The 114,222-nt window shown below is 75.1% G+C and carries 106 protein-coding genes and 3 tRNA genes (2 of these 109 only partly in view); 57 read left to right on the forward strand and 52 right to left on the reverse strand.

Annotated elements, in window-relative coordinates; translation table 11 throughout:
* Both ACI8AX_RS03140 and ACI8AX_RS03145 read right to left on the reverse strand, forming a co-directional pair.
* Positions 1-841: the 5' portion of a helix-turn-helix domain-containing protein gene (locus ACI8AX_RS03140; RefSeq protein ID WP_456548339.1), read on the reverse strand. Its footprint begins 14 nt before the window's first position; only the first 841 of its 855 coding nucleotides appear in the window; the start codon lies at positions 839-841; its stop codon lies off the left edge, out of view.
* A gap of 52 nt (positions 842-893) precedes the next feature.
* Positions 894-1,766, reverse strand: coding sequence for an alpha/beta fold hydrolase (locus ACI8AX_RS03145; protein ID WP_456548340.1), 873 nt, complete (start codon positions 1,764-1,766; stop codon positions 894-896).
* A gap of 74 nt (positions 1,767-1,840) precedes the next feature.
* Here ACI8AX_RS03145 and ACI8AX_RS03150 point away from each other — a divergent pair, with 74 nt between their 5' ends.
* Positions 1,841-3,580 carry a DEAD/DEAH box helicase family protein gene (locus ACI8AX_RS03150; RefSeq protein ID WP_456548341.1) on the forward strand — a complete coding sequence of 580 codons (1,740 nt, stop codon included), beginning with the start codon at positions 1,841-1,843 and terminating at the stop codon, positions 3,578-3,580.
* A 59-nt stretch (positions 3,581-3,639) separates the two neighbouring features.
* On the opposite strand, the gene ACI8AX_RS03155 is transcribed toward ACI8AX_RS03150, so the two are convergent.
* The gene (locus ACI8AX_RS03155) at positions 3,640-5,184 is read right to left on the reverse strand and encodes a flotillin family protein (RefSeq protein WP_456548342.1); all 1,545 of its coding nucleotides are present in this window, start codon (positions 5,182-5,184) and stop codon (positions 3,640-3,642) included.
* Positions 5,181-5,735, reverse strand: coding sequence for an NfeD family protein (locus ACI8AX_RS03160; RefSeq protein ID WP_456548343.1), 555 nt, complete (start codon positions 5,733-5,735; stop codon positions 5,181-5,183). The genes ACI8AX_RS03155 and ACI8AX_RS03160 overlap by 4 nt, the downstream gene beginning before the upstream one ends.
* A gap of 129 nt (positions 5,736-5,864) precedes the next feature.
* Between ACI8AX_RS03160 and ACI8AX_RS03165 the strand changes: the two genes are divergently transcribed.
* Genes ACI8AX_RS03165 through ACI8AX_RS03175 form a run of 3 tightly spaced genes read left to right on the forward strand, consistent with a single transcriptional unit; the run spans position 5,865 to position 8,305 of the window.
* Complete coding sequence (locus ACI8AX_RS03165; protein ID WP_456548344.1) at positions 5,865-7,205, forward strand: DNA polymerase IV; 1,341 nt, start codon at positions 5,865-5,867, stop codon at positions 7,203-7,205.
* A 25-nt stretch (positions 7,206-7,230) separates the two neighbouring features.
* Positions 7,231-7,677: a pyridoxamine 5'-phosphate oxidase family protein gene (locus tag ACI8AX_RS03170; RefSeq protein ID WP_456548345.1), complete on the forward strand. Its 447-nt coding sequence runs from the start codon at positions 7,231-7,233 to the stop codon at positions 7,675-7,677.
* A 37-nt stretch (positions 7,678-7,714) separates the two neighbouring features.
* Entirely contained in the window at positions 7,715-8,305 is a 591-nt protein-coding gene (locus ACI8AX_RS03175) for a class I SAM-dependent methyltransferase (RefSeq protein WP_456548346.1), read from the forward strand.
* A 16-nt stretch (positions 8,306-8,321) separates the two neighbouring features.
* On the opposite strand, the gene ACI8AX_RS03180 is transcribed toward ACI8AX_RS03175, so the two are convergent.
* Positions 8,322-9,503 (reverse strand): PucR family transcriptional regulator, encoded by a 1,182-nt coding sequence (locus ACI8AX_RS03180; protein ID WP_456548347.1) that lies wholly within the window; start codon positions 9,501-9,503, stop codon positions 8,322-8,324.
* A gap of 108 nt (positions 9,504-9,611) precedes the next feature.
* Here ACI8AX_RS03180 and ACI8AX_RS03185 point away from each other — a divergent pair, with 108 nt between their 5' ends.
* Both ACI8AX_RS03185 and ACI8AX_RS03190 read left to right on the forward strand, forming a co-directional pair.
* Positions 9,612-10,721, forward strand: a complete 1,110-nt coding sequence (locus tag ACI8AX_RS03185) for a ferredoxin reductase (RefSeq protein WP_456548348.1) — start codon at positions 9,612-9,614, stop codon at positions 10,719-10,721.
* 32 nt (positions 10,722-10,753) lie between these two features.
* Entirely contained in the window at positions 10,754-11,950 is a 1,197-nt protein-coding gene (locus ACI8AX_RS03190) for a fatty acid desaturase family protein (RefSeq protein WP_456548349.1), read from the forward strand.
* 49 nt (positions 11,951-11,999) lie between these two features.
* Here ACI8AX_RS03190 and ACI8AX_RS03195 read toward each other — a convergent pair whose 3' ends face one another.
* Positions 12,000-12,878 (reverse strand): hypothetical protein, encoded by an 879-nt coding sequence (locus ACI8AX_RS03195; protein WP_456548350.1) that lies wholly within the window; start codon positions 12,876-12,878, stop codon positions 12,000-12,002.
* Positions 12,875-13,873 carry an SPFH domain-containing protein gene (locus ACI8AX_RS03200; protein ID WP_456548351.1) on the reverse strand — a complete coding sequence of 333 codons (999 nt, stop codon included), beginning with the start codon at positions 13,871-13,873 and terminating at the stop codon, positions 12,875-12,877. The genes ACI8AX_RS03195 and ACI8AX_RS03200 overlap by 4 nt, the downstream gene beginning before the upstream one ends.
* A gap of 92 nt (positions 13,874-13,965) precedes the next feature.
* On the opposite strand from ACI8AX_RS03200, the gene ACI8AX_RS03205 reads away from it, so the two are divergent.
* Positions 13,966-14,664, forward strand: a complete 699-nt coding sequence (locus ACI8AX_RS03205; RefSeq protein ID WP_456548352.1) for an NUDIX hydrolase — start codon at positions 13,966-13,968, stop codon at positions 14,662-14,664.
* A 63-nt stretch (positions 14,665-14,727) separates the two neighbouring features.
* Here the strand turns inward: ACI8AX_RS03205 and dnaB are convergent, their stop codons facing one another.
* The 6 genes from dnaB to ACI8AX_RS03235 all read right to left on the reverse strand — a co-directional run bounded on the left by dnaB (position 14,728) and on the right by ACI8AX_RS03235 (position 19,633).
* Complete coding sequence (dnaB, locus tag ACI8AX_RS03210; RefSeq protein WP_456548353.1) at positions 14,728-16,098, reverse strand: replicative DNA helicase; 1,371 nt, start codon at positions 16,096-16,098, stop codon at positions 14,728-14,730.
* A 616-nt stretch (positions 16,099-16,714) separates the two neighbouring features.
* Entirely contained in the window at positions 16,715-17,161 is a 447-nt protein-coding gene (gene rplI / locus ACI8AX_RS03215) for a 50S ribosomal protein L9 (protein WP_456548354.1), read from the reverse strand.
* An 11-nt stretch (positions 17,162-17,172) separates the two neighbouring features.
* Positions 17,173-17,409 carry a 30S ribosomal protein S18 gene (rpsR, locus tag ACI8AX_RS03220; RefSeq protein WP_456548355.1) on the reverse strand — a complete coding sequence of 79 codons (237 nt, stop codon included), beginning with the start codon at positions 17,407-17,409 and terminating at the stop codon, positions 17,173-17,175.
* A 139-nt stretch (positions 17,410-17,548) separates the two neighbouring features.
* A complete protein-coding gene (locus tag ACI8AX_RS03225) occupies positions 17,549-18,034 on the reverse strand; it encodes a single-stranded DNA-binding protein (RefSeq protein ID WP_456548356.1) in 486 nt (161 codons plus the stop codon).
* A 2-nt stretch (positions 18,035-18,036) separates the two neighbouring features.
* Positions 18,037-18,327, reverse strand: a complete 291-nt coding sequence (rpsF, locus tag ACI8AX_RS03230; protein WP_456544339.1) for a 30S ribosomal protein S6 — start codon at positions 18,325-18,327, stop codon at positions 18,037-18,039.
* Positions 18,328-18,562: 235 nt separating this feature from the next.
* The gene (locus ACI8AX_RS03235; RefSeq protein WP_456548357.1) at positions 18,563-19,633 is read right to left on the reverse strand and encodes a hypothetical protein; all 1,071 of its coding nucleotides are present in this window, start codon (positions 19,631-19,633) and stop codon (positions 18,563-18,565) included.
* Between the two features lie 118 nt (positions 19,634-19,751).
* Here ACI8AX_RS03235 and ACI8AX_RS03240 point away from each other — a divergent pair, with 118 nt between their 5' ends.
* Entirely contained in the window at positions 19,752-20,564 is an 813-nt protein-coding gene (locus tag ACI8AX_RS03240; protein WP_456548358.1) for a deoxyribonuclease IV, read from the forward strand.
* Here the strand turns inward: ACI8AX_RS03240 and ACI8AX_RS03245 are convergent.
* From ACI8AX_RS03245 to ACI8AX_RS03255, 3 genes are all read right to left on the reverse strand, one after another.
* Positions 20,545-21,972 (reverse strand): glycosyltransferase family 87 protein, encoded by a 1,428-nt coding sequence (locus tag ACI8AX_RS03245; RefSeq protein ID WP_456548359.1) that lies wholly within the window; start codon positions 21,970-21,972, stop codon positions 20,545-20,547. The genes ACI8AX_RS03240 and ACI8AX_RS03245 overlap by 20 nt on opposite strands.
* Positions 21,973-22,127: 155 nt before the next feature.
* Positions 22,128-24,557: a transglycosylase domain-containing protein gene (locus ACI8AX_RS03250; RefSeq protein WP_456548360.1), complete on the reverse strand. Its 2,430-nt coding sequence runs from the start codon at positions 24,555-24,557 to the stop codon at positions 22,128-22,130.
* 173 nt (positions 24,558-24,730) lie between these two features.
* The gene (locus tag ACI8AX_RS03255) at positions 24,731-25,144 is read right to left on the reverse strand and encodes a DUF5318 family protein (protein ID WP_456548361.1); all 414 of its coding nucleotides are present in this window, start codon (positions 25,142-25,144) and stop codon (positions 24,731-24,733) included.
* A gap of 179 nt (positions 25,145-25,323) precedes the next feature.
* Between ACI8AX_RS03255 and ACI8AX_RS03260 the strand changes: the two genes are divergently transcribed.
* The 3 genes from ACI8AX_RS03260 to ACI8AX_RS03270 all read left to right on the forward strand — a co-directional run bounded on the left by ACI8AX_RS03260 (position 25,324) and on the right by ACI8AX_RS03270 (position 27,960).
* Positions 25,324-25,920, forward strand: coding sequence for a PadR family transcriptional regulator (locus tag ACI8AX_RS03260; RefSeq protein WP_456548362.1), 597 nt, complete (start codon positions 25,324-25,326; stop codon positions 25,918-25,920).
* Between the two features lie 70 nt (positions 25,921-25,990).
* A complete protein-coding gene (locus ACI8AX_RS03265; protein WP_456548363.1) occupies positions 25,991-27,070 on the forward strand; it encodes an inositol-3-phosphate synthase in 1,080 nt (359 codons plus the stop codon).
* Between the two features lie 110 nt (positions 27,071-27,180).
* Entirely contained in the window at positions 27,181-27,960 is a 780-nt protein-coding gene (locus tag ACI8AX_RS03270; protein ID WP_456548364.1) for a hypothetical protein, read from the forward strand.
* A 176-nt stretch (positions 27,961-28,136) separates the two neighbouring features.
* Here the strand turns inward: ACI8AX_RS03270 and ACI8AX_RS03275 are convergent, their stop codons facing one another.
* Positions 28,137-28,796 carry a YqgE/AlgH family protein gene (locus tag ACI8AX_RS03275; RefSeq protein ID WP_456548365.1) on the reverse strand — a complete coding sequence of 220 codons (660 nt, stop codon included), beginning with the start codon at positions 28,794-28,796 and terminating at the stop codon, positions 28,137-28,139.
* A 110-nt stretch (positions 28,797-28,906) separates the two neighbouring features.
* Here ACI8AX_RS03275 and ACI8AX_RS03280 point away from each other — a divergent pair, with 110 nt between their 5' ends.
* Entirely contained in the window at positions 28,907-30,208 is a 1,302-nt protein-coding gene (locus ACI8AX_RS03280) for an MFS transporter (RefSeq protein WP_456548366.1), read from the forward strand.
* On the opposite strand, the gene ACI8AX_RS03285 is transcribed toward ACI8AX_RS03280, so the two are convergent.
* Together ACI8AX_RS03285 and ACI8AX_RS03290 are read right to left on the reverse strand one after the other, a co-directional pair.
* Positions 30,201-31,136 carry a hypothetical protein gene (locus ACI8AX_RS03285; RefSeq protein ID WP_456548367.1) on the reverse strand — a complete coding sequence of 312 codons (936 nt, stop codon included), beginning with the start codon at positions 31,134-31,136 and terminating at the stop codon, positions 30,201-30,203. The genes ACI8AX_RS03280 and ACI8AX_RS03285 overlap by 8 nt on opposite strands.
* A 91-nt stretch (positions 31,137-31,227) precedes the next feature.
* Positions 31,228-32,730 carry a CCA tRNA nucleotidyltransferase gene (locus tag ACI8AX_RS03290; RefSeq protein WP_456548368.1) on the reverse strand — a complete coding sequence of 501 codons (1,503 nt, stop codon included), beginning with the start codon at positions 32,728-32,730 and terminating at the stop codon, positions 31,228-31,230.
* Positions 32,731-32,772: 42 nt separating this feature from the next.
* On the opposite strand from ACI8AX_RS03290, the gene ACI8AX_RS03295 reads away from it, so the two are divergent.
* From ACI8AX_RS03295 to ACI8AX_RS03335, 9 genes are all read left to right on the forward strand, one after another.
* A complete protein-coding gene (locus tag ACI8AX_RS03295) occupies positions 32,773-33,249 on the forward strand; it encodes an NUDIX hydrolase (protein WP_456548369.1) in 477 nt (158 codons plus the stop codon).
* Entirely contained in the window at positions 33,246-35,606 is a 2,361-nt protein-coding gene (locus tag ACI8AX_RS03300; RefSeq protein ID WP_456548370.1) for a DUF6049 family protein, read from the forward strand. The genes ACI8AX_RS03295 and ACI8AX_RS03300 overlap by 4 nt, the downstream gene beginning before the upstream one ends.
* Positions 35,603-37,600 (forward strand): murein biosynthesis integral membrane protein MurJ, encoded by a 1,998-nt coding sequence (gene murJ / locus ACI8AX_RS03305; protein WP_456548371.1) that lies wholly within the window; start codon positions 35,603-35,605, stop codon positions 37,598-37,600. The genes ACI8AX_RS03300 and murJ overlap by 4 nt, the downstream gene beginning before the upstream one ends.
* A 74-nt stretch (positions 37,601-37,674) precedes the next feature.
* On the forward strand, positions 37,675-39,321 hold the full coding sequence (locus ACI8AX_RS03310; protein WP_456548372.1) for a hypothetical protein: 1,647 nt from the start codon (positions 37,675-37,677) through the stop codon (positions 39,319-39,321).
* A 41-nt stretch (positions 39,322-39,362) separates the two neighbouring features.
* Positions 39,363-40,388 carry a thioredoxin-disulfide reductase gene (gene trxB, locus ACI8AX_RS03315; protein WP_456548373.1) on the forward strand — a complete coding sequence of 342 codons (1,026 nt, stop codon included), beginning with the start codon at positions 39,363-39,365 and terminating at the stop codon, positions 40,386-40,388.
* A gap of 109 nt (positions 40,389-40,497) precedes the next feature.
* On the forward strand, positions 40,498-40,824 hold the full coding sequence (gene trxA, locus ACI8AX_RS03320) for a thioredoxin (protein WP_091946014.1): 327 nt from the start codon (positions 40,498-40,500) through the stop codon (positions 40,822-40,824).
* 175 nt (positions 40,825-40,999) lie between these two features.
* On the forward strand, positions 41,000-42,142 hold the full coding sequence (locus tag ACI8AX_RS03325; RefSeq protein ID WP_456548374.1) for an N-acetylmuramoyl-L-alanine amidase: 1,143 nt from the start codon (positions 41,000-41,002) through the stop codon (positions 42,140-42,142).
* A gap of 88 nt (positions 42,143-42,230) precedes the next feature.
* Positions 42,231-43,652, forward strand: coding sequence for an aminotransferase-like domain-containing protein (locus tag ACI8AX_RS03330; protein WP_456548375.1), 1,422 nt, complete (start codon positions 42,231-42,233; stop codon positions 43,650-43,652).
* Complete coding sequence (locus ACI8AX_RS03335; RefSeq protein ID WP_456548376.1) at positions 43,649-44,680, forward strand: D-alanine--D-alanine ligase family protein; 1,032 nt, start codon at positions 43,649-43,651, stop codon at positions 44,678-44,680. Before ACI8AX_RS03330 ends, ACI8AX_RS03335 begins: the two co-directional genes overlap by 4 nt.
* 103 nt (positions 44,681-44,783) lie before the next feature.
* Here the strand turns inward: ACI8AX_RS03335 and ACI8AX_RS03340 are convergent, their stop codons facing one another.
* The 8 genes from ACI8AX_RS03340 to rpmH form a co-directional block, all read right to left on the reverse strand.
* Complete coding sequence (locus ACI8AX_RS03340; RefSeq protein ID WP_456548377.1) at positions 44,784-45,827, reverse strand: ParB/RepB/Spo0J family partition protein; 1,044 nt, start codon at positions 45,825-45,827, stop codon at positions 44,784-44,786.
* Complete coding sequence (locus ACI8AX_RS03345; protein ID WP_456548378.1) at positions 45,824-46,921, reverse strand: ParA family protein; 1,098 nt, start codon at positions 46,919-46,921, stop codon at positions 45,824-45,826. Before ACI8AX_RS03345 ends, ACI8AX_RS03340 begins: the two co-directional genes overlap by 4 nt.
* A gap of 91 nt (positions 46,922-47,012) precedes the next feature.
* Positions 47,013-47,738: a 16S rRNA (guanine(527)-N(7))-methyltransferase RsmG gene (gene rsmG, locus ACI8AX_RS03350; RefSeq protein ID WP_456548379.1), complete on the reverse strand. Its 726-nt coding sequence runs from the start codon at positions 47,736-47,738 to the stop codon at positions 47,013-47,015.
* On the reverse strand, positions 47,735-48,301 hold the full coding sequence (locus tag ACI8AX_RS03355) for a Jag family protein (RefSeq protein WP_456548380.1): 567 nt from the start codon (positions 48,299-48,301) through the stop codon (positions 47,735-47,737). The genes rsmG and ACI8AX_RS03355 overlap by 4 nt, the downstream gene beginning before the upstream one ends.
* Positions 48,302-48,392: 91 nt before the next feature.
* Complete coding sequence (yidC, locus tag ACI8AX_RS03360) at positions 48,393-49,469, reverse strand: membrane protein insertase YidC (protein ID WP_456548381.1); 1,077 nt, start codon at positions 49,467-49,469, stop codon at positions 48,393-48,395.
* Entirely contained in the window at positions 49,462-49,848 is a 387-nt protein-coding gene (gene yidD / locus ACI8AX_RS03365; RefSeq protein ID WP_456548382.1) for a membrane protein insertion efficiency factor YidD, read from the reverse strand. The genes yidC and yidD overlap by 8 nt, the downstream gene beginning before the upstream one ends.
* Positions 49,845-50,213 carry a ribonuclease P protein component gene (rnpA, locus tag ACI8AX_RS03370; protein ID WP_456548383.1) on the reverse strand — a complete coding sequence of 123 codons (369 nt, stop codon included), beginning with the start codon at positions 50,211-50,213 and terminating at the stop codon, positions 49,845-49,847. Before rnpA ends, yidD begins: the two co-directional genes overlap by 4 nt.
* A 1-nt stretch (position 50,214) precedes the next feature.
* On the reverse strand, positions 50,215-50,352 hold the full coding sequence (gene rpmH, locus ACI8AX_RS03375; RefSeq protein ID WP_089305879.1) for a 50S ribosomal protein L34: 138 nt from the start codon (positions 50,350-50,352) through the stop codon (positions 50,215-50,217).
* 695 nt (positions 50,353-51,047) lie between these two features.
* Here rpmH and dnaA point away from each other — a divergent pair.
* From dnaA to ACI8AX_RS03450, 15 genes are all read left to right on the forward strand, one after another.
* Entirely contained in the window at positions 51,048-52,817 is a 1,770-nt protein-coding gene (dnaA, locus tag ACI8AX_RS03380; protein WP_456548384.1) for a chromosomal replication initiator protein DnaA, read from the forward strand.
* 907 nt (positions 52,818-53,724) lie between these two features.
* Positions 53,725-54,876 (forward strand): DNA polymerase III subunit beta, encoded by a 1,152-nt coding sequence (dnaN, locus tag ACI8AX_RS03385; RefSeq protein WP_456548385.1) that lies wholly within the window; start codon positions 53,725-53,727, stop codon positions 54,874-54,876.
* A gap of 145 nt (positions 54,877-55,021) precedes the next feature.
* A complete protein-coding gene (gnd, locus tag ACI8AX_RS03390; RefSeq protein ID WP_456548386.1) occupies positions 55,022-55,957 on the forward strand; it encodes a phosphogluconate dehydrogenase (NAD(+)-dependent, decarboxylating) in 936 nt (311 codons plus the stop codon).
* Between the two features lie 69 nt (positions 55,958-56,026).
* Positions 56,027-57,187 (forward strand): DNA replication/repair protein RecF, encoded by a 1,161-nt coding sequence (gene recF / locus ACI8AX_RS03395; RefSeq protein ID WP_456548387.1) that lies wholly within the window; start codon positions 56,027-56,029, stop codon positions 57,185-57,187.
* The gene (locus tag ACI8AX_RS03400) at positions 57,184-57,711 is read left to right on the forward strand and encodes a DUF721 domain-containing protein (RefSeq protein ID WP_456548388.1); all 528 of its coding nucleotides are present in this window, start codon (positions 57,184-57,186) and stop codon (positions 57,709-57,711) included. Before recF ends, ACI8AX_RS03400 begins: the two co-directional genes overlap by 4 nt.
* A 78-nt stretch (positions 57,712-57,789) precedes the next feature.
* On the forward strand, positions 57,790-58,815 hold the full coding sequence (locus ACI8AX_RS03405; protein WP_456548389.1) for a hypothetical protein: 1,026 nt from the start codon (positions 57,790-57,792) through the stop codon (positions 58,813-58,815).
* 88 nt (positions 58,816-58,903) lie between these two features.
* Positions 58,904-60,625, forward strand: coding sequence for an ABC transporter ATP-binding protein (locus ACI8AX_RS03410; protein WP_456548443.1), 1,722 nt, complete (start codon positions 58,904-58,906; stop codon positions 60,623-60,625).
* A 59-nt stretch (positions 60,626-60,684) separates the two neighbouring features.
* The gene (locus ACI8AX_RS03415; protein ID WP_456548390.1) at positions 60,685-62,172 is read left to right on the forward strand and encodes an APC family permease; all 1,488 of its coding nucleotides are present in this window, start codon (positions 60,685-60,687) and stop codon (positions 62,170-62,172) included.
* Positions 62,173-62,417: 245 nt separating this feature from the next.
* Positions 62,418-64,466, forward strand: a complete 2,049-nt coding sequence (gene gyrB / locus ACI8AX_RS03420) for a DNA topoisomerase (ATP-hydrolyzing) subunit B (protein WP_456548391.1) — start codon at positions 62,418-62,420, stop codon at positions 64,464-64,466.
* A 112-nt stretch (positions 64,467-64,578) separates the two neighbouring features.
* Positions 64,579-67,047 carry a DNA gyrase subunit A gene (gyrA, locus tag ACI8AX_RS03425; protein ID WP_456548392.1) on the forward strand — a complete coding sequence of 823 codons (2,469 nt, stop codon included), beginning with the start codon at positions 64,579-64,581 and terminating at the stop codon, positions 67,045-67,047.
* Between the two features lie 165 nt (positions 67,048-67,212).
* Positions 67,213-67,857, forward strand: coding sequence for a DUF3566 domain-containing protein (locus ACI8AX_RS03430; RefSeq protein ID WP_456548393.1), 645 nt, complete (start codon positions 67,213-67,215; stop codon positions 67,855-67,857).
* A gap of 55 nt (positions 67,858-67,912) precedes the next feature.
* Positions 67,913-67,986: transfer RNA gene (locus ACI8AX_RS03435), tRNA-Ile, on the forward strand.
* Positions 67,987-68,071: 85 nt separating this feature from the next.
* Positions 68,072-68,215: a DLW-39 family protein gene (locus ACI8AX_RS03440; protein WP_456548394.1), complete on the forward strand. Its 144-nt coding sequence runs from the start codon at positions 68,072-68,074 to the stop codon at positions 68,213-68,215.
* A gap of 34 nt (positions 68,216-68,249) precedes the next feature.
* Positions 68,250-68,322: transfer RNA gene (locus ACI8AX_RS03445), tRNA-Ala, on the forward strand.
* Between the two features lie 675 nt (positions 68,323-68,997).
* Entirely contained in the window at positions 68,998-69,705 is a 708-nt protein-coding gene (locus tag ACI8AX_RS03450; protein WP_456548395.1) for a GAF and ANTAR domain-containing protein, read from the forward strand.
* Positions 69,706-69,709: 4 nt separating this feature from the next.
* Here the strand turns inward: ACI8AX_RS03450 and ACI8AX_RS03455 are convergent, their stop codons facing one another.
* From ACI8AX_RS03455 to ACI8AX_RS03465, 3 genes are all read right to left on the reverse strand, one after another.
* Complete coding sequence (locus ACI8AX_RS03455) at positions 69,710-70,435, reverse strand: ANTAR domain-containing protein (protein WP_456548396.1); 726 nt, start codon at positions 70,433-70,435, stop codon at positions 69,710-69,712.
* Positions 70,436-70,467: 32 nt separating this feature from the next.
* The gene (locus tag ACI8AX_RS03460; RefSeq protein WP_456548397.1) at positions 70,468-71,199 is read right to left on the reverse strand and encodes an ANTAR domain-containing protein; all 732 of its coding nucleotides are present in this window, start codon (positions 71,197-71,199) and stop codon (positions 70,468-70,470) included.
* Positions 71,200-72,249: 1,050 nt separating this feature from the next.
* Entirely contained in the window at positions 72,250-73,578 is a 1,329-nt protein-coding gene (locus ACI8AX_RS03465; protein ID WP_456548398.1) for an alpha/beta hydrolase domain-containing protein, read from the reverse strand.
* Positions 73,579-73,770: 192 nt separating this feature from the next.
* On the opposite strand from ACI8AX_RS03465, the gene ACI8AX_RS03470 reads away from it, so the two are divergent.
* On the forward strand, positions 73,771-74,307 hold the full coding sequence (locus ACI8AX_RS03470; protein ID WP_456548399.1) for a peptidylprolyl isomerase: 537 nt from the start codon (positions 73,771-73,773) through the stop codon (positions 74,305-74,307).
* 50 nt (positions 74,308-74,357) lie between these two features.
* Complete coding sequence (locus ACI8AX_RS03475) at positions 74,358-75,212, forward strand: rhomboid family intramembrane serine protease (protein ID WP_456548400.1); 855 nt, start codon at positions 74,358-74,360, stop codon at positions 75,210-75,212.
* A gap of 10 nt (positions 75,213-75,222) precedes the next feature.
* Here ACI8AX_RS03475 and ACI8AX_RS03480 read toward each other — a convergent pair whose 3' ends face one another.
* The gene (locus tag ACI8AX_RS03480) at positions 75,223-75,630 is read right to left on the reverse strand and encodes a PH domain-containing protein (protein ID WP_456548401.1); all 408 of its coding nucleotides are present in this window, start codon (positions 75,628-75,630) and stop codon (positions 75,223-75,225) included.
* Between the two features lie 414 nt (positions 75,631-76,044).
* Positions 76,045-76,314, reverse strand: coding sequence for a cell division protein CrgA (crgA, locus tag ACI8AX_RS03485; RefSeq protein ID WP_456548402.1), 270 nt, complete (start codon positions 76,312-76,314; stop codon positions 76,045-76,047).
* 149 nt (positions 76,315-76,463) lie between these two features.
* Here crgA and ACI8AX_RS03490 point away from each other — a divergent pair, with 149 nt between their 5' ends.
* Together ACI8AX_RS03490 and ACI8AX_RS03495 are read left to right on the forward strand one after the other, a co-directional pair.
* Complete coding sequence (locus ACI8AX_RS03490) at positions 76,464-77,255, forward strand: DUF881 domain-containing protein (RefSeq protein WP_456548403.1); 792 nt, start codon at positions 76,464-76,466, stop codon at positions 77,253-77,255.
* A 38-nt stretch (positions 77,256-77,293) separates the two neighbouring features.
* Positions 77,294-77,944, forward strand: coding sequence for an aminodeoxychorismate/anthranilate synthase component II (locus ACI8AX_RS03495; RefSeq protein WP_456548404.1), 651 nt, complete (start codon positions 77,294-77,296; stop codon positions 77,942-77,944).
* Positions 77,945-78,007: 63 nt separating this feature from the next.
* Here the strand turns inward: ACI8AX_RS03495 and pknB are convergent, their stop codons facing one another.
* The 7 genes from pknB to ACI8AX_RS03530 all read right to left on the reverse strand — a co-directional run bounded on the left by pknB (position 78,008) and on the right by ACI8AX_RS03530 (position 87,499).
* Complete coding sequence (gene pknB, locus ACI8AX_RS03500; protein WP_456548405.1) at positions 78,008-79,978, reverse strand: Stk1 family PASTA domain-containing Ser/Thr kinase; 1,971 nt, start codon at positions 79,976-79,978, stop codon at positions 78,008-78,010.
* 109 nt (positions 79,979-80,087) lie between these two features.
* Complete coding sequence (locus tag ACI8AX_RS03505; protein WP_456548406.1) at positions 80,088-81,851, reverse strand: serine/threonine-protein kinase; 1,764 nt, start codon at positions 81,849-81,851, stop codon at positions 80,088-80,090.
* A complete protein-coding gene (locus tag ACI8AX_RS03510) occupies positions 81,851-83,290 on the reverse strand; it encodes a peptidoglycan D,D-transpeptidase FtsI family protein (RefSeq protein WP_456548407.1) in 1,440 nt (479 codons plus the stop codon). The genes ACI8AX_RS03505 and ACI8AX_RS03510 overlap by 1 nt, the downstream gene beginning before the upstream one ends.
* Positions 83,287-84,741, reverse strand: a complete 1,455-nt coding sequence (locus tag ACI8AX_RS03515) for an FtsW/RodA/SpoVE family cell cycle protein (protein ID WP_456548408.1) — start codon at positions 84,739-84,741, stop codon at positions 83,287-83,289. The genes ACI8AX_RS03510 and ACI8AX_RS03515 overlap by 4 nt, the downstream gene beginning before the upstream one ends.
* Complete coding sequence (locus tag ACI8AX_RS03520) at positions 84,741-86,147, reverse strand: PP2C family protein-serine/threonine phosphatase (protein WP_456548409.1); 1,407 nt, start codon at positions 86,145-86,147, stop codon at positions 84,741-84,743. Before ACI8AX_RS03520 ends, ACI8AX_RS03515 begins: the two co-directional genes overlap by 1 nt.
* A gap of 28 nt (positions 86,148-86,175) precedes the next feature.
* The gene (locus ACI8AX_RS03525) at positions 86,176-86,637 is read right to left on the reverse strand and encodes an FHA domain-containing protein FhaB/FipA (protein ID WP_456548410.1); all 462 of its coding nucleotides are present in this window, start codon (positions 86,635-86,637) and stop codon (positions 86,176-86,178) included.
* 34 nt (positions 86,638-86,671) lie between these two features.
* Positions 86,672-87,499 (reverse strand): FhaA domain-containing protein, encoded by an 828-nt coding sequence (locus ACI8AX_RS03530; protein ID WP_456548411.1) that lies wholly within the window; start codon positions 87,497-87,499, stop codon positions 86,672-86,674.
* A gap of 156 nt (positions 87,500-87,655) precedes the next feature.
* Between ACI8AX_RS03530 and ACI8AX_RS03535 the strand changes: the two genes are divergently transcribed.
* Positions 87,656-87,741 (forward strand) — tRNA-Leu (locus tag ACI8AX_RS03535).
* A 65-nt stretch (positions 87,742-87,806) separates the two neighbouring features.
* On the opposite strand, the gene ACI8AX_RS03540 is transcribed toward ACI8AX_RS03535, so the two are convergent.
* The 7 genes from ACI8AX_RS03540 to ACI8AX_RS03570 all read right to left on the reverse strand — a co-directional run bounded on the left by ACI8AX_RS03540 (position 87,807) and on the right by ACI8AX_RS03570 (position 93,894).
* Positions 87,807-88,202, reverse strand: coding sequence for a universal stress protein (locus ACI8AX_RS03540; protein WP_456548412.1), 396 nt, complete (start codon positions 88,200-88,202; stop codon positions 87,807-87,809).
* Between the two features lie 29 nt (positions 88,203-88,231).
* Complete coding sequence (locus tag ACI8AX_RS03545; protein WP_456548413.1) at positions 88,232-88,891, reverse strand: response regulator; 660 nt, start codon at positions 88,889-88,891, stop codon at positions 88,232-88,234.
* Entirely contained in the window at positions 88,888-90,828 is a 1,941-nt protein-coding gene (locus ACI8AX_RS03550; RefSeq protein WP_456548414.1) for a histidine kinase, read from the reverse strand. The genes ACI8AX_RS03545 and ACI8AX_RS03550 overlap by 4 nt, the downstream gene beginning before the upstream one ends.
* A 31-nt stretch (positions 90,829-90,859) precedes the next feature.
* Positions 90,860-91,570: a hypothetical protein gene (locus ACI8AX_RS03555; RefSeq protein ID WP_456548415.1), complete on the reverse strand. Its 711-nt coding sequence runs from the start codon at positions 91,568-91,570 to the stop codon at positions 90,860-90,862.
* A gap of 118 nt (positions 91,571-91,688) precedes the next feature.
* Entirely contained in the window at positions 91,689-92,084 is a 396-nt protein-coding gene (locus ACI8AX_RS03560) for a universal stress protein (RefSeq protein ID WP_456548416.1), read from the reverse strand.
* Positions 92,085-92,136: 52 nt separating this feature from the next.
* Positions 92,137-92,628 carry a DUF1707 SHOCT-like domain-containing protein gene (locus ACI8AX_RS03565; RefSeq protein WP_456548417.1) on the reverse strand — a complete coding sequence of 164 codons (492 nt, stop codon included), beginning with the start codon at positions 92,626-92,628 and terminating at the stop codon, positions 92,137-92,139.
* Positions 92,629-92,706: 78 nt separating this feature from the next.
* Complete coding sequence (locus tag ACI8AX_RS03570; protein WP_456548418.1) at positions 92,707-93,894, reverse strand: acyl-CoA dehydrogenase family protein; 1,188 nt, start codon at positions 93,892-93,894, stop codon at positions 92,707-92,709.
* Between the two features lie 97 nt (positions 93,895-93,991).
* On the opposite strand from ACI8AX_RS03570, the gene ACI8AX_RS03575 reads away from it, so the two are divergent.
* From ACI8AX_RS03575 to ACI8AX_RS03610, 8 genes are all read left to right on the forward strand, one after another.
* Entirely contained in the window at positions 93,992-94,585 is a 594-nt protein-coding gene (locus ACI8AX_RS03575; RefSeq protein WP_456548419.1) for a TetR/AcrR family transcriptional regulator, read from the forward strand.
* Between the two features lie 10 nt (positions 94,586-94,595).
* Positions 94,596-95,075: a GNAT family N-acetyltransferase gene (locus tag ACI8AX_RS03580; protein ID WP_456548420.1), complete on the forward strand. Its 480-nt coding sequence runs from the start codon at positions 94,596-94,598 to the stop codon at positions 95,073-95,075.
* 68 nt (positions 95,076-95,143) lie between these two features.
* The gene (locus tag ACI8AX_RS03585; RefSeq protein WP_456548421.1) at positions 95,144-95,542 is read left to right on the forward strand and encodes a DUF3224 domain-containing protein; all 399 of its coding nucleotides are present in this window, start codon (positions 95,144-95,146) and stop codon (positions 95,540-95,542) included.
* Positions 95,543-95,568: 26 nt separating this feature from the next.
* Positions 95,569-96,498: an aldose 1-epimerase family protein gene (locus tag ACI8AX_RS03590; RefSeq protein WP_456548422.1), complete on the forward strand. Its 930-nt coding sequence runs from the start codon at positions 95,569-95,571 to the stop codon at positions 96,496-96,498.
* Complete coding sequence (locus ACI8AX_RS03595; RefSeq protein WP_456548423.1) at positions 96,468-97,226, forward strand: MOSC domain-containing protein; 759 nt, start codon at positions 96,468-96,470, stop codon at positions 97,224-97,226. The genes ACI8AX_RS03590 and ACI8AX_RS03595 overlap by 31 nt, the downstream gene beginning before the upstream one ends.
* On the forward strand, positions 97,223-97,447 hold the full coding sequence (locus ACI8AX_RS03600; protein WP_456548424.1) for an RNA-binding S4 domain-containing protein: 225 nt from the start codon (positions 97,223-97,225) through the stop codon (positions 97,445-97,447). The genes ACI8AX_RS03595 and ACI8AX_RS03600 overlap by 4 nt, the downstream gene beginning before the upstream one ends.
* Positions 97,437-98,894 carry an RNB domain-containing ribonuclease gene (locus ACI8AX_RS03605; RefSeq protein WP_456548425.1) on the forward strand — a complete coding sequence of 486 codons (1,458 nt, stop codon included), beginning with the start codon at positions 97,437-97,439 and terminating at the stop codon, positions 98,892-98,894. Before ACI8AX_RS03600 ends, ACI8AX_RS03605 begins: the two co-directional genes overlap by 11 nt.
* A gap of 43 nt (positions 98,895-98,937) precedes the next feature.
* Positions 98,938-99,699 carry a nitrilase-related carbon-nitrogen hydrolase gene (locus ACI8AX_RS03610; protein WP_456548426.1) on the forward strand — a complete coding sequence of 254 codons (762 nt, stop codon included), beginning with the start codon at positions 98,938-98,940 and terminating at the stop codon, positions 99,697-99,699.
* Between the two features lie 69 nt (positions 99,700-99,768).
* On the opposite strand, the gene ACI8AX_RS03615 is transcribed toward ACI8AX_RS03610, so the two are convergent.
* On the reverse strand, positions 99,769-100,677 hold the full coding sequence (locus ACI8AX_RS03615) for a DUF2382 domain-containing protein (protein WP_456548427.1): 909 nt from the start codon (positions 100,675-100,677) through the stop codon (positions 99,769-99,771).
* A 165-nt stretch (positions 100,678-100,842) separates the two neighbouring features.
* Here ACI8AX_RS03615 and ACI8AX_RS03620 point away from each other — a divergent pair, with 165 nt between their 5' ends.
* Both ACI8AX_RS03620 and ACI8AX_RS03625 read left to right on the forward strand, forming a co-directional pair.
* Positions 100,843-102,525, forward strand: a complete 1,683-nt coding sequence (locus ACI8AX_RS03620; protein WP_456548428.1) for a CYTH and CHAD domain-containing protein — start codon at positions 100,843-100,845, stop codon at positions 102,523-102,525.
* A gap of 80 nt (positions 102,526-102,605) precedes the next feature.
* The gene (locus ACI8AX_RS03625; RefSeq protein ID WP_456548429.1) at positions 102,606-103,859 is read left to right on the forward strand and encodes a metallophosphoesterase; all 1,254 of its coding nucleotides are present in this window, start codon (positions 102,606-102,608) and stop codon (positions 103,857-103,859) included.
* Here the strand turns inward: ACI8AX_RS03625 and ACI8AX_RS03630 are convergent.
* Positions 103,856-104,443 (reverse strand): helix-turn-helix domain-containing protein, encoded by a 588-nt coding sequence (locus tag ACI8AX_RS03630; RefSeq protein ID WP_456548430.1) that lies wholly within the window; start codon positions 104,441-104,443, stop codon positions 103,856-103,858. The genes ACI8AX_RS03625 and ACI8AX_RS03630 overlap by 4 nt on opposite strands.
* A 143-nt stretch (positions 104,444-104,586) precedes the next feature.
* Between ACI8AX_RS03630 and ACI8AX_RS03635 the strand changes: the two genes are divergently transcribed.
* The 3 genes from ACI8AX_RS03635 (at position 104,587) to ACI8AX_RS03645 (ending at position 106,317) form a co-directional block, all read left to right on the forward strand.
* Positions 104,587-105,327: a GntR family transcriptional regulator gene (locus tag ACI8AX_RS03635; protein ID WP_456548431.1), complete on the forward strand. Its 741-nt coding sequence runs from the start codon at positions 104,587-104,589 to the stop codon at positions 105,325-105,327.
* Between the two features lie 61 nt (positions 105,328-105,388).
* A complete protein-coding gene (locus ACI8AX_RS03640) occupies positions 105,389-105,862 on the forward strand; it encodes an SRPBCC family protein (protein ID WP_456548432.1) in 474 nt (157 codons plus the stop codon).
* A 173-nt stretch (positions 105,863-106,035) separates the two neighbouring features.
* Complete coding sequence (locus ACI8AX_RS03645) at positions 106,036-106,317, forward strand: GlsB/YeaQ/YmgE family stress response membrane protein (RefSeq protein WP_456548433.1); 282 nt, start codon at positions 106,036-106,038, stop codon at positions 106,315-106,317.
* 21 nt (positions 106,318-106,338) lie between these two features.
* Here ACI8AX_RS03645 and ACI8AX_RS03650 read toward each other — a convergent pair whose 3' ends face one another.
* Positions 106,339-106,977 carry an MBL fold metallo-hydrolase gene (locus ACI8AX_RS03650; protein ID WP_456548434.1) on the reverse strand — a complete coding sequence of 213 codons (639 nt, stop codon included), beginning with the start codon at positions 106,975-106,977 and terminating at the stop codon, positions 106,339-106,341.
* Positions 106,978-107,094: 117 nt separating this feature from the next.
* Between ACI8AX_RS03650 and ACI8AX_RS03655 the strand changes: the two genes are divergently transcribed.
* On the forward strand, positions 107,095-107,322 hold the full coding sequence (locus tag ACI8AX_RS03655) for a hypothetical protein (RefSeq protein ID WP_456548435.1): 228 nt from the start codon (positions 107,095-107,097) through the stop codon (positions 107,320-107,322).
* A gap of 37 nt (positions 107,323-107,359) precedes the next feature.
* Here the strand turns inward: ACI8AX_RS03655 and ACI8AX_RS03660 are convergent, their stop codons facing one another.
* The 3 genes from ACI8AX_RS03660 to ACI8AX_RS03670 all read right to left on the reverse strand — a co-directional run bounded on the left by ACI8AX_RS03660 (position 107,360) and on the right by ACI8AX_RS03670 (position 110,860).
* Positions 107,360-108,136 carry an enoyl-CoA hydratase-related protein gene (locus ACI8AX_RS03660; protein ID WP_456548436.1) on the reverse strand — a complete coding sequence of 259 codons (777 nt, stop codon included), beginning with the start codon at positions 108,134-108,136 and terminating at the stop codon, positions 107,360-107,362.
* Positions 108,137-108,223: 87 nt separating this feature from the next.
* Positions 108,224-109,876, reverse strand: coding sequence for an AMP-binding protein (locus tag ACI8AX_RS03665; protein WP_456548437.1), 1,653 nt, complete (start codon positions 109,874-109,876; stop codon positions 108,224-108,226).
* A 30-nt stretch (positions 109,877-109,906) separates the two neighbouring features.
* On the reverse strand, positions 109,907-110,860 hold the full coding sequence (locus tag ACI8AX_RS03670; protein ID WP_456548438.1) for a cyclase family protein: 954 nt from the start codon (positions 110,858-110,860) through the stop codon (positions 109,907-109,909).
* A 467-nt stretch (positions 110,861-111,327) separates the two neighbouring features.
* Here ACI8AX_RS03670 and ACI8AX_RS03675 point away from each other — a divergent pair, with 467 nt between their 5' ends.
* Together ACI8AX_RS03675 and ACI8AX_RS03680 are read left to right on the forward strand one after the other, a co-directional pair.
* A complete protein-coding gene (locus tag ACI8AX_RS03675) occupies positions 111,328-112,965 on the forward strand; it encodes a protein kinase domain-containing protein (protein WP_456548439.1) in 1,638 nt (545 codons plus the stop codon).
* Positions 112,966-113,096: 131 nt separating this feature from the next.
* Positions 113,097-114,222, forward strand: partial view of a serine/threonine-protein kinase gene (locus tag ACI8AX_RS03680; protein WP_456548440.1) — the 5' portion only. The gene runs 422 nt beyond the window's last position; the window shows 1,126 of its 1,548 coding nt (coding positions 1-1,126); the start codon lies at positions 113,097-113,099; its stop codon lies beyond the right edge, outside the window.

Raw genomic sequence — 114,222 nt, forward strand, 5'->3', positions numbered from 1 at the left:
CTGCCGCGAGCACGGCCCCGCCGTCTTGGACGAATCCGAACTCCGCGTCGAGCCACCGCAGCGGGGACAGGCCGGTGAACGCGCGCCAGTCGCGGGTCAGGTGCGGCTGGTCGGCGTAGCCCGCCGCGGCGGCCAGCCGGGCGAGGTCCGGCGGGCCCCCGGCAGCGACGCGGGCGGCCAGGGCGCGCCGGGCGCGGTCGAACCGGACCACCCGCGCCGCCTCCTTCGGCCCCAGGCCGGTCTCGGCGCGGAAGCGGGCGGTGAGGTGCCGCTCCGACCAGCCGACCCGCCGGGCCAGCTCGGCCACCCGCAGCCGCCCGCCCGACGCCAGCGTCAGCCGCCAGGCCTCGGTGACCTCGGCCGGCGGGTCCGGCCGTGGCCGCGCGGCCCGTGCCAGCACCTCGTCGACCGCGGCGAACCGGGCCGCCCAGCCGTCGGCCGCCCGGACCCGCTCCAGCAGCTCCCGGGCGACCGGACCCAGGACGTCGTCCAGCGGGCAGTCCAGGGAGGCCAGCTCCCCGGCCGGCACGCCCAGCAGCCGGCGGCAACCGGACGGCGTGAGCCCGAGCTGCAGGCCCGCCTGCCGGCCCGGGTGGGCGATCAGCGCGGGAGCGGTGTGCATCCCGCCGACCATCGCGTCGTACCGGCCCGGGGCCTGCGCCGGGTCGGCGTGGGCGGCGATCTCCAGCGGCTCGTCCAGGGTGACGATCACCGTCAGCGTGGGGGAGGCCAGGCCGCGGTGGACCCCCGGGTCCAGGCCCTGCTGCCGGTAGCCGACGGTGTCGGCGACCAGCCCGCGCAGCGGTCCCGCCGGCCGGTGCACGACGAACTCGCTGGTCACCGCCCCAGGATGGCAGCGTGGCGGGCGCCGCTCCAGTCCCCGGCCGGGCGGCTCACCCCTCGACGGAGGCCGGGCCCTCCCGTCGCTCGACCGCGTCGAGGAACCGGCGCAGGGTCTCGAGGAAGACGTCGGGCTGCTCGGAGTGCACCCAGTGCCCGGCGTCCTTGATCCTGACCAGCCGGGTGCGGGGGAAGAGCTCGTCCATCCGCGCCCGGTCCTGCGGCAGCACGTAGTGGCTGTTCGCGCCGGCCACCCAGAGCACCGGCCCGTCGTAGGTCGCGCTCGGCGGCGGGTCGGGGAACCCGCGCAGCTCCTCGAGGTCGCGGCCGAGCAGGTCGAGGTTGAGCCGCCAGCGCCAGCCGCCGTCGGGCCCCACGCCGTCCCGGACGAGCGACTGCAGCAGGAAGGAGCGCACCATCCGGCTGGGCACCGCCTCCCGCAGCGCGGCGTCGGCCTCGTCCCGGGTCCCCAGCCGGTCGAGGTCCACGGCCTGCATCGCGGCGATGAACGCCGCGAAGGGCGAGGCCTCCTCGTCGGGGTCGTCGGTGCGCCCACCGGACACGGGGTACTCGACCGGGGCGATGTCGACGACGACGAGTGCCCGCAGCAGCTCCGGCCGGCGCAGCGCCAGCTGCATCGCCACCTTGCCGCCCATCGAGTGCCCGACCAGCGTCACCGGCTCGCCGTACGCCTCGAGCTCGGCGGCCACCAGCCCGGCCATGTCGAGGTAGTCGACCCGCTCGGTCCACGGCGAGTGCCCGTGGTTGGGCAGGTCGAGCAGCGTCACCCGGTGCCGGTCGGACAGGCCCTTGGCGATCGTCGTCCAGTTCCGCCCCTGGCCGAACAGGCCGTGCACGAACACCACCCGGGGGCCGGCGTCGCCCACCGTGCGGGCGTGCAGCCGTTCCTCCGGGTCGACGCTCACCCGGCGATTCCACCAGATCCCGTCGGCGTCTCCGCCTACCGTCGTCGGCTCCGACCACGAGGGGGAGCACCACCATGCCCGGACGGCGTCGCCGGACCACCACCCGAGCGAGCGGCACCACGCGCACCGCGACCAAGCGGCGCGCGCCCGCCCGCCGCGCGGCGAAGCCCGCCCCCGACCTCCCCACCGCGGGTCCGGGCGAGCGGGTGTGGGTGCTCGCCGTCCCCTTCCGCGCCCCCGCGCCCGGCGCCTCGTGGCACCCCGGACTGCAGGCGCACGTCTTCGTGGGCCGGCAGCTGCCGCCGGAGCTGGCGCCCTACGACCCGCCGCCGTACACGCTCGAGCGGTTCCTGGAGGACGAGCTCAACGACGAGCCGCGGCCGCTGCCGCAGGCGCGGTCGCTGGAGCCGCGCGAGGAGCAGTGCACCGGTGCCGACGCCGTCATCGCCTCGGCCGCGGCCGGGCACCGGGTGTTCCTGCTCGGCGACGACCCCGGCGTCGGCAAGACGGGGACGGCGATCATGGCCGCCCGCGAGGTCTGCGAGATGCGCGGCGGCGACCGGGTGCTCGTCGTCGCCGACCGGCCCGCCGCGATCACCATCCCGCACTGGACGCGCTCGATCGCCGGCTTCGGCGACGGCGGCCTGCGCTGGTGCGTCACCACCTGGGACCGGCTGGCCAAGGTCGCGGCGCTGCTGAAGACGGCGCCGCGGTTCGACGTCGTCATCGGCGACGAGGCGCACATGGTGCGGCACACCACCACCCAGCGCTGGAAGCACTGGAAGGCGGTGTCCGGCGCGGCGCGGGTCGAGGACGCCCCGTTCGTCGTCGCGGCCACCGCCACCCCGGCGCACACCCCGCTGGAGCTGCCGTACCTGGCGCCGCAGTTCGCCGCCCGCGCGGGCGAGCCTCTGCGCGCCTGGGCCGACCTCCCGGCGAAGCTCGCCGAGCATGGGTTCCACGTGGAACGGGGCCGCTACGGCTGGGCCTGGACGGAGGACGCCGGCGAGCGCCGCGCCGACCTCGACCGGCTGCAGGAGTGGCTGACCGGCGGGGACCCGCCGGCGGCGCTGCACCGCTCGGCCCCGTGGGGCGCGGTGTCGGTGGGCGGGGCGGCGGTGGCGCTGAGCCCCGCCGAGCGGGCGAGCTACGAGGCTGAGTGGAACGAGTTCCGCGCGGAGATGCAGCTGGCCCGCCGCGGGCGGCAGACCGCCCGCGGCCGCGCGGCCCTCCTCCGGTTCCGGCAGAAGGCCGGGCTCATCCGCGTGCCGGCCACCGTCGACTGGGTGCGCGCCCAGGTCGAGGCCGAGCGGCAGGTGGCGGTGTCGGTCGAGTTCGTCGAGACGGCGGCCGACCCGATCCGCGAGGCGCTGCTGGACGCGGGGATCGCCGTGGCCGGCATCTACGGCCGCGACCGGTTCGACGTCGAGGCCGAGCGGCTGCGCTTCCAGACCGGCGCCGCCCCGGTGTGCGTCTTCACCGTGACGGCGTCCATCAGCCTGCACGCGGGCGAGCTGCTGCCCGGCGGCGCCACCGCCACGGACACCCCGCGGGTCGGGCTGTTCCACCAGCCGCGGTTCTCGGGCATCCAGGCCCGCCAGGTCACCGGCCGCACCCACCGCGACGGGAAGACCTCGCCGTGGCGGGTGGCCTTCGCGGAGGACACCGTCGAGGAGCAGGTGGCCCGGGTGATGGTGGAGCGGCTGGCGGTCAGCGGCTCCACGGCCGGCGCGGACACGTCGTCGCTGCAGGAGATCGCCGAGCTGCTCGACGCCGACTGGCTGCCCGGCGCCGCGCTCACCGACGCCGGTTGAGCCACCGTGTGCGCTGACGCCGCACGACCGGTCGGGTCCTGCGGCGTCAGCGCACACGCTCAGTTCGAGGCGGCGCCGTCCGGGGACGCGCCGTCGACCGGGATGCGGGTGACCCCGTCGCCGTTGCCCTGGCCGACCGCGGAGCCCGCCCCGGAGAGCCGGCGCAGCAGCGCGTTGACGTCCAGGCCGGTCAGGTCGCCGGACAGCTGCAGGCCCTGCGCCACGTTCGACGCGACCGACCGGCTGAGCGCGTTGGCGCCGTCGGCGGAGATGACCGTCATCTTGTCCACGCTCGACAGCGGGGCCGCCGCGGCCTGCACGACCTCGGGCAGCACCTTGACCAGCATCTCGAGGATGGCCGCCTCGCCGTACTTGGCGAAGGCCTCCGACCGGGCGTCGAGCGCCGACGCCTCGGCCTGGCCCCGGGCCAGGATCGCGGCGGCCTCGGCCGCACCCTCCCGCTCGACGGCGTCGGCCACGGCCTGGCGGCGCAGCTTCTCGGCCTCCCCGCGCTTGGCGCCCTCGATCGCCTCGGCCTCGGCCAGGGCGGACCGGCGGGCGCGCTCGCCCTCACCGGAGAGCTTCGCCTGCTCGGCGGCGGCCTGCGCGGCGGCGATGGTGGCCTGCCGCTCGGCCTCGGCGGTGAGGATCGCGGCGTTCTTGCGCGCCTCGGCCTCCTGCTCGACCCGGTAGCGCTCGGCGTCGGCCGGGCGGCGGACCTGGGTGTCCAGCTGCCGCTCGGTCAGCGCGGCGGTGCGGACGGCGACCTTCTCCTGCTCGCTGAGGATCGCCTGGTCCTGCGCGGCCTGGGCCAGCGGACCGGCGGCCGCCGCCTTGGCCTTCGCCGCGTCGGTCTCGGCGCTGATCTCGGCCTGCCGCAGCGCGAGCTGACGCTGCGCGACGGCGATCGCCTCGTCGGCGAGCAGCTGCTCCTGCTGCGCGGCCTGCCGGGCGCGGGCCTCGGCGATGCTGGCCTCCTTGAGCACCCGCGCCGCCTCGGGCCGGCCGAGGTCGGCCAGGTAGGTGCCCTCGGCCTGGATGTCCTGCAGCTGGAAGGTGTCGAGCACCAGGCCCTGGCCGGTGAGGGAGGACTCGGCCTCCTCGGCGACGGCGGAGGCGAAGGCGGCGCGGTCGCGGATGATCTCCTCGATCGTCAGCCGGCCCACGATCGACCGCAGCGCACCGGCGAGCACCTCCGAGGTGAAGGTGTCGATGCCGCCCTGCTGGTTGAGGAAGCGCTGCGCGGCGGCACGGATGGCACCCTCGCTGCCGCCCACCTTGACGATCGCCACGCCCTCGAGGTCGCACTTCACGCCCTGCTTGGACACCGCGCCGCGGATGCCGACCGGGATGCGCCGGCTGGACAGGTCCATCGTGTGCAGCTTCTGCACGACCGGGAGCACGAAGACGCTGGCGCCCATCACGACCTTCTGCCCGGACGCGTCCCGGGACACCAGCCCCGAGGCGTCGGTCACCTGCCGCCCCTGGCGGCCGGTGACGATGAAGGCCTGGTTGGGCCCGGCCACCTTGATGCGGCTGAGCACGAACAGCACCAGCGCGATGACGAGGACGACGAGGCCGCCGACCGCGATCAGCAGGGTCATGGCTTCTCTCCGACTTCTGGGAGGGGGTCCGGGGCGGTCGAGACGACGTGGACGGCGGTCTCGCTGAGCGCCTCGACCACGTAGACGGGGGTGCCGGCCGGCAGCGCGACGTCGCTGCGGGCGGCGTACTTGAGGCTCTGGCCGGCCAGGCCCAGCCGGACCTCGCCGAACCCGCCGGCGGGGACCGCGGAGACGACCACGCCCTGCGTCCCGGCCAGGTGGTGGCGGGTGAGCGTCTCGGTGGTCGGCATGTCGCGGAACGTGCGGGCCAGCCGGACCGCTCCCCAGGCCAGCGGGACGGCGAGCGCGAGGCCGACGAGCAGGGCGATCAGCACGGCCGCCGTGCCGGCAAGGTCCTCGGGCAGCAGCGCCACCGTCGCGGCGCCGCCGAAGCCGACCCCGCCCAGCAGCGCGGCCACCGCCTCGAGCGAGAAGGGACCGCCGCCGGCGTCGAGCGCGAGGGTGCCGATCTCGCCGACGACCAGCGAGACGAGCAGGAGGACGACGCCGACCCCGCCGACGACGAGGAACGTGGTCGCGGCGGTGCTCACGGTCCCCCTCGGGTGCGCTGGTCGGAGACCGCAGACTCCCAGCCCGGCAGCCCGGCGATCAACCGGTTCGGTGACGGTCGCGTGCCGGTTCACCCGGGCGTGTCGGCAGCGGGCGCGAGAATGGGGGACGTGCGTCGAGAGGCCAGCGTGCTGCACCTGGACCTCGACGCCTTCTTCGCCGCCGTCGAGCAGCGCGACAAGCCCTCGCTGCGCGGCCGGCCGGTGGTCGTCGGCGGGGTCGGCGGGCGCGGCGTCGTCGCCACGGCGTCGTACGAGGCGCGCGCCTACGGTGCGCGGTCGGCGATGTCGACCGCCGAGGCCCGCCGCCGCTGCCCGGCCGGCACGGCGTTCCTCGGCGGCCGGTTCGGCGCGTACCGGGCCACGTCCGACGTCGTGATGGGCCTGCTGCGGGAGCTGTCGCCGCTGGTGGAGCCGGTGTCGATCGACGAGGCGTACGTGGACCTCGCCGCCGGGCCCGCGAACGACCTCACCGTCGACGGCGTCACGGCGCTGGCCCGCGGGCTCAAGGAGCGGATCGCGGCCGCCACCGGAGGCGTCACCGGTTCGGTGGGCATCGGCAGCTCGAAGCTCATGGCCAAGCTCGGGTCGGAGCTGGACAAGCCCGACGGGCTGGTCGTGGTGGCCCCCGGGACCGAGCTCGAGGTGCTGCACCCGCTGCCCGTCACGCACCTGGGCGGGGTCGGACCGGCCACCGCCGAGCGGCTGCACGCGGTCGGGGTGCGCACGGTCGGCGACCTGGCCGCGCGCTCGCTGCCCGACCTCGTCGCGCTGGTCGGCCGGGCGCACGGCACCGGGCTGTACCAGCTGGCCCGCGCGGAGGACGACCGCGCCGTCGTCCCCGACCGGGAGACCAAGTCGGTGTCGGCCGAGGAGACGTTCGAGCGCGACCTCACCGACCGCGCCGTCCTGGGCCGGGAGATCGACGCGATGGCCGCCCGCGTCGGCGGCCGGCTGCGGGCGGCCGCGTACTCCGGCCGGACGGTGACGCTGAAGCTGCGCCGGTACGACTTCACGACGCTCACCCGCTCGCAGACCCTCCCGCAGCCCACCGACGACCCCCGGCAGATCGCCGGGATCGCGCGGCGGCTGCTCGACGAGGCCGGGACCGCCGGCGGCCTGCGGCTGCTCGGCGTGGGCGTCTCCGGGCTGTCGCTGTACGCGCAGGGCGACCTGTTCGCCGACGACGCGGACGCGCCGGACGAGGACGACGTCGCCGCCCCGGCCGCCGCGGAGCCCGAGCCGGACCTGCCCGCCGAGCGGCGCTGGTGGCCGGGGCAGGACGTGCGGCACGACGAGATGGGCGCCGGCTGGGTGTGGGGCCGCGGGATCGGCCGGGTCACCGTGCGTTTCGAGGGCCCGCTCACCCCGCCGGGCCCGGTGCGGACCTTCCCCGCGGACGACCCCGCGCTGCACCCGGCCGACCCGCCGGACTGGCGGCCTGCCGCCTAGCGCCCGAGCGGAGCACACTGCCGGCATGGCGCGCTGGTCGGACGTCGCGGCCGAGGTCCCGGACCTGGCGGCGCGGGTCCGGGCCGCGTTCGCTGCGTCGCCGCACGCCACCATGGCGACGCTGCGGGCCGACGGCGGGCCGCGGATCAGCGGCACCGAGGTGGAGTTCGCCGCCGACGGCGAGCTGCGGCTGGGCTCCATGGCCGGCGCCGTGAAGGCGCGCGACCTGCTGCGCGACCCGCGGGTGGCGGTGCACAGCCCGACCGCCGACCCCGGGGAGGGCGGCAGGAGCTGGCCGGGCGAGGCGAAGGTGGCCGGGCGGGCGGTGCACGAGGGCGACGCCGGCGGCGCGCACCTCTTCCGGCTCGACCTCACCGAGGTGGTGTGGACCGGCCACACCGACGACCGGACGGCGCTGCGCATCCTGGCCTGGCACCCGGACCGCGGTCTCGAGGAGCACGTGCGCACCTGACCGCCGGGCCCGCACGGCGTCCGGAGAGGATGGGCGCATGACCGAGCCGAGCGCATGGGTGCGGATGACCGAGGCCGACCCCGGCCACTCACCGGCCTACGTGGAGCGCTTCCGGCGGCTGGCGGCGCAGGGCACCGACATCGTCGGCGAGGCGCGGCTGGTCGACGCGATGCTGCCGCGCGGCTCCCGCGTGCTGGACGCCGGCTGCGGGCCGGGGCGGGTCGGCGGGCACCTGGCCCGCGCCGGGCACGACGTGGTCGGCGTGGACGTCGACCCGGTGCTGATCGCCGCCGCCCAGGAGGACCACCCCGGCCCGCGCTGGCTGGTCGGCGACCTGGCCGAGCTCGACCTGCCCGACCGGTTCGACGCGATCGTGTGCGCGGGGAACGTCGTCACCTTCCTCGCGCCCAGCACCCGGGTGGAGGTGCTGCGCCGGTTCCGCGCCCACCTGGCCGCCGACGGGCGGGCGGTGGTCGGCTTCGGCGCCGGCCGCGACTACGCCTTCGACGACTTCCTGGCCGACGCGCGCACCGCGGGCCTGGCGCCGTCGGTCCTGCTGTCGACCTGGCACCTGCACCCGTTCACGCCGGGATCGGACTTCCTCGTCGCGGTGCTGGCCCCGGCCTGAGGGAGGGTCCCGGTGCCTACGGCGCCGGGACGGCGAGCGCGACCGTCAGCTCCAGCACCGTGCGCGGGTCGTCGAGCCGGTCGCCGAACAGCTCGCGCAGCTGGCCCATCCGGTAGCGCACCGTCTGCGGGTGCACGAACAGCTCCGCGGCGACCGCGTCGCGGCGGCCGTGGTGCAGCAGCCAGGAGCGCAGGGTCTCGGTGAGCTTCTCGCGGGCGGCGGCGCCGACCCGGTCCAGCGGCGCGAGCACCCGCGCCCGGAGGTCGGTGAGCGCGGTGGCGTCGGCGCGCAGCACCAGCTCGGCGAGCCGCTCCTCGGTGTCCAGCGGGGCGCTGCCCTCGGCGCGCAGCCCCAGCTGCACGGCCCGCTGCGCCCGGGCGTGCGAGGCCTGGGCCTGCGCCCACGGCCGCGGCGGCCCGACCACCGCCTCCCGCCCGTCCAGCGCCGCCAGCAGCGGGGCCCGCCCGCGGCCCTCGGCGTCCGGCACCAGGAGCACGACCCGCTCGGGGCCGACGGGGGCGTCGGGGTGCTCCTCGGTGCTGACCAGGGTCCGCACGTCCAGCGCCGAGAGGGCGGCGCGCGCCTGGGTCTCGGGCAGCAGGACGGCGGTCAGCGTGCGCGGCGGCAGCCACTCCGCCCGCTCGGCGGCGGCGGTCAGGTCGTGCAGCGGGCGGCCGGCCAGCAGCACCGCCGCCAGCCGCTCCAGGTACCGGCGCCGGGCCCGGCCGGTGGAGGCCAGCTCGTCGGCGTGCCCGGCGACCGACGACGCCGACAGCTGGTCGATGTAGGCGAACACCAGCTCGGCGAAGCGGGCGAGGTCCTCCGGCGACATGCCGGCCGCGACCGCCGCGCTGCTCATGTGCCGCCAGGCGACCCGCGCCCCCACCCGGTAGGCCGCCAACAGGGCGTCCATCGACCGGCCGCTGCGGGCCTCGCCGCGGCCGAGGGCGTACGCGCCCTCCAGCGCCGGGCCGACCGGGCGGCTGGGGTCGGCGCCGCCGGTGGCCAGGCTGAGGAAGCCGCCGAGTGCGAGCTGCACGGCCCGGTCGATGGTCTTGCCCATGACCCCGCTGAAGGCGTCGGCGTAGCTGGGCACCTCGACGACGATGGCCGCGATCGTCGACTCCGCGACGCCGGGCAGCTGCTCGGTCAGCGCGGCCGCGACGTCGGGCGGGAACGCCGGCTGGTCCCCGGGCACCGCACCTCCCTGCACGCCGCCGCTTTTGTACCGGGCGAACAAGAGTATGCCGCCGATTCACGTCGAAGGCACAGGTAGTTAGCTCCCCGGCTGGGAAACCCTCGAGACATGACCGTGACCCAGCCGAGCGCTCCTCCCGCCCGGCCCCGGCTGACCGCGCTGCGGGACCGCGTGTTCAAGCTCGCCGAGCTCGCCACGACACCGCTGCTGCCGTCGGACTACCTCGACCTGGTCGACCCGCTGCGCTCCGGTGCGGCGCTGCGCGGCCGCATCGAGGCGGTCCACCGGGAGACCCGGGACGCCGCCACCCTCGTGATCCGCCCCGGCCGCGACTGGCAGCCGCACGTCCCCGGCCAGTACGTGCGCCTGGGCGTCGACGTCGACGGCGTCCGCCAGTGGCGCGCCTACTCGATCACCTCGGTGCTCGGGCGGGCCGACGGCTGCTTCACCATCACGGTGAAGGCCATCCCGGACGGCAAGGTCAGCAACCACCTGGTGCACCGCACCGAGCCGGGCACGATCGTGCAGCTGGACCAGGCCACCGGCGAGTTCGTGCTGCCCCGGCCGTGCCCGGACAAGGCCCTGTTCGTCACCGCGGGCTCCGGCATCACCCCGGTCATGGGCATCCTGCGCAACCTCGCTGCCGACGAGCTGACCGACGTGGTGCTCGTGCACTCGGCGCCGACGGCCGACGACGTCATCTTCGGCGCGGAGCTGCGCGAGCTGGCCGCCGCCGGGCGGATCCGGCTGGTCGAGCAGCACACCGACACCGACGGGATGCTCGACGCCGCGAGCATCGCGGCGCTGGTCCCCGACCTGGCCGAGCGCGCCACGTGGGCCTGCGGGCCGCTGCCGATGCTCGAGGCCCTGGAGCGGTACTGGGCCGACGCCGGCGTGGCCGACCAGCTGTACACCGAGCGCTTCCGGCCGGCGGTCGTCGCCGGTGACGGCGAGGGCGGCACCGTCACCTTCACCGCGAACGGGACGACGCTCGAGGCCGACGGCGCCACGCCGATCCTCGACGCCGCCGAGGAGGCCGGCGTCCTCATGCCGAGCGGCTGCCGCATGGGCATCTGCTTCGGCTGCGTCCTGCCGCTGCGCGAGGGCGCCGTCCGCGACCTGCGCACCGGCGAGGTGACCACCGCCGCCCCCGGCGACGGCGTCCTCGTCCAGACCTGCGTCAGCGCCGCCGCCGGCGCCTGCGCCATCGACCACTGACCCGTCCGACACTGACCAGAGGAGCCGGACCCATGACCGTCATCCAGAAGAAGTCCGACAACCCGATCGCGCACCTGACCGCCGAGGACATCGAGCTCCTGGGCAAGCAGCTCGACGCGATCCGCCAGGGCGTCCTGGACACCCGTGGGGAGTCCGACGCCCGCTACATCCGCACCGTCATCGACGTGCACCGCAAGCTGGAGCTGGGCAGCCGCGCCGTCCTGCTCGCCTCGGGCTTCCCGCCCGCGTGGATCCTGGGCACGATCGGCCTGTCGGTCGCCAAGATCCTCGAGAACATGGAGATCGGGCACAACGTCCTGCACGGCCAGTGGGACTGGATGCGCGACCCCAAGATCCACTCCACGACGTGGGAGTGGGACATGGCCAGCCCGGCCGAGCAGTGGAAGCACTCGCACAACCAGCTGCACCACACGTTCACGAACGTGGTCGGCAAGGACAACGACCTCGGCTACGGCATCATGCGCGTCGACGAGGACCAGAAGTGGGTGCCGGCCTACCTGCTCCAGCCGCTGTGGAGCTTCGTCAACGCGTGCTTCTTCGAGTACGGGATCGCCGCCTACGACCTCGAGCTCGGGGCGGTCATCGCGAAGAAGCAGACCAAGGACCCGGAGTTCCGCCGGCGCGCCAAGGCCGTGCTGCGCAAGATCGGCCGCCAGGTGCGCAAGGACTACGTCGTCCACCCGCTGCTCTCGGGGCCGAACTTCGTGCCCACGCTCGCGGCCAACTTCGTCGCGAACATCGTGCGCAACCTGTGGTCGAACTCGGTCATCCTCTGCGGGCACTTCCCGGAGGGCGTCGAGACGTTCGAGAAGCGCTCGATCGACGGCGAGACCAAGGGCGAGTGGTACGTGCGCCAGATGCTCGGCTCGGCCAACATCTCCGGGTCCCGGGCCATGCACCTGATGACCGGGAACCTGTCGCACCAGATCGAGCACCACCTGTTCCCCGACCTGCCGAGCAACCGGTACGCGGAGATCGCGCCGAAGGTGCAGGCGCTGTTCGAGGAGTACGGGCTCAACTACCACTCGGCGCCGCTGCCGAAGCAGGTCTACTCGGCCTGGCACAAGATCTTCCGGCTCTCGCTGCCCAACGGCTGGCTGGACAACACGACGGCGAAGAACCTGCCGTCCCAGCTGGTGAAGCTGTGGAAGATGTCGACCGGGCCGAAGACGGTCCGCCGCCGGCTGCTGCAGGCCGAGGCCGCCTGAGGAAGCGCCACCCTGCCTCCGCGGCTCGCCGCGGGGCAGGGTGGCCGGTTCAGACCAGCTGCAGGCAGCGGCCGGCGCGGCGGACCGTGACCCGCTGGCCCCAGCTCAGGGTCAGCCGGTCGGCCTCGAGCCCGTCGCCGAACACCACGAGCCCGTCGGACTCGGCGTCCACGTGGAGGACGGCGCCGGTCTCGAGCAGGCCCTGCGTGCGGCTGGTCCCGGTCGCCGGGGACGGCCAGGCCTCGCGCACGAACCAGGCCAGCCGCGGGTCGCCGGGCGCCGGCAGCTGCGGTGCGCCCGGGCGCTCCCGGGACACCGAGCGGCACCAGCCGGTGGCGCCCGTGCCGGTCGACACGAGGACGCCGGACGACGCCTGCCGCTCGGGCCCGGCGCCGGGCGCGGTGAGCCGGTAGCGGGCCGTCTGGTGCGTCGGCTGGCCGACGTAGACCTCGTTCAGGGCCCGCAGCAGCTGGCCGTCGTCGGTCTCGGCCTCCACCATCGTGAGCGGCGTGGGGCGGGGCCGGTCCCGGAGCAGGGCGGCCACCTCCTCGGGCCGGTGCCGCACCAGCACCCCGGGGTTGCGGCCCGGCTCGGGGTCGACACCGATCACCGGCTGCCCGTCGAGGTACTTGGCGACGTTGGCGACCAGCCCGTCCTGCCCGACGACGAGGACGACGTCGTCCGGCGCGAACAGGAAGCGCGGGAGGTCGGCGCGCTCGACGGCGCCCCGGCGCCAGTCGACCGGGATGCCCGCGGTGGCGGCGGCCAGTGCCCGGGCCTGGCCGGCGTCCCGCTCGGTCACCTCGGCGATGTCGCGGCCACGGGTGCGCAGGAAGAACGCAGCCTGGGCCGCGGTGCCGTGCCGGGCGACGAGTTCCCGGAGCTCGGTCGTGCGGGAGACCACGACCACCCGAGGCGCGAGCGTCACCGGGCACCGCCGAGCTTGGCCAGCACGGGGGCCAGCAGGTCGGGCGTGAGGACCAGGCTGTCGACCTTGGGCAGGCTCGTGGCCAGCTCGCGGGCGGCGACGGCGAGCAGCACGTCGGCGGGGACGTCGGCGTGCGCGGCCAGGTAGGCGGCCGTCGCCTCGCCGCGGGCCGCGCCGGCCAGGCGCTCGGCGTCGGCCCGGACCTGCGCCGCCCGCCGGTCGCGGCGGGCCTGCGCCTCGCTGGCGACCTCGGCGGCGGCCGCGGCGTGCTCGGCCTCGCGGCGGGCGTTGACGCCCCGCTGGCCGACGAGCTCCTCCTCGCGCCGGGCCAGCTCGATCTGGTTGGCCAGCTCGTTCTCGCTGATCGCCCGCTCGCGCTCGACCGCCAGGGCCCGCCGTTCGTAGGTGGCCCGGTCGGCCTCCTGCTGCACCCGCTCGCGGGTGGGTGTCTGCAGCGCCCGCTCGACGTCGGCCTCCGGGCGGACGGCGACGACCCGCACACCGATGACGGCGATGCCGGTCTCGGCCAGGCGCGGGTCGGCGGCCAGGCCGCGCTCCACGGCGTCCCGGACCGGCGCCACGCCCCGGGTGAGCGCCGCCGCGAGGTCGATGGTGGCCAGCAGGTCGAGGGCGTGCTGCTGCGCCGACTCGGTGAGCAGGCCGGCGACCTGCTCGAGCGGGGTGCCCTGCCAGCGCCCGGTGACCGGGTCGATCGAGAAGTCCACCCGTGCCGCCGCCAGGGCCGGGTCGGTGACGCGGGAGGTGAGCGTCATCTGCACGGTGACGTCCTGGAAGTCCGCCGTCCGGGCGTGGAAGAGGAGCGGCAGCTCGCGGTCGTCGACGGGGACCTCCGACAGGACGGCCGACAGCGGCCGGAACCAGAAGCTGGCGCCCGTGGCGGCCTGGACCACCTGCCCGTTGCGGACGCGGAGGACGTGCGCGGTCGCCGAGCTGCGCAGGTGGCGGACGAAGGGGTAGCGGGTGATGTCGGCCATCGGAGGTCCCTCCTCGGTGTTGTCGTCGTCTTGACGATAAGCACCGCCGACGCTTGTCGTCAATCCGACGATTAGTGCGTTAGGGTGGCGCCGTGGACGGCTACGACCCGCAGGCGTTCCCCGCGGTGGCGGTGACGGTGGACCTGGTGGTGCTGACCGTGCGGGCCGACCGGCTGCACGTGCTGGTCGTGCGCCGTGGCGAGGAGCCGTTCGCCGGGCGGGAGGCGCTGCCGGGCGGGTTCGTCCGGCCGGACGAGGACCTGCTGGCCGCGGCCTCGCGGGAGCTGGCGGAGGAGACCGGGCTGAGGCCGGGGGCCGCCCACCTCGAGCAGCTGGCGTCGTACGGGGCGCCGCACCGCGACCCGCGGATGCGGGTGGTGACCGTGGCGCACCTGGCGCTGGTCGCGGCGCCGCCGGAGCCGCGGGCCGGCAGCGACGCGGCGGCCACGCGCTGGGCGCCGGTGGAGGAGGTGTCGCCGGGGCTGGCCTTCGACCACGACGTGGTGCTCGCCGACGGCGTGGCCCGGGCGCGGGGGAAGCTCGAGTACACGTCGCTGGCCGCGTCGTTGTGCGGCCCGTCGTTCACCGTGGCCGAACTGCGGCGGGTGTACGAGGCGGTGTGGGGGCGGCCGCTGGACCCGCGGAACTTCCACCGCAAGGTCACCAGCGCGACCGGCTTCCTGGAGCCGACGGGGGAGACCACGACCCGGGACGGCGGCCGGCCGGCCCAGCTCTACCGGCGCGGCCCGGCCACCGCGCTGCACCCGCCCCTGCTCCGCGCGGAGAACTGACGCCGCGGGCCCGTCCCCCGTCGAGGCGACGGAGGGACGGGCCCGCGGGGTGGTCGGTCCAGGTCAGTTGGCCATGTCCACGAACCGGCTGTAGTGACCCTGGAAGGCGACCGTGACGTTGGCGGTGGGGCCGTTGCGGTGCTTGACCAGCATGATGTCGGCCTCGCCGGCCCGCGGGGACTCCTTCTCGTACATGTCCTCGCGGTGGATCATCATCACCATGTCAGCGTCCTGCTCGATCGAGCCCGATTCGCGGAGGTCGGAGAGCATCGGCTTCTTGTCCTGACGCTGCTCGGACCCACGGTTCAGCTGCGACATCGCGATCACCGGGCACTCGATCTCCTTGGCCAGGAGCTTGAGTGCGCGGGAGAACTCGGAGACCTCCTGCTGGCGGCTCTCGACGCGCTTTCCCGACGTCATCAGCTGGAGGTAGTCGATGACCACGAGCTTGAGGTCGTTGCGCTGCTTGAGCCGCCGCGCCTTCGCCCGGATCTCCATCATCGTCATGTTCGGCGAGTCGTCGATGTAGAGCGGGGCGTCGGCCACCTCGCCCATCCGGCGGGCCAGCTTCGACCAGTCCTCGTCCGACAGCGTGCCGGCGCGCATGTGGTGCAGCGGCACCTTGGCCTCGGCCGACAGGAGACGCATGGTGATCTCGTGCTTGCTCATCTCGAGCGAGAAGATGACCGTGGACATGTGGTGCTTGATCGCCGCTGACCGCGCGATGTCCAGACCCAGCGTCGACTTGCCCACGCCAGGCCTTGCCGCGATGACGACCATCTGGCCGGCCTGGAGGCCGTTGGTCAGCTCGTCGAGATCCCGGATGCCCGTCGGGACGCCGCGGCTCACCCCGCCGCGGCTGGCGATGGCGTCGAGCTCGTCCATCGTCGGCTGGAGGATGTCCTCCAGCCGCGAGTAGTCCTCGCTCATCCGCTTCTCGGTGACGTCGTAGATCTCCTGCTGCGCGCGGTCGACGATGTCGTCGACGTCGCCGCGCCCGCCGGCCGCGCCGTAGCCCAGCTGGACCACGCGGGTGCCGGCCTCCACCAGCCGCCGCAGGACGGCCTGCTCGGCCACGATCGCGGCGTAGTAGCCGGCGTTGGCCGCGGTCGGCGTCGAGGCGATCAGCGTGTGCAGGTAGACCGCGCCGCCCATCTTCGACAGCTGGTCGGTGCGGTTGAGCTCGGCCGCCACGGTGATCGCGTCCGCGGGCTCGCCCCGGCCGTAGAGGTCGAGGATGCAGTCGAAGATGATCGCGTGCGCCGGCCGGTAGAAGTCGGCGCTGTGCAACTGCTCGACGACGTCGGCGATCGCGTCCTTGCTCAGCAGCATCCCGCCGAGCACCGACTGCTCCGCCTGGACGTCCTGCGGCGGCTGCCGGTCGTACTCCGGCGCCGCTGCCTGGGGCCGGCTGAAGTCGTCGGCCACCGCCACGTCGGTCCTCCATCCACTCTCCGGCGCACCCCGCCACAGACCCCGGCCGCCGGCCGGGGCCCGGTGGGGGAGCACCAGGACGTTCGTCATCCGTCTCGAACGTGCGTTCGAGGAGTTCCTACCGCGAGCCGCCGACAGTTCGGGTCGGGCGGGTAGGCAGGGAGGACGTTAGAAACGGCGGACCGGTCCGTCCATCACCGCTGTGGGCGCCGTTCTGCACAACTTGTGGACAAGTCGGTGGACACAGGCGTGTCGACATGTGGAGACAGCGGGGGACGGGGACGGCGCCGGCCGCGTATCCCGCACCTGACCAGCACCGCGACGACGCACCGGGTGTGGACGGGAGAAATCCGGGAGAACTCGCCGTGTCGTCCCCCGGCGTGTCGCCCGCCCGGCGCAGGCGTCCCAGGCGTCACACGCCGGCCCCTCGTCCACAGCCCGGGGCGGCGACACGGGCAGTGTGCGGTAGGTGACCCGTCGGGCCGCTGGCCGGTCCCGGGGCGCGCATCGCGCGTGGCACGGGCCCCAGGGGGCGGGAGGAGCGCCCTCAGCGGACCCGAGACGCCACGAGGGGCGCCGGACCGGAGTCCGACGCCCCTCGTGGGGTGTGCGTGGGTCAGGAGGCGACGACGTCGATCGTCAGCTCCGAGGCCACCTCGGGGTGGATCCGCACCGTGACCTTGTGCTGGCCGGTCGTCTTGATGCTGCTGGGCAGCTCGATGCGACGACGGTCGAGCTCCGGCCCGCCGGCGGCGGTCACCGCGGCGGCGACGTCGGCGGTGGTGACGCGCCCGAACAGGCGGCCGCCCTCGCCGGCACGGGCCGGCACGCGGACGGTCAGCCCACTGAGGCGGCCGGCGACGGTCTGCGCCTCCTCGAGGCTGCGCACGTCGCGGGCGGCACGCGCCCGGCGCAGCGACTCGACCTGCTTCTCGGCACCGCGGGTGGCCACGATGGCCAGGCCGCGGGGCAGGAGGTAGTTGCGGCCGTAGCCGCCCTTGACCTCGACGGTGTCGCCGGAGGACCCGAGACCGGTGACCTCCTGCGTCAGGATCAGCTTCATCGTGCTCATGGTCAGCGCGCCGTGGAGGTGTAGGGCAGCAGCGCCATCTCGCGGCTGCTCTTCACGGCCGTCGCGACGTCACGCTGGTGCTGGCTGCAGTTGCCGCTGACGCGGCGGGCACGGATCTTGCCGCGGTCGGAGATGAACTTCCGCAGCAGGGTCGTGTCCTTGTAGTCGACGTAGGTCGCCTTGTCCTTGCAGAACTGGCAGACCTTCTTCTTGGGCTTGCGCACGGGGGGCTTGGGCACTGGGTTCTCCAGGTACGACGTGGATCAGGAAATGGTGCGGATGAGGGCTCCCGGGTGGGAGCTGCGGCCCCCCTCGCAGGGGCCCGCGCCGAGCGGAGCGAGGCGTGGGGGGCGAGGGGGTCCTGCGAGGGGTCCTTCCTCAGAAGGGCGGCTCGTCGGACGGGCCGGCGGGCGTCGACCACGGGTCGCTCGCGCCACCGCCACCGCCACCACCGAAACCGCCGCCACCGCCGCCGCCGAAGCCGCCGCCACCCTCACCGCGCTGGGCCTTCGTGACCTTCGCGGTGGCGTAGCGCAGCGAGGGGCCCACCTCGTCGACCTCGAGCTCGACGACGGTGCGCTTCTCGCCCTCCTTCGTCTCGAAGGAGCGCTGCTTGAGGCGACCGGAGACGATGACCCGCGAGCCACGGGTGAGGGACTCGGCGACGTTCTCCGCCGCCTGCCGCCACACGTTGCAGCGCAGGAAGAGCGCCTCGCCGTCCTTCCACTCCTGCGACTGACGGTCGAACGTCCGCGGGGTGGAGGCGACGGTGAAGTTCGCGACCGCGGCACCCGACGGCGTGAACCGCAGCTCCGGGTCGGAGGTCAGGTTGCCGATGACGGTGATGACGGTCTCGCCGGCCATGGTCAGTGGACCTCGGGCCGCATCAGCTTGGTGCGCAGGACCGACTCGTTGAGGTTCAGCTGCCGGTCGAGCTCGGCCACCGCAGCGGGCTCGGCGTTGATGTCGATGACGGCGTAGATGCCCTCGATCTGCTTCTTGATCTCGTAGGCCAGCCGACGGCGGCCCCAGATGTCGACCTTGCCCACCGTGCCACCGGAGTTGGTGACGACGGTCAGGAACCGGTCGAGGGAGGGAGCGATCGTGCGCTCCTCCAGCTCGGGGTCGAGGATGACCATCAGTTCGTAATTGCGCATGGAGAAACCCCACCTCCTCTGGTCTCGGCGGCTGCAGTGCATCTGCAGCAGGAGGGTCGTACATGCGTCGCGCGCCCCACCCCCGCGGAGCGGGAGGAGAACGCGCCACCGGACAGGCTACCAGCGCGCGGCGGATCGCCCGCCGGCCGTCCACGGGACCGCCGTCCACGGGGACGTACCGGAGGCACCGGCGGCCGCCGTCCCGGGCGGGGGCGGCGGCCGTCGGTGGAGGGGCTCAGCGCGAGCGGTGCGACCCGCCGGTCGAGCGGGCGGCCGACTGCGTGCGCACCAGCGCGGCGGTCGACGCCGCCAGCGCCACGACGGCGAGGAGTGCCGGCAGCGGCAGGGCGCCGGCGGCCGGGCCGGCCGGGTCGGCGCTCGTGGCGCTCTCCTCGTCCAGGTCCCCGCCCGCCCCGGAGAGCTGACCGAAGACCGGGACGGAGGCGCCGTCGTGGCCACCCGCGCCACCACCGGACCCGCCGCCCGCCGCGCTCGCGGCACCGGCCGGGCCGCCACCGGAGGCGGGCGTGAACCGGCTCAGGTCGAGCGCCGCGACGCCGCCGCCGGTGGGCGCCATGTCCGCGGCGCCGAGGCCGGTGTCGTAGGCGTAGGGCAGCCCGTCGACACCCGACGCCGCCGGCGCCTGCGGGAGGACCGGCGCCTGCGTCGGCGTGGGCGCCTCGCCCTGCGGCACCAGCTGCGGCAGCAGCTCGGGGACGCCGGGCAGCAGGGTCGGGACGTCGATCACCGGCAGCTGCGGCAGGTCCACGCCGGGCAGGTTCGGCAGCGGCAGCGTGGTGACGACGAACGGCGTGGGCACCGGGAGCGGCGGCAGCAGCCGGAACACCGCGTCGGTGAGCGCCGAGGTGAGCGACGCGTTGCTCTGCAGGCGGTACGTGTAGCCGATCAGGCAGACGTCGACGATCCCGGGCAGCGAGCAGTCGCGGTCGAAGGTCTCGTCCCAGGAGGCGCCGGGCGGCAGCACCCGCGTGCCGGTCGGCATCGTCAGGGTGACCTCGGTCCGCACCGTCACGCTGACCAGCGTCGGCAGGAGGCCCCCGCCGCCCACCTGCACGGTCTTGTCCTGGATCTGGTTGGTGAAGCGCACCGTGTCGCCGTCGTCGACCGACACGTAGGGCGGCGTGAGGTCCCGGATGAAGACGTCCACCACCGGGTCGACCCGACCGTTGGGGTCGGCGCTGGCGCTGGGCGCCACGAGCACCGACGTCCCCAGGATGGCCAGCCAGAGCAGGAGCGCCCCGGCGAGACCCCGCCGGGCGCTGCGTCGGATCCGACCGGTCACCATGTCCCTGCACACCCTCCGTCGAGCTACCGGGGAGTAACCCCCGTCACGGTGCAGGAACGATGATGTGTGTCCCGGGTTACGCGTAAACCTGTCGTCGGCCGGAACTACTGTCGCCGACGTGGCGACCCACCCGATCGGCGTACACGTCGGCCCCGGCCTGACCGAGGACAACGAGCTGCTCGACGGCGGCCCGGTCGCGCGCGCGGCGGAGATGGACGCCGACGGCGTGCAGGTCTTCCTCGGCGACCCCCAGGGTTGGAAGGCGCCGAAGCCGCGGCCCGACGCCGAGGCGCTGCGCGAGGGCGGGGTCACCGTCGTCGTCCACGCGCCCTACGTCCTCAACGTGGCGACGACGAACAACCGCATCCGCATCCCCAGCCGCAAGCTGCTCGGCCAGCACGCCGAGGCCGCCGCGGCCGTCGGCGCGCTGGGGCTGGTCGTGCACGGCGGCCACGTCCTGGCGAAGGACGACCCGGCCGCCGGCGTCGACAACTGGCGCAAGACCTTCACCCGCCAGGCCGAGGCCGGTGGGTTCCCCGTCCCCCTGCTCATCGAGAACACCGCCGGCGGCGGCAACGCGATGGCCCGCGACCTCGACGCGCTGGGGCGGCTGTGGGAGGCCGTCGGCGAGTTCGGCGCCGGGTTCGTGCTCGACACCTGCCACGCCTGGGCCGCCGGCTGGGACCTGGAGACGGTGGTGGACGACGTCCGCGCCGTCACCGGCCGCATCGACGTCGTCCACCTCAACAACAGCCGCGACCCGGCCGGGTCCAGCCGCGACCGGCACGCCCCGCTGGCCGACGGCGAGATCCCGACCGAGGTGCTGCTGGGCGTGGCCCGGGCCGCCGACGCGCCGATCGTCCTGGAGACCCCGGGCGACGCGGCCGCCCACGCCGAGGAGGTCGCCCTGGTCAGGTCGGCGATCGGCTGAGCCGCACTGCCGGCCTCCGGCCGGCGAGGGTGAGCCGGTCGGGTGCGCGGTCGAGCGCCCCGCCGGCGGGATCGTCGACGCCGGGCCAGCTGGTGCGGACGACGTCGTGGTCGGGCCGCCAGATCTCGCGCACCACCAGGACGATCAGCAGCACGACCGCGACGTCCCGGGTGACGACGACCATCCAGAACCACTCCTCGTCGATGCCGCGGTTGGCGGTGCCGAGGTACCAGAGCATGGTCACCACCCACACCAGCGCCTCGACCGCCTGCCACAGCAGCAACGAGCGCCAGCGCGGGCGGGCGAGGACCGCCAGAGGCAGCAGCCACAGCGAGAACTGCGGGCTCCACACCTTGTTGAGCAGCAGGAACCCGGCCACCAGCAGGAAGGCCACCTGGGCCACCCGCGGCCGCACCGGCGCGGCCAGCGTCAGCCAGGCCACGGCCAGCCCGTAGCCGAGCAGCACGACGGTGACGACGGCGTTGAGCACCGACGGCGCCTGCCCCTCGGCGAGCGGCCCGTCGAACGCGCGGCCGTCCGAGAGGCGGATGACCAGGTTCCACAGCGTCTCGGGGTTGGCCGGGCGCTCCCGGCTGAACGTGAAGAACGTGGCCCAGTTGTCGAGGGCCAGCAGCGCGATCGGCACGTTGACGGCCAGCCAGGCCACCACGGCCGCGCCGGCGGCGCGCAGCCAGGTGCGCCAGAGCCCGGCCCGCAGGCAGAGCAGGAGCAGCGCGCCGAGCACGAGCAACGGGTAGAACTTCGCGGCCACCGCCAGCCCGAGCAGGACCCCGGCCAGCACCTCGCGCTGCCGCGCCCACGCCCACAGCCCCAGCCCGGTGAGCGCGACCGCCAGCAGGTCCCAGTTGGTGAAGGCGTGCACCAGCAGCAACGGGGAGAGGGCCACCATCGCGGTGTCCCACGGCCGCCGCCCGGACAGCGCCATCACGGTGCGGGTCACCAGGAAGGCCAGCAGCGCCAACAGCAGGCACGTCACCACGTAGTAGGCCTGCACCTCCGGCACGCCGGGGAACAGCCCCTGGTCGCCGGAGACCTCGCCGTAGGCCCGGGCCAGGCCCGCGGCCACGGCCATCAGCCCGCCCGTCAGCACCGGGTACTCCACGGCGGAGTCGAGGTAGGGGACGTCGCCCTGGTCGAGCCCGTGCACCCCCCACAGCGGGATCGCGTCGTTGTAGCAGAAGTGCGTGTACTGGACGTTCCCCGCCCAGTTGCCCGACGAGCAGGGCGCCTGCTTGACCCAGGCCAGGGCCAGCACCGTCGTGGTGAACAGCAGGCAGACCCGCAGCGGGGTCCAGAACAGCGCCCGCCCGGTGACCGCGTGCCGCCCCCACGGGCCGCCGACGGCCTCGCTGGCCTGCGCCGCGACCGGGTCGGTCCAGGTCGGCACGACGCGGTCCGGGCCGGCGGGCGGGGCGGCGGGCGGGGCGGCGGGCGGGGCGGCGGCCACCGGTCCCCGGAACGGCACGGACCCCCCGGCAGCGGAGCTGTCCGAGGGGTCCGTGGGGTGCTGCGCGCGGGTCACCGCGCCAGTCTGCCGGGCGGTCAGCCGCCGGCGGGCGCGGCCTGCTGGCCCTGCCCGCCGCCCTGGCCCCCGCCCTGGCCCCCGCCCGGCGCCTGGCTCCCGCCGCCGACCGTGACGGTGGGCGGGGCCACCGCGGGCGGGGAGGACGCGGGCGGCGACGACGTCGTGGGCGGCGTCGCGGGGGTGGACGTGGCCGGGACGTCGGGCTGCTCGACCGTGGTCTCGGTCGGCTCGGCGGCGGTGGTCGGCGCCGACTGCGTCGTCTGCGGCGCCTCCGTCGTGGGCGGTGCGCTCTCGCTGGCCGGCGGGCCGTTGCGGTCGGCGTCGATCACCGGCTCGTCGGGCAGCGGCTCCTCCGGCGTGCCGGCGAGGACGGTGTCCATGAACTGCTGCCAGATGGCGCCGGGCAGCCCGGACCCGTAGATGATCGAGCCCGCGGCGTTGACGATCGGCTCGCGGCCGTCGGTGCCCATCCACACCGCCGTCGACAGCGACGGGGTGTAGCCGACCATCCAGGCGTCGGAGTTGTCGGTGGCGTTGAGGCCCTGCGTACCGGTCTTGCTGGCCACCGGCCGGTCGCCGTCCAGCGAGCGGCGGGAGTAGTCGGCGACGTCCCGCAGCGCGTAGGTCGTGTCGTTGGCGACGTCGGCCGGGATGACCTGCTCACCCGGGTCGCCGCCGTACTCGAGCAGGACCGCGCCGGTGCTGTCGGTCACCCGGGCGACGAAGTACGGGCTGCGCTCGACGCCGCCGGCCGCCAGGGTGGCGAAGCCGTGCGCCTGGTCGATGGGGCGCATCTCGTACTCGCCGATGCCGATGGCCGACCCGGTGCCGCCCTCGGCGTTGGCGAGGATCGTCTGCCCCTCGAGGAAGCCGCCCTGCCAGGTCTCCGGCAGGCCGGTGGCCTCCAGCGCCGTCGCGCGCACGTTCTCCGGCCCGACCTCGTAGGCCAGCCCGTAGAAGGTGGTGTTGAGCGACCGGGTCATGGCCTCGACCAGCGTGCAGTTGCCGCACGAGGCGCCGCCGGAGTTGCGCACCGGGGCGTCGCGGTCGGGGAAGGTCTGCGGCGAGGAGCCGTCGCGCCGGGACTCGACGCCGATGCCCTGCTCCAGCGCGGTGGCCAGCACGTAGGGCTTCATCGAGGAGCCGGGCTGGCGCTGGGCCTGCGCGTAGTCGGTGCCGGTGCCGTTGGGCCCGCCGTAGTAGGCGACGACGGCGCCGGTCCGCGGGTCGACGGCGACGAGGGCCTGCCGCAGGTTGGCCGGCTCGTCGTCCTCGGGACCGGGCTCACCGAACATGACGTCGTTGACCGCGGCGATCGCGGCGTCCTGCGCCGGCCGCTGGATCGTCGTGGTGATGCGCAGCCCGCCGGCCAGGATCTGCTGGTCGGTGTAGCCCTTGGCCCGCAGCTCGGCCAGCGCCTGCTGCACGACCAGGCCCTCGGGGCCGCTGGGGATGCCCAGGTTGGAGCCGGTGCGGGGCAGGACCTGCGGGTAGAGGGCGGCGGCGCGCTGGTCGGCGGTGACCCAGCCCTCCTCCTCCATGGCGTCGAGCACCCGCTCCCAGCGGCTGAGCGCGCCCTCGGGGTTGACCTCGGGGTCGTTGTTGGAGGGGTTGCGGATGAGGACGGCCAGGACGGCGCCCTGCTCGGCGGTCAGCGCGCTGGCCGGGACGCCGAAGAACGTGTTCGCCGCGGCCTCGATGCCGTAGGCGCCGCGGCCGAAGTAGATGGTGTTGAGGTAGTTCTCGAAGATCTCGTCCTTCGAGTACTCGTTGTCCAGCTTGATGGCCAGGAAGAGCTCCTGGAACTTGCGGCTGAACGTCTGCTCGTGGGTCAGGAAGGCGTTCTTCACGTACTGCTGGGTGATCGTCGACCCACCCTGCGTCGAGCCGCCGGTCACGTTGTTCCAGGCCGCGCGGACGATGCCGGTGAACGAGATGCCGGGGTCGGAGTAGAAGTTCCGGTTCTCCGCGGCGAGGATCGCGTTGCGGGCGGGCTCGGACACCTGGTCGAGCGAGACGTTGGTGCGGTTCTCGTCGCCCAGCCGCGCCATCTCGGTCGTGCCGTCGGCGTAGTAGACGACCGTCGTCTGCGCGTTCTGCACGCTGCTGGGGTCGGGCACCTCGGTCGTCGCGTAGACGACGCCCACGAAGACCGCGAGCAGCACGAACACGCCGGCGAGGAGCCCCGCGAGGATCTTCAGCCGGCGGCGACGGCGCTGCTTCTTCGTGCGGGCCGGCTTGCCCTTGCGGCCGCCGTTCCCGCCGCGCCCGCCGGACGCGGGTGGCCGGCCGCCGCCGTTGCCCGGCGGGCGGTTCCCGCCGGAGCCCGACCCGGTGCGGGACGCCGTCGTCCGAGCGCGGCCGCCCCCGCCGGGACGGGCGGGGGGAGGCCGGCGGACCGAGCCGGCGCCCGGTCCGACCGGTGACGTCTCGTCGTGGGAGGGCACGCGCGAGCCCCTTCCTGGCAGTCGAGTGGGACGGGACGAGTTCGTCCCGCTACCCAGAGTGGCGTGTTCAGCTGTACGAGCGGGGGAGGACCCGCGGCATCGCGCCGCGTGTCACGCGCCGACCCCGTACAACGACGGACGCAGCCGCAGGGTGTTCCCCGGAGTGACCGGTACTACTCCGTGGCCGCCCGCCGGCGCGGACGGCGCGGCTGGCGGCCGGGCTCCGGCTCGCGGCCGAGGACGTAGGAGCGGTCGAGGTGGTTCCAGCCGCACCCGCGGCACACCTCCACCTCGTAGACCGAGAACTCCTCCTGCTTGCCGTCCATCCGGGCCAGTTCCACGGACGTCTTGGCCTGGCCGGACACGTGCCCGAGGGTGTCGCCGTAGACGTAGCTGACGAGGGTCAGCCGGTGTCCGCGGCAGATCGGGCACGGGTCCTCGGTCGGGTCGCCGTGGTAGCGGGCCGCCCGGGTCAGGTACGGACTGGCGTCGCAGACCTCGTACAGGCTCGTGCGCCCCGCCTGCACGCCCGCGAGGACGGCTCGCCGCTGCAGCGAGTAGTCCACGACGGAGCGTCGTCCGGGCACCGGGCCAGGGTACGCACCGGGCGCCTCCCGGCGGCGGGTCCGCGAGACGCGCTCCGAGCCGGCACACCGCACGGCCGCGGCGCGGCGCGCCACTCCCGGGTGACCAGGTGTTGCCCTGCGCTTCACCCGTCGATGTATCGTCTCGATACATCGACCGGCAGAGAGCTGGGGAGGGCGGAGTGCTCGAGTTCGCCATCCTCGGCCTGCTGCAACAGTCGCCGATGCACGGGTACGAGCTGCGCAAGCAGCTCAGCCAGGTGCTCGGCGGCCTGCGCAGCATCTCCTACGGCTCGCTGTACCCCGCGTTGAAGCGACTCCACGCGGCCGGGTTCGTCACCACTGCCGAGCCCGGTCCCGGGGAGCTGCTGCCGGCCGACGCACCGCCGCTCACCGGCCGCCGGGGGAAGGTGGTCTACACGATCACCGCGGAAGGCAAGGAGCGCTTCCAGGAGCTGGTCAGCCAGGCCGGCCCGGAGGCGTACGACGACGGAGGCCACTTCGGCGTCCACCTGGCCTTCTTCCGCCACACCGCGGCGGACGTGCGGCTGCGGATCCTCGAGGGTCGCAGGCGCACAGTCGAGCGGCAGCGGGAGGGACTGCGGGCCTCACTGGCGCGGACCCGCGAACGTCTCGACCGCTACACGCTCGAGCTGCAGCGGCACGGGCTCGAGTCGGTGGACCGGGAGGTCCGCTGGCTGTCCGAGCTCATCGACCGGGAGCTGACAGAGACAGAGCGCCGGGAGGCCGCGACCGGAGACGACGGTCGCCCGGCCTGACCACAGCTCGGGGGCGGTCCGCCGCCCCGCACAACGACGGACCTGCGGGTCCAACGGAGAGAGGAAACCCATGGGAGCCGTCAAGGTCGCCATCGTCGGCGTCGGCAACTGCGCCGCGTCGCTGGTGCAGGGCGTGCACTACTACCGGGACGCCGACGAGACCGGCTCCGTCCCCGGCCTGATGCACGTGCGTTTCGGTGAGTACCACGTCTCCGACGTGCAGTTCGTCGCCGCGTTCGACGTCGACGCCAAGAAGGTCGGCCGGGACCTGTCCGAGGCGATCGTCGCCAGCGAGAACAACACCATCAAGATCTGCGACGTGCCGCCGCTCGGCGTCCCCGTGCAGCGCGGCACCACCCTCGACGGCCTCGGCCGGTACTACCGGGAGACCATCGAGGAGTCCGACGAGCAGCCGGTGGACGTCGTCGCCGCCCTGCGCGAGTCCGGCGCCGACGTGCTCGTCTGCTACCTGCCGGTCGGCTCGCAGCAGGCCGCCGAGTTCTACGCCCAGGCCGCCCTGGACGCCGGCGTGGCGTTCGTCAACGCCCTGCCGGTCTTCATCGCCGGCACCAAGGAGTGGGCGGACAAGTTCACCGCCGCCGGGGTGCCGATCGTCGGTGACGACATCAAGAGCCAGGTCGGCGCGACGATCACCCACCGGGTGCTGGCCAAGCTCTTCGAGGACCGCGGCGTGCAGCTCGACCGCACCATGCAGCTGAACGTCGGCGGCAACATGGACTTCAAGAACATGCTCGAGCGCGAGCGCCTGGAGTCCAAGAAGATCTCCAAGACCCAGGCCGTCACCAGCCAGGTCGACCGCGACATGGGCAAGGACAACGTCCACATCGGCCCGTCGGACCACGTGCCGTGGTTGACCGACCGCAAGTGGGCCTACGTCCGGCTCGAGGGCCGCGCCTTCGGTGACGTCCCGCTGAACCTGGAGTACAAGCTCGAGGTCTGGGACTCCCCGAACTCGGCCGGCATCATCATCGACGCCGTCCGCGCCGCGAAGATCGCCAAGGACCGCGGCATCGGTGGCCCGATCCTGTCGGCGTCGTCGTACTTCATGAAGTCGCCGCCGGTGCAGTACAGCGACAGCGAGGCCCGGGACGCCGTCGAGGCGTTCATCCGCGGCGACGTCGAGCGCTGATGTAAGGACCTCGGTCCGGACAGGGCCCGTCTCCCCCCGTGGGAGGCGGGCCCTGTCGCGTCCGCGCGTGTGCGCCGGTCGGCGGCCCGCGGGCTGCCTACGCTGACCGCATGCCGCCGCGCCGCCGTCCCGCCCTGCTGGCCGCGGGGCTCGTCGGCGCCGTCCTGTGCACGGCCGCCTGCACCGCCGAGGCGGCCGACCGCGAGCCCGGCGACCCGGTGACCGACGCCGAGGCCGAGCTGCTGGCCGGCCTGCTGGCGGCCAACGAGGAGGAGGGCGGCGCGGACTTCGTCGTCGCGGCCCCCCTCGCCGAGGACTCCGTGCTCACCCTCACCGGCGAGGTCGACTACGCCGACGACGTCGGGCGGGCCCAGGCGGTCACCAGCCACGGGGACGGCCGCCCGGACGACGTGCGCACCGTGTTCTTCACCGCCGACGCGCTGTGGTTCGGCGACGTGCCCGGGCTGGCCGAGGCGCTGACCACGGCGGGGCTGCCGCCGGCGTCCTACCTGCGCCGCCCGGCCGCCGTCGGCGGCGGCGGGGAGGCCAGCGCGCCGCTGGCCGACGTCCTCGTCCGGCTCGTGCTCAACCTCGCCACCGCCGGGGACGACGACCCGGGGGCGTTCCGCGGCGGCGACCACACGTGGGAGGGCCAGCGGTCCATCGACGGCCGGCTGAGCACCGTGTTCGCCTCGGCGTCGGGCTGGACCGTGGCGGTCGACGGCTCCACGGACCTGCTGGTGCAGTACGTGACCGAGCTGCCCGGGCAGGAGTTCCCGGTGACGGTCTCGCTGGCCGACCACGGGCCCCGCGACATCGCCCCGCCCGCGGCGGAGGAGACGGTGGACGGCGCGGCGCACCCGGAGCTGCTCACCGCCGTCGGGCTCTAGGTCCGCCGGGCGGTCCCACCGGGCCGCGGTACGGCGCCGGCTCCCCGTACGGCCCGGCCCGTTCCGGGCCCGGACGTGCGGGAAGGGGCGGCCTCTTCCCCAGACCGCCCCTTCCCGACGTCCTTCCTACCAGATCCCGGCCGCCCGCGCTCCCCCAGCGGCAGGACGGGTGGGGCTCAGTTGACGGAGGGGTCGGCCGGGGCGGTCGAGAGGACGGCGAGGCGGCCGGTCTGCCGGCCCAGCACCCGCCGCCACAGCTGCGGGCCGGCCAGGTCGCTCAGGACGTCGTCCGGCGACCCGTCGACGCAGGCCCACGCGCCCTCGGCGACCTCGCCCGCGAGCTGCCCGGGGGACCAGCCGGCATAGCCGGCGAAGACCCGCAGGCCGGTCACCAGGCCCTCGAGCTCCACCGGGTCGGCGTCGAGGTCGACCAGGCACACCTCATCGGCGACGCGCCGCAGGCCGGTGTCCGCGTCGAGGGGGCCGCGTGGGCTGGTGGCCAGGCACAGGGCGGTGTCGGTCTCGCACGGCCCACCCACGTGGAACACGCCGGGTTCGACGGCCAGGTCGCACCAGCCGGGCAGGACGTCGCGGATCTCGACCTGGCTCGGCCGGCCGAGCACGACGCCGAGCGTGCCGGTGTCGTTGTGGTCGAGCACGTAGACCACGCTGCCGGCGAACGTCGGGTCGGTCAGCGACGGCATCGCGACCAGCAGCGACCCGGGCCGGACGTCCTCCACCGAGCCGGTCGACAACGACGGCACCGCGTCGGGACGGCGGCGCCCCGTGGCGGGCCGCGCGGGCGGTCCGTACTCGGGATCGGGCGGGGAACTCATCGTCCTCAGTGTGCCCCACCGGCGACGCCGGTGACCGGTCGAGGCGCACGACCGGGGGACGACGGGGCGGCGGTCACGGGCTGGTACCGGCGCCGACCTAGGGTGACGGCGTGCAGCAGGCGCCGAGCCGGGTCCGGCAGCTGTTCGGCCGCCCGGACTTCCGCCGCCTGCTGACCACCCGGCTGCTGTCCCAGTTCGGCGACGGCGTCTTCCAGGCCGCCCTGGCCGGCACGGTGCTGTTCAACCCGCAGCGGGCCGCGGACCCGGCCGACGTCGCGGCGGGCTTCGCGATCCTGCTCCTGCCGTACTCGCTGGTGGGGCCCTTCGCCGGCGTCCTGCTCGACCGGTGGAGCCGCCGCCAGGTGCTGCTGGTGGCGAACCTGGTCCGCGCCGCCCTCGTGCTGGTGGTCGCCGCGCTCGTCGCCGCCGGGGTGGCCGGCGTCCCCTTCTACGTGACCGGCCTGCTCGTCTTCGCCGTCAACCGGTTCCTGCTGGCCGCCCTCTCCGCCGGTCTCCCGCACACGATCGAGGAGCACAGGCTGGTCTCGGCCAACGCGCTCTCGACGACGGCGGGCACGGCGGCGTCGGTGGTGGGCGGCGGCGCGGCCGTGGGCATCGCCGCGGTCGCGGGCTCGGGGGACGCCGCGTACGCGGCCGTGGCCGCCGCGGCGGCGGCGCCCTACGTCGCGGCCTCGCTGGCGGCCGCCGGGTTCGCGCGTGGACACCTGGGCCCGGACCACGCGCTGGGCGCCGCGCGGCTGTCGGCCGGTGACGTGCTGCGCGGCATGGTGGCCGGCGCCCGGCACGTCTTCGCGATCCCGCCGGCAGCCGCCGCGCTCGCCGCCATCGCCGTGCACCGGGTCTGCTTCGGCTTCCTCACGCTGATGACGCTGCTGCTGTACCGCAACACCTTCGAGGCGTGGGGGCCGCTGCTGCCGACCGGGCTGGCGGGTGCCGGTCAGGTGCTCACGTTCGGGGCGGCGGGTGCCCTGCTGGCCGCTGCGGTCACCCCGCGCGTCGTCCGCCGGGTCGGCAAGCCGCGGTGGGTGACCGCGCTGCTGGTCGCCGGCGGGGTCGGCCAGCTGGCGCTGGGCCTGCCGTTCGTCCCGCCCGCCGCGGTGGCCGGCGGCTTCGTGCTCGGCTTCGTCGGGCAGGGCGTGAAGATCTGCGTGGACACCACGCTGCAGGAGACGGTCGACGACGACCACCGCGGCCGGGTCTTCTCCGTCTACGACACGCTGTTCAACATCACGTTCGTCGCCGCCGTCGTGGCGGGGGCGTTCCTGCTCCCGTCGTCCGGGGTCTCGCACGGCGTCGTCGTCGGCGTGAGCGCCACCTACCTCCTCACCGCCGCCGCTTACGCGGAGTGCGAGAGGCGAGGTTTCCTGCGTTCCCGCACTCCGGTCACGTGAGGAGCAGGGTGATCTCCGCACCGCAGTCGTCCGGGGCCTCGCGGAGGCGGCGTACCGGATAGCGGAGCAGCACCAGGCCCTCGCCCATGAGCGCGTTCTGCCGGACCAGGTCCCGACCCCAGTCCTCCGCCGAGAGGTGGAACGCCGCGCCGTCCGCCTCGACCGCTACGCCGTGGTCCCGCCAGAGGGCGTCCACGAAGTACGTCCCGCTGCGCGTGACGACCGCTGCTCCCCACTCGGGCTCGGGAAGACCCGCCGCCTCGACGACCCGGCGGAGGTCCGCCTCACCCACCGACCTCATCCCCCGACGGGCATCGGCCAGCGCGGATCGGAGCCACGGCGTGAGGCGCCGCCCCAGCCGGGCGGCCTCCGCCTCGAGCGCCGGGACGGTGCACAGGGCCCGTTGGAGGACCTCGGCCACCACGTGGTCGACGTCGTTGCGGCGCCTCGCGGTGACCGCTGCGTCCACGACGGCGCGGGCCGGCGCTGCGACGCGGAGTCCACCGACGTCGACCACGGCGTCGACCGGGCGCCGGCTCTGGTGGACGACGACAAAGCCCTGCGACCGGACGTGGTGACCGTGGCGGGCGGTCACCTCCACGAGACCACCCTCCTGCGGCAGCACGTACTCGCCCCGCACGCCCGCTGCACGAGTGGTGCTCGACAGCTCCTGCACCCGGCACCCCCGGGCCGCCAGGGCACTGCGGTGCGACAGGACCGCACCGGGTCCGGCGTAGTGCAGCGCCGCCCGCCACCGTTCACGACGTGTGAGCGGACCTGAGTGACTCACGAAGACGCCGGGCAGGGGCTCCTGCCAGCGCCCGGCCGCGACAGCGGTGCGGAGCCGGTAGTTGCTCAGCCCCGCGGCGGTGAGCAGGTGGCGCGGGGCGACCTGCTCACCGTCCAGGGCGATGGGCGGCATGTGCACCGGCGCAGGGTGGCGGGGACCGGCCGCCGCCTGCTCCCGTCATCCACAGCGGAGTGCGAGGAGCGAGGTTTCCTGTGCTCCGGCACTCCGTTCAGGAGGAGCGCTCGGACCACCAGCGGCGGAGTTCGGCCTCGGCCTCGTCGGGGTCGAGCGGGCCGCGCTCCAGCCGCAGGTCCTTGAGGAACCGCCACGCCTCGCCGACCTCGCGGCCGGGGCCGATCCCGAGGATTTCCATGATCGCGTTGCCGTCGAGGTCCGGGCGCACCCGCGCGAGGTCCTCGGCCGCCGACAGCTCCGCGATCCGCTGCTCGAGCGAGTCGTAGGTCGCCGCCAGCGCCGCCGCCCGCCGCTTGTTGCGGGTCGTGCAGTCCGACCGGACCAGCGTGTGCAGGCGGGGGAGCAGGTCGCCGGCGTCGGTCACGTAGCGGCGCACCGCGGAGTCGGTCCACTCGCCCCGGCCGTAGCCGTGGAAGCGCAGGTGCAGGAACGTCAGCCGGGCGACGGCCTCGACGACGTCCTTCGGGTAGCGCAGCGCCGTCAGCCGCTTGCGCACCAGCTTGGCGCCGACCACCTCGTGGTGGTGGAACGAGACCCGCCCGCGCGCCTCGTGCCGCCGGGTCGCGGGCTTGCCGATGTCGTGCAGCAGCGCGGCCAGCCGCAGCACCAGGTCGGGGCTCTCCACGCCCGGGGCCCCGGCCGCCGCCAGGGCGCGCTCCCGGGCGATCGCCTGGTCGAGCACCGTCAGCGAGTGGGTGTAGACGTCCTTGTGCTGGTGGTGCTCGTCGATCTCCATCCGCAGTGCGCCGAGCTCGGGGAGGACGACGTCGGCCAGGCCCGTGCCGACGAAGAGCTCCAGCGCGGCCCGGGGCGAGTCCTGCAGCAACGTCTTCGACAGCTCGGCGTTCACGCGCTCCGGCGTGATCCGCGCCAGCTGACCGGCCATGCCGGTCATCGCCGCCACCACGTCGTCGTCCGGCGTCAGGCCGAGCTGGGCCACGAACCGCACCGCCCGGAGCATGCGCAGCGGGTCGTCGGCGAAGGAGTCGGCGGCCGCACCGGGGGTCCGCAGCCGGCGGGCCAGCAGGTCGCCCAGGCCGCCGAACGGGTCGGTCACCGTCCGGTCGGGCCCCAGGGAGACCGCCATCGCGTTCACGGTGAAGTCGCGGCGCACGAGGTCCTCGACCAGCGAGGTGCCCCAGACCACCTCGGGGTCGCGCGAGATCCGGTCGTAGCGGTCGGCCCGGAACGTCGTGATCTCCAGCCGGACGCCGCGCACCTCCGCGCCGACCGTCCCGAAGGCGATCCCCTGGTTCCACGTGGAACCCGCCCACCCGCGCAGCAGCTCGAGGGTCTGCTCGGGACGGGCGTCGGTGGTGACGTCGAGGTCGCCGGGCACCCGCGCCCCGTCGGACCCGGCGCTCAGGAGCGCGTCGCGCACCGACCCGCCCACGAGGTGGGCCTCGAACCCCGCCGCGGCGAAGCGCTCACCCAGCTCGGCGAGCACGGGGGAGACGTCGACGAGCGCCCGCACGGTCTCCTGGACGGCGGCGGGCACCGGCTCGGCGACGGCACGACTCGGGGGCTGCTCGGACACGACGAGCCAGGGTAGTGCCGGCGCGCGCGCTACCCTCCTGGCATGGCTGGGACGGGCGGACGCGGACGCCCCGGCCGCCGGCTGCGCCGGGTCGACGAGACCTCCGCCGGGGGCCTGGTGGTGGCCGACGACGGCGTGACCGGGCCCCGCGCTGCCCTGATCGGCCGCACCGACCGGCGCGGACGCCTCCTCTGGTCGCTGCCCAAGGGCCACATCGAGGAGGGCGAGACCCCGGAGGACACCGCCGTCCGGGAGGTCGCCGAGGAGACCGGGATCATCGGTGAGGTCCTCGCCCCGCTCGGGATCATCGACTTCTGGTTCGTCGCCGACGGCCGGCGCGTGCACAAGACGGTGCACCACTTCCTGCTCCGCGCGATCGGCGGCGCGCTGTCGGACGCCGACATCGAGGTCACCGAGGTCGCGTGGGTGCCGCTGGACGAGCTGAGCGAGCGCCTGGCCTACGCCGACGAGCGGGCGCTCGTCGAGCGCGCCCCGGCGCTGCTCGCCGACAGCGCGTGAGCCGCGGCCCCGACACTCCGCACGGGCACGGCACCGGACGCCGGGGCAGCCACTCCCGCCCGGCGCTGCTGCGGCTGATCGTCGCCCTGCTGGTGACCCTGCCGCTGGTCGCCGGCCTCGGCGGCCCGCTCACCCCGGTCGCGACCGCCGCGCCGGGGGACGACCGGCCCGGGGACGACGCCGCCGGCGCCGCGACCGACCCCGACCGCCCGGTCCGCATCACCGTCGACCGGGTCGAGCCGGCCACCGTCGTCCCCGGCGGCACGATCACGCTGAGCGTGACGCTGACCAACACCGGCAGCGAGGACCTCTCCGGCCTCGCCCTGCGGCTGCAGCGCGGCGACCCGCTGCGCACCCGCGCCGAGCTGGTCGCCGCCGAGTTGGACCCGCCCGCGACGCGCGCGAACGCCGAGTTCCTGCCGATCGCCGGCACCCTCGCCGCCGGCGCGTCCCTCGACTTCCGCTACACGACCACCACCGTCGACCTGGAGCTGGTCGAGGACGGCGTCTACCCGGTCCTGCTGAACCTCAACGGCACCACCCCCGACGGGGTGGAGAGCCGGGTGGGGGAGGTCGGCACCTACGTCGTCCAGGTGGGTGCGCCGCCGGTGGGGACGACGGGCGTCGCCTGGCTGTGGCCGCTCGTCGAGCCCACCCACCGCGACGCCGCCGGCCGGTTCACCGACGACGACCTCGCCGAGGCCGTCGGCTCGGGCGGCCGGCTGGACCGGCTGCTCTCCGCCGTCGAGCAGCTCCCCGAGACCGAGCCGGTTCCCGGCCAGGAGCCGCAGCCGGTGGCGCGGGTGACCCTCGCCGTCGACCCCGCCCTGGTCGAGGCCCTCGACGTGATGGCCGACGGGCCCTACGACGTCGCGGGCGAGGACGACGCCGGCGAGGGCACCGAGGCGGCCGCCGCGTTCCTCGACCGGCTGCGCTCGGTGGCCGACGTCCACCCCGTCGTGGCCCTGCCCTACGGCGACGTCGACGTGGACGCCGTGACCACCGCCGGGCTCCCCGAGGTCGCCGCGCGCAGCCTGCCCGCCACCGGGACGGCGGCCGCGTTCCCCGCGCTGCCCGAGGAGGAGGGCGGCGCGCCGGTCAGCCAGGCCGGCGCCGGCGCCCGCATCCTGCGGGACGTCCTCGACGTCGAGCCCCGCACCGATCTCGCCTGGGCCGCCGGCGGCGCGGTGCACGGCCAGACGCTGGGCGTCCTGCGGGCCGGCGGCGTCTCCTCCGTCGTCGTCAGCTCCGACGGTCTCGCCGACGGCGGGGCCGCGGTCGGCCTGGGCGCCGGCGGCGCCGCCGCGCGCACGCCGCTGGCCGAGGGCACCGTCGGCCTGGTCGCCGACGCCTCGCTGAGCACCCTGGCCGGCGACACCGGCGCGGCGGACGGCGGCGCGGGTCTCGCCGGGCAGCGCTACGTCGCCGAGGTCGCCCTCCTGTCCCGCCAGCCCGGTGGCGACCCCCTCGCCCTGCGCACCGTCCTCGTCGCGCCGCCGCGCGGGCTGGACGCCGAGCCCGACGACCTGACCGCGCTGATCGCCTCCACCACCCAGGTGCCCGGCGTCCGCACCGCCGGCCTCGACGAGCTGCTGACCGGACCGGTCGCCGACACCGGTGGCCTGCTCCCGCCCGCGGACCCCGGAGCACTGGCACCGGCCGTGCTCACCGACGTCCGTGCCGCCGTCGAGGCCCGCGACGACCTGGCCGGGGCCGTCGTCGGCGACACCGACGCGGCGCTCGCCCCCTTCGACGCGGCCACGGCCCGGGCCACGTCGGTGGCCTCCGGCCGCGACCCCGAGCGTGCCGTGCAGGCGGCCGGCGACCTCCGTGGCACCGTGGAGTCCCTGCTCGACGAGGTCACGCTGCTCTCCCCGGCCGACGGCACCTACAGCCTCGCCTCCAGCGACGCCCCGCTCGTGCTGACCGTGCGCAACGACCTGCCCTTCGCGGTGCTGGTGCGGCTGCAGGTGCGCACCCGCAGCGGGGTCGGGCTGTCGGTCTCCGACATCGGGGTGCAGCAGCTGGCGCCGCTGGAGCGGACGACGCTGCAGGTGCCCACCGAGGTCCGCCAGTCCGGCCGCTTCGCCGTCACCGCCACCCTCACCACCCCGGACGGCGACGCGCTCGGCGACACGGTCGAGCTGCAGGTCACCAGCACCGCGTACGGCGCCATCTCGCTCGCCATCACGATCGGCGCCGCGGCCCTGCTCGGCCTGCTGTTCCTCCGCCGCGGGGTCCGCTTCCTCCTGCGCCGCCGGTCGGGGACCGGCCGCGACGAGGACGACGACCTGCCCGGCGGCGACGCCCCCGAGGGCGCGGCGGTCCCGCTGCCGCCCGCGCGGAGCCCGGTGTGAGCAACGAGCCCCCGGTCGGCGAGCGCGACCGGCTGCCGCTGCCGCCCGTCCCGCCCGCCGCGCCGCGCCGGTCCGCGCGCGACGCCGAGCAGCCGCGCGCGCGCCGCCCGGCCACGCCGCTGCCCCCGCCGCCCTACCCCGTGGTCGCCGACCCGGCCGACGGCACCGGCATGCGCCCACCCGTGGTGCCGCTGCGGCCGGTGCCCCCGCCGGCCGTCCGCCGGGACCGCCCGGTCCGCAGCGACCGTCCGCTGCCCCCGGTGCCCCCGCCGCGGCCCCGCTTCGTCCCCGGTCCCGACGACACGCAGCTCATCCCGGTCCTGCCGGCGGTCCCCACGCGCGTCGACGAGACCGAGGAGGAGGCGTCGGCCCGCGAGGGCGCCCCCGGCGCCAGCCGCGGCATCCTCCGCGCCGCCGGCACCATGGCCGTGGCCACGCTCGTCTCCCGGGTGACCGGCCTGCTGCGCACGATGGTGCTGGCCGCCGCGCTCGGCGTCGGGCTGGTCAACGACGCCTACAACACCGCGAACACGCTGCCCAACATCGTCTACGAGCTGCTGCTGGGCGGGGTCCTGACCTCGGTGATCGTGCCGCTGTTCGTGCACGCCCAGGAGCGCGACCGCGACGGCGGCGTCGGCTACGTCCAGCGGCTGTCCACCGTCGCCGTCGCCGGGCTGGTCGTCGTGACTGCCGTCGCCGTCCTCGCCGCGCCGCTGCTCACCCGGCTCTACGGCATCTCCGGCGACCCCGACCAGGTCCGGCTGGCCAACTGGCTGGCCCGCATCCTGCTGCTGGAGATCGTCTTCTACGGCCTGGGGGCGCTGGCGCAGGCGGTGCTCAACTCCCGCGGGGTGTTCGGCCCGCCGGCCTGGGCGCCGGTGCTCAACAACGTCGTCGTCATCGCCACCGGCGTGGTGTTCATGGCGGTCGCCGATGGCGAGCTCACCCCCGGCAGCATCAGCCCCGGGCTGGTCTGGCTGCTCGGGGCCGGCACCACCCTGGGCATCGCCGTGCAGGCCGTGGTCCTGCTGCCGCTGCTGGGCCGGGCGGGCGTGCCGCTGCGGCCGCGCTGGGGGCTGCGGCAGACCGGCCTGCGTGAGGCCGGCTCGCTGGGGCTGTGGGTGATCGCCTACTCCGCGGTCAGCGCGGTCGGCGTCGCCGTGGCCACCCGCATCGCCAACGCGGCCGGCCGCGACGGCGGCCTGGGCTCCAGCGCCTTCGCGATCTCCAGCCTGCTGTTCCAGATGCCCTACGGGATCATCGGCGTCGCCCTGCTGACGGCGCTGGTGCCCCGGATGAGCCGCGCCGCGGCCCGCTCGGACGTCGACGGCGTGGTCCGCGACCTCTCCCTGGGCACGCGACTGTCCGCGCTGGGCCTGCTGCCGGTCACCGCGGCGCTCACGGTGCTGGGCCCGTCGCTGGCCACCGTCGCCTTCGCCCGCGGCAACACCAGCGTGGAGGAGGCCCGCGCGATCGGGGTCGCCCTGGCCATCGGGGCCTTCGGCCTGCTGCCCATGGCCGTGACGCTCCTGCAGCTGCGGGTCTTCTACGCCACCAAGGACGCGCGGACGCCGACGCTGATCCAGCTGGGCATGGTCGCCGTCCGCGTGCCCCTGCTCGTGGCGGTCCCGGCCGTGGTCGACCCCGAGCACGTCGTCGCCGGGCTGATGCTCGTCACGAGCGTCACCTACGTCGCCGGCTGGGTCCTCGGCCACGTCGCGCTCACCCGCCGGCTGGGGGCGCTGGACACCCGGTCGACCCTCGTCCCGGTACTGCGCGTGACCGCCGCGTCGCTGGGGGCTGCGCTGGTGGGCTGGGGCGTCACGATCGTGTCTCGGAGTGTGCTCGGCACCTCGGTGGCGGGTTCGCTCGGCACCCTGCTCATCGGTACCGTGGTCATCGGGGTCGCAGCCGTCGGCGGCATGCTGCTCGCCCGGGTACCCGAGGTGACGGGACCGCTCTCGGCGGTCCTGGGCCGGCGCGGGCGCGGGTGAGCGGCGAGCCGGGCGCGACCCCCGCTGCGGGGCGCGGGCACCGCGGACGACGAGTGGACGAGGGGGCTGCGGCGATGACGTCCACCATCACCGGCCTCCCCGACCGCTACCGCCCGCTCGACGAGATCGGCCCCGAGGAGTCCACCCCCACCGGCGTCATCCGGTGCTGGCGGGCCCGCGACCGCGTCCTCAACCGCGACGTCGCCATCCGCGTGCACACCCCCGGCGGCCCGCCGGCGCGGGCGTGGATCGGCCGGGCGCTCACCGCCGGCGGGCTGGCCACCCCGGCGCTGGCCATGGTCTACGACGCCGCCGAGGGCAGCGGGGCGGCCGACGGCGGTCCCGGCAGCGCCGCGTACGTCGTCAACGAGTGGATCGAGGGCCGCACGCTGGCCGAGCGGCTCGCCGACGGGCCGGTGCCCGAGCGCGAGGCGCGCACCGTCCTGCGCCGGCTCGCCGAAGGCATCGCCGAGGCGCACCGCGTCGGCCTCGCCGTCGGCGGGATCACCCCCGAGACGGTCGTGCTGCGCCCGAACGGCCTCGTCGGGCTGCGCGCCGTCCCCGCGGCCTCCGGGAGCATGCAGGGCGACATCGCCGCGCTCGGGGCGCTGCTGGAGTTCTGCCTCACCGGGCGTCAGGCCGGCCGGCCCGGTCCCGACGGCCGGCCCTCGCCGCCCCCGGTCATCCCGCAGCCCGACCTGGCCGCGCTGGTCCGCCGAGCGCGGTCCACCGAGCCGGGCGCCGGGCTGTCCAGCGCCGCGGCCATGGCCGCGCTGCTCGCCCAGCCGCCGCGGCCGAGCCAGTCGGCCCACCTGGTCCGCGAGCCGGACGAGAGCGACAGCGGCTGGCTGCGCCGGCTCCGCGAGCGCCGGGAGGACGACGACCTCGACGGCACCCCGTACGACGACCCGCGGGACGACGACACCCGGTACGGCGCCACGCGCGGGGCCCTGCCGCCGGTGCCGCCCTACGGCGACGAGCACCTGCACCTCGACGCCGCCTTCGAGGACGACGACGCCGACGACGACTCCGACGAGGACGTCCGCGACGACGGGTCCGCCGACGACCGCGGGGAGCGGCCCGGCCGGCGCAAGCTCGTCGTCGTCGGCCTGCCGCTGCTGGCACTGGCGATCGTCGTCCTGCTCGCCTGGTGGTTCGGCACCAACGTGCTCTCCGTCGCCGACTCGGTCGACACCCCCGGCAGCTCCTCCCCGCCGGCGTCCTCGGCGCCGCAGGACACCGCGGCCGAGGAGCCCCCGCCCCCGGCCGACGTGCCGGCGGCGACCATCGCCTCCGGCACCCTGTTCGACCCGCAGGGCGACGGGGACCCGGAGAACCCCGGGGACGTGCCGCTGACCTTCGACGGCGACCCGGCCACGTCCTGGTCGACCGTCACCTACCGCGGGTCGGCCGCCTTCGGCGGGCTCAAGGACGGCATGGGCATCGTCTACGACCTCGGCGCCGACCAGGCGCTGGCCGCCGTCACGGTCACCAGCACCACCCCGGGCGCGACCATGGAGGTGCGGGTCGGGGGCACCCCCGGGTCCGACGTCGCCGAGTGGACGGTCGCCGCCTCGGGCACCGTCGACGGCACCACCGAGCTCGCCTTCGACGAGCCCGTCACCACCCGCTACCTGCTCGTCTGGGTCACCTCGCTGGTCCCGGCCGACGGCGGCTTCTCCGCCGACATCGCCGAGGTCTCGCTCCGCCCCGCGGGCTGAGGCGGCCACCGCGGGGGAATGCGGCTCTACGATCTGCCGTTGTGCCGCCCGTGACGAACGACCACCAGCCCACCCCCGGCCCCGCCGTCACCGGCGCGGAGGTCGAGAACCCGGCCATCCCGCCCGCGGAGCACGACGGGGTCCGCGACCTGATCATCATCGGGTCCGGGCCGGCCGGGTACACCGCGGCGATCTACGCCGCCCGGGCCAACCTGCACCCGCTGGTCTTCGAGGGCTCCCAGTTCGGCGGCGCCCTCATGACCACCACCGAGGTGGAGAACTTCCCCGGCTTCGCCGAGGGCGTGCAGGGCCCGCAGCTGATGGACGACATGCGCACCCAGGCCGAGCGCTTCGGCGCCGAGCTGGTCGCCCGCGACGTGACCCGCGTCGACCTGACCGCCAGCCCGAAGGTGGTCGAGGTCGGCGACCAGGAGTACCGGGCGCACGCGGTCATCGTCGCCACCGGCTCGAAGTACCGGTACCTGGGCCTGGACAACGAGGCCCGGCTGCTCGGCCGCGGCGTGTCGGCCTGCGCCACTTGCGACGGGTTCTTCTTCCGCGACCAGGACATCGTCGTGGTCGGCGGCGGCGACTCGGCGATGGAGGAGGCCACGTTCCTCACCCGCTTCGCCAAGAGCGTGACCGTCGTCCACCGGCGGGAGGAGCTGCGCGCCTCGAAGATCATGCAGAAGCGCGCGCAGGACAACGAGAAGATCCGCTGGGCGCTGGGCAAGCAGGTCACCGACGTCCTCGGCGAGGACACCGTCGCCGGCGTGCAGCTGACCGACGTGGCCAGCGGCACCACCGAGGAGCTCCCCGTCGCCGGGATGTTCGTGGCCATCGGCCACGACCCGCGCAGCGAGCTGTTCGCCGGCCAGCTCAAGCTGGACGACGAGGGCTACGTGCAGGTCGAGCACCCGACGACCCGCACCAACATCGACGGCGTGTTCGCCTGCGGCGACGTCGTCGACCACATCTACCGCCAGGCCATCACCTCGGCCGGCACCGGCGCGGCGGCGGCCATCGACGCCGAGCGCTGGCTCGCCGAGACCTTCGACGAGCGCTGAGCTCCCCCCGGGCGGGTGCGCCCGCACCCGCCCGGGCATAGATCCGCGGTGCCCCCGGTTGACCCGACCGGAGCCCGACTCCACGCCAGACCACAGAGGGAGAACGACCATGGCAGGCAACACCGTGACGGTGACCGACGCGAGCTTCGCCGACGAGGTCCTGGGCAGCGACAAGCCCGTGCTCGTCGACTTCTGGGCGGAGTGGTGCGGGCCGTGCAAGATGGTCGCCCCGGTGCTCGAGGAGATCGCCGCCGAGCACGGCGACAAGCTCACGATCGCCAAGCTGAACATCGACGAGAACCCGCAGATCGCCCGCGACTACCAGGTCATGTCGATCCCGACGATGACGGTGTTCCAGGGCGGCAAGCCGGTCAAGAGCATCATCGGCGCCAAGCCCAAGGGCGCCATCCTGTCGGACCTGTCCGACTACATCTGACGCAGGACCCCGCCGCCCGCCCGCTCGCGGTGGGCCCCTGCACCGGGGCCGGGCGCGGAGCGTGACCCCAGGACCCACCCGGCCACCCGGCCGGGTGGGTCCTGCCGCGTCCGGGGTGGGCGCGGCGCACCCCCGACGGGCCGGGCCCGCCGGCGAGGACGACAATCGGGACACGATGGCGAGCAACGACGGCACCTTCCCCCTGCGCCCCGGGGACCGTGGCCCCGCGGTGGCCGACGTCCGGGCCGCACTCCGCAGTCTCGAGCTCCTCCGGCCGGTCGACCCGGACGACGGCGCCGACGCGGTCTACGACCAGGCGACCGAGCTCGCGGTGCGCCACTTCCAGCAGGTCCGCGGGCTGACCGTCGACGGGCACGTCGGCGAGGAGACCTACCGGGCGCTGTCGGAGGCGCGCTGGTCGCTGGGTGACCGGCTGCTGCACCACGACCCCGAGCGCCCCATGCGCGGTGACGACGTCACCAACCTCCAGGAGCGCCTCCTGGAGCTCGGGTACGACGCCGGCCGCGCCGACGGCATCCTCGGCCCCGAGACCGAGGCCGGGCTGCGCGCGTTCCAGCGCGACTACGGGCTCACCGCCGACGGCACCTGCGGTCCGGCCACCCTGCGCGCGCTGCGCCAGCTGGGCCGCAAGGTCACCGGCGGCCGCCCGCAGCTGCTCCGGCAGAGCGCCTCCATGGTCGAGAGCGGCCCGCACCTGATCGGCCGGGTGATCGTCGTCGACCCCGGGCACGGCGGCGCGGAGACCGGCTTCACCGCGGGGGAGACCACCGAGGCCGACCTCGTGCTCGACCTGGCCAGCCGCATCGAGGGCCGGCTCGCCGCCGCTGGCGCGCGCGTCTACCTGACCCGCGGCCGCGGCCAGAACCCCACCGCGGCCGAGCGGACGGCCTTCGCCAACGACGCCCGCGCCGATCTGTTCCTCTCGCTGCACATGGACGCCCACGGCTCCGAGCACGCCCGCGGCGTGGCCAGCTACTACTACGGCACGGGCTCGGGCGCCTCGTCCACGGTCGGCGAGCAGTTCGCCCACCTGGTCCGGCGCGAGGTCGTGGCGCGCACCGGGCTGATCGACCTCGGGGGCTACCCGAAGACGTGGGACCTGCTGCGGATGACCCGGATGCCGGCGGTGCGGCTGGACTGCGGGTACCTGTCGCACCCGGTCGACCGGCTGCTGCTGCTCGACGCCCGGCTGCGCGGCACGGTGGCCTCGGCCGTCCTCGCCGCCGTCCAGCGGCTCTTCCTCCCCGCCGAGGCCGACCCGCCCACCGGCACCTTCGTCCTCCCCCAGCGGGTGTAGCGCCGCGACGGGGACTGCACTCCGGACCCGTCCGTCACATCCCGACGTGTCGCCGGAACCCGCACGACGGCGTCCCTACACTCGACGGGTGGCCACTCTCCCGCCCGGTGTGCCCCCGGGCCCCGGCGCGAACGCGCACTCGCACCCGCACAACCCGGTGGTCCCCCGCCACCCGCGGCTGGACCCCCTCGCCGACCGGTACGCAGCACGCACCCACGGCATGAAGACCTCGGAGATCCGCGCGCTGTTCTCCGTCGTCAGCCGCCCGGAGGTCGTGTCGCTGGCCGGCGGCATGCCGGCGGTGACCGCACTGCCCCTGGACGCCGTCGGCTCGATGATCGGCGACCTGGTCAGCGGCATGGGCGCGCAGACCCTCCAGTACGGCTCCGGCCAGGGCGACCCGCGGCTGCGCGAGCGCATCTGCGACGTGATGGCCCTGGAGGGGATCACCGACGCCTCGCCGAGCGAGGTCGTGGTGACGGTCGGCTCCCAGCAGGGGCTGGACCTGGTCACCCGCGTGTTCTGCGACCCGGGCGACGTCGTCCTCGCCGAGGGCCCGTCCTACGTGGGCGCGCTGGGGGTCTTCCAGGCCGCCGAGGCGCGGGTGCGCCACGTCCCGATGGACGACGACGGCCTCGTCCCCGAGGCGCTGGAGCAGGCGCTGCTCGAGTGCCGGGCCAACGGCGACCGGGTGAAGTTCCTCTACACGGTGCCGAACTACCACAACCCCGCCGGCGTGACGCTGTCCGAGCCCCGCCGCGAGGCGATCATGGACATCGCCGACCGCTACGACCTGCTGGTCGTCGAGGACAACCCCTACGGCCTGCTCGGCTTCGACCGGGAGCCGATGCGGGCGCTGCGGGCGCGCAACGCCTCGCGGGTCGTCTACCTCGGCTCGTTCTCCAAGACCTTCTCGCCGGGCCTGCGGGTCGGCTGGGTGCTGGCGCCGCTCGCCGTCCGCGAGAAGCTGGTACTGGCCACCGAGGCCCAGGTGCTCTGCCCGCCGTCGCTGACCCAGTACGCCGTCGCCCGGTACCTGGACACCCAGCCGTGGCGCGAGCAGATCAAGCTGTTCAGCGAGCTGTACCGCGAGCGCCGGGACGCCTGCCTGGAGTCCCTCACGGCGATGATGCCCGCCGGGACCACCTGGACCGAGCCCGAGGGCGGCTTCTACGTGTGGCTCAAGCTGCCGCACGGCCTGGACAGCAAGCTGATGCAGCCGCGGGCGGTCAACGCGCACGTCGCGTACGTCCCCGGCATCGGCTTCTACGCCGACGGCAGCGGCCGCGAGTACATGCGGCTGTCCTACTGCTACCCCGAGCCCGACCAGATCCGCGAGGGCGTGCGCCGGCTGGCCCGGGTCATCGAGGCGGAACTGGACCTGCACTCCACCTTCGACTCCGTCGACACCGGTACCTTCCGCGCCGTGACGCGACCGGTGCCCGGCCACGAGGCGGAGAACATCGTGGGTCCCGCCAACGGCAACCGCTTCGAGGACGGCCGAGCATGACCGAGTCCGCCGCAATGCCCACTGCCGACCCGGCGCACGGCACCGACCCGGTGCCCACCGCCGACCCGGTGCCCACCGCCGACCCGCTGCGGGTCGTCGTCCTCGCCGGCGGCCTGACCTTCGAGCGGGAGGTCAGCCTCTCCTCGGGCACGCAGGTCGCCGAGGAGCTGACCCGCGCCGGGGTCGACGCCGAGCTGCGCGACGCCGACGCCGAGCTGCTGCCGGGCCTGGCCGCCTCGCCGGCCGACGCGGTCTTCATCGCCCTGCACGGCGCCACGGGGGAGGACGGCTCGCTGCGGGCGGTCCTGGACCTGGCCGGCGTCCCCTACGTCGGCTCCCCGGCCGCTGCCTGCCGGCTGGCGTGGGACAAGCCGGCGGCCAAGTCCGTCGTGCGCAGCGCCGGCGGGACGACGCCGGACTGGGTCGCCCTGCCGCACAGCACCTTCCGGGAGCTGGGCGCCGGGGCCGTGCTCGACCTGATCGTCGCCCGTCTGGGCCTGCCGCTGGTGGTCAAGCCGGCCTCGGGCGGCTCGTCGCTCGGCGTGCAGAAGGTCAGCCGCGTCGAGGACCTGCCCGCCGCGATGGTCAGCTGCTTCGCCTACGGCGACACCGTGCTGGTCGAGCGGTTCGTGGAGGGCACCGAGCTGGCGATCTCCGTGGTCGACCTCGGCGACGGGCCGCAGGCCCTGCCCGCGGTCGAGCTGGCGCCGGCCTCCGGCGTCTTCGACTACACCGCGCGCTACACCCCCGGCCTCACCGAGTACCACACCCCGGCCCGCATCCCGGACGACGTCGCCGCCCGTGCCGCCGACCTGGCCGTCACCGTGCACCGGGAGCTCGGCCTGGCCGACCTGTCCCGCACCGACGCGATCGTCGACGCCGACGGAGAGGTCCACTTCCTCGAGGTGAACGTCTCCCCGGGGCTCACCGAGACGTCGATGTTCCCGATGGCCGTCGAGGCCGCGGGGCACGACCTCGGGGAGCTGCTGGCCGCGCTGCTCACCCGCCGGGCGCAGAGCGCCCGCTGAGCAAGGACCCCCTGCCCCGCCGGCTCGCGGCGGGGCCCTGCGGGGCCGAGACAGCCCCCGGATTCCGCTGTGACGGAATCCGGGGGCTGTCTCGCTGAGTGGGTCAGGAGTCGGTGCGGCGGCCCGTGATGTCCGGGGCCATGTGACCGATGATGCGCTGGAGGTCGTCGACCGAGCCGAACTCGACGACGATGCGCCCCTTGGCCCGCCCGATCTGGATCTTCACCTTGGTCTCGAAGGCGTCCGACAGCCGGCTGGCGAGGTCCTCGACGCCGGGCGCCACGATCCGGCGGGCGCGCCGGGTCGCGGTCGGCTGCTCGGCGGCGGCCAGCGCGACCGCCTCCTCGGTGGCCCGCACCGACATGCCCTCGGCCACGATGCGGGCGGCCAGCGCCTCCTGCGCCTCGGGGTCGGCCAGCCCGAGCAGCGCCCGGGCGTGCCCGGCCGAGATGACCCCGGCGGCCACCCGCGTCTGCACCTTCACCGGCAGCTTGAGCAGCCGGATCGTGTTGGTGACCTGGGAGCGGCTGCGGCCGATGCGCTGGGCCAGCTCCTCGTGGGTGGCGCCGAACTCCTCGAGCAGCTGCTGGTAGGCCGCCGCCTCCTCCAGCGGGTTCAGCTGGACGCGGTGGATGTTCTCCAGGAGGGCGTCGCGCAGCAGGGCGTCGTCGTCGGTGTCCCGGACGATGGCCGGCACCGTCTCCAGCCCGGCCGCGCGGGCGGCGCGCAGCCGGCGCTCGCCCATGATGAGCTCGTAGCCACCCCGCCCGTCGTCGAGGGTGCGCTCGCGCACGACGATGGGCTGGAGCAGGCCGAACTCGCGCACCGAGTGGGTGAGCTCCTCGAGCGCCTCGTCGTCGAAGACCTGCCGAGGCTGCTTGGGGTTGGGGACGACGTCCCCGACGGCCACCTCGCGCAGCTGCGCCCCGGGGACGCCGACGGTCTCCTCGACCTGCCGGGCAACGGTCTCGGCCACGCTGTCGGCGGCCTGCGCGGCCTTGGGCAGCAGCTGGACCGGCGGCGCCTCGGCCGGCGTGGTCCCGGCGGACGGCTCGTCCGTGGCGGGCAGCGTGGGCTGCTCCACCGGCGGGGCGCTCGTCGGGATGAGCGCCGCGAGGCCCCGGCCCAGACCGCCACGCTTGTTCATCGGGACTCCTCGGAGGACGGGGCCGGCGCGCTGCCGACGTCGACGGTGGCCGCATCGGTGTCGGGGAACGCCCGCGGCGGCAGCGGCGGGGGATAGACCCCCCGGGCCCCGGTAGGCCGGTTGTCTGCCTGCGGGGTCATGGCGACACCGCGCTCGGCCAGCTCGCGCGCGGCGTCGACGTAGCTGGTCGAGCCCCGCGAGCCGGGGTCGTAGGTGAGCACCGACTGCCCATAGCCCGGTGCCTCGCTGACACGCACGTTGCGGGGGATGACGGTGGTGAGGACGAGGTCACCGAAGTGGTTGCGGACCTCGTCGGCGACCTGGTCGGCGAGCTTGGTCCGGGCGTCGTACATCGTGAGCAGGATCGTCCGGACCGAGATGCCCGGGTTGAGGTGGGCCCGCACGAGCTCGATGTTGTTGAGCAGCTGCCCCAGGCCCTCCAGCGCGTAGTACTCGCACTGGATGGGGATGAGCACCTCGTCGCCGGCGACGAGCGCGTTCAGCGTCAGCAGCCCGAGCGAGGGCGGGCAGTCCACCAGCACGTAGTCCGGCCGCTCGTCCTCCGGCAGGGACTGCAGGTACCCCTCGATGGCGCGGCGCAGGCGGTACTCGCGGGCGACGACCGAGACGAGCTCGATCTCCGCGCCGGCCAGGTCGATGGTCGCCGGGACGCAGCGCAGCTTGGGGCTGGCCGAGGTCGGGTGGACCACCTCGGCCAGCTCCCGGTCGCCGACGAGCGCGTCGTAGATGGACGGCGTCCCGACGCTGTGCTCGACGCCCAGGGCGGTGCTCGCGTTCCCCTGCGGGTCGAGGTCGATGACGAGGACCCGCAGCCCGTACAGGGCGAGGGCGACGCCGAGGTTGACCGTGGAGGTGGTCTTGCCGACGCCGCCCTTCTGGTTGGCGATGGTGATGACCCGGATCCGCCCGGGCCGGGGGAAGGGGTCCTGGTTGGCCGCGTGCAGCACGCGGGTGGCGCGCAGCGCCTCCATGGCGATCGGGCTGTCGAACTCCTCGCCCGACGCGGAGAACTGGGCCATGGCCGCCTGATCGGCGGCGAGACTGCTCCGCAGCCGCTGGCCCGGGTCGCTCATCACGGGTCCTTCCTGCGTCCGTTCCACGTGGAACACGCGCGTCCTCACGCTCCGCGTTCCACGTGGAACGGTCGGTCTGGAGCGGACGGTCTCACCGACGTCCGCGCGTCATCACCACCACGGTAGTGGCAGCGTCACCCCACTCCGCGCCGACGGCCCGGGGGTGGACGTCGCGCATCCCCGCGGCCTCGAGTTCGGGCAGCATCCGGGGCAGCTCCTCCAGTGCGCGGGCGCCGACGAGGGCGACCAGCGTGGCTCCCGGGCGCAGCAGTCCGCGGCACCAGGCCACCAGCCGAGGGAGCGGGGCGACGGCGCGGGCGGTCACCACGTCCACCGGGCCGACGGCGGCGACCACCGAGCGCTCCTCGGCCCGGCCGCGGACCACCCGCCACGGCGTCCCCAGCTCGGCCACGGCCTCGGTGAGGAACTCCACCCGCCGGGCCATCGGCTCCACCAGGGTGAGCGTCAGGTCGGGCCGGGCGAGGGCCAGCGGGATCCCGGGGAGGCCGGCGCCGCTGCCGACGTCCACCACCCGGGCGCCCCGGGGGACCGCCTCGGCGACGGCCGCGCTGTTGAGGACGTGCCGCTCCCAGAGCCGCGGCACCTCCCGGGGCCCGATGAGGCCCCGGGTGACCCCGTCGCCGGCCAGCCGGGCCACGTAGGCCTCCGCCGCGGGCAGGGCCGCCCCGAAGACCTCGGCGGCCAACGGCGGGGTGGGCGGGGGAGACGCTGCCGACGCCGGCGGGGGTGGGACGTCCGTGGCCGGTGGGGCGGCCGGGACCCGCTGGGCGGCCGCCGCACCCTCTCCGCTGGTCACTTGTCAGGCAGGACCACGACCCGCCGGTTGGGCTCCTCGCCCTCCGACTCGCTGTGCACCCCGGCCACCCCGGCGACGACGTCGTGGACGACCTTGCGCTCGAAGGGGTTCATCGGCGCCATGCGCTCGGGCTGCCGGCTCTGGGCCACCCGGGCGGCGGTGTCGGCGGCCAGGCTGGTCAGGTCGGCCCGCCGCTTCGCCCGGTAACCGCCGACGTCGAGCATCAGGCGGCTCCGGACGCCGGTGGACTGGGCGACGGCCAGCCGGGTCAGCTCCTGCAGGGCCTCCAGGACGGCACCGTCGTTCCCGATCAGGTCGTCGAGCTGACCGCCGACGATGGCCACCGATGCGCGGTCGCCCTCCACGTCGAGGTCGATGTCGCCGTCGACGTCGAGGATGTCGAGCAGCCGCTCCAGGTAGTCGCCCGCGACGTCGCCCTCGCGGACCAGCAGGTCGTCGGCGGCGTCGGCCGGCTCGACCAGGGCGTCGGCGTCGGCGGGGCCGGGGTCGGGCAGCTCGGTCTCGGCGGCGGGGTCCGTCGTCGAGGGGTTGGGGGCGCTCATGGGGTTCCTCCCTGTGGGTGCAGGCGGCCGGGGCGTCCCCGGTGGTCTGTGCGCGGCGCCGGGTGCGAGCCGTGGCTCGGCGACCCGTCGCTCAGCGACGCTTGCGCTTGCCGCGGTTCGCCGGGGCGGTGCGGTTCCCACCGCCGCCTGGCCGGCTGCCCGCGCCGTCACCACCGGAGCGCCCGGCGGCGCTGCTCCCGGACGGCGCGGCACCGTCGCCCGCGTCGGCGCCGGGCGCGCTCGTCGCGGCCGGGTCGGTCACCGCCGCGGCCGGCGGGGCGGCGGGACGGCCGCCCTTCCCGCGGACCGGCTTGGCGCCGGGCTTGGGCGCCAGTGCCTTCGGGTCGACGGCCGGCTTCTCGGCGGCCTTCTTCGCCAGCGCCTCGGGCGAGTTGGGCGGGGGCATCTTGCGCAGGATGTAGAACTGCTGGCCCAGCGTCCACAGGTTGTTGGTGAACCAGTACAGCAGCACGCCGATCGGGAAGAAGAAGCCCGTGACGAAGAGGCTGATGGGCATCCCGTAGAGCATCAGCTTCTGGATCGTCGCGGCCTGGCCCTCGACCGGGCCGGACCGGCGCATGATCTGCCGCTGCGTGTAGTACGTCGTCGCGCACATGATCACCATGAGCGTGAGCGCGACCGTGCGGATGCTGCCCCAGCTCACGCCGTCGAGCGCCAGGAGCGCCTCGGCCTTCTCCCCGACCATGTTGAACGACGAGGAGATCGGCGCACCGAAGAGCTCGGCCTTGGCGGCCTGGTCGGTGAGGGTGTCGTCCCAGCTGTACAGGCCGTCGGCGCCCGGCCGCAGCCGGCGCAGCACGTGGAACAGCGAGAGGAAGATCGGGATCTGCGGGAGGATCGGCAGACAGCCGGCGAGCGGGTTGACCCCGCGCTCCTTCTGGAGCTTCATCATCGCCTCGCTGAAGCCCTGCCGGTCCGACCCGTACTGCTTGCGCAGCTTCTGGATCTCCGGCTGGATCTCCTGCATCGCCCGCTGGCTCTTGACCTGCTTGATGAACAGGCGGAAGAGCAGGATGCGGATCGTGACGACGAGCATCACGATCGACAGCGCCCAGGTGATGCCGCCGGCCGGGTCGAGGAAGGTGGAGAACAGTGCGTGCCACTGCTTCATCACCCACGCGATGGCGGTGTACAGCCAGTCAAGCAACGCGAGCCTCCTGCTGCGCTGACCGGCCGTCGGCCGGCGGGGACGTCGGGTCGCGGCGCGACCGGTCGGGATCGGCGGTACGCGCCGGGGCGGGCACCGCACTGCCCGACGAGTGGTCGGGCGCGGCGGTTCCGCCGGCGCGCCGCGGCGGCACGGGGTCGTAGCCGCCCGGGTGCCAGGGGGCGCACTTGAGCAGGCGCCGCAGGGCCAGCCACGACCCTCGGCCGGCGCCGTGCACCGTGACCGCCTCGGCCGCGTAGGCGCTGCAGGTGGGCGCGAAGCGGCAGCGCGGCGGGAAGGCCGGGCTGACGGCCCGCGAGTAGAAGCCGAGGGCGGCGAGCAGTGCCCGGGCGACCGGACCCCGGCGCGGGGCGCTCATCGGGGGCGGACCCGCTGGTCCAGCACACGGCCGAGCCCCGCGACGAGGTCGCCGCGCAGCCGCTCGGAGCTCGCGTCGGCCGCCTCCGGCCGGGCGCGGACCACCAGGTCGGCGGTGTCGGGCAGCCGGTGCAGCTCCTCGCGGACCACCGCGCGCAGCCGCCGCGTCACCCGGTGCCGGACCACGGAGTTGCCGACGGCCCTGCCCACGACGAACCCCGCCCGGGGGCCGGCCGTCTCCGGCGCGAGCCCCGGGCGCTCGGGGAGGAGGTGGAGCACCATGGTCGGCCGCCCGGCACGCCGGCCCGACCGGACGACCGCGGTGAACTCCGGACGCCGGCGCAGGCGGGCCTGCGCGGGCAACACCTCAGGCGGAGAGCTTCTCGCGACCCTTGCGCCGACGGCCGGCGATGATCGCCCGGCCCGCGCGGGTGCGCATACGCAGCCGGAAGCCGTGGGTCTTGGACCGACGGCGGTTGTTCGGCTGGAACGTGCGCTTGCTCACGGAGTACTCCCACTACACGACAGAGGCGGTGCCCACCCGCCGGTGGGCGGGGAGGCGCGGGGCGACACTGGGACGGCGGGAGCCGCACCCGGGTGCCCCCCGGAAGCTGGTCGACCACGACGGCCCCCGGTGCACGACGGCACGCGGGCGCGCCGATGTGCCGCGGACCTGTCACGGACTCCGACCAGCATAACCGAGGACGGCGACCGGCCGGGCGGCCGGTGGGACCCCGACTCGCCAGGGTCCCCCAGGAGTGCACGCACAGCGCGACGACGCGCCGTGCGACGGTGTGCGACACGCCCGGCGACGCGCCGACGGAGGGCCCTGCCGTCGTTGCCCGCCTGTGGACGGGGCTGTTAGCGTCGCCGCTGCTCCGGCCCGGTCCCCCGGTCCGGCTGCACGGGGCCGAACCATCGGTCCGCCGACCGCCGCACCCCGACCATCCGAGTCTCTTCTCCGTCCTGACCTGCGAGAACACTCGTCGCCGGCTCCGCACCCGCGGGACCGCCGACCCTCCGCTCCCGGTCGTGCACAGCCTGTGGACACCGGTGTGGAACGGTTGTGTCCGGATGTCCACAACTCGGATCCCCGGGGGAGGACCGGCCGCCGCTGAGGACGCGGCGCGCGACCGGAGCCGCGGCGCACCGGGTCGCGGGGGCGGCAGCCGGACGACACAGCTGGAGGAGGACGCGGCCATGGCCGACGCCACGGTGGACCTGGCCACCGTCTGGGACCAGATCCGCGGGCGGCTGGCCGCCAGCCTGTCCCCCCAGCAGAACGCGATGCTCAACCTGACGCGACCGCTGGGCCTGTTCGAGGACACCATGGTGCTCGCGGCGCCGAACGGGTTCACCCAGGCGGTGCTCGAGTCGCGGATGCGCCGGGTGCTCGCCGAGGCGCTGTCCGAGCAGCTCGGCCGCGACATCCGCGTCGCCGTCCAGCTGGAGGACGCACCCGCCGACACCGACCGCGAGGCGGAGCCGGAGGAGCTGCCGACCCGCCGCCCGTGGTCGTCGGCCGAGGCGTCCCGGCTCGAGGAGGACCAGCAGACCCGCGACCGCGCCGACGACGGCCGCAGCGCCTTCGGGGTGCGGACCGACGCGCCGCCGGCCTGGGAGCGCGACGGCGCGCCCGCCGCCTGGGCGGACGAGCCCACGACCCCCGTCTGGGAGCGCGAGGTCGCGCCGCCGCCGGTCGAGCTCGCGCCGGGACGTCCGCCGGCCCGCCGCCGGCGGGCGGCCGAGCGGGACTGGGGCGGCGGGGACGAGGCCGCCGTCCTCCCCTTCGAGTTCGACGAGCCCGCCGCGGGCGCTCCCGACGAGCGGGCCGACGACGGCGCCGAGGAGCCGGCGGGCCGCGGTCGCCGGCCGGCGCGAGGGGGCGGCGAGGCGGTCGCGCTGTTCGGCGGGGACCGGCGGGCCACCGGCTCGGACCCGGGGCTCAACCCCAAGTACGTCTTCGACAGTTTCGTCATCGGCAACAGCAACCGGTTCGCCCACGCCGCGGCCGTCGCGGTCGCCGAGGCGCCGGCCCGTGCCTACAACCCGCTGTTCATCTACGGCGACTCCGGGCTGGGCAAGACCCACCTGCTGCACGCGATCGGGCACTACGCGGCGCGGATGTTCCCCAACGTGCGGGTGCGCTACGTCAGCACCGAGGAGTTCACCAACGAGTTCATCAACCTGGTCCACTCGGGCCGGGCCGAGGAGTTCCGCCGGCGCTTCCGCGACATCGACTTCCTGCTGATCGACGACATCCAGTTCCTCGAGCGGGCCGAGCGGACGCAGGAGGAGTTCTTCCACACGTTCAACACGCTGCACAACGCCAGCAAGCAGATCGTCATCACCTCCGACCGGGCACCGAAGAAGCTGACGACGCTCGAGGACCGGCTGCGGACGCGGTTCGAGTGGGGGCTCATCACCGACGTCCAGGCGCCGGACCTGGAGACCCGCATCGCGATCCTCCGGAAGAAGGCCTACGGCGAGCGGCTGCAGGTGCCCGACCCGGTGCTGGAGTTCATCGCCAGCAAGGTGCAGACCAACATCCGCGAACTCGAGGGCGCGCTCATCCGGGTCACCGCGTTCGCGAGCCTGAACAAGCAGCAGGTGGACCTGCCGCTGGCCGAGCTCGTGCTCAAGGACCTGATCAGCGACGAGCAGGGCCCGCAGATCACCGCGGCGATCATCATGGCCGCGACCGCGGAGTACTTCTCCGTGACGATGGAGGAGCTGCAGGGCTCCAACCGCAGCCGCACGCTGGTCAACGCCCGGCAGATCGCCATGTACCTGTGCCGCGAGCTCACCGAGCTGTCGCTGCCGCGGATCGGCGCCTCCTTCGGCGGCAAGGACCACACCACGGTCATGCACGCCGTCAAGAAGATCACCAACCTGATGAGCGAGCGCCGGGCGACGTACACGCAGGTCACCGAGCTGACCGCCCGCATCAAGAGCCGCGCGCGGTCCTGAGCGATGTGACTGCGGTCCTCCGGACCGCGGCGCTCCGGACCGCGGTCCCCGGACCGCACCGCGGCCCGTGCCGTCCCCGGCCGCCGCTGAGTGCCGTTGCCCACGGCTCCGTCGCGGGAGCTGCCACCACTTCTGGCCCCGCTTCTTCCACAGGGTCGTGGACAGGGCTGTGTGGTCATCGACCGCCTCCTGTGCGGTCATCGGCGGGCGCGGGGCGGTGACCTCGGTCGACACGTCGATCAGTTGTCCCCAGGGATGTGCACAGGTTGGGGAATCCGGGCGGGGGACGGTGTGCGCTCACCCGTCCGGGCGATCCCGCCCGGTCCTGGGACCCTCGCGCGGTCCCGGCTGTCCACCGGGGTGGAAAAGCCTGTTGACCAGCGGCTTCGTCACCAGCACGACACCTCGCCGACGGCTGCGGTCCACGTCGCGCCGGCCGGCCCGGGGACGACCTGGGGACGGGCCGTGGGCAGGAGGGGGGACAGGTCGTGGACGACGAGGGGGAGACGTTGACGACCGCTGCGTTGTCCACGTGTCGACACGGGTGGTGCGGTCGCCGCGCACAGCGCACCCACATGTCGACTCGGGCGCTGACCTGGGCAGACGGCCTCGATCCCCAGGTTCCACACCAGTGATGACGAGGATGAGGGAGTTCTCTCGAGGAGTTCTCGAACCACACTCTGGGTGGGGACGGCCCGCTGGCAGGGCCTCGCGGGCCGTCCCGCAGCAGGGGAGCAGAGGCCACTGACAGTCCCCGCGGATCCCCGATCGCGCGACAGCGGTTTCCCCCCGACCCGGTGCGCACGGCACGATGGGGGACCGCACCGCGGTCCGGCCTCCCTGCCGGGCACCGCGGTGGCACCGCAGTGGACGACGAGCAGGGGTGGGTCAGGTCATGGAGTTCCGGGTGGCGCGAGAGGTTCTCTCCGATGCCGTCGCGTGGACGGCGCGCAGCCTGCCGCCCCGGCCGTCGGTGCCGGTGCTCGCCGGGATCCTGCTCGAGGTCGACGGCAGTCAGCTGTCGGTCTCCGGCTTCGACTACGAGGTGTCGGCCCGCGCGGAGGTCGACGTCCAGGCGAGCGAGAGCGGGCGCACGCTCGTCCCCGGCCGGCTGCTGGCCGAGATCACGCGGGCGCTGCCGCCCCACCCGGTCGACGTCCGCGCCGAGGGCCCGCGGCTGGCCATCACCTGTGGCAACGCCCGGTTCAGCCTGCCGACCCTGCCCGTCGAGGACTACCCCTCGCTGCCGGCCATGCCCTCGGCGGCCGGCGTGGTGGAGAGCGACGTCTTCGCCGAGGCCGTCGGCCAGGTCGCCGTGGCCGCGGGCCGGGACGACACGCTGCCGATGCTCACCGGCGTCCGGCTCGAGATCGACGACGACCGGGTGACCCTGGCCGCCACCGACCGCTACCGCCTCGCCGTGCGCGAGTTCGCCTGGCGCCCGGAGACGCCCGGCCTGTCGGCCGCCGTCCTGGTGCCGGCCCGCACGCTCGCCGACGCGGCGAAGACGCTCACCAGCGGCCCGGAGATCACCGTCTCCCTGTCCTCCAGCGGCGCCGGCGAGGGCATCCTCGGCCTCTCGGGCAAGGACCGGCAGACGACGACCCGGCTGCTCGACGCCGAGTTCGTGAAGTACCGGGCGATCATGCCGACCGAGTCCCACTCCCACGCCACGCTGCCGGTGGGGCTGTTCACCGATGCCGCCAAGCGCGTCGCGCTGGTCGCCGAGCGGGGGACGCCGCTGCGCTGCGAGTTCACCCCGGGCCAGGTCACCCTGCGCGCCGGCGGCACCGACGACGAGGGCCAGGCCGAGGAGCGCTGCGACGTCGAGTTCGAGGGCGAGCCGCTGACCATCGGCTTCAACCCGTCGTTCCTGCTCGACGGTCTCGCGGCGGTGCACACGCCCCGCGCACGGATGGACTTCACCAGCCCGCTGAAGCCGGCGGTGCTCTCGGGGGTGGCCGAGCCGTCCGCCGACGAGGAGGAGGGCGCCGGCCGCCCGGCCGAGAAGGGCGCCGACTACCGGTACCTGATCATGCCGGTGCGCCTGCCAGGCTGACCCCGCCGCGCGCCCGTCCGCCGGGCCGGGCAGCCTGACAGGTGTCCCGGGCGACCGGCCGGGGCACGGCGGGCGAGGACACCTGCGCAGCGTCGCGCGGGCTCGGCGGGACGCCGGTCCACGTACGACAGGGAGGACAGCAACGGTGCAGCTGGGCTTGGTGGGACTGGGCAAGATGGGCGGCAACATGGCGGAGCGCATCCGCCGTGCCGGGCACGAGGTGGTCGGCTACGACCACAGCTCGGACAAGCGGGACGTGACCAGCCTCGAGGAGCTGGTCGGGGCGTTGCAGGCGCCGCGTGTCGTGTGGGTCATGGTGCCGGCGGGCGAGCCGACGCGGTCGACGGTGAAGCAGCTGTCGGAGCTGCTGGACGCCGGCGACGTGATCGTCGACGGCGGCAACTCCAAGTACACCGACGACCAGGTGCACGACGTGATGTGCCGCGAGAAGGGCATCGGCTACATCGACGCCGGCGTCTCCGGCGGTGTGTGGGGCCTGGAGAACGGCTACGCGCTCATGGTCGGCGGGACGAAGGAGGACGTCGCCAAGGTCCAGCCGGTCTTCGACGCGCTCAAGCCGCCGTCCCCCGCGGACGAGTCCGGGCAGCCGCTGCCGGGCGACGCGGGTTTCGTGCACGCGGGCCCGGTGGGCGCCGGGCACTTCAGCAAGATGGTCCACAACGGCATCGAGTACGCCCTCATGCAGGCCTATGGCGAGGGCTACGAGCTGCTCGAGGCGGTGGACCTGATCGAGGACGTCCCCGGCGTCATCAAGTCCTGGACCCAGGGCACCGTGATCCGCTCGTGGCTGCTCGACCTGCTGGTCCGCGCGCTCGAGGAGGACCCGCGCCTGGACCGGATCCGCGGCTACGCCGAGGACTCCGGCGAGGGCCGGTGGACGGTCGAGCAGGCGATCGAGAACGCCGTCCCCATGCCGACGATCGCCGCGTCGCTGTTCGCGCGCTTCTCCTCCCGCCAGGAGGACTCGCCGACGATGAAGGCCGTCGCCGCGCTGCGGAACCAGTTCGGCGGGCACGCGGTGCAGGCGGTGCAGGCGCAGGAGGTCGAGCGGCCCGCATGAGGAAGGACCCTCTTGCCCCCCGCGCCTGGCACGCTCGGCCCGGGGCCCTGCAAGGGGGCCGGGGCTGACGTGTACGTCCGCCACCTCCAGCTCGGGTCGTTCCGCAACTGGGAGCGGGTGGACCTCGCGCTGCGGCCGGGACCCACGGTGTTCGTCGGCCGCAACGGCGAGGGCAAGACCAACCTCGTCGAGGCGGTCGGCTACCTGGCGACCATGAGCAGCCACCGCGTGAGTTCGGACGCGCCCCTGGTCCGGCACGGCGCGGACCAGGCCGTCGTGCGGGCGGCGCTGCGCCGGGAGGACCGGGAGCTTCTCGTCGAGATCGAGGTCAACCCGGGCAGGGCCAACCGCGTCCGGGTCAACCGCGCGCCGCTGCCGCGGCCACGGGAGCTGCTGGGCCTGGTCAAGACCGTCCTGTTCGCCCCCGAGGACCTGGTGCTGGTGCGCGGCGACCCCTCGGACCGGCGGCGCTTCCTCGACGACCTGCTGGTCAGCCGGACCCCGCGGCTGGCCGGCGTCCGCAGCGACTACGAGCGGGTGCTGAAGCAGCGCAACGCCCTGCTCAAGACCGCCCGGCTGGCCCGCGGCGGGGCCCTGGCGACGCTCGACGTCTGGGACGGTCACCTCGTGGACCTCGGCAGCCAGCTGCTCGCGGCCCGGCTGCGGCTGGTCGCCGACCTCGTGCCGCACGTGGCCGCCGCGCACGCCCAGGTCGCCGGGCCCGACGCCCCGGTCGCCGGGCTCGGCTACAGCAGCACCGTCCCGCTGGCCGGCGACGGCACGCCCCTGACCGGGGGGACGCCGCTCCCCGACGTCGCGGAGCTGGCCTCCGCCCTGCGCGAGCGGGTGGCCGAACGCCGGCAGGACGAGGTGGACCGCGGCATGACGCTGGTCGGCCCGCACCGCGACGACCTGGTCATCGCGCTGGGACCGGTGCCGGCCAAGGGCTTCGCCAGCCACGGGGAGTCCTGGTCGCTGGCGCTCGCGCTCAAGCTGGCCTGCCTGGCGCTCTTCCGGGCCGACGGCGAGGAGCCGATCCTTGTGCTGGACGACGTCTTCGCCACCCTGGACACCGACCGGCGCGCCGCGCTGGCCGAGGTCGCGCGGTCGGCCGAGCAGACGCTGATCACCGCGGCGGTGCTCGACGACGTCCCGGCCGAGCTGCGCGGCACGCGCGTGCAGGTGGCCGGCGGGGCGGCGTTCGTCGTCGAGGAGGAGGGGGTCCCATGACCGAGCAGCGGCCGGGCCGGCCGGGCGACACCGGAGGCGGAGGCCGACCCAGCGACGTGGCGCGGGCCGCGCTGGAGGCGGCGCGCGCCGCGGCTGCCGCCCGCCCGCAGCCCACCCGGCGGCGGATCGCCGGCCCGCGGCGGCGCTGGACCCCGGCCGGCCCGAGCGCCGACGACCCCCAGCCGCTGGGCCGGCTGGTCGACTCGCTGGTCAGCGACCAGGACTGGACGGCGCACACCCGGGTGGGGACGGTGTTCGGCCGGTGGGACGCGCTCGTCGGGCCCGACATCGCCGCGCACTGCCGTCCGCAGTCGCTCAGCGAGGGCGAGCTGCTGGTCGTCGCCGAGTCGACCGCCTGGGCCACCCAGCTGCGCCTGCTGGCCCCGACGATCCTCGGGAAGCTGCGCGCGGGGGTCGGCGGGGACGTCGTCACCCGGTTGCGCGTTGTCGGACCGACGGCCCCCAGCTGGAAGAAGGGCCCGCGGTCGGTTCGCGGGCGGGGCCCGCGGGACACGTACGGATAGGAGCCGCACCACGGAGCGGCTCCGGGAGGACGGCGAGATGACGGGCGAGACCACCGGCCGGACGACAGGGGCCCGGCGATGAGCGGCCCCCGGGACCGGGACGCGGACGGCTTCGACGACCGCGACGGCAGCGGCTGGCGCGAGCCGGCGCACCTGGGCGGGGACGTCCCCCCGGGCGACACCCCGCCGACCCCACCGACCCCGGCCGACCGGCCGCGGGAGCCGGAGCGCCCGGCCGGGGACGCCGGCTGGCAGCCGCCGGGGTGGGACCTGCCGGCGGCCGAACCGGCGCGCCCGCAGCCGGGTGGCGCGGAGCCGCCCCGCGACGGCGGCTACGAGCCGCCCCGCGACGGCGGCTACGAGCCACCCCGCGACAGCGGCTACGAGCCCTGGCAGCAGGAGCAGGCCGTGCCGCAGGCGCCCCCGCAGGAACCGCCCGCCCGCGGTGGGCTGTTCGGCCCCCGCCGGCCGCGGCAGCCGACGGAGTTCGAGCGGGTCTTCGCCTACCAGGGCGACACCGTCGGCGCGCAGGGCTGGGCGCTGCAGCACGGCTGGGAGGTCTCCGACGGCACCGGGCCGGCCGACGCCGGGCTGGCGGTGCTGCTGGCGACCGCGCCGACGCGGCTCACCCGCGACCACCGGCCCGCCGGCGTGATGCGCGGCCGCTACGGCGCGCTCGAGCTGGTGGCCTTCGACGTCGTCTACGCCGACAAGCGCCGGGTCGTGCCGGAGTACGCGATCACCGCCGCGCCGGTGCTGGCGACGGTGCCCGGCTTCCGGCTGTCCCCGGCCCGGTTCTGGAAGCACCGCACGGGCGGGCTGCTGCCCGTCCCCAGCGGTGACCCGGAGTTCGACGACCGCTGGGTGCTCCTGGCCGCCGAGGACGGCCCGGCGGTGCGCCGCCTCGTCGAGGACCCGACGGTGCGCGGGCTGCTGCTGGGCAGCGACGACGGCGACGAGTTCTGGTCCGCGCCGGCGGGTGGTGGTGGCCTGTCGGGCGGGTACGTCGGCGCGATCCGGCCCGACGGGCACCGGCCCGAGCTGATCGAGCACCACGCCCGGCTGCTGGCCGCCGTCGTCGGCGCGCTCGCCGCCGCGGGCTGAGGCGCCGGCCCTGACCGGGGAGGCGGCTCCCTCCGGGGATGCGGCCCCGCCCCCGCCGTCCGGGGCGGGGCTGCGGCAGCTGCTGCCCCTGCTCCGGCCGCACCGCCGGGCGCTGGCCCTGGCCGCGGCGCTCTCCCTGGTGGGCGCCGCGGCCTCCCTCGCGCAGCCGGCCCTGGTGAACCGGGTCATCTCCGCGGTCGGCGGCGGCGAGGCGCTGCTGCCCGTGGTCAGCGGTCTGGTCCTGGTGCTGGTGGCGGCGTCGGTGCTCGGCGCCCTGCAGTCCTACGTGCTGCAGCGCGCGGCCGAGGGCGTCGTCCTCACGACGCGGCGCACGGTGGCCGACCGGCTGCTGCGGCTGCCGGTGGCCGAGTACGACCGGCGCCGCACCGGCGACCTCATGTCGCGGGTCGGCGCGGACACCACCCTGCTGCGCGCCACGGTGACCTCCGGCGTCGTCGAGGTGGCCGGCTCCGCGGTCGTCGCGGTCGGGGCGCTGGTGGCCATGGCGCTGGTGGACGTCTGGCTGCTGCTGGTCACCGTCGCCTCCGTCGCCGTCGGTGTCGCCGTCGTCCTCACGACCAGCCGCCGGGTCCGCCGGCTGTCGCGGCAGGCGCAGGAGGAGGTCGGCGCTATGAGCGCCGCCGTCGAGCGGGCGCTGTCGGCCGTGCGCACCATCCGTGCCAGCGGCGCCACCGCCCGCGAGGTCGCCGTGGTGGACGCCAGCGCGACCCGCGCCTACCGGGCCGGGGTGGCCGTCGCCCGGCTGGAGGCGCTGGTGCAGCCGGCGGGGTCGATCGCCGTCCAGGGTGCGTTCCTGGCGGTGCTCGGCCTCGGCGGCTACCGCGTCGCCTCCGGCTCGATCGAGGTCGGCGACCTGGTCGCCTTCGTCCTCTACCTGTTCCTGCTCGTCATGCCGCTGGGGCAGGCGATCTCCGCCTACACCCAGCTGCAGACCGGGCTGGGCGCGCTGGCCCGGATCCAGGAGGTGCTGGCCCTCGACCCGGAGGACGACGCCCGTCCCGAGCGGGGCTCCGCCCCGTCCCTGCCCGCCCCCGCCGTCCCCCCGGCGCCGCCGGCCGGCACGCCGCTGCTGGAGCTGGACGAGGTCTCCTTCGCCTACCCCGACGGGACACCGGTGCTGGACCGGGTGTCGCTGGCCGTGCCCGCCGGCTCCCGGGTGGCGCTGGTCGGGCCGTCGGGCGCGGGGAAGTCCACGGTGCTCGCGCTGGTCGAGGGCTTCTACCCGCTCACCGGCGGGGCGATCCGGTGGGCCGGCACCGACGTCCGTGACCTGCCGCGGGCGGCGCTGCGGGCACGGCTGGGCTACGTCGAGCAGGAGGCGCCGGTGCTGGCCGGCACCGTCCGGGACAACCTGCTGCTGGCCGCGCCGGACGCGGACGAGCCGGAGCTGTGGGCGGTGCTCGCCGACGTCGGCCTGACCGGGGTCGTGCAGCGCTCGCCCCGTGGGCTGGACGTGCCGGTCGGGGACGACGGGGTGCTGCTGTCCGGCGGCGAGCGGCAGCGGTTGGCGATCGCCCGCTCGCTGCTGGCCCGGCCGGCGCTGCTGCTGCTCGACGAGCCGACCGCCAGCCTCGACGCGCGCAACGAGGAGCTGCTGCGGCGCACGCTCGCCGCGGCGGCGGCCGACCGGGCCCTGCTGGTCGTCGCCCACCGGCTGTCCACGGTGCTCGACAGCGACCGGATCGTCGTCCTCGACGGCGGCCGGGTGGTCGCGTCCGGCACGCACGGGGAACTGCTGGACGCCAGCCCGCTCTACCGCGAGCTCGCCGCCGCCCAGCTGCTGGTGTAGCGGCCCGTTCCACGTGGAACCGCGGCCGGGCGCTCGAGTCGCGGGGTGATCACGCAGCCGTGACGATCGGGACCCACCCGGCCAACGGCGGTCGCCGGCAGCGAGACGAGCAGGAGGCCACGATGGTGAGCACCCCGGCGTACCAGGAGACCCACACCGGAGGGCAGCCGCCGCTCAAGCGGGTGATGGGCCCGGGCCTCCTGCTGCTGTTCATCGTCGGCGACGTCCTCGGCACCGGGATCTACGCGCTCACCGGCACCGTGGCCGCCGAGGTCGGCGGCGTCGTCTGGCTGCCGTTCCTCGTCGCGTTCGTCGTCGCGCTGATCACCGCGTTCAGCTACCTGGAGCTGGTCACCAAGTACCCGCAGGCCGCCGGCGCCGCGCTGTACACGCACAAGGCGTTCGGCATCCACTTCATCACGTTCCTCGTGGCGTTCGCGGTGATGAGCTCGGGGATCACCTCGGCGTCCACCGCGGCCCGGGCGTTCAGCGAGAACGCCGCCGAGGTGTTCGAGGTCGACGTCAACGGGTGGGGCATCACGTTCATCGGCCTGGGCTTCATGGCGCTGGTCGCCGCCGTGAACCTGCGCGGCGTCGGCGAGAGCGTGAAGAGCAACGTCGTCCTGACCTGCGTGGAGCTGTCGGGCCTGCTGATCGTCATCGGGATCGGCGCGTGGGCGCTGTTCGGGGGGGACGGCGACTTCGGCCGGGTCACCGAGTTCGACACCGGCGACAAGGGCGTCCTGGCCGGCGTCATCGCGGCCACCGGCCTGGCCTTCTTCGCGATGGTCGGCTTCGAGGACTCGGTCAACATGGCCGAGGAGTGCAAGGAGCCGCGGCGGATCTTCCCGAAGGTGCTGCTGACCGGCCTGCTCGTCACCGGGCTCATCTACGTGCTGGTGTCCGTCACGGCGATCGCGATCGTGCCCGCCGACCAGCTCAGCGACCCCGACACCCCGCCGCTGCTGCGGGTGGTGGAGGCCGGGGCGCCGGGCTTCCCGCTGGACCTCTTCGGCGTGATCACGATGTTCGCCGTCGCCAACACCGCGCTCATCAACATGCTCATGGCCAGCCGGCTGGTCTACGGCCTCGCCCGGGAGCGCGTGCTACCGCCGCTGCTGGGCCGGGTGCTGCCCGGTCGCCGCACCCCGTGGACGGCGATCGTCTTCACCAGCCTGCTCGCCTTCGGCCTCATCACCTTCGTCGGCGAGGTCCCCGCCCTCGGCGGGACGACGGCGCTGCTGCTGCTCGTCGTGTTCACCGTCGTCAACGTCGCCGTCCTCGTGCTGCGCCGCGACCCGGTCGACGCCGACCACTTCCGCACGCCGACGATCCTGCCCGTCGTCGGCGCGCTGGCCTGCGGTTTCCTCGCCACGCCGTTCTCCGGCCGGGCCGCCGAGCAGTACCGGATCGCCGGGATCCTCCTGGCCGTCGGCGTCGTCCTGTGGCTGGTGACGGTGCTGGTGAACAAGCGGTCGGGCGCCGGTCCGGCGGCCCTGGACCCGGGTCACCTCAGCGGTGAGGCGCCGCACGGTCCGCGCAACTGAGCCGGGGCCGCCCAGCGGCCCGGGGACGGCGTGTCGACCCGGGGGGCTGTCCCGGTGGTGGCGGAGGAGCCGGGAGTGGCGCAGGAACGCGCTCAGGGCGTGGACGGCGTCGTTCCTGTCGTACCACCCGGTACTCTGGAGGGCGAACACCGCCAGCAACCGGCTCAGCGCCTCCCTGCGCCCCTGGAGCCCCCCACGGCAGTGGGTCGGCCGTGCCGCCCGGTTGCGCGACAGAAGGGTCCCACGTGGTCGCTCGACCGAAGACGGACAGCACGACCGACAACGGCTACTCCGGTTCCTCCATCACGGTCCTCGAGGGCCTGGAGGCGGTGCGCAAGCGCCCCGGCATGTACATCGGCTCCACCGGGGAGCGCGGCCTGCACCACATGGTGTGGGAGGTCGTCGACAACGCGGTCGACGAGGCGCTGGCCGGCTACTGCGACACCGTCAAGGTCACGCTGCTGGCCGACGGCGGCGTCCGGGTGGAGGACAACGGCCGCGGCATCCCGGTCGACATGCACCCGGTCGAGAAGCGGCCCACCGTCGAGGTGATCATGACCGTCCTGCACGCGGGCGGGAAGTTCGACGGCAAGAGCTACGGCGTCTCCGGCGGTCTGCACGGCGTCGGCGTCACCGTCGTCAACGCGCTGTCCACCCGCCTGGAGGTCACCGTCTGGGCGCACAACGGCGTCGAGTGGCACCAGAGCTACGACCGGGCCAAGCCCGGGCCGCTGGAGCAGGTCGGCCCCACGACCAAGCGCGGCACCGCCATCACCTTCTGGGCCGACGGCGACATCTTCGAGACGACGAACTACTCGTTCGACACGATCAACCGCCGCCTGCAGGAGATGGCCTTCCTCAACAAGGGCCTCACCATCGTGCTGCGCGACGAGCGGCCCGGGCACGGCAAGGCCGACACCGGCCTGTCCGACGAGGCCTCCAGCGCCGAGGAGGCCACGAGCCCGGGTCACGAGGCCGAGGCCTTCGAGCCCACCGAGATCACCTACCGGTACGACGGCGGCCTGATCGACTACGTCACGCACATCAACCGCCGGAAGACGCCGATCCACCGCTCGGTCATCAGCTTCTCCGCAGAGGGCACCGGCAAGAACGACACCGCGATGTCCCTGGACGTCGCGATGCAGTGGTCCGACGCGTACTCCGAGTCGGTGCACACCTTCGCCAACATCATCAACACGCACGAGGGCGGCACCCACGAGGAGGGCTTCCGGGCGGCGCTCACCTCGATCGTCAACCGGTACGCCGTCGAGAAGAAGCTCCTCAAGGAGAAGGACGAGAAGCTCACCGGCGACGACATCCGCGAGGGCCTGGCCGCGATCGTCTCGGTGAAGCTGGGCGACCCGCAGTTCGAGGGCCAGACGAAGACCAAGCTCGGCAACACCGAGGTCAAGGGCTTCGTGCAGCGGGTCTGCAACGACCAGATCGGCCACTGGTTCGAGTCCAACCCGACCGAGGCCAAGACCATCATCACCAAGGCCTCGTCCGCCGCCCGCGCCCGCCGCGCCGCGCAGGACGCCCGCAAGCTGGCCCGCAAGAGCCTGCTGTCGGTCAGCGGCCTGCCCGGCAAGCTCGCCGACTGCCGCTCCACCGACCCGCGCAACTCCGAGGTCTACATCGTCGAGGGCGACTCGGCCGGCGGGTCGGCCAAGTCCGGCCGCGACTCGATGTACCAGGCGATCCTCCCCATCCGCGGGAAGATCATCAACGTCGAGAAGGCGCGCATCGACCGGGTGCTCAAGAACACCGAGGTCCAGTCGATGATCACGGCCTTCGGCACCGGCATCCACGACGAGTTCGACATCTCGAAGCTCCGGTACCACAAGATCGTGCTCATGGCCGACGCCGACGTCGACGGCCAGCACATCAGCACGCTGCTGCTGACGCTGCTGTTCCGCTTCATGCGGCCGCTGGTCGAGGGCCAGTACGTCTACCTGGCCAAGCCCCCGCTTTACAAGATCAAGTGGGGCGGCAAGGTCGGGGACGAGTACGCCTACAGCGACAAGGAGCGCGACGCGCTCGTCAAGGCGGGCGCCGAGGCCGGCCGCAAGATCAAGGACGAGTCGATCCAGCGGTTCAAGGGCCTGGGCGAGATGAACGCCAGCGAGCTGTGGGAGACCACGATGAACCCGGAGACCCGGATCCTGCGGCAGGTCACGCTGGAGGACGCCGCGGCGGCCGACGAGCTGTTCAGCATCCTCATGGGCGAGGACGTCGAGGCCCGGCGCAGCTTCATCACCCGCAACGCCAAGGACGTCCGCTTCCTCGACATCTGACGAAGGACCCCCTCGCCAGCCCACACCTCGCTGCGCTCGGCGCGAGGCCCCTGCGAGGGGGCCGACGAAGCGCCCGCGCGACCGAGCACTGCGACACCGGAGAGATCCAGACGTGACCGAGACACCCTTCCGCGACCGCGTCGAAGCGGTCGACCTCCAGCAGGAGATGCAGCGCAGCTACATCGACTACGCGATGAGCGTGATCGTGGGCCGCGCGCTGCCCGAGGTCCGCGACGGCCTCAAGCCGGTGCACCGCCGGGTGCTCTTCGCCATGTACGACCAGGGCTTCCGCCCCGACCGCGGCTACGTGAAGTGCGCCCGGCCGGTCGCCGAGGTCATGGGGAACTACCACCCGCACGGTGACTCGGCGATCTACGACGCCCTCGTGCGGCTGGCCCAGCCCTGGTCGATGCGCTACCCGCTCATCGACGGCCAGGGCAACTTCGGCTCCCCGGGCAACGACCCGCCGGCCGCGATGCGCTACACCGAGTGCAGGCTCACCCCGCTGGCCATGGAGATGCTCTCGGGCATCGACGAGGAGACCGTCGACTTCCAGGCCAACTACGACGGCCGCACCCAGGAGCCGCTGGTCCTGCCGGCGCGCATCCCGAACCTGCTGGTCAACGGCTCGGCCGGGATCGCGGTCGGCATGGCGACCAACATGCCGCCGCACAACCTGCGCGAGGTCGCGGAGGCCGTCTACTGGGTGCTCGACCACCCCGACGCGGAGCCCGAGGAGGCGCTCACCGCGTGCATGGAGCGGGTGCTCGGCCCGGACTTCCCGACCCACGGCCTGATCGTCGGGCGCGAGGGCATCGAGGACGCCTACCGGACCGGTCGTGGCTCGGTGCGCATGCGCGCCGTGGTCACGGTCGAGGAGGACTCCCGCGGCCGTGTCCAGCTCGTCGTGACCGAGCTGCCCTACCAGGTCAACCCGGACAACCTGGCCGAGTCGATCGCCGAGTCGGTCAAGGAGGGCCGCCTCCAGGGCATCAGCGAGATCGCCGACGAGTCCTCCGACCGCGTCGGCCGCCGGCTGGTCATCACGCTGCGCCGCGACGCCGTGGCCAAGGTCGTGCTGAACAACCTGTACAAGCACACCCAGCTGCAGACCTCGTTCGGCTGCAACATGCTCTCGATCGTCGACGGCGTGCCGCGCACCCTGCGGCTCGACGAGCTGGTGCGCCTCTGGGTGCACCACCAGATCGAGGTCATCCAGCGGCGCACGCGGTACCGGCTGCGCAAGGCCGAGGAGCGCGCGCACATCCTGCGCGGCTACGCCAAGGCCCTCGACCAGCTCGACGCGGTCATCGCCCTCATCCGCAACAGCCCCTCGGCCGACGCCGCGCGCACCGGCCTGATGGAGCTGCTCGAGGTCGACGAGATCCAGGCGGTCGCGATCCTCGACCTGCAGCTGCGCCGGCTCGCCGCCCTCGAGCGGCAGCGGATCATGGACGAGCTCGCCGAGATCGAGGCCCGCATCGCCGACCTGCAGGCGATCCTCGACTCCCCCGAGCGGCAGCGGCAGATCGTCCGCGACGAGCTCGCGGAGATCGTCGAGAAGTACGGCGACGACCGGCGCACCAAGTTCGTGGCGAACGAGGGCGACGTCTCCATGGAGGACCTCATCGCCGAGGAGGAGGTCGTCGTCACCATCACCCGCACCGGGTACGCCAAGCGGACGAAGAGCGACCTCTACCGGTCGCAGCGCCGCGGCGGCAAGGGCGTGATGGGCGCCCAGCTGAAGCAGGACGACATCGTCGACCACTTCTTCGTGGGCTCCACCCACGACTGGATCCTGTTCTTCACGAACAAGGGCCGGGTGTACCGGGCCAAGGCATACGAGCTGCCGGAGGCCAACCGCACCGCCCGCGGTGCGCACGTGGCCAACATCCTGGCGTTCCAGGCCGACGAGAAGATCGCCCAAGTCATGCAGATCAAGGACTACGGGGTCGCCCCGTACCTGGTGCTGGCCACGGCGCGGGGTCAGGTCAAGAAGACCCGGCTGGCCGACTTCGACTCCCCGCGCAGCGGCGGCGTCATCGCGATCAACCTGCGCGAGGGCGACGAGCTCGTCGGCGCGGCGCTCATCGACCCGGACCAGGACCTGCTGCTGGTCACCCGCAAGGCGATGTCGATCCGGTTCAAGGCCGACGACGCCACCCTGCGGCCGATGGGCCGGGCCACCGAGGGCGTCCGCGGCATCTCGCTGTCCGAGGACGACGCGCTGCTGTCGATGATCGTGGTCACCGAGGGCGTCGACGTCCTCGTCGCCACGGAGCGCGGCTTCGCCAAGCGCACGGGCATCGAGAACTACCCGCCGCAGGGCCGCGGCGGGAAGGGCGTGCTCACCGCCGACCCGAAGGCCCGCAAGGGCAACCTGGTCGGGGCGCTCGCGGTGCAGCTCGGGGACGAGTTGTACGCCATCACCTCCGGCGGCGGCGTCATCCGGACGCCGGTCAACGGGGTGCGGCACAACAAGGACCGCGCCACCATGGGTGTCAAGCTCATGAACTTGCCCGAGGACGTCTCGATCGTGGCGATCGCGCGTACGACGGACAACGACGAGCCCTCGGCCTAGTGTGGGAGTGGGGGCAGGGCGCCCCGGGTACCCGCGCGTGCGCGGAACCCGGGCGCACCCCGCCCGGAGACACGACCTGACCGGCGCGCCCGGCACCCCCGGGTGCCGACCGGGTGCCCCGGGTGCGGAGCAGCGGCAGCGGCCGCTGGGGAGCGGGAGAGCAGCATGAGCGACCGGACGCAGGGTGCGGTGCGCGCCGGCACCCGGCCCGGTGAGGCCGCCGACGCCCCGCCGGCCGCGGCCCCCGGGGCCGCGCCGGGCACGGCCGGTGCCCCCTACGCCGGTGGCCCGGGCACGGGCGCCGGGCCGGTCCCGCCCGGGAGCGCGCCGGTCACCGGAACCGCGCCGGTCGCCCCGGGGGCTCCCGGCACCGGCGCGGGCCCGACCGTGGCCGCCCGCAACGGCGCCGCGCGTCCGGCCGGCGGCAAGAACAAGGCCCGCGGTCCCCGCCGCGCACGGCTGCAGCTGCGGCACATCGACACCTGGTCGGCGCTGAAGATCTCACTGGTCCTGTCGATCGCCCTGTTCTTCATCTGGATGGTCGCGGTCGGGATCCTCTACGGCGTCCTCTCCGGCCTCGGGGTCTTCGACACCCTCAACGACCTCTTCGGCCAGCTGGGCAGCTCCTCCGGCGAGGAGGAGGTCGTCAGCGACGCGATCACCCCGGGGATCGTCTTCGGCGGGGCGGCCGTCATCGGGGCGATCAACATCGTGCTGATGACCGCCCTGTGCACCGTGGCGGCGTTCATCTACAACCTCTGCTCCGACCTGGTCGGCGGCCTGGAGGTCACCCTCGCCGAGCGGGACTGAGGGAGACCCCCTCGCGAACGGCCTCGCGGCGGCACGTATGCTGGTCGAGGTCCACGGGCCTGTAGCTCAGGCGGTTAGAGCGCATCCCTGATAAGGATGAGGCCGGAGGTTCAAGTCCTCCCAGGCCCACCCGTGTGCCGGTCCGCCGGCGTCCCACCCGGTCCCCGCGGCCCCTGCCGGACAGGGGCCGCGGCGTCCCTCGAGGAGGAGCCGCGTGATCAAGAGAGTCGCCCTGGTCGCGGCAGCGGCCGCCGCCGTGGCCGCCGTCCGCAAGCGCTCCGCCGGCAGGACCGAGGCGGACCTCTGGTCGGAGGCGACCTCCGGCCCCCAGGCGGTCAGCACGCCCACCAGCCGCTGAACCGGCCCGGTGGCCGTCGGCCGCCGGACCATCAGGGGACGTAGCTCAATTGGCAGAGCACCGCCTTTGCAAGGCGGGGGTTAGGGGTTCGATTCCCCTCGTCTCCACTCCTTCTCCACCATGGTCGACCTGCGGGGCCACAGGAGCCGGCGGATCCTCGCGGAGCGAGGATCCGGGCTCGGTCCGCAGAGAGTCCGCACGGTCGCGCACGCATGGCGTCCAGACGGCCGGCCACGTCGTCCACGTCGTCGTCGAGCGAGTCGGCGTAGCGGTCCAGGGTCATGGCCGCCGAGGCGTGCCCAGCATCGGCTGCACTGCCTCCACGTCGGCGCCGGCCTCGATCGTCAGCGAGGCGGCCGTGTGCCGCGGCGCGTGCGGGGTGGACCGGGGCTCCCGACGGCGGTGGTGGCGGCGTCGGACCGGGCCGAGCGGGCGTTGCGGTTGCGCAGCACCGCTCCCCGGGGTGACGGGAGGCCGGCTCGTCGGCGGGCCGGATCACCACCGTGCGGGCGGTCCCCTCGGCCGCGTCATGACCGAGGGGACCTGACCGCGGGCCGTTCTGCAGCACGGCCAACGGCTGTCTGCAGCCTGCTTCCTGCCCGAGGTCGCTGCGACTCGCGGCGCCCGACGGGACTGATCTCGGTTAGCGTTCGTCCGTGGCGGAAGAGCATGCCCAGGACCGGCGTGGGGGCCGCTCGTCCCAGAGTGCCGAGACGCGGCGAGTGTCCGCCTCGACCGGTACGGGCGGCGCGGTCGGTGCCCGCACGGATCTCGGTGAGGCGATGGGGCGGGCCGCTCGGTCACTGCAGGAGCGCCACGGAGACGTCGAGGCGACGCTGCAGGTGATCACCGAGAGCGCCGTCGGCGTCGTCCCGGGGGTGGAGGAGGCCTCCATCAGCTACGTGATCGGTCGACGACGGGTCGAGGCGCGTGCGGCCACCGGGGACCTGCCCAGGGAACTGGACGAGATCCAGAACCGCCTCCAGGAGGGGCCCTGCCTGGATGCGGTGCGGACGCAGTCGACCGTGCGCATCGACGACATGCGCAGCGAGCAACGCTGGCCACGGTTCGCCGCGGCCGCGGCCGAGCTCGGCGTCCTGAGCTCGGTGAGCTTCCAGCTGTTCGTGGAGGGCGACAACCTCGGGGCGATCAACCTGTACTCACGGCAGCCGCATGCGTTCGGCGAGGAGTCCGAGGACATCGGCCTCGTCTTCGCCGCGCACGCCGCCGTGGCCCTGGCCGGCGCCCAGCACGAGGCGAACCTGCGTACCGGGATGGGCAGCCGGGACCTCATCGGTCAGGCCAAGGGCATCCTCATGGAGCGGTACGCGATGAGCGCTGACACTGCCTTCGCGGTCCTGGCCCGGGTCTCCCAGCAGACCAACCGCAAACTCCTCGACGTCGCCACGGAGCTGACGGTGACCCGAGCCGTTCCGGAGATCCCGGCGTCCTCGAGAGCCGGGGCCGACACCCCGTCGACGTCGCGGTAGAGCCTCAGGCGGACCTGTCGTCGTAGGCGAGCTCCTCGAGCGGGACCTCGCGCGCGAGCACGCGGGCGGCGAGGTCGTCGACCTCCATGCCTGAGCCGTAGGCGTGCGCGCGGAGCAGGGCGAGGGCGTCCTCGCTGGTGATGCCCAGCCCGGCGTTGAGGAATCCCATGGCCTGCCAGACCAGCGCTCGCCGCTCGGCGGCGGGTGCGCCGACCCAGGCCGGCCCGTCGGCACCGGCGGGACGTGCGGCGCGGTGGAACAGCGACACGATCTCGCGGGTCACGACCAGCGCGTCGTACAGCGTGACGGTCCGGACGTCGTGTGGCGGGACGAGGTAGAGATCCAGTGCGCCGTATCCGCGGAGCTCGTCCTGGAACGGGAGAGAGATGATGCTGCGCACGGCGGTCCGGCTGACCAGCGCGTCGTGGAAGGCCGGCCACCGGGCCTCGATCTCGGCTTCCTCGGCGATGACGGGCTGGCCGGAGGCGTGGGAGGACAGGCACGGGCCCTCGCCGACGGTGAACTGCAGTCGCTCGGCCTCCGCGGAGACCTCGTCGCTGGCGCCCAGGGGCAGCCGGCGGTCGACGGCGAAGAACAAGCTGATCCCTGCACCGTCGACCGGCAGGACGGCGGCCGCGGCTCTGGCCAGGCGCACGGGCAGCAGTTCGGGGTCGGGCCGGTCCGCGGCGGACGCCGCGACGGCGGCGGCGAACCGCTCGGCGACGCTCATCGCACCCCAGCCGTCGAGATCGTTCCGGGAGGTCACTTCGCTGTACCGCCGACGCCGTCGACGATGGCCTGGGCGATGTCGCGGAGCTTGCGGTTGGACCGCTGGGAGGCGGCGGCGAGCAGGTTGAAGGCCTCCGCGGCGTCGCAACGCCGCTGGCTCATCAGGATGCCCTTGGCCTGCTCGATGACCGCCCGGGTGCGCATGGCGGTGTCCAGGTGCTCGGCCAGTTCGCGGGTGCTGTCGTACAGCTGCCGGTTCCGCACGGCGATCGCCGCGTAGGAGGCGAACTCAGCCGCTACGGCCTTCGCCTGGGCGCCGAACGCGTGCGCCTCGGTCGCGTAGAGGTTGAGGGCTCCGTGAACCGACTCCTTGACCGGCAAGGGGACCGACATCGAGCTGAGAGAGCCCCGCTCGACGCACTCGCGGGCGTGGCCGGGCCACCGGGTCTCCTCGCGGGCGTCGGTGATCTCCTGGATCTCCTGCCCCACCGCGGCCTCGAGGCAGGGACCCTCACCACGGCTGTACTGCGACTCGTCCAACTGGACCGACAGCGGACCGGTGAAGGCGGCACTGGTCGCCCTGTGGTGGCTGACGAGGGTGACCGAGGCCTCCACGACGCCGGGGGTGACCCGCTTGGCGAGTTCGGCGATGCGCAGCAGCATCACGTCCATCGAGGTGTCCGCGAAGGACAGCCGCCCGAGCTCGGCGAAGGCGGCCCGGACGTCGAACGGTTCGGGGGAACGCCGAGGAGGCGTGGGACTCATAGCGGATCCGGTCCGTCGGTCCGGCTGGTCGACGAAGGCGATCGACCCCGGGATGAGCCCTACCCGAGAGGAAGACCCTGCGTCTGGCAGGCCGCGTCATGACCCATCAGGTGCCGCAGTGCGGCGCACGGATGACGGTACTCGTTCGTCCGGCTCAGCAGCCCGCCGGCAGGCTCCCGCTGTCCACGACCGGCCTCGATCCGACTGCGCAGCGACGGGGGACGGGTGGGTTGCAGGGACCCGCGGCGGTGGAGCGCGCGGCGCCCGCGGCAGGGGGTCGCCGGGAGGCGTACCGTCGAAGGGCCCCAGCAATGGGCGCCTGCGACCCCGAGGGTGTGCACCCTGCCCACAGACACGCTCGTCCTCGCCTGCCGTCTCAGCGGCCTCTCCCTCACCGAGCTCTGGTGGGGCTACCTCGCGCTCGGCGGGACCCATTCGCTGCCGCAGCTGTCGGCTCGCATGACACTCGGACACGAGTGGCCGGCGCTCGAGGACCTGGTGCTCGCGATCGCTGCTGACGAGGCCCTCGTCGACGGTGGCCTGCCCCCACTCGGCCCCTCCTCGGCGCACTGAGCAACCGCGAGCTCACCGCCGCGCACACCGTGGCCGTGCGGGCCAGGTGATGGGTCGCCGTCTCCACCCGCTGTCCCCGACCCACCTCCCTCCGGCTGTGCAGCGCCGAGGGAAGGGAGACCGCAGGCCCATCCCGCAGGGACGCGAAGCGCCCTGCCAGCGGCCGGCGCGGTCGGAGGTGCTCCGGGTGGGGATGGGCGGCTGCTCCGCAACGGTCCAGGGCCGGCCGTATGGACCTGGCCAGTCCGCAGACGGCCCCGAGTAGGACGAACTGCCCGACTCCAGTCGACGACATCCGCAGCTCGAGTGCCGGGGTCAGTCACAGCCCACTGCGCCGGACCACCTCGAGGTGGAGCTCGCGAGGCGGGGCCAGGGGCTGAATTCCCCTCGTCGCCGCCCACCCCGGCCCACCCGAGCCGGTCCCGCGCACCCTCGTCCCGGGCACCCAGGTCCGCTCGCCCCGGCCCCCGCCGCGCCTCACGGCAGCGGCAGCGCCGCGGCCACCGCCTCCCCGCGTCGCCGCATCGCCGGGGCGTCCTCGGGCAGCACGGCGCCGCTCGCGAGCAGGTCCTCCACGGCCTCCAGCCAGCGTTCGGCGTAGTCGGCGCGCGAGCGGTAGAGCCTGGCCAGGAGCGCGTCCGGGAACGCCCGCCGGCCGCCGTAGACCGGTGGGCTCCCCGTGCCGCCCTTGCGGCCGCGGTGCTCGGCCGTGGGGACCGCGATCTCCGGCAGCCGGATCCCGCCCCACGCGTTGCCGTCCTCGCCGCGCACGATCTGGGGTGCCGGCCGCCCGGCCAGGGTGATCCGTGGCTGTGACAGGGGCGCGACGCCGTCGGCCAGCCAGGTGTGCACCGCACGCATCGCCGCCTCGTGCACCGGGCGCCAGCTGACCGGGTTCGGCCCCCACTCGCCGGCCGGCGCCGCGGGCAGGGCCCGCCCGACGCCGTGCGGCGTGCCCGTGACCTCCCAGACCCGCCGCGACGGGGTGTCGTGCAGCGCCAGCGGTGCCGTCGCCGTCACCTCGAACTCGCTGTTGACCACCAGCAGCGGCACGGCCAGGTCCTCGCGCACCGTGGCCCGGCGGTAGAGGGGGTCGGCGTCCGCGTCCAGCTGGGGCGCCCGGCCCTCCCACACCGAGAGCAGGAAGGCGTCGACGGCCCGGTGCCGCGGGTGCACGGCGTCGGCGTACGCGCACAGCCGCATGGCCGACTGCGAGCCCCCCGTGGCCACGACCCGGGCCACCGGGAGCCCGCCCATCGGGTCGACGGCGGTCGAGCGGGCCGGCCCGACGGCCAGGGCCGCGGCGGAGAAGATGTCGAAGCAGGCGGGCTCCCCGGGGTGCAGCAGACCGCCGTAGCGCTGGGGGTCGGCGTCCAGCAGCGGCGCCCGTCGCGAGCCGCGGCCGCGCCGGCGCGGCGTCCCGTAGAGGCCGGCCACCTGGGCGCTGACCCCCACCCACGCGTGGCCCCGGTAGACCTCGCCGTCGGCCGGCGCCGGCTGCTCGACGCCGGCGGAGACGTTCTGCCACTCCAGGAAGACCGTGCCGCTGAAGGCCGCGGCGTCCCGTGGGCGGACCACGAGCACACGCGTCCGGTAGGGGGCGGTGGCGACCGGCTCGGCGGTCCAGACGCCGTCCGCGCTGGGCGGGGCGTCCTCGGGGTGCCGGTAGGCCGCGGCCTCGCCGGCGAGGTGGAACTCCTCGCAGACGTAGCCGTGGGTGGCGAGGACGTCGGCCGGCGGCGCACCGTACGGCGGCCGCTCACCCTCGACGGGTCCCGCGACCTCTGCTCCGACGGCGGCGCGCATGCCGCGCAACATACGACGGCGCCGTGCGGTCCGCCGGGCCCAGGACGACGGGGGAGGGCGGGTGCTCCGGGGGGCGAGGGGCCGGCCGACGACCGCGTGCACCGGCGGGCCCCCGCGGAGCCTGCCGGGGACCCGCACGGATGGTCCGCCCGGGTGCCCCCCGACCTGCGCCGCGGTGGGAGAGTGGGGACCGTGACCGAAGCGACCTCTCCCGCCCGGCGTGCCGTGCTGCACACCAACCACGGCGACATCACCGTCGACCTGTTCCCCGACCACGCGCCCAAGACCGTGGCCAACTTCGCCGACCTGGCCGAGGGCCGGCGCGAGTGGACCCACCCGGCGACCCGTGAGAAGACCACCGACCCGCTCTACAACGGGACGATCTTCCACCGGGTGATCTCCGGCTTCATGATCCAGGGCGGCGACCCGCTGGGTCAGGGCTTCGGCGGTCCGGGCTACCAGTTCGGCGACGAGTTCCACCCCGAGCTGGTGTTCGACAAGCCGTACCTGCTCGCCATGGCGAACGCCGGGCCGGGCACCAACGGCTCGCAGTTCTTCATCACCGTCGGCCCGACACCGCACCTGAACCGCAAGCACACGATCTTCGGCGAGGTGGCCGACCAGGCCAGCCGCGACGTCGTCGACCGGATCGCCACCGTGCAGACCGGCCGGCAGGACCGTCCCGTCGAGGACGTCGTGATCGAGTCGGTCGAGGTGCAGCGCAGCTGACCCAGCCACCCGTCGCCGGGGGCGCGGGCCGGGGCGAGGAGCCCCTGCCCGTGCCCCCGCCGGCCACCTGCTACCGGCACCCCGACCGGGCCACCGGGGTCTCCTGCGTCCGCTGCGGCCGGCCCATCTGCCCGGAGTGCATGACCTCGGCCTCCGTGGGCTTCCAGTGCCCGGAGTGCCTCCGCGCCGGGCAGGCCTCGGTGCGCGCACCGCGCCGGGCGCCGGCCGCGCGGACGGCGGGGCGACGGTGGGGCGTCGTCACCCTCACCCTGATCGCGCTCAACGTCGCGGTGTTCGTGGCGACGGCGGTCTCGGCCGGGCTGGACCGGATCGACCCGCTCGACAACCAGTTCTCGGACCTGTTCGCCGACCTGCAGCTCGCGCCGGTCCTGGTGCAGCAGGCGGGCGAGGACTGGCGGCTGATCACCTCGGCCTTCCTGCACATCGGCATCACCCACCTGGCGCTCAACATGCTGGCCCTGCTGCTGTTCGGCTCGGAGCTCGAACGCGCGCTCGGCCGCTGGCGCTACCTCGCCGTGTACCTGCTGTCCGCGCTGGGCGGCTCCGTGGCGGTCCTGCTCTTCGGCGACCCCCTGGTGCCGGTCGCCGGCGCCTCCGGGGCCATCTGGGGGCTCATGGGCGCCTTCGCGGTGCTGGCCGTGACCCAACGCGGGGACGTGCGGGGCATCGTCACCCTGCTGGTCATCAATCTGGCCATCAGCGTGCTGGTCCCGGGCATCTCGCTGCTGGGCCACCTCGGCGGGCTCGCGGCCGGGCTCCTGGCCGCCGGCGTCGTCGTCCTCGGCCGGCGCCGGACCGAGGTGCAGGTGCTCGGCCTGCTCCTGCTGACCGCCGTCCTGTGCGTCACCGCCCTGACGGTGACGGCGCCGCTGGCCGTCCTCTAGCCGTCACCGCTCAGGCGGGGCGGCCGGCTTCCAGGGCCTGCGCGACGGAACCGGGGTCGTCGCCCAGCTCCCAGCGGCCCAGCAGGACCAGGTCCCCGGCGTCGTCCGGACCGCGCGCCGTGTCGAGCTCCAGCAGCCGCGACCGCAGTCCCCAGCGCGAGGTCTCGCGGACCTGCACCCGCAGCCCGGACCACGGGAGCTCCCGCCGCCCGGTGAGCGTGCGGACGACGACCCCTGCCGGGGAGGCGGCCAGCCGGGGCCGCAGCAGCGCCGCCCGGCCGGCCAGCGCCAGCAGCAGCACCGCAGCGGCGCCCACGAGCACGCGGCCCACCGGCTCCAGCAGCAGCGCCGCCCCGCCCAGGACGAGGCAGCAGCCCGCCAGCGCGGCGGCGACCCCGGGACGTGCCGACCACTCCACGTCCCCAGCCTGCCCCACGCCGGAGGAGGTCCCGAAGAGCAGGTGTCCGCAGTCCCCAACCGGGGTAACGCTCCGCCGCAGGTCAGCGGCCCGTCCGCCTCGCCATGTCGACTTCTCCACAGCTGGGTACACAGCTGGGGACAGAAGCACAGAGGTGTAGTTACGCCCGCGTCCTCCCCGTCACATCCGTCCCAGTCGGGACGAAAGCGCAGGTCAGCGGGGACCACTCGAACATGCGTACTCCACATCCGGTGGACAACCCTGGGTATTCAGCGCCGAGTCGACCTGTGGACAACAGGGGTCGCTGTGCACACGTCCCCAGGCTGCCTGGGGGTGGGGACACGACGAGGCCCCCGTCCCCAGGGGGACGAGGGCCTCGAGGAAGCCGCTGACCGAGCGTCAGCGCATCGCTGCTCAGCGCCAGCGCATCGACATGATCAGGCCGGCCACCATCGCGCCGAAGCCGATCGCGAAGTTCCACGCACCGAGGTCGACCATGAACGGGATGTCCTCGCCGGCCACGTAGTAGACGACGATCCACAGCAGGCCGATGAGCATGAGCCCCACCATCAGCGGGGCGTACCAGCGCGGGCTCGGCGCGACGGCGCGGGAGGCCGAGCCGGACTGCAGGACCGTCGGGGGCGGGGTGTACGCCGACTTCTTGCGCACCTTCGACTTCGGCACCGCTGTTGCTCCCTCCGGGCACCGGTCGGCCTCCGCCGACCGGATCTGTCCCCAGCCTAAGCTCGGGGAGGCGGATGATGGGTCATCGACGCCGGTGACCGCCCCTGTGGAGGGGAGTCCGTCGCCGCCCGCCCGGCCAGGAGGTGCCCGTGCTGCGCGACCGCCTGCCCGCCGTCGCGGGCCGCCTGGGCGGTGGGCTGTGGCGCCCCGGGCGCCGGCTGACCGCCTGGGCGGCGCTGGTGCCGGTGGTGGCGCTGGCCGCGGGCCTGCTGTTCGCCACGTCCGGGCAGACCGCGCGGGGGACCGACCTGCGCGGCGGCGAGATCATCGAGCTCTCCGGGCTGATCTCGCAGCGCCGGGCCGCCCTGGCCGAGCAGACCGCCGAGTCCGAGGAGCTGCAGGCGCAGGTCGACCGGCTCATCGACCAGGTGGCGACCCGGGAGACGGCGGTGGCCGACGCGCAGGGGGACGCCCAGGCGCAGACCCTGTCGGCCGGCATGGTGGCCCTGCGCGGCGCCGGCGTCCGGATCGTGCTGGACGACGCCCCGCGCCGTCCCGACGGCTCGCTGCCGAATGGCGCCCGACCGGACGACGTCGTCATCCACCAGTCCGACGTCCAAGCCGTGGTGAACGCCCTGTGGGCCGGCGGGGCCGACGGTGTCGCGATCATGGGGCAGCGGCTGATCGCCACGAGCGCCGTCCGCTGCGTCGGCAACGTGCTGCTGCTCGAGGGGCGCACCTACTCGCCGCCGTTCGTCATCACGGCGATCGGCGACCAGCAGGAGTTCACCACCCAGCTGGCCGCTTCACCCCAGGTCGGGGTGTTCCAGGACGCCGTGGCCGCCTTCGGGCTGACCTTCTCCGTGCGCGCGTCGGACGTGGTGGAGCTGCCCGCCCACAGCGGCACCCCGGTCATGGAGTACGCCACCCCCGTCGGCTGAGGGTCCCGGCCGCCGTCGCCCGCTGGTACACAGGAGCCGTGAGCAGGCCGGTCCTCGTCGTCGACAACTTCGACAGCTTCGTCTACAACCTCGTCCAGTACCTGGGGCAGCTCGGCGTGCGCTGCATCGTGCGGCGCAACGACGCGGTGACCGTGGACGAGCTGGCCGACCTCGACGTCGCCGGCGTCCTGCTGTCCCCGGGACCGGGCACCCCGGCCGACGCTGGGGTGACGGTGCCGATGGTGCGGGCCGCGGCCGAGGCGGGGACGCCGGTGTTCGGCGTCTGCCTGGGTCACCAGGCGATCGCCGAGGCCTTCGGCGCCGAGGTGGTGCGGGCGCCGGAGCTCCTGCACGGCAAGACCAGCGAGGTGCTGCACGACGGCGTCGGCGTCCTCGCCGGACTGCCCTCGCCGTTCACCGCCACGCGGTACCACTCGCTGGCCGTCGACCTCGCCACCGTGCCCGACGAGCTCGAGGTCACCGGGCACACCCCGTCGGGCATCGTCATGGCCCTGCGCCACCGGGAGCTGCCCATCGAGGGCGTGCAGTTCCACCCGGAGTCGGTGCTCACCGAGGGCGGCCACCAGATGCTCGCCACCTGGCTGGCCGCCTGCGGCCAGGCGCCCGACCCCGCCCTCGTGGAGGCCGCGGCCGCCGGCGCGAGGCGGCTGTCGACCGTCGGCGCCTGACGCAGACGCGGAGAGGGCCCCACCCGACTCGGGTGGGGCCCTCTCCGCGTGGTGGGGACGGCGTCAGTTGCCGTTTTCGCCGCTTCCGCCGCCGCCTCCGCCGCCTCCGCCGCCTCCGGGGCCGCTGCTGGTGGTCGGCTGCACGATCAGCAGGATCCGCTCGCCCGGCTCCAGCTCGGTGCCGGCCGGCGGGTCGGTGCGGATGACGGTCGCGTCGTCCGGGGTGGCCTCGTCGCCGTTCGCGTCCACCACCGCGATGTTGGTGAAGCCGGCGTCCTGGAGCACCGCGTACGCCGCGTTGGCGGGCGCGCCCTGGGTCACCGACGGCACCGCGATGGTCTCCGGCTCGGCGGGGCCGGACGAGACCCGCAGGACGATCTCGCTCTCCGCGGTGGCCTGCGTGCCGGCGGCCGGGGCGGTGCCCAGCACGGTGCCCGCGGCGGAGGCGTCCTCGACCTCCTCGACGGTGATGTTGGTGAAGCCGACGTCCCGCAGCGCCGCCTCGGCCGCCGCGCGGTCACCGGAGACGCTGGGGATCGGCGCGTCGCCGTCGGAGACCGACAGGTCGACGTCGGTCTCGGGCGCCACGGCGGTGCCCACGCCGGGGGTGACGTCGACGACGGTGCCCTCGTCCTCCAGGGAGTCCACCTGGTCGGTGTTGACGGCCCCGGTGAAGCCGGCGTTCTCGAGCAGCGTGCGGGCGGCGTCCACGGTCTGGTTCACGACGGGGGGCACGGTGACGGTGTCGGGGCCGACGCCGACCGTCAGGGCCACCTCGCTGCCCTCCTCGACCTCCGCGCCGCTGGCCGGGTCGGTGCTCTGCACGAGACCGACCTGCGCCTCGTCGGAGACCTCCTGCTGGGTCACCTCGTCGGCGACGACCAGCCCGGCCTCCTCGATGGCGGCGCGGGCGTCGGCCTCGGTCTGCCCGACCAGGCCGGCCGGCACGGTGACCCTGGCCGGCGCGGCCGGGGTGTCGTCGTCGTCCCCGCCGTTGAGGAGCAGGGCGATCCCGACGACGGCGCCGATCAGCACCAGCGCGCCGACGACGGCGGCGATGACGCGGTTGCGCTTGCGCCGCTGGGCGGCCTCGTCGTCGTCCTCGTCCCAGCCGTCGCGGCCGGCGCCGGGCGGGACGGCGCCGATCACGGCGGTGCGCTCGGCGGCGCCCATCACCGGCGTGGCCTCGACCTGCTGGCCGGCCAGGGCCCGCAGCAGGTCGTTGCGCATCTCCGCGGCCGACTGGTAGCGGTTGGCCGGGTTCTTGCTCATGGCCTTGAGCAGGATCGAGTCCAGCTCCGGCGGGATGGCGGGGTTGATCGACGACGGCAGCCGCGGGTCCTCGCGGACGTGCTGGTAGGCCACCGACACCGGGGAGTCGCCGGTGAACGGCGGGGCGCCGGTGACGAGCTCGTAGAGCAGGCAGCCGAGGGAGTAGACGTCGGAACGGGCGTCGACGCCCTCGCCCCGGGCCTGCTCGGGGGAGAGGTACTGGGCGGTGCCGATGACCGCGGCGGTGGAGGTCATCGTGGCCGCGGAGTCCGAGACCGCGCGGGCGATGCCGAAGTCCATGACCTTGACCGAGCCGGCGGGCGTGATCATCACGTTCCCGGGCTTCACGTCCCGGTGCACGATGCCGTTGCGGTGGCTGAAGTCCAGGGCGCCGCAGATGTCGGCGGCCAGGCTCATCGCCCGCTCCGGGGCCAGCACCCCCTCGCGGCGCAGCACGTCGCGCAGGGTCTCGCCCTCGACGTACTCCATGACGATGTACGGGGTGTTCCCCGTGGGCCCGCGGTCCTCGCCGGTGTCGTAGACGGCGACGATCGCCGGGTGGTTCAGCGAGGCGGCGGCCTGGGCCTCGCGGCGGAACCGGACCTGGAACGACGGGTCGCGGGCCAGGTCGCTGCGCAGGACCTTGACGGCGACCTCGCGGCCGAGCCGCAGGTCGCGGCCGCGGTGCACCTCGGCCATGCCGCCGCGGCCGAGCACCCCGCCGATCTCGTAGCGCTCACCGAGCACCTGGGGGGTGGTCATCGAGGGTCCTCTCGGGCGGGGCAGGGGGAGAGCCCGCGCCTCTGGACGGGCCCGCCGGGCAGCGTATCCAGCGGGACGGAGCGGTTCGGGACGGCGCGAGCGGACCCGCTCACCCGCCCGCACCCTGTGCCACAGGGGAACCGGCAGCCTCGCCGTCGGGGACCGGGGCGGTCTCCGACGGCGGCGGGAGGGTGGTCCCCGGGGCCTCCGACGTGGTGGTGGTCGGAGTGGTCGCAGTGGTGGGTGTCACCGAGGTCGGGGGCACCGAGCTGGGGGACGACGAGGTGGCCGACGTCGGGGCCTGGCTCGGCGTGGGGGTGTCGGCGCCGCCCTCGTCGTCCCCGCCGGTCTCGCCCTCGTCGCTGCCGGTGTCCGGCGCCGGCGGCGCGTAGTCGTCGGCCGCGTAGTAGAGCGTGATCGGGGTGTCGGCGGCCAGCTGGCCCGCGGCCGGGTCGACGTCGGCGACCTCGCCGGCCGCCAGCGCCGCGCCGTAGCCGGCCAGCTGCTCGTCGGACGCCTCCTCGGTGCCGACGGCGGTGAAGCCGCGGGCCCCGAGTTCCTCGGCGACCTCGTCGACGTCCCGGCCGAGGAGCGTGGACGGGTCGAAGGCCAGCAGCGCGGCGGTGGGCGGGCCGCTGGAGGACGCCGACGTCGCGGCGGTGCTGCGGGCGGTGCCGCCGCCGTCGCCCTCGTCCCCCCCGCCGCTGAAGAGGATCCACGCCAGCCCGGCGAGGGCGGCGACCAGCACCAGGGCGGCCACCGGCCACAGCCAGCGCGGGGTGCGGCGGGCCGGCGGCTCGTCACGGTGGTCCGGCCGGTCCCACGCGTCGCCGCCGGTCGGCGGGCCCTGCAGCGGCGGCATCGGCCGGGCGGAGGTCTGCGCGCCGGTCGCCGCGGCGGCAGCGGCCACCGGGCCCGCGTCGAGGACCTGGGTGCTCGGCTCGTCGGCGGCGGCCGCGTCCTCGGGCATGGCCACGACCTGGGTCGCCGCGGTGGCGGCCACGACCCCGGTCCCCGCCGGTGCCCGGCTGCCCACGGCGGCGGCGACCGCGCGGATGGCCGCGGCGAAGGCCGCGCCGTCGGTGAACCGGTGCTCGGGGTCCTTCTGCAGCGCCCGCTCCAGCAGCTGCCGCACGGCGAGCGGGACGTCGGCCGGCAGCGGCGGGGGCGGCCGGTTGATGTGCGCGAGGGCGATGGCGACCTGGGAGGTGCCGTCGAAGGGCCGCGAGCCGGTCAGGCACTCGTAGCCGACGACGCCGAGGCTGTACACGTCGGAGGCGGCGGTGACCTCGAAGCCCTGCGCCTGCTCGGGGGAGAGGTACTGGGCCGTGCCGACCACCATGCCCGTGCGGGTCAGGGGTGTGGCGTCGCGCGCGCGGGCGATGCCGAAGTCGGTCAGCTTCACCACGCCGTCGGGCCGGACGATGAGGTTGCCCGGCTTGATGTCGCGGTGGACGACGCCCGCGGCGTGCGCCGCGGAGAGGCCGTCGGCGGACTGGCCGAGCACGTGCAGCGTCCAGTCGACGGGGAGCCGGCCCTCCTCGTGCAGGATCGTCACCAGGGGCTGGCCCTCGACCAGCTCCATGACGAGGAACGCCAGGCGCTGGCCGGGGTTGCGCTCGTCGTCGGCCTCGCCGTAGTCGTAGACCGAGGCGATGTTCGGGTGGGACAGCGCCGCGGTGTGCCGGGCCTCGTTGCGGAAGCGCGCGACGAAGCTCGGGTCGCCGGTGAACTCGCTGCGCAGCACCTTGGCCGCGACCTCGCGGTCCAGCACCCGGTCGCGGGCCCGCCACACCTCCCCCATGCCACCGGTCGCGATGGGGGACGTGATCTCGTACCGCCCGGCGAGGACGGTGCCCGTCGACAGCGCCATCAGCCCTCCCCGGACAGGTACGCCTGCAGCACCTGGCGGGCGATCGGCGCGGACACGTCGCCCCCCGTACCCCCGCCGTTCGCCACGAAGACCGCCACGGCGATCTGCGGGTCGTCGGCCGGGGCGAAGCCGACGAACCAGTTGTGGTCGGGGCCGGCGTTCTCCGCCGTCCCGGTCTTGCCGGCCACCTCGACGCCGGAGATGCGGGCGGCCCGGCCGCTGCCGTCGTCGACGACGCTGACCATCATCTCGGTCAGCTGGTCGGCCACCTCGGGCGTGACCGCCTCGGAGAGCTCCTCCGGATCGGTCTGCTCGATGACCTGCAGGTCGGGGGCGCGCAGCTGGTCGACCAGGTAGGGCGCCATCAGCGTGCCGTCGTTGGCGACCGCCGCGGCGACCATCGCGGCCTGCAGCGGGGTCATCCGCACGTCCTGCTGGCCGATGGAGCTGACCCCGAGCTGGGCGTCGTTCTCCGGGTCGCCGACCGAGCTGCCCGCGGTCGGCATCGGGATGTCCAGGCCCTCGCCGTCCATGCCGAAGGCCGCGGCGGTCTCCCGGATCCGGTCCTCGCCGAGCTCGATGCCCAGCAGCGCGAAGGCGGTGTTGCAGGAGATCGTCAGCGCGTCGATGAGCGCCTGCTCCCCGCTGCTGCTGCACCGCGAGCCGCCGAAGTTCTCCAGCGTGGTGGAGGTGCCGGGGAGGGTGAGCACGTCGGGGGCCGGGATCACGGTGTCGGGGGTGTACTCGCCGGTCGACAGCGCCGCCGCCGACACGATCACCTTGAACACCGAGCCGGGCGGGTAGTTGTCGTTGATCGCGCGGTTCAGCCGCGGGTCGGGCTCGGCGGCCTCGAGCTGCTCGGCGTAGTCGCGGACCGCCCCGCCGTCGTGGGCCGACAGCAGGTTCGGGTCGTACGTCGGGGTGCTCGCCAGGGCCAGGACCGCTCCGGTGGCGGGGTCGAGCGCGACGACGGCGCCGGTGACGCCCTCGAGGCCGGCCATCGCCGCCTCCTGCGTCGCGGCGTCCAGGGTGAGGACGACGTCGCCGCCGGAGGGGTCGCGGCCGGTGAAGATGTCGCTCAGCCGCTGGGTGAACAGCCGGGCGTCGTCGCCGGTGAGGACGTCGTTCTCGGCGCGCTCGATGCCGGTGGCGCCGTACAGGTAGGAGTAGTAGCCGGTGACCCCGGCGTAGAGCGGGCCCTGCGGGTACTGCCGCAGGAAGGTGAGGTCGCCGTCGGTCTCCACCGACAGCGCGATCTCGTTCCCGTCGACGACGATGGAGCCCCGCTGGCGCCCGTACTCCTCGATGATCACCCGGCGGTTGCCCGAGTCGGCGCGCAGCTCGTCGGAGCGGACGACCTGGATGTAGTTGACGTTGACGATCAGCAGGGTGAAGAGCACCAGCACGCTGATGGCGACGCGGCGCAGGGGGGCGTTCACGGCTTGACCACCTCGGTCGGGGCGTCGACGAAGGTGGCGCGCGGCGGGGCGCCCGGCGGCACCGGCGGGGTGGCCGGCCGGCGGGCGGCGTCGCTGATCCGCACGAGGATGGCCAGCAGCGCGAAGTTGGCCACCAGCGAGGACCCGCCGTAGGCGACGAACGGCGTGGTGAGGCCGGTCAGCGGGAGCAGCCCGGTGACGCCGCCGAGGACGACGAACACCTGCCACGCGATGGCGAAGGCCAGGCCGGCGGCGAGCAGCTTGCCGAAGGCGTCCCGGACGATCAGCGAGCTGCGCAGGCCGCGCTCGACCAGCACCAGGTAGACGATGATCACCGCGACCAGGCCGAACAGCCCCAGCTCCTCGCCGATCGCGGCGGCGATGAAGTCGCTCTTGGCCACCGGCACCTCGTCGGGGCGGCCCCCGCCCAGGCCGGCGCCGAACAGGCCGCCGGTGCCCAGCCCGAACAGCGACTGGACGAGCTGGAAGCCGCCGGTGTCGCGGTAGGCGAACGGGTCGAGCCAGGTGTCGACGCGGACCTGCACGTGCCCGAACAGCTGGTAGGCCAGCAGCGCGCCGGCGCCGAACAGCCCGACCCCGATGACCAGCCAGCTGGCCCGCTCGGTGGCCACGTAGAGCATCACGACGAAGATGCCGAACAGCAGCAGCGAGCTGCCCAGGTCGCGCTCGAAGACCAGCACGAGGATCGACGCCATCCAGGCGACCAGCACCGGGCCGAGGTCGCGGGCGCGCGGCACCTCGAGACCCATCACCCGCCGGCTGGCCAGCGCGAGGACGTCGCGCTTGTCGACCAGGTAGGCGGCGAAGAAGACGATCAGGCAGATCTTGGCGAACTCACCGGGCTGGATGCTGAAGCCCGCCAGGCGGATCCAGATCTTGGCGCCGTTGACCGACGAGATGGACGCGGGCAGCACGGCCGGCAGGGCCAGCAGCACCAGGCCGACGAGGGCGAGGGTGTAGGCGAAGCGGGAGAGCAGCCGGTGGTCGCGGACGACCAGCAGCACGGCCACGAACAGCGCCACCCCGAGCGTGGCCCAGACCAGCTGGACCGGCGCGTCCTCGCGGGTGACGGTCGAGCCGACCTGGTCGGCCGCCAGGTCGAGCCGGTGGATCATCGTCAGCCCGAGACCGGTGAGCAGCGCGACGGCCGGGAGCAGCAGCGGGTCGGCGTAGGGCGCGAACCGGCGCACCACCAGGTGCATCACGACCCAGAGCGCGGTGAACCAGCCGCCGAAGGTGGCCAGCTCCGGCCGCAGCGACCCGGTGAGGGTGATGTCGACGATCGACTGGGCGGCCAGCGTGATGACCACGGCGAAGGCGAGCATGACCAGCTCGGTCCCCCGCCGCGTCGGGACCGCGGACGTGGGCGAGGCCGTGCCCGGTGCGCCGCCCGATCCGGCCGACCGGGGGTCGGTGGTCGGGCCGCTCATCACTCGGCCTCCCGGCAGTCCCGTCCCGGTTCGGACGACGAGGAGGTCCCTGAGGACGACGAGGTGGACGTCGGGGCGCCGGCGGTCGTGGTGCCGAGGGACTCGCCGAGGCCGGTCGGGGCCGCGCCGGGGTCACCGGGGAGCAGCGGCGGGGCCGCCGTCGTGGGCGCCTCCGTCGGGGTCGGCTCCGCCTCCTCCTCGCACCGCGGCAGCGACTGCTCGCGCAGCATCTCGACCCGGTCGTCGGCGGCCTGCCGGTCGTCGACGGCGATCCCGTCGGCGACCTTGCCGCGCAGGTCCGAGCTCAGGTCGGCGACGGCGATGCCGGAGTCGGACTCCTCGCGGTAGAGGTCCAGGCCGAGGACGGAGGCGTTGATGCCGCGGAAGACGGCGACGGTGTCGGTGTCCTCGTCCACCCCGACGAACCAGTGGTCGAGGACCCAGGCGTAGGCCCCGATGCCGGCCCCGGCGAGCACGACCAGGGTGGCGAGGGCGTACCACCAGCGCCGGCGGGTGCGGCGGCGGTCCGGCACGGGTGCGGTGGCCATCGGGGTGGCCGCCGGTGGCGGGGGTGGCGGCGGGTCGTGCAGGGCGGCCCGGCCGGCGGCGGAGTCGGGGGCGACGGCGCGCTGGCCGACGTTCGCCCCGGCGGCGCCGTCGACCACCGGCTCCACGAGCGCGCCGGTGCCGTCGTCCTCCACGACGTCGGCGACGATGACCGTGATGTTGTCCGGGCCACCGCTGCGCAGCGCGAGCTCGATCAGCCGGTCGGCGCACGACTGCGGGTCCGGGTCCATCAGCGTGTTCGCGATGGTCTCCTCGCTGACCACGCCGGACAGGCCGTCGGAGCACAGCAGGTAGCGGTCGCCGGCGCGGGCCTCGCGCATCGACAGGTCGGGGTCGACGTCCTGCCCGTTGAGGGCCCGCAGCAGCAGCGAGCGCTGCGGGTGGTGGTTGGCCTCCTCCTGCGTGATGCGGCCGTCGTCGATCAGCGTCTGCACGAACGTGTCGTCGTGGGTGATCTGCGTCAGCTCGCCGTCGCGCAGCAGGTAGGCGCGGGAGTCGCCCACGTGGCACAGGGCCAGCCGGCCGCCGGCGAAGAGGACGGCGGTGAGCGTGGTGCCCATGCCCTCCAGCTGCGGGGACTCCCGGATCACCTCGCGCAGGTGCTCGCTGCCGTCGAACACCGCGGCGCGCAGCGCCTGCAGCATGTCGCTGGGCGGGGCGTCCTCGTCGAGGTGCTCGAGCGCAGCGATGACGACCTTGCTGGCGACGTCGCCGGCCGCGTGCCCGCCCATGCCGTCGGCGACCGCCAGCAGGCGCGGGCCGGCGTAGACGGAGTCCTGGTTGTTGCCGCGGACCAGGCCGCGGTCGGACCGGGCTGCGTAGCGCAGCACGAGGCTCATCGGGAGCGGCTCCCGTCGGTGTCGTGGTTCACGACCGCAGCTCCAGCGCGGTCTGGCCGATCCGGATCGGCTGGCCGGGGGCCACGAGCAGCGGCCCCTGCACGCGCTGCTGGTCCAGGAAGGTGCCGTTGGTGGAACCCAGGTCCTCGACGTACCACTGGCCGCCCCTGTTGGTCAGCCGGGCGTGCCGGGAGCTGGCGAAGTCGTCGGTCAGCACGAGCGTGGAGTCGTCGGCGCGGCCGATGAGGATCGGCTGGTCGCCGAGGGTGATCCGCGTGCCGGCCAGCGGGCCGGCGGTCACCACGAGCGTCTTGGGTCCCTTGCTCTTGCGCCGGCCCGGGACGGCGGCGCGCGGCGGCACCGGGGCGACCCGGCCGGCCCGGCCGCCGAAGAGGTCGGCGCGGACGACGCGGAACGCGGCGAAGATGAACAACCAGAGCAGCAGCAGGAAGCCGAACCGGAAGATCTGCAGGACGATCTCGGCCGTCACGGCGTCGCCGCCCCCGGTGAGCGGTCGAGCCCGCTCACGTGCCGCCGTCCTGCCGGTAGACCAGCACCGAGTGGCCGATCCGGATGACGTCGCCGTCGGCCAGCGCCTGACGGGTGATCCGGCGGCCGTTCACCAGGGTGCCGTTGGTGGAGCCGAGGTCCTCGACGAACGCCGTGCCGCCGTCGAGGACGACGTCGGCGTGCTTGCGGCTGACCCCGGTGTCGGGCAGCCGGATGTCGGCGTCGGTGCCGCGGCCGAGCACGTTGCGGCCGTGGGTCAGCTCGTGCCGGGTGCCCGGCCCGTCGACGACGAGCACGTGCGTGACACCGGGCTTGGAGCCGGCCCGGCCGACGACGGACGAGGGGTGCTGGCGGCCGGTGTCGGTGGCCATCCGGCCGCGCAGCGGCGGCAGCGGCGGCACGCCCTCGCCGGTCAGCGGCGGGGCGGCGGGGGCGACGCCGAGCGCGTCGGCCCGCGACGCCGGGCGGGCGGGGTCGGCGACGTGCGAGCCGACCTCGAAGACCCCGGTGGGCAGCGCCTCGTCGAGCTGGAGGCGCACCTGCACGTCGCCGAAGAGCTGGTAGCCCTCGCCGGCGATGTGCTCGGCGACCATGTCGGCGAGCTCGGCGGCCAGCTGCTCGGACCACTCGGCGAGGTTGTCGAAGTCGGCGCGGCCCAGCCGGACGTCGTAGACGTTGGGGGCCAGGACCCGCCCCTCGCCCAGCACCGAGCGCTGCTCGTCGGCCTCGCGGGTCAGGGCCTTGGCGATCTCGGCGGGGTGGACCTTGCCCTTGAAGAGCCGGGCGAAGGCCAGCCCGACCATCCCCTCCAGCCGCCGCTCGAAGCGCTGCAGCACACCCACAGTCGCTCCTCCAGGCTCGTCCGGCGCCGATGTGCGGTCCACCCGTGATCGTAGCCGTGCGCGCGGCGGGTGACCGGTCAGCGACGCACGACTCCCCGGGCGCCGACCCCCTGCCGGGACGCGTCCGCGCAGGCTGCTAGTGTCGTCGCTGCGTCCGGGCAAGTGGCGGAATGGCAGACGCGCACGGTTCAGGTCCGTGTGTCCGAGAGGACGTGGGGGTTCAACTCCCCCCTTGCCCACCAGCACGAGGAGCCGGTCCCCGGAGGGGCCGGCTCCTCGTCGTCGTGGGGGTCTGCGCAGCCGTGGCTCAGCCGCCGGCCTTGACCGCCAGCACGGGGCACTCGGCGTCGAGCAGGATCCGCTGGGCCTGGCTGCCGAACAGCAGCTTCCCGGTGGGCGAGCGCCGCCGCATGCCGATCACGAGGAGGCTCGCCCCGAGCCGCTCGGCGGCGTCCACCACCTCCTCGGCCGCGTCCCGGCCCCGCACCAGCTGCTCGACCTCGAACTCCAGCCCGGAGGAGCGCAGCTTCGCGCGCAGGCGCTCGACCTCGCCCTCGTCGAGGAACTTGGGGTCGTTGGCGGCGTCGCTCTGGCCGACGTTGACCAGGTGGAGGGACTCGCCGCGGCGGCCGGCCTCCTCGATGGCCGCCTCGAGGGCGGCGCGTCCTTCAGCACTCGGCACGTAGCCGACGACGACGGTCATGCGGCGCAGCATAGGGACGGCGGGCGTGCTCAGCGGCCCGTCGCGCCGCCCAGCCCGGCCTCGCGGGCCCGGACGACCGCCTCGGCCCGGTCGCGCACGCCGAGCTTGGCGAACACCGAGGTGATGTGGTTCCGCACGGTCTTCTCCGACAGGAAGAGCCGGCGGGCGATGGCGGCGTTGGGCAGGCCGCCGGCCACGAGGTCCAGCACCTCGCGCTCCCGGTCGGACAGCTCCGGGAACGGACGGGCGACCACGCCGGAGCCGGCGGTGAAGAACGCCCGGAGCCGCTGGGCGACCGCCGCCCCGTAGACGGCCTGCCCCTCGGCCACCGCGGCGAGGGCCCGGCCGATCTCCGCCTGACCGGCGCCCTTCAGCACGTAGCCCAGCGCACCGGCCTGCACGGCCGCGAACACCGCCTCGTCGTCGGCGACCATGGTGAGCACCAGCACGCGGACGTCGGGGTCGGCGGCCACGAGCTGCCGGGTCGCCTCGATGCCGGACAGGACCGGCATCTGCAGGTCCATGAGGACGACGTCGGGCCGCTCGCGGCGAACGGCGGCGACGGCCTCCTCGCCGTCGGCGGCCTCGGCGACCACCTCCACCCCCAGGTCCTCGAGCAGCACCCGCAGTCCCTGGCGGAACACGGGGTGGTCGTCGGCGACCACGGCTCGCACCGCCGGCGCGCTCACGCGTCCGCCTCGGCGACCGCGGCCCGGGGGAGCAGCGCGCGGACACGGGTGCCGCCGCCGTCCGCCGGGCCCACGTCGCAGCGCCCGCCCAGCTCGGCTGCCCGCTCGCGCATCGACGACAGCCCCACGCCGGCCGGGCGACCGGTCACCAGTCCCCGGCCGTCGTCGGTCACCTCGACCACCACCTGCTCCTCCTCAGCGCACACGCTCACCTCCACCGCCCGCGCCCCGGAGTGCCGGACGGCGTTGAGGACCGCCTCCTGGGCGATCCGGAACACCGCGACCTCCAGGGCCGCCGACAGACCCGTCAGGTCGCCCCGCCCGTGCACGGTCACCTCGGGTGCCCCGTCGGGGAGGACGCCGGCACCGGCCCGGAGGGCCCCGAGCAGGCCCAGGTCGTCCAGGGCCGGCGGCCGCAGCCCGTGCACCAGCCGGCGCACGTCGGTCACCGCGCCGGCGGCCTGGGTGCCCGCGAGCTCGACCAGCCGCGCCGCACGGCCGCCGTCCCCCCGCCGGAGGGCGGACCCGGCGGTGTCGAGCGTCATCACGACCGCGGACAGCTGCGGACCCAGGCCGTCGTGCAGGTCCCGGCGCAGCCGCCGGCGCTCCTCCTCGCGGGCGGTGACCAGCCGTTCGCGCGACTCGGCCAGGTCGCCGGTGAGCCGCAGGGCGTAGGCGGCCGCCGCCAGTCGCCCGGCCAGCACCGCGAGCAGCCGGTGGTCGGCCGGGTCCAGGGCTCCGGCCCCCGCCCGGGGCGCGGCCCGCAGCCGGCCGACCTCCTCGCCGTGCAGCACCAGCGGGACGTCGGCGACCGCGGGTGCGCTCCGGCCCGACACCTCCCGGACCACGGCGCCGCCGGGCAGCATGACCTCCACGGCGGCGCCCCGCAGCCGCAGCCCGGCGGCGACCGCCGCGACGCCTGCCCGCAGCGCCTCCCGCGGCCCGGCGGCGGTCCGCAGCGCTTCGTCGACCCGGGTGAGCAGCGCGTAGGGCTCGCCGCGCTGACCGTGCAGCAGCCGGTCCACCAGGCGCTGCACCCGCGCCCGCGCCGGGGCGAAGGCCAGGGCGACCGCGAACGCCGCGACGAAGGGCGCGGCTCCGCGGCGCTCGCCGAGCAGCGCGCCGGCCCATCCGACGACCGCCGCGTAGACCAGGGCGGTGAGCCCGAACAGGACACCGGCGACGAGCGTCCGGTCGACGAGCACGTCGATCGCGTAGAGCCGGTAGCGGAAGGCGGCGACCGCCAGCCCGGCGGGCACCAGCAGCACGGCGACCGAGACGCCCCAGCCGGGGGTGAGGAAGGTCGTGACCACGGTGGCCACCACGCCGTACGCGGCCCAGGCGAGCTGGCGGCGGGCCACCCCGTCGGACCGGCGCACCCGGACGGCGAGGGAGGCCAGGGCCGCGGCCACCAGGACGGCGAGCAGCGCGGGGTAGCCGGGGAGGTCGAACGGGTCCCGCACCTGCAGCGGGAGGGCCAGCACGAGCGTCGTCCCCGCGGTGACGGCCAGGGCCGCGGCCACCGGCCAGCGCCACGGGCCGGCCAGCGGCGCGCCGGTGGGCAGCACCTGCGGCAGCACGGTGACGGCCAGCAGCAGGCCCGGTGCCCACGACCAGCCGCGGGCCCAGCCGGCCACCCCGCCGTCCCCGGTCCACTCCGACCACGACGTGGCCAGCACGTAGACGCCGGCCGAGACGCCCACGCCGAGCAGCAGCCAGCCCAGCCGGCGGGCGGCCGGCAGCCCGGCCAGGAGCGCGCCGGCCACCGCGAACGCCGGCGCCGCGACCGGCTCGGGGGTGCGGAACAGGTCGGGCAGCCAGTCCCCGCCGGTCACCACCGGGAGCAGCACCGCGACGGTGGCGGCGAGGACGGCCGCGACGGCGAGCAACCGGGCGGCCCCCAGGGCCACCCGGCTCCCGCTCCCGTGCTGCAGCACGACGGCAGAACCTAGTGCGATCCGGCGGCGATCAGGCCGCTCGCGAGACGGCGTCGTCCGTCCGGGGGGCGCGGGCGAGGTGTCCGGCCAGGCCCAGGGCGCCGGCCAGCCACAGCCAGTGCGGGTCCACCGGGCCGACGGCGCCGACCGAGAAGTCCAGCAGGACGAACACCAGCCAGGCGGCGGCGATCCAGCGGGGCACGACGCGGGTGACGAGCAGCCCCACGGTCAGCACGACCATGCCGAGCGCCGACCCGGCCAGGAAGGGCAGCAGGAACAGCAGCAGGAACAGCGGGTGGGACTCGACGTCGGCCAGCAGGGCGGCGGCCGCGGCCGGCTCCTCCGCGGCGGACGCGGGGACCTGCAGCAGCCCGAGCAGGTGGATGCCGACGAAGCCCCACATGCCCGCGGCCAGCAGCGTCCCGGCGACGGCCGCCGTGCGCCGGGCGCGGGTGGCCAGGACCCGGGCGGCGGCGAGGAAGGCGATGACCATGAAGGGGATCGCCAGCGTCCCGACGACCAGGCGGGTGCCGAACAACGGCAGGTGGTCGGCGACCAGGGGCAGCTGGTCGACGAGCTCCGCCGGCCGCTCGGGGAGGAACTGCAGGAGCACCGCCTCGGCGGTGTTCAGCACCGCGCCGACGACGAGGCCGGCGACGGCGAGCCGGCGACCGGGCAGCGCGGACGGGGCCGAGGCGGGCGGCGCCGGCAGCGGGCGGATCGGGTGGGTCGTGCTCGTCACGGGGAGACCTCCACGGTGCGCGGCGGGCTCCTCCCGCCGGGGTGCCCCGACCCTCGCGGGGGAGCGGTCCCAGGCGGATGGGAGGACGGTCCCCTCCTGACCGGGACGTCGTCCGCGGTCAGTGCGGGGCCTTCACCGCCAGCACCGGGCAGTCGGCGTCGAGCAGGACGCGCTGGGCCTGGCTGCCGAACAGCAGCTTCCCGGTGGGGGACCGCCGGCGCATGCCGATGACCAGCACGCTGGCGCGCACCCGCGCGGCGGCCTCGACCAGCTCGTCGGCGGCCTCCCGGCCGCGCACCAGCTGCTCGATCTCGAAGGCGGCGCCGGCGAACAGAAGCCGGTCGGCGAGCCGGCTCCGCTCGCCCTCGTCCAGGAAGCGGGGGTCGTTGGCCGCGTCGGGCAGGCCGACGTTGACCACGAGCAGGGCCTCCCGGCGGCGGTCGGCCTGGGCCAGCGCCGCCTCCAGCGCGGCCTCGCCGGACGCCCCCGGCACGTACCCGACGACGACCGTCATGGCCGGAGCCTAGGGACGGCGCCCCGGATCCGCAGCGGCCGGCGGGCCGGTGTCAGGACGGGAGCTCGCGGCCGTTCCCGCGGTCGCCGCGGCCCTCGCTGAGGGTCTGGGCGAGCAGGACCGCGCCCCACGGGCCGACGACCCAGATCGGCCACGGGTAGTGGAACTCCCCGGAGGCCAGCGAGGTGATAAGCCAGATGCTGGTCACGATGACGGCGGTGGACAGCCAGCTCGCCCACGCGGCCGCGCGGGTGCCGCCCCACGCCGCCCAGCCCCAGCCGCCCGTGGCCCAGTGCCCCCAGCCGACCGGCCCGTGCGCCGGGGCCGGCGCGGTCGTCGCCGGGGCGGGCACGCGGGCCGGCTGCAGCGGCGGGAGGTCGGCGGTCAGCTCGTCGAGCTCGCCGTAGGTGCGGGAGGCGTAGGTGCGGGCCAGCCGGTCCTCGTACTCGGCCACGGTGAGCCGGCCGGCGGCCATGTGCTCGCCGAGCAGGTCGGCGACGGTCTTCCGGTCGGCGTCGGCGGCGCGGAGGTGTGGCTCGGGCATGCCCCCAGTCTGGGCGCGGCGCCTCGGCGTCCACCACTGACGGACGTCATGGATCCGCGGTGCCGTCCGTCCGGTGGCTCAGCCGGCGGCGGGCGCGGCCTCGCGGGCCAGGTGCCGGCCGATGACCATGCGCTGGATCTGGTTGGTGCCCTCGAAGATCTGCATGACCTTGGCCTCGCGCATGTAGCGCTCGGCGGGGTGGTCGCGGGTGTAGCCGGCGCCGCCGAGCACCTGGACGGCGTCGGTGGTCACCTTCATCGCGGCGTCGGTGGCCACCAGCTTGGCGATGCTGGCCTGCCGGGCGTAGTCCTTGCCCGCGTCCTTGCGGCGGGCGGCGGCGAGGTAGGTGGCGCGGGCGGACTCGACGGCGGCGGCCATGTCCGCGAGCAGGAACGCCAGGCCCTGGTGGTCGACGATCCGCCTGCCGAAGGCCTCGCGCTCGCAGGCGTAGGCGACGGCGAGGTCGAGGGCCGACTGGGCCAGCCCGACGGCCACGGCGCTGACGCCGAGCCGGCCGGAGTCCAGCGCGGCCAGGGCGATGCCGAGGCCGCGCCCACGCTCGCCCACCAGCCGGTCGGCGGGCACGGGGACGCCGTCCAGCCGGATCGCCGCGGTCGTGGAGCCGGTCAGCCCCATCTTCTCCTCGGGCCGGGCGGCGGAGAACCCGGCGAGGTCGGGCGTGAGGTGGAAGCAGGAGATCGCTGGGCTGCCCCCACCCGCCCCGCCGGTCTCCCCGTCGTCCGGCGTCCGGAGGAAGGTCGAGTAGAAGTCGGCGTGCCCGCCGTGAGTGACCCAGGCCTTCTCGCCCGACGCGGTCCAGCCGTCGTCGGCGGCCTTCGCCTGGGCCCGCATCGCGGCGGGGTCGGAGCCGGCGTGGGCCTCGGACAGGCAGTAGGCCCCGAGCAGCCGGCCGCCGACCATCTCCGGCAGCCAGTCGCGGCGCTGGGCCTGCGTGCCGAACCGGTCGACCGGGAAGCAGGCCAGCGTGTGCACGCTGACGCCGAGCGCGACGCTGGCCCAGCGGGCGGCCAGCTCCTCGACGACCTGCAGGTACACCTCGTACGGCTGCCCGCCGCCGCCGACGTCCTCGCCGAAGGGCAGCCCGAGCAGGCCCGCCTCGCCCAGGAGCGAGAAGACCTCGCGGGGGAAGCGCTCCTCCCGCTCGTACTCCGCCGCCCGCGGCGCCAGCTCGCCGTCGGCGATCTCCCGGGTGAGGGCGATCAGGTCGGCGGCCTCGGGGGTGGGCAGCTCGCGGTCGACGGGCACGGGGCCTCCGGTGCTCGGGTGGGGCGGTACTGGCGACAGTACCTCCGTACTGTCGTCAGTCCAGGAGCATGCTGTCCGGCCGGACCGGGGAGGTGGGATGAGCGCCGAGACGTGGACGGGGGGCGAGCGCGTCCTGACCGCCCGGCAGGCCCAGCTGCTCGACCAGCTCGAGGAGCTGTTCCTCGCCGAGGGGTTCGCCGGCCTCACGCTGGACGACCTCGCCGTCCGGCTGCGCTGCTCCAAGAGCACGCTGTACGCGCTGGCGGAGAGCAAGGAGCAGCTGGCCGCCCGGGTGGTGCGGCACTTCTTCCGCAAGGCCGCCGCCGAGGTCGAGGCGCGGGCGGTCGACGAGGACGACCCGGTGCTGCGGGTCACCGCCTACCTGGGCGCCGTGGCGAGCGCGCTGGCCCCGGCCGGGCCGGCCTTCCGGCGCGACCTCGAGGCGTTCCCGCCGGCCCGGGCCGTCTACGAGCGGCACACCGCGCTGGCGGCCGACCGGGTCCGCGAGCTGGTCGACGAGGGTGTGGCGGCCGGACGCTTCCGCCGGGTGCACCCGGCGCTGGTCGCCGACACCGTCACCACGCTGATGTTCCGCATCGGCCGCGGCGACACCGGCCGGGCCACCGGGTTGAGCGACGCCGCCGCCTACCGCGAGCTGGCCGCCCTCCTGCTGCACGGCATCACGCTGTGAGGATGCGGGGGTGACCGCCGCGACCTGCACCATCGCACCCGCCGCCTGGGACGACCCCGAGGTCCGGCGCCTCACCGCCGCCCAGCAGGTGGAGCTGCGCGCCCGGTACGACGGCGACACCGAGCCCGGGACCCCGCCGTCGGCGGCCGACGTCGCCGTGGTGCTGGTGGCCCGCGACGCCGACGGCGCGCCGGTCGGCTGCGGCGCCCTGCGCCCGCTCGAGCCGGGGGCCGCCGAGCTGAAGCGGATGTACGTCGTCCCCGGGGCGCGCGGCCGCGGGGTGTCCCGGCAGCTGCTGACCGCGCTCGAGGCGGCCGCGCGCGAGCGGGGCTGGACGACGCTGCGGCTGGAGACCGGCCCGCGCCAGCCCGAGGCGATCGGCCTCTACGAGAGCGCGGGCTACCGCCCGATCGCCGCGTTCGGGGTCTACGTGGACGAGCCCGACGCCGGCTGCTCGCTCTACTACGAGCGGGTGCTCGACCCCGCCTGATCCCGTCGGTGGGGTGCGAGAGGCTGCGGCCCCGTCGTCACCGTCGTCCGAGCGCCTGGAGGTCCCGCGTGGGCACCGTCGTCCGCATCCCGTTCGAGGTCACCGGCTGGGAACCCGAGCCGCTGGAGCTCGGCGAGCCCCGCGCCGTCGCCTTCGGGCGGGTGACGCTGCGCAAGACGTTCACCGGCGCGCTCACCGGCACCAGCGTGGTGGCGATGACCTCCACGACCGTCGGTCCCGACCCGGCCGGCTACGTGGCCGTCGAGCTCGTCACCGGCACGCTGGAGGGACGCAGCGGCACCGTCGTCCTCCAGCACTCCGGCGTGGTCGACGGCGCGGACTCGCGGGCCACGGGCGTCGTCCTGCCCGGCACGGGCACCGGAGGGCTGACCGGGCTGCGGGGCACCGTCGAGCTGACCCACGAGGAGGCGGGTGCGGTCCTCACCCCGGACTACGAGCTGAGCTGACGGCGCTCGTCGGGCAGGCTGCCCCCATGAGCGTGCCGCCGCAGACCTCCTGGCCCCCGATCGCGCCGGTGGACGTCGAGCTGGTCAGCGGGGACGTGCGGCTGGCCGTGGACCTGCGCGGCGGGGGCATCCGGGCGCTCACGGCCGGCGGCTGGGACGTCGTCGACGGCTACCCGACCGGCACCGTGCCCGCCGGGCGGCGCGGCGGGCTGCTGCTGCCCTGGCCCAACCGGCTGCGCGCCGGCCGCTGGAGCTGGGCCGGCCGCGAGCTGCAGCTCGACGTCGCCTCCCCGGAGAAGCCCAACGCCGCGCACGGGCTGCTCTCCTGGCAGCCCTTCGGCGTGCTGAGCCGGTTCTCCGACGCGCTCACCGTCGGCACCACGGTCGAGCCGCGCCCCGGCTACCCGTTCCGGCTGCTCGTGGCCGTCGACTACGCGCTCTCCACGCAGCGGCTCGCGGTGACCGTGCGGGTCCGCAACGCCTCGGCCGAGCCGGCGCCGTTCGGCGTCGGCATGCACCCCTACCTGGCGGTCGGCGGGGCGGACGACGGCGCCGTGGCCGACGCCGAGCTCACGGTGCCCGCACGGACGGCGCTGGTGGTCGACGGCGGCCTGCCCACCGGCGAGCGGACCGGGTTCGACGGCGCCGTCGGCCGGATCGGCGACCGGTCGATCGACACCCCGCTCACCGACCTGACCCGGGACGACGACGGCTGGGCGCGGGTCCGGCTCCGCGGCACGGCCGGGTCGGTCGAGCTCGCCGTGGACGGGTCCTGGCCGTGGCTGCAGGTCTACACCGGTGACACGCTGCCCCCGGGCCAGCGCCGGCGCAGCGTCGCGGTCGAGCCGATGACCTGCCCGCCCAACGCGCTCGCCGACGGGGTCGACCTCGTCGTCCTCGAGCCGGCCGCCACCTGGTCGGGCACGTGGACGCTCACCTGGGAACCGGCCGCCTGATGCGGGTGGCGGAGCTGTGGCGCTTCCCGGTCAAGTCCCTGCAGGGCCAGCGGGTCGCCGCCACCGAGGTGGGTCCCGAGGGGCTGGCCGGCGACCGGCGGTGGGCGCTGTTCGACGCCTCGACGGGCATGGGCCTCACCGCCCGGCGGGTGCCCGACCTGCTGTTCGCCACCGGACGCCTGACCGCCGGCGGCGGGGTCGAGGTGGTGCTGCCCGACGGCACCGGGACCAGCGACGACGCCGTCCTGTCCGCCTGGCTCGGCCGGCCGGTGACGCTGCGCGCGGCCGGTGAGGTGACCGGGGAGCGGCGGTACGAGAACCCCTTCGGCGTCCGCGACGACGGCGGTGAGTACGACTGGGACGCCTTCGACGGCGCCCGGGGCGCGTTCCACGACAGCAACCGCACCCGCGTCTCGCTGGTGTCGACCGGGACGCTGGGCAGCTGGGACCGGCGGCGGTTCCGGGCCAACGTCGTCCTCGACGGGGCGGGGGAGGACGAGCTGGTCGGCCGCCGCGTGCGGCTGGGCGGGGCGGAGCTCGACGTCGTCCAGCCGGTGCCCCGCTGCGTGATGGTGACCCGGCCGCAGCCGGGCGGGATCGGCCGGGACACCTCGGTGCTCAAGACCGTGCACCGCGAGCGCGGCGGGGACCTGGCCGTCGCCGCGCTGGTCGCGGTGCCGGGCCCGGTCGCGGTGGGCGACGAGCTCACGATCAGCGGGGGAGGATGAGCCGCGTGCGCACCGTCTCGCTGCGTCCCGACGAGGACTCCATCCGCCTCGGCCAGCTGCTCAAGCTCGTCGACGCCGTGCCGACCGGCGCGCAGGTGAAGGACGTGCTGGTCACCGGCTCCGTGCGGGTCAACGGCGAGCCGGAGGACCGGCGCGGCCGGCAGGTGCGCCGCGGCGACGTCGTGAGCATCGAGGGGTTCGAGGACGTCCGTGTCGGATGAGCCGGGTTCCACGTGGAACCGGGCCGGGACGGCGGCCTGGCGTCCCCCGCGGTGGCCGGCCGAGCTCGCCGGCGGCCCCGACTTCGCGGCGATCCGCGCGGAGCACGACGTCCCGGAGGCCTTCCCGCCCGGGGCGCTGGCCGAGGCCGAGGCGGTCGCCGCGGCCCCGCCGCTGCCGGACCTCGACGCCACCGACCTGCCGCTGGTCACCGTCGACCCGCCGGGCAGCCGCGACCTCGACCAGGCCGTCCACCTGGAGCGCGGCCCCGACGGGTTCGTCGTCCGCTACGCGATCGCCGATGTCGGCGCCGCCGTCCGGCCCGGCGGGGCGCTGGACGCCGAGGCCCGCCGCCGCGGGCAGACGCTCTACACCCCCGACCGGCGCGTGCCGCTGCACCCGCCGGTGCTGTCGGAGGGCGCCGCGAGCCTGCTGCCCGGCGAGGACCGTGCCGCCGCCCTGTGGACCGTCCGCCTCGACGGCGACGGCGAGGTCACCGCGGTCGACGTCCGCCGGGCCCGGGTCCGCAGCCGGGCCCAGCTGACCTACCCCGGCGTCCAGCGCGACGCCGACGCCGGCCGGCTGCCCGGACCGATCGCCTGCCTGCCCGAGCTGGGCCGGCTGCTGCAGCGGCGGGCGCTGGAGCGCGGGGCGGTCGAGCTCGGCACGCCGGAGCAGGAGGTCGTGCCCGCGCCGGGCGGCGGCTGGACCCTGACCGCCCGCGGCGACCTCCCGGTCGAGGGGTGGAACGCGTCGATCTCGCTGCTGACCGGCCGGTGCGCCGCCTCGCTGATGCTCGGGGCCGGCGTCGGCCTGCTCCGCACGCTGCCGCGGCCGGCACCGGAGGCCGTGGCGGCGCTGCGGAGGCTGGCCGCTCCGCTGGGTGTCGACTGGCCCGAGGGCGCGGCGCCCGGCGCCGTGGTCGCCGCCCTCGACCCGGGCCGGCCCGGGCACGCGGCGTTCCTGGAGGAGGCCGCCGCGCTCTTGCGCGGCGCCGCCTACACCCCGCTGGACGGCGCGGCGCCGGAGGACCCCGGGCACGGCGGCGTCGGTGCGCCGTACGCGCACGTCACCGCCCCGCTGCGGCGGCTGGTCGACCGGTTCGGCACGGAGGTCTGCCTCGCCCTGTCGGCCGGCCGGGAGCCCGATCCGGCGGTGCGGGCGGCGCTGCCGGACCTCCCGGCCCTGATGGCCGCCTCCGACCGGCGCACCCGTGCGGTGGAACGGGCGGTCGTCGACGCGACGGAGGCCTGGCTGCTGCGGAACCGGGTCGGCGAGGTGTTCGACGCGGTCGCGGTCGACGCCGAGGACACCCGCGGAACCGTCGTCCTCCCCGAACCGGCGATCCGCGCGCGGTGCACCGGCGCCCTGACCCCCGGGACCCGCGTGCGGGTGCGGCTGGTCGAGGCCGACGTCGTGCGGCGGGCCGTCCGGTTCGAGGTCGCGTGACGCCGCCGGTTCCCGCCGGGACCGGGTCGGGGAGGATGGCGGCGTGAGGATCGCCGCCGTCCAGCACGACATCGCCTGGGAGGACCGGGAGGCCAACTTCGCCCGGCTGGCACCGCAGGTGGCCCGCGCCGCCGCCGCCGGCGCGGAGCTGGTGCTGCTGAGCGAGACCTTCTCCACCGGGTTCTCCATGACGCCGGGCATCGGCGAGCCCGAGGGCGGGCCCTCGTCCTCCTTCCTCTGTGCGCAGGCCGCCGAGCACGGCGTGTGGGTGGCGGGCAGCTGCCCGGAGATCGCCGCCGACGGTGACCTGCCGTTCAACTCGCTGGTGCTGGCCGACCCGGACGGCACGGTGCACCGCTACCGCAAGCTGCACCCCTTCACCCACGGCGGCGAGCACGAGCGGTTCCGCGCCGGCGACGGGCCGGTCACCGTCGAGATCGGCGGGCTGCGGGTCACGCCGTTCATCTGCTACGACCTGCGTTTCGCCGACGTGTTCTGGCGGGCCGCGCTCGACACCGACGTCTACCTGGTCACGGCGAACTGGCCGGCCGCCCGGCGGCTGCACTGGCAGACCCTGCTGCAGGCGCGGGCGATCGAGAACCAGGCCTACGTCGTCGGCTGCAACCGGGTCGGCACGGCCGGCGACGGCACCGAGCACGCCGGCGACAGCCGCATCGTCAGCCCGATGGGCGAGCTGCTGGCCACCGCGGCCGGGGTGGAGACCGTCGTCCTCGCCGACGTCGACGCCGCCGAGGTGGCCGCCACCCGCGACCGCCTCCGGTTCCTCCCCGACCGCCGCGGCTGAGGGAGGACCCGCTCGCCCCCCACCGCTCGCAGGCTCGCGGCGGGCCCCTGCGACGGGGCGGACGAGGCGTCAGCGGGCGGGGGAGCCGCTCTGGTCGACGACGATCCGCTCGCGCTGCACCTGCTCGGTCACCTGCTCGGTGCCCGTGACCACCTCGGTGCGCAGCCGCACCCGCTCGACCGGCACCACCTCGACGGAGACGACGGGCCGCTCTGCGTGCAGCACGATCTCCTCGGGCAGCCCGCCCTCGACGACCGGGATCGGCGAGGTCGTCGGGTGCGCCGGGTCCGCCGCCGGGCCCGCCGCCGGGCCCGCGCCGGGCGTCACCAGGGACTCACCGGGGCCGGGGTCGGGGGCGTCGAGGGGCACCTCCTCGATCCGGATCTCCTCGCGCCGGATCGGCACGGTGATCTGGACCTCCTCGGTGACCACGTACTTCACCAGGCGCGCCCGCGTGGTCGCGACCCGCTCGGTGGTGACGCGCAGCTGCTCCTCGCTGCGGGTCATCGCGCCGTCGTCGGACGCCGGCCGCGCGGGGGCCGGCGCGGGCACCGGCGGCGGAGCCGCCACCACCGGCGTCTCCGCGGTGGGCGGCTCGACGGCGGGGGCCCGGCCCGGGTCGGTGGCCGGGGCGGTCTCGGGAGCCGTCTGCGGGGTGGCCGGCAAGGCGGTGTCGAGCCCGTAGTGGCGGCGCAGCTCGGCCTCGTCGGAGGGGTCGAGGTGGTCGCCGGTCAGGTGGGGCGCCGAGCGGACGGCGTCCTTGGTGACGTGCAGCCGCAGGCCGCCGTCGACGTAGGCGGCGTCGACCGCCGGGACGATGGAGTGCCGGGTCCCGAACAGCCCGGTGGTGACCGCTGCCCACGTCGGGGCGCCGGTGCGGTCGTCGACGAAGAAGTGCTCGACGGTGCCGATCCTCTCGCCGTCGGGCCCGTAGGCCGGGCTGCCGATCGCGGCCGAGACCTCGCGCTCGCTGAGCATGGGTGGGCTCCCCTCGCAGGACCGTCCCGCGGACGGTGTCGTCCGCCAGCGTGCCCAGCGGCCGGGCCGGGTGAACATCGTGACCCCACGGCGTTCACCTGCGTGATCTACCGTCGGCGGACACCGGCGGCCGGAGCACACGGCCCCAGCGAGGAGGACGACGCAGTGGGTGGGCACGTCGAGATCGAGCGCAAGGTCGAGCCGGGCCCGGACTACGCGCTCCCCGACCTGACGGCCGTCGAGGGCGTGGCCGCCGTCGGCGAGCCGGTCGAGCACTCCCTGGCGGCCACCTACTTCGACACCGCCGACCTGCGGCTGGCCCGGGCGCGGGTCACGCTGCGCCGGCGCACCGGGGGCACGGACGCGGGCTGGCACCTCAAGCTGCCCGCCGGGGACGCCCGCGAGGAGCGGCACCACCCGCTGGGCCCCCGTCGCGCGACGCCGCCCAAGGCCGTCCTGGAGCCGGTGCTCGGCATCGTCCGCACCGCCCCGGTGGCCGCGGTGGCGACGCTGGACACCACCCGGGTGGTGACGCCGGTGCTGGCCGAGGACGGGCGGGTGCTCGCCGAGGTCGCCGACGACACCGTCACCGGCACCGCGCACGCGGCCGGGCCCGACGAGGCGGCCACGGTCACCTCCTGGCGGGAGGTCGAGGTCGAGCTGGTCGAGGGCGACACCGCGCTGCTCGAGGCGCTCGTGGCCGCGCTCGTGGCCGCCGGCGCCACGCCGTCGGACTCCCCGTCGAAGCTCGCGCGCGTGCTCGCCGGCCGGCTCCCGGCACCGTCGCCCACCCCTGCCGGCTCCACGCCGGCGGAGCGGGAGGACGGGAGCGGCGGCAAGGCCGAGGGCAAGGGCAGGAAGGGCGAGAAGGGCAGGAAGGGCGAGAAGGGCAGGAAGCGCGAGAAGGGCAGGAAGGGCAGGAAGGGCGAGGAGGCCGAGGGCGGGGACGGCGGGGAGCGCGCCGTCCCGACCGCTGCCGAGGTGGTCCTCGGCGCCCTGCGCGACCAGGTCGCCGCGCTGCAGGCCGCCGACCTGCTGGTGCGCACCGGGCACCCCGACGGCATCCACGACCTGCGGGTCGCCTGCCGGCGGCTGCGCAGCGTCCTCGCCGCCTTCCGGCCGGTCCTCGAGCGCACCAGCACCGACCCGCTGCGCGAGGAGCTGCGCTGGGTCGGGGCCGCGCTGTCCGCCGCCCGCGACGGCGAGGTGGCGCTGGCCCACCTGCGCGAGCTCGTGGCCGCCCAGCCGGTCGAGCAGGTGCGCGGGCCGGTGGTCGCGCGGCTGCAGACCGCGGCCGTGCAGGACGCCGAGGCAGGCCGGCGCAAGGCGCAGCGCACGCTCTCCGACCGCCGCTACCTCACGGTGCTGGACTCCCTCGACGCGCTGCTGGCCGCGCCCCCGCTGGCCGAGGCCGCGTCGGAGCCGGCCCCCGCCGTGCTCGCGGCGGCGGTCAGGCGCATCGGCAAGCGGCTGGCCGCGCGGATCGAGGTCGCCCGCGCCGCGGACGAGGAGACCCCGCACGAGGACTCCCCGCTGCACGACGTGCGCAAGGCCGCCAAGCGGGTGCGGTACACGGCCGAGGTCGCCGTCCCGGTGCTCGGCGAGCCGGCCGAGGCGCTGGTGCGGTGCATGAAGGACGTGCAGGAGGACCTGGGGTCCGCGCAGGACACGGTGGCCACGCGGGACTGGTGCCTGCGGCTGGGCCGGGCCGCCGGGGCCGCCGGGGAGCCGACCTGGACCTGGGGACGCCTGTACGCCCTCGAGGAGGCCCGCGCCGCCGCCTGCGCCGTCGCGTTCTGGCGGCGCGAGCCCGAGCTGCGTCCGGTCGTGCGCGCCGCGGCGAAGTGACCCCGTCCCCCGCCCGCACGAGCTGAGGTGCGTCCCCGCTGTCCCTGATCTCCCTGCTGGGCTTCGCCACGGTGGTGCTGGTGGCCGTCGCCCTGCTGAACGGCTACCTCTGGTTCCGCCTGGTCCGCAGCACCACCCGGCCGGGCCGCTGGCGCCGCCGGCTGACCTGGCTGGCCGTCGTCCTCGCCGCGCTGCCGGTCGCCGCGCTGCTGCTGCGCCGCACCCTGCCGCTGGACGCCGCCGCACCGCTGGACTGGGCCGGCTACCTCTGGCTCGGCACGTCCTTCTACCTGTTCCTGGCGCTGCTGGCGGTGGAGCCGGTGCGCCTGGTCCTGCGCCGCTGGGCCCGGCGCCCACGGCCGGCGCCCGTCGCCGCGGCGGCCGTCCCGGCGTCCGTCGCCCCGGGCGCCCGGGAGGCACTCGCCGAGCCGGATGACGAGCCGGGCGCCGGGCCCGGGGAGGACCGCGATGCGCCGGGCGCGCCGGACCCCTCCCGCCGGCTGTTCCTGGCCCGCTCGCTCGCCGTGACCGCCGGCGCGGTGGCGCTGGGCACCGCCGGGACCGGCGTGTACCTGGCGAACTCGGCCCCGGTGGTCCGGCGGGTGCCGGTCACGCTGCGCGGCCTGGACCCCGCTCTGGACGGCCTGCGCATCGTCACCTTCTCCGACGGCCACCTGTCGGCGACCTACGGCGGCCGGCGCTTCGAGCGCCTCGTGGAGACGGTCAACGAGCAGCGGCCCGACGTGGTGGCGATCGTCGGCGACCTGGTCGACGGCGACGTCGACGAGCTGCGCGAGGAGGCCGCTCCGCTGGCCGACCTGGTGAGCGGGCAGGGCGTCTTCTTCGTCACCGGCAACCACGAGTACTTCGTCGACACCAGGGCGTGGCTGCGGCACCTCCCCACCCTCGGCGTCGACGTGCTGCGCAACGAGCGGGTCGCCATCGGCCGCGGCGGGGCGACGTTCGACCTCGCCGGCATCGACGACCGGACCGCCGCGAGCTCGGGGCTGGCCGGCCACGGGGCCGACCTCGACGCGGCGCTGGACGGCCGCGACGACGCCGTCCCGGTCGTGCTGCTGGCCCACCAGCCGGTGCAGGTCGAGCAGGCTCGCGCCGCCGGGGTGGACCTGCAGCTGTCCGGGCACACCCACGGCGGCCAGCTGTGGCCCTTCGACTACGCGATCCGGCTCGACCAGCCGGCGGTCGAGGGGCTGTCGCGGCACGGCGACACCCAGCTGTACGTGACCTCCGGGGCCGGCTACTGGGGCCCGCCGATGCGGATCGGCGCCCGGCCGGAGGTGACCGTGGTGGAGCTGCGCGCGCCCGGGGCCTAGACCGGTCCGCCCAAGCGGCGCAGCGTGGTCAGCACCTCGTGGGCCACCTCCACCGGTGAGCGGGCGCCGCCCTCCTCCGCCCAGCGCAGCAGGACCAGGGTGTAGGAGGAGAACAGCGCGATGACCACGAGCTCGGTGGCCAGCCGCCGGTCCGGTGTCATCGCCGTGGGGGGCAGCGACTCCAGCACGATCTCGGCGGTGGCGCGCTCGTACTCCGCCGCCCGGAGCCGCAGGCCCGGCGTCGCCACCACGACCCGCCAGCGGTCCAGCATCTCCTGGAGGTCGCGGTCCTGGGGCAGGGAGAGCCAGTCGAGCATCGCGTCGCGCACGCTGGCGAAGACCGAGTCGGTGACCGGGCGGGCGGCCAGCGCCGCCATCACCGCGGGCCGGTCCGGCATCGGCAGGACCACGTGCTCCTTGTTCGGGAAGTGCGCGTAGAAGGTGGGTACCGAGACACCCGCCTCGCGGGCGATCTCCCCCACGGAGACGTCCTCGTAGCCGCGCTCGAGGAACAGGCGCATGGCCACGTCGTAGATGCGCCGGTGCGTCTCGGCGCGCCGGCGGTTGCGCGGGTCGTGCGACACGGGGCAGAACCTGCCACGTCCCGGCCGTGATCGGGCGGTCGCGGTGGCCGATCGGGGCAAGTCGTTGACGTCGTGACGATCCGTCGAGGGAGACGTCCCAGACGACATGACGTCCGGACGTCTGGCGGACGTATGGTCGGGCGGTGACCAGCGCTGTGGCGGGACCGAAGTACCTGTCGGTCCGGGAGCACCTGCGCCGCCGTGTCTCCGCGCTCCCGGAGCACACCCTGCTGCCCCCGGAGCCGGTCCTGTGCGCCGAGTACGGCGTCAGCCGGATCACCCTGCGCCGCGCCGTCGACGGCCTCGTCGCCGACGGGCACCTCGTGCGCGAGCAGGGCCGCGGCACCTTCGTGACCCGGCCGGGGATCCGGCACGAGTACCGCGAGAGCTTCGTGCACCGCATCGCCGGCTGGAGCTCGCTGATGGCCGAGCAGGGGGCCCAGGTGGGCACCGAGGTGCTCACCCAGCGGGTCGTGCCGGCGCCGGTGGCGATCGCCGCCGAGCTGGACCTCGAGGTGGCCGCGGACGTCGTCGAGCTGGTGCGGCTGCGCAGCGTCGACGGTGCCCCCAACCACGTGGCCCACAGCTTCCTGCCCGCGGCCCTCTTCCCCCGGGCGGCCGAGGCGCGCCTCGACGACGGCTCGCTCTACGACTTCCTGCGGCAGGAGTACGGAGCCGACCTGGCGCACGCCCGGATCGTGGTCGACGTCGGCACGGCGACGCCGGAGGAGGCCGACCAGCTGCGGATCGTGGCCGGCTCCCCGCTGCTCGTCGTCCGCACGACCGTGCGCGACAGCGGCGGCCACCCGCTGGTGCACAGCTACTCGCGGCTGCGGCCCGACGTCAGCCGGGTCGAGTTCGAGGTCTCGGTCACCGGCCGCTGAGGCCGGCGCCCGGCTCCCCGGGGGCCGGGCTCCCCGGGGGCCTGGGGGATGCTGGGTCACCGTGACGACGACGACGGCCAGCGGCAGCCGCGAGGTCCCCGAGTCGCGGGACGTGGTGTGGCGGGCGCTGGCGGTGCTGGCCCCGTACTGCCCGGTCTGCGACGTCTCCTACGTCGTGGCCGGCAGCGGCCCGCCGGGGAAGGGCACCCGCTTCGTCTGCGTCCCCGGGGAGCTGCCCGAGGGCGAGACGCCGCGGGCGGGTGCGCCGGAGGGGGAGATCGTCGAGTGGCGGCCCCGCCGGGCGGTGACCACCCGCCTGGAGCTCACGCCCGAGACGTGGACGACGACGATCGAGCTCGACGACGTCGCGGGCGGCGGCACGCGGGTCACCATCACCGTCGGTCACGAGCCGCGGAAGAAGAACCGGCTGGTCGACCGGGTGCTGCGCAGCAGCGTCCAGCGGCTGGTGCAGTCCACCGTCGACGGCGAGCTCGCCAAGGTCCCCGAGCACGTCGCGCGGCTCACCGCGGCCTGACCGGCGCAGGAGCGCCCCCCGGACGGGTGACCTCCGTGCATCACCGGGTGTGTCGCCGGGTATGGGGGGTCCACCAGGCGCCCGATCGGGGGTGACGGCGCCACCGGTGCACCGGCCCCGGGCACCCGGCGACCGCCGGGACCGCCCAGCCGGTCGGACTGAAGGAGATCGCTGTGGTTGTCCAGATCATCGGGCTCATCGTCGTGGGCGCCGTCATCGGCATGCTCGCCCGTCTGCTCACCCCGGGCCGCCAGCACATGAGCATCCTCGCCACCGTCCTGCTCGGCGTCGTGGGCGCCATCATCGGTGGCCTCATCGGCGGCCTGATCAACGACAGCACGAGCCCGTTCGAGCTCAACGTGCTGGGCTTCATCTTCGCCGTCGTCGCCGCGTTCCTGCTGGTCGGCGTGGCCGAGCGGATGTCGTCGGGGCGCAGCCACCGCGCCGTCCGCTGATCCAGCCGGCCGCCGGGGGACTCAGAGCTCGACCGAGTCCCCCGGCGCCAGCCGGCTGTAGGGCGTCGGGGTCCCGGGCCCCCGCTCGCCGAGCAGGCCACCCACCAGCCCCAGCCCGATGTCGTTGAGCGGCGCGTCGTGCACGGCGTACGCCTGGTCGGCGTCCACCGCGCGGACGTAGTCGATCACCTCCGACAGCTTCAGCCAGGGCGCGTAGACCGGCAGCAGCAGCGTCGTCACCGCCGCGCCGGGCACCGTGAACGCGTCCCCCGGGTGGAAGACCTCGCCGCCCACCAGGAACCCGACGTTCCCGATCTGCGGGATCTCCGGGTGGATGACCGCGTGCAGCTCCCCGTGCACCGTGACGTCGAACCCCGCGACGGTGACCGCGTCCCCGTCGCCCACCACGTGCACCCGCGTCCCCAGGCCCTCCAGCCGGCCGGCGACCGAGCCGTTGGTCCACACCTCCAGCGCCGGGTCGGCCTCCATCGCCGCCCGCAGCGCGTCCGGGGCGAAGTGGTCGGGGTGCTCGTGGGTGATCAGCACCGCGCTGGCCCCGCGCAGCACCGCCGGGTCGGTGAAGACCCCCGGGTCCAGGACCAGCCGCCGGTCGTCCTCGGCGAGGACGACGCACGCGTGGCCCTGCTTCGTCAGCTCCATGCCCGCATCCTGCTCCCCTCACCGAGGGTCACGCCGGGGTGTCGTGCCCTCACCCGCCGGGGTGAGACGCCGCCGCCCGGACTGTGCCCTGCGCCACCGGCGACCGACCTTGTGGTCATGACCGCCACCGTCGCCCGCACCAGCACCTTCGCCGCCGCCCGCAGCCGGGCGCACGGCCCCACCGCCGCCCTCTGGCACGCCGTCGAGGTGCACCGCGACCCGAGCGAGGTCGACGGGGCCTGCGAGCTGACCCTGTGCGGCTCCCTCGCGCGGGTCACCGTGGAGCAGAGCTGGCCCGTCGCCGACCGCGACGTCTGCGTCTCCTGCGTCGTCCTCTCCCGCTAGGGCCCGTCCCCGCGCCCGGCCGGTACGGGTCCGCCGCTCAGCGGCCGGTGAACACCGGCGGGCGCTTGGCCAGGAACGCCTCCACCGCCTCGCGGTGGTCGGCGGTCGTGCCCAGCGGCGTCTGCAGCTGTGCCTCGAGGGCCAGCGTCTCCTCCAGCGAGTCGGTCGCCGCGGTGGCCAGCACGGTCTTCACCGCGCGGTAGGCGGCGGTGGGCCCGGAGGCCAGCCGCACGGCCAGGGCACGGGCCTCGCCCGCGACCTCCCCGGCGGGGACGACGCGGTGCACCAGCCCCCACTGCTCGGCGGTCTCGGCCGGGAAGGCCTCGGGCAGCAGCAGCAGCTGGGCCGCCCGCGAGCCGCCGACGCAGTGCACCAGCCGGGAGGCCAGCGCCGAGTCGCTGGACAGGCCGATCCCGGTGAAGGCGGTGGTGAACTTGGCGCCGGCCGCCGCGATGCGCAGGTCACCGGCGAGCGCCAGGCCCATGCCGGCGCCGGCGCACGCGCCGTTGATCCCCACCACGACCGGCACCCGCAGCGCCGAGAGCGCCAGCACCAGCGGGTTGTACTCGTCCTCGACGATCGACAGCGACGTCCCGGCGTCCCCGCGCAGCGACTCCACGTGCTCGGCGAGGTCCTGCCCCACGCAGAACGCCCGGCCCGAGCCGGTGAGCAGCACCGCGCGGACGGACTCGTCGGCGGCCACCTCCGTGACGACGGCCAGCAGCTCCCGCCGCAGCGCCGAGGTCAGCCCCGGCTGCAGCAGGGTGATCGTCGCGACGCCGTCCGCGTCCTCCCGGGACACCGTGCTCGCCATCCGTCGTCCTCCCGCGCGTGTCGACCCGGGCCCGCGACCGCCGCGGACCCGGGCGACACCCTGCCACGCGCCCGCCGGCGCCCCCGGTCAGCGCCCCCGGAGCTCGCGGCGGAGGATCTTGCCGGTCACCGTCTTGGGCAGCTCGACGATGACCTCCACCTGGCGCGGGTACTTGTAGGCGGCCATCCGCTCCCGGCAGTGCGCGATGAGCTCCTCCGGCGTCGCCTGCGCCCCGGCCTTGAGGCTGACGTAGGCCTTGACCGTCTCCCCGCGCTTCTCGTCGGGGACGCCGACGACGGCGGACTCGCGGACGGCCGGGTGCTCGGCCAGCACGTCCTCGACCTCGCGCGGCCACACCTTGTAGCCCGACGCGTTGATCATGTCCTTCTTGCGGTCGACGATGAACACCCAGCCGTCGGGGTCCATGAAGCCGACGTCGCCGCTGCGCAGCGCCCCGCCCGGCAGGTTGGCCGCGGTCTCCTCCGGCTTGCCCCAGTAGCCGGCCACCACCTGCGGCCCCTCGGCGACGATCTCGCCGACCTCGCCCAGCGGCAGGTCCCGGTGCTCGTCGTCCTGGATCCGCACGACCGTGTTCGGCGCCGGGGTCCCCACCGACAGGGCACCCGAGGTCGGGTCCACCGGCGACGGCGAGCCGAAGGGGGTGACCGTCATCGGCGACGTCGTCTCGGTGAGGCCGTAGGCGTTGTGCACCTGGATGCCCGTCGCCTCCTTGAACGCCTTCTCCGCGGTCGGCGAGATGGCCGCGCCGCCGGAGTAGACCGAGGTGAACGAGGCGAAGTGGTCCCGGGTGAACCCCGGGGCGTTGAGCAGGGCGTTGAGCGCCGTGATCGCCCCGATCGTGAACGCCGGCCGGTGCTCGAGCAGGGCGTCGAGCACCACCTGCGGCTCGAACCGGTAGGCCAGCACCAGCGGCGCCGGCACGAGCATGCTCACCGCGATGTGCCCGATCAGCCCGGTGATGTGGAACAGCGGGGCGATGCCGAAGATCGACCCGTCGCGCCCGGCGTGCGCCCAGTCCCGGTAGACCTGCGCGGTGAAGACGACGTTGCGGTGGGTGTTCATCGCGCCCTTGGGCACCCCGGTCGTCCCTGAGGTGTAGGTCAGGAACGCGACGTCGTCCGGGCCCAGGGAGGGCGCCGGCGGGGTCTGCCCCCGGTGGCGGCCGGCGAACTCGAGCAGGTCCTCGGTGCCCTCGTGCCGCTGCCGCCGGGTGGCGGAGAACAGCCGCTCGTCGTCGCGGGTTTGGAAGTCCAGCTCGCTGGTGGTGAGCACCAGCCGGACGTCGGTGTCGGGGACGACGTCACGCGCGACCTCGTCGTACAGGGCCTCCAGCGAGAGCAGCACCGTGGCCCCGGAGTCCTTCAACAGGTACGACAGCTCGCGCGTCCGGCTCATCGGGTTGATCGACACCATGACGCCGCCGGCCTTCCAGGTCGCCACCATCGCGACGACGAACTGGGGCACGTTCTGCAGGTAGACGGCGAGGCGGTCGCCCGGGGAGAACCCCGAGGCGAGCAGCCCGGCGGCGAGGGCGTCGCTGAGCTCGTCGAGCTCGCGCCGGGTGACCGTGCCGTCGAAGTAGTGCAGGGCGACGCCGTCGGGGTCCCGCTCCACGCCGGCGCGGTACATCTCCAGCGCGTTCCCGAACTCGATCTCGTAGTCGGCCGGCTGCCCCTCGGCGTAGCGGGCCAGCCAGGGGCGCTGGTCGTAGACACTCACGTCGGTACCTCGTGGGCGCTCACGCCGCGCTTACTTGATCGCCAGCGGGTTGACCGGCGAACCGGTGGCCAGGTGGATCTTCAGCGGCGCGGCGGCCCACAGGAAGGCGTACTGGCCGTCCTCGGCGCAGTCGGCGGCCAGGTCCTCCAGGTCGCAGATCTCGGTGAGGGTGACGCCCAGGTTGCGCATCAGCGCGCAGTGCAGCGGCAGCGCGGTGCCGTTGTTCGGGTCGAAGGTGACCTCGTTGGCGATGGTGTCGGTGGCCAGGTTCGGGATCTCCATGTCCTGGAACCAGCGCACCAGCTCGGGGCTGTAGACCAGGCCGGGCTCGTTGAAGCCCTCGTAGAACGCGTCGCCCTGCTCGTGGAACAGCTGCAGGAAGTTGGTCCGGACCACCAGGACGTCACGCTTCTCGATGGGCGTGCCCTGGGCCTCGGCGCAGGCCACCAGGTCCTCGTGGGTGAAGGTCTCGCCCTTGTCGAGGGTCGGCTTCCCGCGGAAGCGGGCCATGTCGAGGAGGAGCCCGCGGCCGACGACGCCGCGCCGCGCGATCGGCTCGACGCTGGCCTTGTCCATGCCGCCGACCGTGGTGCGGGCGTCGTAGCCGTTCCAGATCTGGCCGCCGTACCAGACGTGGCCCAGCGCGTCGTACTGCGTGGAGCCCTGGAGGAAGGCGTTGATCTTGTCGTCGGCGTAGTGCAGGCCGCCGGGGAACTGCGGGGCGTCGGGGGAGTCCCAGCTGGACTCGTCGAGGATCTGCGTGCGCTCGGCCGGGGTGCGCCCGGGCCACACCGGGTCGCCCTTGGGGTCGCCGATCAGCCGCTGGAGGGTGAACACCTTGCCCTGGCGGACGTGCCGGATGCCGCGCATGACCTCGTCCGCGGTCAGGTAGTTGAGCGCGCCGACCTCGTCGTCCTCACCCCACTTGCCCCAGTTGGTGGGGGCGTCGGCCAGGACCTCGGTCATGTCGGGGGCGTCGGGCACGTCGGTCTCCTCGTCGTCGAGGGGGCAGGGACGTGCCCACCGTCACAGTGCCGGCTCCGGCCCGGCAAGCGCCGGGGGAGACGAGGGCGCGCCGCTGCAACGTCTCCGCAACGTCGGCTCACGCTGACCGTCGCTCCGGCCCCACCCTGTCCACCACCCCCGACGGCGTGGACCGCGCCGGGCCGGCCGGCCGGCGGCCCGCCCCGCCGGCCGAGCTGCCCGCAGGTCGCCGTGCACGCCGTCCGCGACCTCGTGCGGCCGGGGCACGCGTCCTGGGCGGTGTTCGCCTGCCCGCCCGAGGGCCGCGACGACGCCGCCCTGGTGGGGCCGGGGTGCTCCCCGCGGGCTGACGCCCCGGGACTGACACGGCGTCCAGAGGAGTCGACGCTCTGTTACCAGAGTGACGCCTGGGACCCACCCCACGGGGCGCTCCCGCCTGGGAGGATGTGCGGGGTCGGCAGGGGTGCGTGGAGGGGTGGACCGCGGTGGTGGAGCCGGGGCGGCAGAGCCTGGGTGAGCGCTACGAGCTCACCGGGCTGATCGCCTCCGGAGGCATGGGCCAGGTCTGGCGCGGCACCGACGTGCTGCTGGGCCGCCCGGTCGCCGTCAAGGTCCTGCGCAGCGAGTACACCGGCGACCCCACGTTCGTCGCCCGGTTCCGCGCCGAGGCGCAGCACGCGGCGGCGCTGTCGCACCCGAACATCGCCAGCGTCTTCGACTACGGGGAGACCCGGTCGGAGCACGGCGAGACGCTGGCCTACCTCGTGATGGAGCTCGTCGAGGGCGAGCCCCTGTCAGCGGTGCTGCGCCGCGAGGGCCGGCTCGACGCCCCGACCACCCTGTCGGTGCTGCAGCAGACCGCCTCGGCCCTGGCCGAGGCGCACCGGGTCGGGCTGGTCCACCGCGACGTCAAGCCGGGCAACATCCTCGTCTGCCCCGACGGCCAGGTGAAGATCACCGACTTCGGCATCGCCTGGTCGGCCGGCAGCGTGCCCCTGACCCGCACCGGCCAGGTCATCGGCACCCCGCAGTACCTCTCCCCGGAGCAGGCCGAGGGGCGGCTGGCCACCCCGGCCAGCGACGTGTACGCCCTCGGCCTGGTCGGCTACGAGTGCCTGGCCGGCCACCCGGCCTTCGACGGCGACAACGCCGTCACGATCGCGCTCAAGCAGCTGCGCGAGGACCCCGAGCCGCTGCCCGACGGCCTGCCGACGGGGGTCCGCACGATCATCACCCGGGCGCTGGCCAAGGACCCGGCGGCGCGGATGGCCGACGGCGCGGCCTTCGCCGCCGCCGTGGCCGAGGCCCGGGCCGGGCGGCTGCCCGAGCTCGCGGAGACCGGCGGGCGCGCGGCGCCGCTGGGGACCCCGCCCGGCTCGGCCGCCGACGCCGACGCCGGCCCGGCCACCGTCGCCGCCGGCGCGCACCGGTCGCCGCCGGTCCCCGTCCGCCGGCGGGCCAACGCGCTGCTCGTGCCGATCGTCGCGCTGCTGCTGGGCGCCGCGGCCGCGGCCGGGGTGTTCCTCGCGGTGTCCGGTGCCACGCCGTCCTCGCCGGTGGCCGCCGCGCAGACGCAGGAGGCCGGCACGGTGCGCCTCGCCGCCGGCGACTACGTGGGCCGGCCGATCGACGACGTCGCCGCCCAGCTCTCCGCGCTCGGCCTGACCGTGTACCGCCACCCCGAGGTCACCGACGAGGGGGAGCCCGACGCCGTCACGCGGTTGGACCCCACCGGCCGGGCGCTCGAGGCCGGCGACCGGGTGGACGTCTGGTACGCCGTCGTGCCCGGCGACGACGCCCGTCCCTCCACCTCGCGGAGCCCGGGCGGCGGGGTGGCCGTGGTCGGCGGGGACGACGCGGAGCCCACCGGCGACACCCTGCCGGGCCCGCTGCCCAGCTCCGGTGCCTCGCCCACCCCGACCTCCACGCCGACGGCGCCCGGCTCGCCGACCACGACCACGCCGGGAACGACGACCCCGACGACGAGCAAGCCGGCCACCGGCACGCCGACCGACGTCACCTCGGGGCCGACCGGCGAGCCGACCGGCACGGGCACGACCACGTCCGGTCCGCCGGCCACCACCACGGCCACCCCGCCCGCCTGAGCCCACCCGGCCGACCCCCGGCCGCCGGCCGGTTGCACCCCATCGGGTGGCGTCGCGCCCCGGGGGTTTCCGGGACGGCTGCGTGTGGAACCCCCGACGGGCACGGGGACGGGAGCCGGGGGGTAGGGCGAGTGGGTGGACCGGTCCGTCGCGTCCTCGGGGACCGCTACGAACTCGTGGAGCTGCTGGCCTCCGGCGGCATGGGCCGGGTGTGGCGCGCCCGCGACCGGCGGCTCGGCCGCCCCGTGGCGGTGAAGGTGCTGCGCGGGGAGTACACCGACGACGCGGTCTCCCTGGCGCGCTTCCGGGCCGAGGCGCAGGTGTCGGCGCGGTTGCGGCACCGCAACATCGCCGCCCTGCACGACTACGGCGAGGCGACCGGACCCGACGGGGAGGTGTGCGCCTACCTGGTGATGGAGCTCGTCGAGGGCGAGTCGCTCGCCGACCGGCTGGCGCGCGAGCCCCGCCCCCCGCTGGAGCTGGTGCTCGACGTCGTCGACCAGACCGCGGCGGCGCTGGCCGCGGCGCACGCGGCGGGCGTGGTGCACCGGGACGTCAAGCCCGGCAACGTCCTGCTCGGCGCCGACGGCGTCGTCCGCATCACCGACTTCGGCATCGCGTGGTCCACCACCAGCGCGCCGCTGACCCGCACCGGGCAGGTCGTCGGCACGGCCTGCTACCTGTCCCCGGAGCAGGCGGAGGGGCGCCAGGCCACGCCGGCCAGCGACGTCTACGCGCTCGGCATGATCGCCTACGAGTGCCTGGCCGGGCGGCGCGCGTTCGACGGTGACAACCCGGTGCAGATCGCGCTCCGGCAGATCCGGGAGGTGCCCGCGCCGCTGCCCGACGACGTGCCGGAGAACGTGCGCCGGCTCGTGGACCGGCTGCTGGCGAAGGACCCCGACGACCGCCTCCAGGGCGGGGACGAGGTGCGGGCCGCCGTCGCCGACGTGCGCGCCGGCCGCCGGCTGGACCCGGTGCCCACCCCGCGCACGCGGGCGTTCGACGTCCCCGTCGCCCCCCGCCGGCGCGGGCGCCGGCTGCTGGTCCCGGTCGCCACCCTGCTCGTCGGCGCCGGCCTGGGCGTCGGTGCCCTGCAGCTGGCGGCGGGCCCGGCCGTCGTCCCGCCGGCCGCCGCGGCCGACGACGAGGCGCCACCGGCTCCGGCGGTCGAGGTGCTCGCCGGGGACCTCCTGGGCCGCCCCGCCGACGAGGTGGAGGCCGAGCTGGTGCGGCGGGGGCTGCAGGTGGCGCGGG

Source organism: Blastococcus sp. SYSU D00813, assembly GCF_054050735.1.

Bases quoted from the DNA above. Each gene is read 5' to 3' on its own strand.
- ACI8AX_RS03150 (WP_456548341.1), top strand. From the start codon at position 1,841: ATGCCCGGACGGCGTCGCCGGACCACCACCCGAGCGAGCGGCACCACG.
- ACI8AX_RS03155 (WP_456548342.1), bottom strand. From the start codon at position 5,184: ATGACCCTGCTGATCGCGGTCGGCGGCCTCGTCGTCCTCGTCATCGCG.
- ACI8AX_RS03170 (WP_456548345.1), top strand. From the start codon at position 7,231: ATGGCGCGCTGGTCGGACGTCGCGGCCGAGGTCCCGGACCTGGCGGCG.
- ACI8AX_RS03175 (WP_456548346.1), top strand. From the start codon at position 7,715: ATGACCGAGCCGAGCGCATGGGTGCGGATGACCGAGGCCGACCCCGGC.
- ACI8AX_RS03185 (WP_456548348.1), top strand. From the start codon at position 9,612: ATGACCGTGACCCAGCCGAGCGCTCCTCCCGCCCGGCCCCGGCTGACC.
- ACI8AX_RS03190 (WP_456548349.1), top strand. From the start codon at position 10,754: ATGACCGTCATCCAGAAGAAGTCCGACAACCCGATCGCGCACCTGACC.
- ACI8AX_RS03200 (WP_456548351.1), bottom strand. From the start codon at position 13,873: ATGGCCGACATCACCCGCTACCCCTTCGTCCGCCACCTGCGCAGCTCG.
- rplI (WP_456548354.1), bottom strand. From the start codon at position 17,161: ATGAAGCTGATCCTGACGCAGGAGGTCACCGGTCTCGGGTCCTCCGGC.
- ACI8AX_RS03225 (WP_456548356.1), bottom strand. From the start codon at position 18,034: ATGGCCGGCGAGACCGTCATCACCGTCATCGGCAACCTGACCTCCGAC.
- rpsF (WP_456544339.1), bottom strand. From the start codon at position 18,327: ATGCGCAATTACGAACTGATGGTCATCCTCGACCCCGAGCTGGAGGAG.
- ACI8AX_RS03235 (WP_456548357.1), bottom strand. From the start codon at position 19,633: ATGGTGACCGGTCGGATCCGACGCAGCGCCCGGCGGGGTCTCGCCGGG.
- ACI8AX_RS03265 (WP_456548363.1), top strand. From the start codon at position 25,991: ATGGGAGCCGTCAAGGTCGCCATCGTCGGCGTCGGCAACTGCGCCGCG.
- ACI8AX_RS03270 (WP_456548364.1), top strand. From the start codon at position 27,181: ATGCCGCCGCGCCGCCGTCCCGCCCTGCTGGCCGCGGGGCTCGTCGGC.
- ACI8AX_RS03275 (WP_456548365.1), bottom strand. From the start codon at position 28,796: ATGAGTTCCCCGCCCGATCCCGAGTACGGACCGCCCGCGCGGCCCGCC.
- ACI8AX_RS03295 (WP_456548369.1), top strand. From the start codon at position 32,773: ATGGCTGGGACGGGCGGACGCGGACGCCCCGGCCGCCGGCTGCGCCGG.
- ACI8AX_RS03310 (WP_456548372.1), top strand. From the start codon at position 37,675: ATGACGTCCACCATCACCGGCCTCCCCGACCGCTACCGCCCGCTCGAC.
- trxA (WP_091946014.1), top strand. From the start codon at position 40,498: ATGGCAGGCAACACCGTGACGGTGACCGACGCGAGCTTCGCCGACGAG.
- ACI8AX_RS03325 (WP_456548374.1), top strand. From the start codon at position 41,000: ATGGCGAGCAACGACGGCACCTTCCCCCTGCGCCCCGGGGACCGTGGC.
- ACI8AX_RS03335 (WP_456548376.1), top strand. From the start codon at position 43,649: ATGACCGAGTCCGCCGCAATGCCCACTGCCGACCCGGCGCACGGCACC.
- ACI8AX_RS03340 (WP_456548377.1), bottom strand. From the start codon at position 45,827: ATGAACAAGCGTGGCGGTCTGGGCCGGGGCCTCGCGGCGCTCATCCCG.
- ACI8AX_RS03345 (WP_456548378.1), bottom strand. From the start codon at position 46,921: ATGAGCGACCCGGGCCAGCGGCTGCGGAGCAGTCTCGCCGCCGATCAG.
- ACI8AX_RS03355 (WP_456548380.1), bottom strand. From the start codon at position 48,301: ATGAGCGCCCCCAACCCCTCGACGACGGACCCCGCCGCCGAGACCGAG.
- yidD (WP_456548382.1), bottom strand. From the start codon at position 49,848: ATGAGCGCCCCGCGCCGGGGTCCGGTCGCCCGGGCACTGCTCGCCGCC.
- dnaA (WP_456548384.1), top strand. From the start codon at position 51,048: ATGGCCGACGCCACGGTGGACCTGGCCACCGTCTGGGACCAGATCCGC.
- ACI8AX_RS03400 (WP_456548388.1), top strand. From the start codon at position 57,184: ATGACCGAGCAGCGGCCGGGCCGGCCGGGCGACACCGGAGGCGGAGGC.
- ACI8AX_RS03405 (WP_456548389.1), top strand. From the start codon at position 57,790: ATGAGCGGCCCCCGGGACCGGGACGCGGACGGCTTCGACGACCGCGAC.
- ACI8AX_RS03430 (WP_456548393.1), top strand. From the start codon at position 67,213: ATGAGCGACCGGACGCAGGGTGCGGTGCGCGCCGGCACCCGGCCCGGT.
- ACI8AX_RS03450 (WP_456548395.1), top strand. From the start codon at position 68,998: ATGGGGCGGGCCGCTCGGTCACTGCAGGAGCGCCACGGAGACGTCGAG.
- ACI8AX_RS03455 (WP_456548396.1), bottom strand. From the start codon at position 70,435: ATGAGCGTCGCCGAGCGGTTCGCCGCCGCCGTCGCGGCGTCCGCCGCG.
- ACI8AX_RS03460 (WP_456548397.1), bottom strand. From the start codon at position 71,199: ATGAGTCCCACGCCTCCTCGGCGTTCCCCCGAACCGTTCGACGTCCGG.
- ACI8AX_RS03465 (WP_456548398.1), bottom strand. From the start codon at position 73,578: ATGCGCGCCGCCGTCGGAGCAGAGGTCGCGGGACCCGTCGAGGGTGAG.
- pknB (WP_456548405.1), bottom strand. From the start codon at position 79,978: ATGACCACCCCCCAGGTGCTCGGTGAGCGCTACGAGATCGGCGGGGTG.
- ACI8AX_RS03505 (WP_456548406.1), bottom strand. From the start codon at position 81,851: ATGGCGCTGTCGACGGGCACCGTCCTCGCCGGGCGGTACGAGATCACG.
- ACI8AX_RS03515 (WP_456548408.1), bottom strand. From the start codon at position 84,741: ATGAGCGGCCCGACCACCGACCCCCGGTCGGCCGGATCGGGCGGCGCA.
- ACI8AX_RS03520 (WP_456548409.1), bottom strand. From the start codon at position 86,147: ATGAGCCTCGTGCTGCGCTACGCAGCCCGGTCCGACCGCGGCCTGGTC.
- ACI8AX_RS03540 (WP_456548412.1), bottom strand. From the start codon at position 88,202: ATGACCGTCGTCGTCGGCTACGTGCCGAGTGCTGAAGGACGCGCCGCC.
- ACI8AX_RS03560 (WP_456548416.1), bottom strand. From the start codon at position 92,084: ATGACGGTCGTCGTCGGGTACGTGCCGGGGGCGTCCGGCGAGGCCGCG.
- ACI8AX_RS03565 (WP_456548417.1), bottom strand. From the start codon at position 92,628: ATGCCCGAGCCACACCTCCGCGCCGCCGACGCCGACCGGAAGACCGTC.
- ACI8AX_RS03575 (WP_456548419.1), top strand. From the start codon at position 93,992: ATGAGCGCCGAGACGTGGACGGGGGGCGAGCGCGTCCTGACCGCCCGG.
- ACI8AX_RS03590 (WP_456548422.1), top strand. From the start codon at position 95,569: ATGAGCGTGCCGCCGCAGACCTCCTGGCCCCCGATCGCGCCGGTGGAC.
- ACI8AX_RS03600 (WP_456548424.1), top strand. From the start codon at position 97,223: ATGAGCCGCGTGCGCACCGTCTCGCTGCGTCCCGACGAGGACTCCATC.
- ACI8AX_RS03615 (WP_456548427.1), bottom strand. From the start codon at position 100,677: ATGCTCAGCGAGCGCGAGGTCTCGGCCGCGATCGGCAGCCCGGCCTAC.
- ACI8AX_RS03650 (WP_456548434.1), bottom strand. From the start codon at position 106,977: ATGGAGCTGACGAAGCAGGGCCACGCGTGCGTCGTCCTCGCCGAGGAC.
- ACI8AX_RS03655 (WP_456548435.1), top strand. From the start codon at position 107,095: ATGACCGCCACCGTCGCCCGCACCAGCACCTTCGCCGCCGCCCGCAGC.
- ACI8AX_RS03660 (WP_456548436.1), bottom strand. From the start codon at position 108,136: ATGGCGAGCACGGTGTCCCGGGAGGACGCGGACGGCGTCGCGACGATC.